This is a genomic window from Streptomyces sp. NPDC025833 (assembly GCF_055558055.1).
This window is the reverse complement of the sequence record NZ_JBVHNF010000008.1, coordinates 124974-238494: the sequence shown is the minus strand read 5'-3', so window position 1 is coordinate 238494 and position 113521 is coordinate 124974. Positions and strand designations below refer to the sequence as shown.

Here is a 113521-nt window from a genome sequence, read left to right as displayed (position 1 = left end):
GCCGCTGCTCGGCGGCCGGGTCCGGCGAGGTGATGTCGAAGTGCACGCGGTTCTTGCCCGACTTCGGCTCGGCGGTCCGCTGGAAGCCCACGCCCAGACCGTTCTCCCGCCGCAGCCACACGTACGGCCCGGTGCGGCCCACGACCGGCCGGCCCAGCAACGCGGACCAGAACGCGGCGAGCCGCTCCGGGTCGACGGCATCGACGATGAGGGCGTTGACGGCCATGGACGAGTCGGTCATGTCACGGTCCTCCCAAGGACGTACGGATCTCCCACTTCCCACAGCCCCTACCCACACCCTGGGGAATGACGAAGACCCCCAGCCGATACCGACTGGGGGTCTTCTCACATGTGGGGCTAACAGGATTTGAACCTGTGGCCTCATCCTTATCAGGGATGCGCTCTAACCAACTGAGCTATAGCCCCGCCGCGCTCTGCGGTGTGTGTCCCGCGCGCTGACTCCTGAAGATTAGCGCACGACCGCGCCAGTCCCAAAATCGGTTGGCGGGGACCCTCAGGTCAGGGAAACGCCGCCGGTCGCGAGGGCCGTCACTCGTCCTCGGCCAGGGTCAGCTCGATGCCGCCCACGAAGCCCGCGGAGAGGTTGTAGATGAACGCGCCGAGCGTCGCGAGCGCCGTGGCCAGGACGACGTCGATGACCGCGATGATCGTCGTGAAAGTCAGGACGTGGGGGAGGGACAGGAACGCCTGGAGGTCGAAGCCGTTCGCCTCGTTCGAGCCGGTCGCCTCCGAGATCGTGCCGCCGACCGTCGAGAACACGCCCATCGCGTCCATGACCATCCACAGCACCGCCGAGGCGACGATCGTGCAGATGCCGAGGGCGATGGAGAGCAGGAAGCTGACCTTCATCACCGACCACGGGTCGGCCTTGGCCACCCGCAGCCGCGCCTTGCGGGTCCGGGGCGCCGTCCGCACTCCGGTGCGCGGCTTGCGGACCGCCCCGGCGGGCGCCTGGGCCGCGTAGGCCTGCGGCGGGTGGTACGGCCCGCCGGGCTGCTCCCGGCTCCGCTCGCCGGGAAGCGGCGACGCCGACCGCGCCTCACCGGCCGGGATCTGGCCTCGGGTGTCCGTCACGGTTCCCCCCTGGGATGCATGCTGGGATTCCTGCGTGCCGGAAGGGTCCGTCACGGAAGCCTTCACCGGCTTCAGGTTGGTCGTGTGCGGGTCGTTCGCACGCGCCGTGCGCGCGGCGGAGCCACGGCCGCCGCCGTCCGTGTCCGTACCCGTGGAGGTACCGGCCGATCCGGCGCCCGTGGCTCCGCTCACGATGACTCTCTCCTCGTGCTACTCGGCCGAGGGAGCCTCACCCTCGTCCGTGCCGGCGGCCGCGGCACCCTCGGCGGTCTCGTCCACGGCCACGTCACCGTCGACTTCCTCCGCCTCGCGTCCGGCCTCGGCGTTACGTGCGATACCGACCACGGCATCGCGCTTGCCCAGGTTGATCAGTTGGACGCCCATGGTGTCACGGCCCGTCTCCCTGACCCCGCTGACTCGCGTACGAATCACACCGCCGGAGAGGGTGATCGCGAGGATTTCGTCGTTCTCCTCGACGATCAGCGCGCCGACGAGCGAACCGCGGTCCTCCACGATCTTGGCGGCCTTGATGCCGAGGCCGCCGCGGCCCTGGACGCGGTACTCGTCGACGGCGGTCCGCTTCGCGTACCCACCGTCGGTTGCAGTGAACACGAACGTACCGGGTCGCACCACATTCATCGAGAGAAGCTCGTCGCCCTCGCGGAAACTCATCCCCTTGACGCCCGAGGTGGCGCGGCCCATGGGGCGGAGGGTCTCGTCCGACGCGGTGAACCGGATCGACTGCGCCTTCCTGCTGATCAGCAGCAGGTCGTCGTCGGCCGAGACCAGCTCGGCACCGATCAGCTCGTCGTCCGAGCCGTCCTCGCGCTCGCGCAGGTTGATCGCGATGACACCGCCGGAGCGGGGCGAATCGTAATCCTTCAGTGGCGTCTTCTTGACCAGACCGGACTTGGTGGCCAGCACCAGGTAGGGCGTCGCCTCGTAGTCGCGGATCGCGAGGATCTCGGCGATCGCCTCGTCCGGCTGGAAGGCCAGCAGGTTCGCCACGTGCTGTCCGCGCGCGTCCCGGCCCGCCTCGGGCAGCTCGTACGCCTTCGCCCGGTAGACCCTGCCCTTGTTCGTGAAGAACAGCAGCCAGTGGTGCGTGGTGGAGACGAAGAAGTGGTCGACGATGTCGTCTTCCTTCAGCTTCGTGCCGCGCACGCCCTTGCCGCCGCGCTTCTGCGCCCGGTAGTCGTCCGTCTTCGTCCGCTTGACGTAGCCGCCGCGCGAGACGGTGACGACGATGTCCTCCTCGGCGATCAGGTCCTCGATGGACATGTCGCCCTCGTAGGGGATCAGCTTGGTCTTGCGGTCGTCGCCGAACTTCTCGACGATCGCCGCCAGCTCCTCGCTGACGATCCCGCGCTGGCGGACCGGCGAGGCGAGGATCCGGTTGTACTCGTTGATCTTCGCCTGGAGCTCGTCGTGCTCCTGGACGATCTTCTGCCGCTCCAGGGCCGCCAGCCGGCGGAGCTGCATCTCCAGGATCGCGTTGGCCTGGATCTCGTCGATCTCCAGCAGGCCCATCAGGCCCGTGCGCGCGACGTCGACGGTCTCGCTGCGGCGGATCAGCGCGATGACGTCGTCGATCGCGTCCAGCGCCTTCAGCAGGCCGCGCAGGATGTGGGCGCGCTCCTCCGCCTTGCGCAGGCGGAACCGGGTCCGGCGGACGATGACCTCGATCTGGTGCGTCACCCAGTGCCGGATGAACGCGTCCAGGGACAGCGTGCGCGGCACGCCGTCGACCAGCGCCAGCATGTTGGCGCCGAAGTTCGTCTGGAGGTCGGTGTGCTTGTACAGGTTGTTCAGCACGACCTTGGCGACGGCGTCCCGCTTGAGGACGATCACCAGGCGCTGGCCGGTGCGGGAGGACGTCTCGTCGCGGACGTCCGCGATACCGCCGACCTTGCCGTCCTTCACCAGGTCGGCGATCTTCTGCGCCAGGTTGTCGGGGTTCACCTGGTACGGCAGCTCGGTGACCACCAGGCACTGCCGGCCCTGGATCTCCTCGACCTCGACCACCGCGCGCATCGTGATGGAGCCGCGGCCCGTGCGGTACGCCTCCTCGATGCCCTTGCGGCCGACGACGAGCGCGCCGGTCGGGAAGTCGGGGCCCTTGATGCGCTCCATGAGCGCGTCCAGCAGCTCCTCGTGCGAGACCTCGGGGTTCTCCAGGTACCACTGGGCGCCCGCCGCGACCTCGCGCAGGTTGTGCGGCGGGATGTTGGTGGCCATGCCGACCGCGATGCCGGCCGAGCCGTTGATCAGCAGGTTCGGGAAGCGGGCCGGCAGGACGGTCGGCTCCTGGGAGCGGCCGTCGTAGTTGTCCGTGAAGTCGACGGTCTCCTCGTCGATGTCCCGGACCATCTCCATCGACAGCGGCGCCATCTTGCACTCGGTGTAGCGCATCGCCGCCGCCGGGTCGTTGCCCGGGGAGCCGAAGTTGCCGTTGGAGTCCACCAGCGGCATCCGCATCGACCACGGCTGCGCGAGGCGCACCAGCGCGTCGTAGATCGAGGAGTCGCCGTGCGGGTGGTAGTTGCCCATGACGTCGCCGACGACACGGGCGCACTTGTAGAAACCGCGCTCGGGGCGGTAGCCGCCGTCGTACATCGCGTACAGCACGCGGCGGTGGACGGGCTTGAGGCCGTCCCGGACGTCGGGCAGCGCCCGGGACACGATGACGGACATCGCGTAGTCGAGGTAGGAGCGCTGCATCTCCGTCTCGAGCCCGACGGGCTCGACGCGCATCACGAGCTCGCCGCCCTCGGTCTCAGTGGTTTCCGGAGTGTTCTCGTCGGCCATTGCTGGTGAAGATCCTTCCTGGTGCGGTCAGCGGGGACCGACTCAGATGTCGAGGAAGCGGACGTCCTTGGCGTTGCGCTGGATGAACGCGCGGCGGGCCTCGACGTCCTCGCCCATGAGGACCGAGAACAGGTCGTCGGCCTGGGCGGCGTCGTCCAGGGTGACCTGGCCGAGGACCCGGTGCTCCTGGTCCATCGTGGTCACGCGCAGCTCCTCGGCGTTCATCTCGCCGAGGCCCTTGAAGCGCTGGATCGAGTCCTCGCGCACGCGCTTGCCGCGCTGGCGGCCCATCTCGATGAGGGCGTCGCGCTCGCGGTCGGAGTAGGCGTACTCCACGTCGTCCCGGCCCCACTTGATCTTGTACAGCGGGGGACGGGACAGGTACACGTGCCCGGCCTCGACCAGCGGCCGCATGAAGCGGAACAGGAAGGTCAGCAGCAGGGTGCTGATGTGCTGGCCGTCGACGTCGGCGTCCGCCATCAGGATGATCTTGTGGTACCGGAGCTTCTCGATGTCGAAGTCCTCGTGCACACCCGTGCCGAAGGCCGAGATCAGCGCCTGGATCTCCTGGTTCTGCAGGATCTTGTCGATCCGTGCCTTCTCCACGTTCAGGATCTTGCCGCGGATCGGCAGGATGGCCTGGTACTGCGGGTTGCGGCCGGACTTGGCCGAGCCGCCGGCGGAGTCACCCTCGACGATGAAGATCTCGCACTTGGTGGGGTCGTTCGACTGGCAGTCGGACAGCTTGCCCGGCAGGGACGCCGACTCCAGCAGGCCCTTGCGGCGGGTCAGGTCGCGGGCCTTGCGGGCCGCCACGCGCGCGGTGGCCGCCTGGATGCCCTTGCGGATGATGTCCGCGGCCTCGACCGGGTTGCGGTCCAGCCAGTCGTTGAGGTGCTCGTAGACCGCCCGCTGCACGAAGGTCTTGGCCTCCGTGTTGCCCAGCTTGGTCTTCGTCTGGCCCTCGAACTGCGGCTCGCTCAGCTTGACCGAGATGATCGCGGTCAGGCCCTCGCGGATGTCGTCGCCGGTGAGGTTGTCGTCCTTCTCGCGCAGCAGCTTCTTGTCGCGCGCGTACTTGTTGATCAGGCTGGTGAGGGCCGCGCGGAAGCCCTCCTCGTGCGTGCCGCCCTCGTGCGTGTGGATGATGTTCGCGAAGGAGTACACGCCCTCGCTGTAACCGCTGTTCCACTGCATGGCGACCTCGAGGGACAGGCTCTTGTCCCTGTCCTCGGCCTCCAGGTCGATGATCGTCGGGTGCACCGCCTCGCCCTTGCGGGAGTTGAGGTACTTCACGAAGTCGACGATGCCGCCCTCGTAGTGGTACGTGACGGCCTTGACCTCGGCCTTCTCGTCGGCGCCCGCCTCGTCCGCGCCGGCCACCGCCTTGGCCGACTCGCGCTCGTCGGTGAGCTTGATCGTCAGGCCCCTGTTGAGGAACGCCATCTCCTGGAAGCGCCGGGACAGCGTCTCGAAGGAGTACTCGGTGGTCTCGAAGATCTCCGGGTCGGCCCAGAAGGTGACCGCCGTGCCGGTCTCCTCGGTCGCCTCGTGCTGGGACAGCGGGGCCGTCGGGACGCCCATCTTGTAGTCCTGCGTCCAGCGGTGGCCGTCGGTCCGGACCTCGACGGACACCTTGGACGACAGGGCGTTCACCACGGAGACGCCGACACCGTGCAGACCGCCGGAGACGGCGTACCCGCCGCCGCCGAACTTGCCGCCCGCGTGCAGCACGGTCAGCACGACCTCGAGGGCCGGCTTGCCCTCGGAGGGCACGATGCCCACCGGGATGCCGCGGCCGTTGTCGACGACGCGCACGCCGCCGTCGGCGAGGATCGTCACGTCGATGGTGTCCGCGTGGCCCGCCAGCGCCTCGTCGACCGAGTTGTCGACGACCTCGTACACCAGGTGGTGCAGACCGCGCTCGCCCGTGGAGCCGATGTACATGCCGGGCCGCTTGCGGACCGCGTCCAGCCCTTCGAGCACGGTGATGGCGCTGGCGTCGTAGGAGGCGGAGGCCGCGGCGGACCCGGTGGCCTCGCCGTGTACGCCGGCGTCGGTGGACGGGATGTTCTCGTTGGGGTTGCCGGAATCGGCCACGAAGCGCCCTTTCTGGCACAGCACGAGCCGGGCTCGTCGGCAGGTTGCCGGAGCGGCTGCGGCATGTTGCGTTGGTAAGCCTTGATCAGCGTTGCTCAGCTTTTCCCGGGCGGTCCCCACATTGGGGCGGGATTGGCTTCCAGTCTACCGGTAGCACTGACATCGATGGGGGTTTGCGGGCACCTGAGCCCGCATGTGCCGCCCTCAACCGGTCTCGGCCGGGTCCCGATATAGGGATGGGGGCTCCAAGCGGCTCACAGCGGCACTCAGAGCTTTGAGCCGTCAACCCGTGGCTACCGGCGGGTCAGAAGGGGATCCGGGCCCGTCGGGACGGCGGTCCACACCCGTGTGGACAGGCACGACGGACCGCCGCGGCAACTTCCCGACGTGAGGTACGTCACCCGTACGTATCGCCGGGTCCGGTGCTCCCCGGGGCCCGCAGCGGGCCGTAGCGGCGGGGCCGGCCACCCGGGTTGAGCACCTTGATCAGCCGCACGCTGCCCTGCCCGAGGTCCGCGTTCAGCCGGGCCACCAGCGTCGGGGCGAGCACGCGCAGCTGGGTCGCCCAGGCCGTCGAGTCGCACTGGACGGTCAGCACCCGCTCGTCCTCGTCGTACCGCTGCGGCACGCAGTGCTTGGCCAGGTCCTCGCCGACGATCTCCGGCCAGCGGCCCATCACCCCGCCCACCGCCGCGGGCGTCTCCCAGCCGCGCTCGGTGATCAGCCGGTTGATCGCCGCGCCCAGCGCCAGCGGGTCGCGTCCGTCGGCGCGCGCCCCGGAGCGCAGCCCGCCGCCCCGCCGCGCCTGCTTCCGCTGCCGCGCCGCGTCCCCGCGCGCGCGTGCCTGCTCCCGTGCGGCGCGCAGCGCCACGCGCGCGAGGTCGACCCCGGAGGGCTCGCCCCGGGCGTCCGGTGCGGGGTCCCGCCGGCCGCGGCCGGCCGGTTCCTCGGTGCTCACGCGCGTTCCACCGTCCCGCCGGCCACCGCGTACCGGGCGCCGGCCAGCACAGGGGGTACGTCGTCGTCCACGGCGGCGGTGACCAGCACCTGCTCGCCGGGCGCGACCAGTTCCGCGAGCCGTTCCCGGCGGCGGGCGTCCAGCTCGGCGAAGACGTCGTCCAGGACCAGCACCGGCTCGTTGCCCTCGGCGCGCAGCAGGTCGTACGAGGCCAGCCGCAGCGCGAGGGCGTAGGACCAGGACTCGCCGTGGGACGCGTACCCCTTGGCGGGCAGCGGGCCGAGCCGGAGCAGCAGGTCGTCGCGGTGCGGGCCCACCAGGGTCACGCCCCGCTCGATCTCCTGCTTGCGCACCTCCGCCAGCGCGGCCATGAGCTGCGCGTACAGGTCCTCGCGGGTGTGCGCCCCGCCGGGCGCGGACGGCTTGTACTCGAGCGTGACCGGTCCGCCGCCGGGGGCGAGCTGCTCGTACGCCTTGTCGGCCAGCGGCTGCAGCGCGGCGACGAGGTCGGTCCGCTGCGCGAGCAGCTCGGCGCCCGCGCGCGCGAGGTGCTGGTCCCACACGTCGAGCGTGGACAGGTCCATGGACCGGCCGCCGTGCCGGCGCGCGAGCGCGGCCGACTTCAGCAGGGTGTTGCGCTGCTTGAGCACCCGCTCGTAGTCGGAGCGCACGCCCGCCATCCGCGGGGCGCGCGCGGTGATCAGCTCGTCCAGGAACCGCCGCCGCTCCCCCGGGTCCCCCTTGACCAGCGCGAGGTCCTCGGGCGCGAACAACACGGTCCGGACGATCCCCAGCACGTCCCGCGGCCGCACCTGCGAGGAGCGGTTGACGCGGGCGCGGTTGGCCCGGCCCGGGTTCAGCTCCAGCTCGATCAGCTGCTGCCGCTCGCCCTGGCGGACCTGCGCCCGGACCACGGCGCGCTCGGCGCCCATGCGGACCAGGGGGGCGTCGGAGGAGACCCGGTGGCTGCCGAGCGTCGCCAGGTACCCGACGGCCTCCACCAGGTTGGTCTTGCCCTGCCCGTTGGGGCCGACGAAGGCGGTGACGCCCGGGTCGAGCGGAACCTCGGCCCGGGCGTACGAGCGGAAGTCGGCCAGCGAAAGATGCGTGACGTGCATGTCGTCCCGCCGACCTCCCTGCTTCTCCGGCCTGCTGAGCGGCCTACTTCTTCTCTACGGCGTGACCGCCGAACTGGTTGCGCAGCGCGGCGATCATCTTCATCTGCGGCGAGTCGTCCTGCCGGGAGGCGAACCGCGCGAACAGCGACGCGGTGATCGCCGGCAGCGGCACCGCGTTGTCGATGGCGGCCTCCACGGTCCAGCGTCCCTCACCGGAGTCCTGTGCGTAGCCGCGCAGGTCCGCCAGGTGCTCGTCCTCGTCGAGGGCGTTGACCGCGAGGTCCAGCAGCCAGGACCGGATGACGGTGCCCTCCTGCCAGGAGCGGAAGACCTCGCGGACGTTCTCCACGGAGTCGACCTTCTCCAGCAGCTCCCAGCCCTCGGCGTAGGCCTGCATCATGGCGTACTCGATGCCGTTGTGGACCATCTTGGCGAAGTGGCCCGCGCCGACCTTGCCCGCGTGCACCGAGCCGAAGTCGCCCTCCGGCTTCAGCGCGTCGAAGACCGGCTGCACCTTGGCGACGTGTTCGGCGTCGCCGCCGTACATCAGCGCGTACCCGTTCTCCAGGCCCCAGACGCCGCCGGAGACACCGCAGTCGACGAAGCCTATGCCCTTTGCGGCCAGCTCGCCCGCGTGCTTCTCGTCGTCCGTCCAGCGGGAGTTGCCGCCGTCCACGACCACGTCGCCGGGCTCCAGCAGCTCGGCGAGCCGGTCGACGGTCGACTGGGTGGCCTCACCGGCCGGCACCATCACCCAGACCACCCGCGGGCCCTCCAGCCTGCCCACGAGTTCTTCCAGGCTGTGGACATCGGCGAGGTCCGCGTTGCGGTCGTACCCGATGACGGTGTGGCCCGCGCGGCGGATCCGCTCGCGCATGTTGCCGCCCATCTTGCCGAGGCCGACGAGACCGAGCTCCATCAGTTGTGTCCTTAGGTCGCTGTGTGGCGTGTCAGGCACCTGCGTGCCGAGCCGAGCCTAAACCCGGCCGCCGCTGCACAGCTGTGGGCCTACGCGCTCATGCGATAGCCCTCTGACCTGCGGTTTCTGAAGGTGTCGCCACGAGTGTGGACAACTCTCGCCGCGCGTCGGGTACCCACGGGTGGGCACCCGACGCTGCGCACGGTTGTGGACGGCTGTGGACGGCGTCAGCCGCTGAGTCGCACCGGCATGATCAGGTACTTGTAGGCGTCGTCGGACTCGGCGTCCAGCGCCGGCCGGCCGCTGAGCAGCGCCGGCTTGGTGGACGTGGTGAACGACAGCTGCGCCACCGGCGAGTCGATCGCGCTCAGACCGTCGAGCAGGAACGTCGGGTTGAAGGCGATCGAGATGTCGTCGCCCTCCAACTGCGCGTCGACCCTTTCCACAGCCTGTGCGTCGTCGCTGGAACCGGCCTCCAGGATCAGCACGCCCTGCTCGAAGCTCAGCCGCACCGGGGTGTTCCGCTCGGCGACCAGGGCGACGCGCTTGACCGCCTCCACGAAGGGCGCGGTCTCGATCACGGCGACGGAGTTGAACTCGGTCGGGAACAGGGTCCGGTACTTCGGCAGGTCGCCTTCGAGCAGGCGTGTGGTGGTGCGCCGCCCGGCCCCCTCGAAGCCGATCAGGCCCTCACCGGCACCGGCACCGGCCAGCGCGAGCGTGACGCTGTCGCCCGCTCCCAGCGACTTGGCGGTGTCCAGCAGCGTCTTGGCCGGGACCAGGGCGACGGCGGAGGCCTCGGGGTTCTCCGGCTTCCACAGGAACTCGCGGACCGCGAAGCGGTAGCGGTCGGTGGAGGCCAGGGTGACCGTGTCGCCCTCGATCTCGATGCGCACACCGGTGAGCACCGGGAGCGTGTCGTCACGGCCGGCGGCGATGGCCACCTGGGAGACGGCGGCCGCGAAGACCTCGCCGGGGACGGTGCCGGTCGCGTTCGGCATCTGCGGCAGGGCCGGGTACTCCTCCACGGGCAGGGTGTGGAGGGTGAACCGCGAGGAGCCGCAGACCACGGTCGCCCGTACACCGTCTGTGGAAATCTCCACCGGCCGGTTGGGGAGGGCGCGGGAGATGTCGGCGAGCAGCCGGCCGGAGACGAGGACGGTGCCCTCCTCCTCGACCTCCGCGTCGACGTTCACGCGTGCGGAGACCTCGTAGTCGAAGCTCGACAGGCTCAGCTGGCCGTCCTCGGCCTTCAGCAGCAGGCCGGCGAGGACAGGCGCCGGCGGACGGGCCGGGAGGCTGCGTGCAGCCCACGCCACTGCCTCCGCGAGTACGTCGCGTTCCACCCGGATCTTCACCGTAAGCCGCCTCCTGCTGTTGCCACTGAGTCCTCCGACTCGGTGTCACCGCCCACCGCGGAGGGCAGGACACCGGGGACCAGTCTGACGCACCCCACTGACAGTAGGTGCCCGTCGGGGTCAAGTCGGTCCGGGGGGCAGCCGGCCGCGAGACGGCGAGTTGTGCACAGACCCCGCTTCGAAACGATTGCCGAGCTCTCTCTAGTCGGGAGTAGTAGTAGGGCCTGTGGATACCGTGGATAACCACGTTTGCCCAGCTCAGCGCATGTTTTTTATCCACCGGCCCTGTGGGTGGAGGCGGTGGACAACCGGGGACTTCTGTGGAGAACAAAAAGTTCTGCACACACCGCCCACAGGAACCGGGCAGTTCTCCCCAGCTGTGTCCCCAGGAATACCCCGGTTTCCCACACCCCAACCCGGCAGCTTCCTGTGACGCCTTTCACTCGACGCGGTGACCGGGGGCGTCGTGTTGCCGAACAGTGGACAGCCATGTGGAGAAGCGCCGGTTCACTGGGGACAACCGCCCCCAGCCTGTGGGTCACCGGTGGACAACTTTGTCCACAGGCTGGGGAGCCCTGAGTTTTCCACAGCCTGTGGAGATCCTTCGTCCACGAATCCACACCCCTCTGAGCTGGGCGGAAGCCAGGACGCCAGCTTCCCTGTGGACGGAGCTCGGGACAACTCCGCGGTCCCCAGGATGTGGACGGCAAAAAGTCACCGAATCTGTGGAGGGTGGCCGTAACCCGGCAGGTATTCGAACACCGGCGGGCCGGCGAGGAACGTCCACAGGGCTGTGCACGGCGCAGGGGAGAGCGGGAAGCGGGGTCGGACGGCCCTGGAACGTCGTCCCGGGCGGCCGCGGGCTGCTTCGGGCGGCCTCGATCGGCCTTGGGCGGCGCCGGGCGGACCGTCGGCGGTGCGTCGTACGTCGTGATGCCGGGCGGGTGGCCCGACGGCGTGCGGCGCCTGCGGCCGGGCGGCTTCGGGGCGCTCAGCGCGGGTGTGGGCTCAGGGCGGGTGGGCGCTCAGGGCCGGTGTGGGCGAGGGGGAGGGGCGCGGCGGGCCGGTCGGCCCCCGGCGGTCCCGTGGAGATCGTGCCGGTACGCCTGAGGGCGCCCCGGAACACGCTCCGGGGCGCCCTCAGGCGCCGGCCCACGGCCTCCGTCAGCCGTTCTTGATGCGGTTGGTCAGCTCGGTGACCTGGTTGTAGATCGAGCGGCGCTCCGCCATGAGCGCGCGGATCTTGCGGTCGGCGTGCATGACGGTCGTGTGGTCGCGGCCGCCGAACTGCGCGCCGATCTTCGGCAGCGACAGGTCGGTCAGCTCGCGGCACAGGTACATGGCGATCTGCCGGGCGGTGACGAGCGCCCGCCCGCGCGAGGTGCCGCACAGGTCCTCCACCGTCAGCCCGAAGTAGTCCGCGGTGGCCCCCATGATCGCCGTGGCCGTGATCTCCGGTGCGCTGTCCTCGCCGCCGGGGATCAGGTCCTTCAGCACGATCTCCGTCAGTCCCAGGTCCACCGGCTGCCGGTTGAGCGAGGCGAACGCCGTGACCCGGATCAGCGCGCCCTCCAGCTCACGGATGTTCCGCGAGATCCGGGAGGCGATGAACTCCAGCACCTCCGGCGGGGCGTTGAGCTGCTCCTGCACCGCCTTCTTCCGGAGGATCGCGATGCGCGTCTCCAGCTCGGGCGGCTGGACGTCGGTGATCAGTCCCCACTCGAAGCGGTTGCGCAGCCGGTCCTCCAGCGTGACCAGCTGCTTGGGCGGCCGGTCGGAGGACAGCACGATCTGCTTGTTGGCGTTGTGGAGCGTGTTGAAGGTGTGGAAGAACTCCTCCTGCGTCGACTCCTTGTCCGCGAGGAACTGGATGTCGTCGACGAGCAGGATGTCCATCTCGCGGTAGCGCTTGCGGAAGCTGTCGCCCTTGCCGTCGCGGATGGAGTTGATGAACTCGTTTGTGAACTCCTCCGAGCTCACGTACCGCACGCGTGTGCCCGGGTAGAGGCTGCGCGCGTAGTGCCCGATCGCGTGCAGCAGGTGCGTCTTGCCGAGCCCGGACTCCCCGTAGATGAACAGGGGGTTGTACGCCTTCGCCGGCGCCTCGGCGACCGCGACCGCCGCCGCGTGGGCGAACCGGTTGGAGGCGCCGATGACGAACGTGTCGAACAGGTACTTGGGGTTGAGCCGCGCCGTCGGCTCGCCGGGGCCGCTCGCCGGGGCCGGCTGCGCGGCCAGCGGACCGGGCGCCCCCGTCGCGCCCCCGTCCGGCCGTCCCGGGCCACCGCGGCGCGCCGGCGCGTCGGGCAGCTCACGGCGGCGGACCGGGTCGCGCTGGTCGTACTCGGTCCGCGGGGAGTCGTAGTCGGGGCGGTGCGCCTCGTACTCGGCGCGCGGGGAGTCGTAGTCACCGCGCTGCTGCTCGTACGGCGGCCGGTCGCCGCCCTGCGGACGGTAGTCCTGGGCCGGTGAGCCGTACGCGCCCGCGCCGCGGCCGTAGTCGTCCTGGGACGACGGGGAGGCGTACGGGTCCCGCTCGGGGAAGCCCAGCCGGGGCTGCTGCCAGCCGTACTCGTCCTGCCCGCGGCGCGGCCAGGCGCCCGGCTCGGGCCGCTGGTACTCGGCGGGGTAGGCCGGCCGGACCGTGGGGAGCTGGTCCGAACGGGAGGGCGGGAGCTGCTCCGGGCGCGGCTCGGCGCCCGTGTGCTGGTCGCCGCCGCGGTGGCGGCCGTAGCCCTCGTACGGCCCGGAGGGGAGCTCCGCTTCCTCGTACCGCGGCTTCGGCGCGGGCGGCGCCGCGGGGGCCGGCGGCTCGCCCGCCGACTCGTCCACGGTGATCGCGATCCGGATGGGCCGCCCGCACTCGCGGCTCAGGGTCTCGCTGACGATCGGTGCGAGCCGGCCCTCCAGTACGCCCTTCGCGAATTCGTTCGGCACGGCCAGGAGCGCGGTGTCCGCGACCAGCGCGAGCGGCTGGCAGCGCCGGATCCAGCGCTCGTCCTTCGTCTCCACGCCCTGCCCACGGCCCTCGCCGAGTAGCTGCTCCAGTACTCGCGGCCACACTGCGGCAAGATCGGCAGGTACGTCAGCCACAGGGCACGCTCTCTCACAGGTCCCACGAACGTGTGGTTCAGGGACGGGTCGGGATGAAAATCAGGTCGGGCGGGGATAAAGGAACGAATCGGAGTCCAGCCACGGTAGTCAGCGCGGCCGGTAGGGTTCAAGTTGTTGTCCCCAGCCTGTGGACAGTGTCCCCCGGCTGTCCCCGGTTTGACCGGATGGCTCAGCCGCACGTACCGTAACCAGGTCGAGTTGTCGATGGCTGCTGCCGCCTGCCTCCGATGGGCACAGATCGCGTCAGGTGATCGGGAAGCGGTGCACTCGGGCGTGACGCGAGCTACTCGTGGGCGCACGGTGACAGCCAGGACGGCACCCCGCCACTACTGATTCTTTCTGGAGCCCCCGAGTGAGCAAGCGCACCTTCCAGCCGAACAACCGTCGTCGCGCGAAGACCCACGGCTTCCGCCTGCGGATGCGCACCCGTGCCGGCCGCGCGATTCTCGCGAACCGTCGCAGCAAGGGTCGCGCCAGCCTGTCCGCCTGATCTGATCAGGTCATGACGTCGTGCTGCCTACCGAGCATCGGCTGAGGCGGCGCGAGGACTTCGCGACCGCGGTACGACGGGGTCGCCGGGCAGGCCGCCCGACCCTCGTCGTCCACCTTCGAAGCGGTGCCACGGACCCGCACGCGCCTGGGGAGAGCGCTCCCCCGACGCGTGCGGGTTTCGTCGTGAGCAAGGCCGTGGGTGGTGCGGTCGTGCGCAACCAAGTGAAGCGCAGACTGCGCCATCTGATGCGTGACCGAGTCGCCCTGTTCGCCCCCGGTAGCCTGGTAGTCGTACGAGCGCTGCCCGGAGCGGGCGACGCAGACCACGCACAGCTGGCCCGAGACCTGGACGCCGCCCTGGAGCGGCTGCTGGGAGGGGGCGCGCGATGAAGTACCCACTGCTGGTCCTGATCAAGCTGTACCAGTGGACGATCAGTCCACTGCTCGGGCCGGTGTGCAAGTACTACCCGTCGTGCTCCCACTACGGCTACACGGCCATCGACCGGCACGGTGCGATCAAAGGGACGGCACTCACCGCCTGGCGCATCCTCCGGTGCAATCCGTGGTCGCTCGGCGGTGTGGACCACGTCCCCCCGCGCAAGCGCCCGCGGTGGCACGAAATGCTGCGCAACGCCTGGAGCGCACGCAAGGGCGGGCCCTCCGCCGCCGAACCGGCCACCGAAGCGAAGCCTGCTTCCGAGCTTCCTTCGAGCCCGGCCGCAGAGACCTCGTCCCATGCCCAAGGAGCATGATTAGTGGACACGATTGCCAGCCTCTTCAGTTTCATCACCTGGCCCGTCTCCTGGGTCATCGTCCAGTTCCACAAGGTGTACGGGGCGATCTTCGGACCTGACACCGGGTGGGCCTGGGGCCTGTCCATCGTGTCCCTGGTGATCCTGATCCGCATCTGCCTGATCCCGCTCTTCGTGAAGCAGATCAAGGCGACCCGGGCCATGCAGACGCTCCAGCCCGAGATGAAGAAGATCCAGGAGCGCTACAAGAACGACAAGCAGCGTCAGTCCGAAGAGATGATGAAGCTGTACAAGGAGTCGGGCACCAACCCGCTCTCCTCGTGCCTTCCCATCCTGGCGCAGTCCCCGTTCTTCTTCGCCCTGTACCACGTGCTCAACGGCATCGCGTCGGGCCACACCATCGGCGTCATCAACGAGCCGCTGCTGGCCAGCGCGCGCAAGGCGCACGTCTTCGGCGCACCGCTCGCGGCGAAGTTCAAGGACGGCGCGGACACGATCCACGCGCTGAACGCCTCGGTGACCGACGTCCGCGTCGTGACCGTGATCATGATCGTCCTCATGTCGGCGTCGCAGTTCTACACGCAGCGCCAGCTGATGACGAAGAACGTCGACACCACGGTGAAGACGCCGTTCATGCAGCAGCAGAAGATGCTGATGTACGTCTTCCCCGTCATGTTCGCCGTCTTCGGCATCAACTTCCCGGTCGGTGTCCTCGTCTACTGGCTGACCACCAACGTGTGGACCATGGGCCAGCAGATGTACGTCATCCACAACAACCCGACGCCGGGTTCCAAGGCCCAGGCCGCCTACCTGGAGCGCCTGACCAAGCACGTCACGAGCCACGGCAAGGTCCGCCGCCGCAGCGAGAAGACCATCGTCAAGGCGATCGTCACCAAGGGCCGCGACCGCAACGAGTTCGAGCGCAAGTTCATCAACTCGCTGAACAAGGCCGGTCTCGCCGCCCAGGCCGACGGCACCGTGACGAAGAGCGCGGCCCAGGCCGCGGCGCAGACCGAGGACGGAGTGGTGACCGACACCACCACGGCCGCGGCCACCGCCCCCCGGCGCCAGCAGCCCAAGCGGCAGAGCAAGTCCCAGCGCCAGTCCGGCGGTCCCAGGCAGGCGGACGACTCCCTGTCGCTGGAGAAGTCCGACGAGCCCGAGGACACCGCGCCCGCGGCTGCGAAGCAGCCCCAGAAGCCCAGCTCCGGCACCCGCAGCAAGGCCCAGTCCGGCCAGCGCAAGGGTGGCCCGCAGCGGCCCAAGTCCCCGTCCAAGAAGTAAGAAGGAGCCCATCCCGTGACGGAAGGCACCACCTCCGCCGCCGCCGAGGGTGCAGACACCCTCACCCGCCTCGAGCAGGAGGGCGAGATCGCGGCGGACTACCTGGAGGGTCTGCTGGACATCGCCGACCTCGACGGCGACATCGACATGGACGTCGAGGCCGACCGCGCCTCCGTGTCGATCATCAGTGACGCCGGCAGCCGCGACCTGCAGAAGCTGGTCGGCCGGGACGGCGAGGTGCTGGAGGCGCTCCAGGAGCTGACGCGCCTGGCGGTGCACCGGGAGACCGGCGACCGCAGCCGGCTGATGCTGGACATCGCGGGCTACCGGGCCCAGAAGCGGTCCGAGCTCTCCGAGCTGGGCGCCAAGGCGGCCGCCGAGGCGAAGAGCACCGGTGAGCCGGTCAAGCTCGAGCCGATGACCCCGTTCGAGCGCAAGGTCGTGCACGACGCGGTCAAGACCGCCGGGCTGCGCAGCGAGTCCGAGGGCGAGGAGCCGCAGCGGTTCGTCGTCGTGCTGCCCGCCTGATCGGCCCCACGTTCCACCGGCCCCGTCTGTTGCGCAGGCGGGGCCGAACTTTGTCAGCCTGGTAGTTCTGGTGGCCGGTGCGTGAAGCGCCGGCGCGGTACGGAAGGACGGTCCCCGTGACGGAGGCAGCGGAGCTTCCCCCCGCGCCCGAGCAGGCGCGGGAAGTGTTTGGCGATCGCTTCGCCGATGCGGTCCGCTATGCGGAGCTGCTCGCGGAGGCGGGGGTGCAGCGCGGCCTGATCGGCCCGCGGGAGGTGCCCCGCCTGTGGGAGCGGCACATGCTGAACTGCGCGGTGCTCTCCGAGGCCGTCCCCGAGGGGGTGACGGTCTGCGACGTCGGCTCCGGGGCCGGGCTGCCAGGCATCCCGCTCGCCCTGGTCCGCGAGGACCTGAACATCACGCTGCTGGAGCCCCTGCTGCGGCGCACCAACTTCCTCACCGAGGTCGTCGAACTGCTCGGTCTGGACCATGTCACGGTGGTGCGCGGTCGCGCCGAGGAGGTCCTGGGCACCCTGCCGCCCGTCCATGTGGTGACGGCTCGGGCCGTGGCCCCGCTGGACCGCCTGGCCGCGTGGGGCATTCCGCTGCTGCGCCCGTACGGCGAGATGCTCGCGCTCAAGGGGGACACCGCCGAGGAGGAGCTCAAGGCCGCGGCCACGGCCCTCAGCAAGCTCGGCGCGGTCGAGACGTCCATCCTCCAGGTGGGCGACGGCGTCGTGGACCCGCTGTCCACGGTGGTGCGGGTCGAGGTCGGGGAGAGCCCGGGCGGTGTCCGCTTCGCGGCGAAGCGCGCGAAGGCGGCCAGGACGGGACGGGCGCGTCGCCGCCGCTGACGGTCCCCGCACCCGCGAGAGGCGCTCTCCTCGGCAGGAGAGCGCCTCTGTGCTGTCGTGGCCCCGGTCGCCCGCCCCGTTGAGTCGCTGATCTTGACAAGCGGGAACTTACGTAAGACGGCGGGCGCCAGAGCGTGCTCGGCGGAGTGTCGCTCACATAAGGGACAATTTGTTGTCATCGTGTTTCACGTGAAACGTCGCTCACTGCTGCACGGCATCATCGGTCGGGGTCGCGCTGCGGCCGAACCACGTGACCGCAAGCCCCTCGGTTCACTCGACGAGAATCCCGCCTCTCCGGCGGCTCCGCCCCTCTCCAGAGGTACGGAGTTGTCCACAGAGGTGGATTTCTCCACAGAACGCCCGGCCTCACTGGTTCCTGACCCCGAAGGCATGGGAGGCTCTGTTCATTGCGAGCTTGAAGTCGAGGAGAGTGAATCCTTGCGGTCCGACGCCAACATCGCGGGACCGATGACCGATCCGGTCCCCGGTCCCCGAACCGAGTCGACGGGAGCGGATGTTTCACGTGAAACACTGCCCCCGATGGACGACACTCCCATCGGTCGTGCGGCCCAACTGGCGGTGGAGGCTCTCGGCCGCGCCGGCGAAGGTCTGCCGCGACCCGAGCAGACCCGAATCATCGTGGTCGCCAACCAGAAGGGTGGCGTGGGCAAGACGACGACGACCGTCAATCTCGCCGCTTCGCTGGCTCTGCACGGTGCCCGTGTCCTGGTGGTCGACCTCGACCCGCAGGGCAACGCGTCCACCGCCCTGGGAATCGACCACCACGCAGAAGTTCCCTCCATCTACGACGTCTTGGTCGACAGCAGGCCCCTCTCCGAGGTGGTCCAGCCCGTCGTCGACGTCGAAGGACTCTTCTGCGCCCCCGCCACCATCGATCTCGCCGGTGCGGAGATTGAGTTGGTCTCCCTGGTGGCGAGAGAGAGCCGGCTTCAGCGAGCCATCCAGGCGTACGAGCAGCCGCTGGACTACATCCTCATCGACTGCCCGCCCTCGCTGGGCCTGTTGACGGTCAATGCGCTCGTCGCGGGCGCGGAGGTGCTCATCCCGATCCAGTGCGAGTACTACGCCCTGGAGGGCCTCGGTCAACTCCTGCGCAACGTCGACCTGGTACGAGGGCACCTCAACCCCACCCTGCATGTGTCGACCATCCTGCTCACCATGTACGACGGCCGGACGCGTCTCGCCTCCCAGGTCGCCGAAGAGGTGCGCACCCACTTCGGCGAGGAGGTGCTGCGGACGAGCATTCCCCGCTCAGTCCGTATCTCCGAGGCGCCGAGCTACGGGCAGACGGTGCTGACTTACGATCCAGGATCGAGCGGCGCCCTCTCGTACCTTGAGGCGGCCCGAGAAATCGCGCTGAGGGGCGTCGGTATCAGCTACGACGCGAGCCAGGCCCACATCGGCGCCCAGAACGACCCGAGCATGGTGGAGGGGATGCAGTGAGCGAGCGACGGAGGGGATTGGGCCGGGGTCTCGGCGCACTGATCCCCGCTGCCCCGACCGAGAAGGCATCCGCCCCGGTCGCACTGGGAGGAGCGGCGTCCGCGTCCCCGTCGGCCCCGGTGCTGACGACCGACCGCGGAGTGGCCGCGGCCAAGGTGACCACCCTGCCGGCCGTCAGCCAGGAACCCGAGGCGACACAGCCCGCCCCCGGGATGCCGGCGCCGCCGATGGGTGCCCACTTCGCGGAGATCCCCCTCGACGCCATCACGCCGAACCCACGCCAGCCGCGGGACATCTTCGACGAGGACGCGCTCCAGGAACTGGTCACCTCCATCCAGGAAGTCGGCCTCCTGCAGCCCGTCGTGGTGCGGCAGCTGGGCGTGGGCCGCTATGAGCTGATCATGGGTGAGCGCCGCTGGCGCGCCTGCCGGGAAGCCGGCCTGGAGGCCATCCCCGCCATCGTCCGGGCCACGGACGACGAGAAGCTCCTCTTGGACGCCCTGCTGGAGAACCTGCACCGGGCGCAGCTGAACCCGATCGAAGAGGCCGCCGCCTACGACCAGTTGCTGAAGGACTTCAACTGCACGCACGACCAGTTGGCCGACCGGATCGGGCGCTCTCGCCCGCAGGTCTCCAACACCCTGCGGCTGCTGAAGCTGTCCCCGACCGTCCAGAAGCGGGTGGCCGCCGGTGTGCTCTCCGCCGGTCACGCCCGGGCCCTGCTGGCCGTGGAGGACTCGGAGGAACAGGACCGGCTCGCGCACCGGATCGTGGCCGAAGGGCTGTCGGTGCGGTCCGTGGAAGAGATCGTCACGCTGATGGGCTCGCGTCCCCAGAAAGCCTCGCGGGCCAGGGGGCCCCGGGCCGGTTCCGTTCCCTCACCGGCGCTGAACGAGCTGGCCACCCGGCTCTCGGACCGCTTCGAGACGCGGGTGAAGGTCGAGCTGGGCCAGAAGAAGGGGAAGATCACCGTGGAGTTCGCCTCCGCGGACGACCTTGAGCGGATCCTCAGCACGCTCGCCCCGGGCGAGAGGCTGGCCCTCCAGAAGAGCCTTCAGGAGAGCGGCGGCGAGGAAGCGCAGGACTGATCCCCGGGCGCTGCCGCCGCTGGTGCAGGGGAGCGGGCCGTGACCGGTACACGCCGGACACGGTCCGCTCTTTGCTGGGAGCCGGTGTCGACCGCAGGGCATCGTGGATACGATGCGATCAGTCATGGCACATCCACCGGACGGCAGATGCATCTGCGAGTGGGAGACGGGGGCCATGCGAACGATGAGCCGCACCGGACTGGTGAGCGCGGGTCTGAGCCTCGGAGCGGTCGGCGGATTCGTCGGCAGCCTGTTGAGGGAACGGAGCGCTCGGACAGCCGCTCGCGATGCGGCGGGCGAAGGAAGCGAGGATCAGCCTTCATGGGGCGCCGGCTCGTACCGCTGACTCTGGACAACCTTCAGGACCTCCCCGACCGCTGCCGATCCTGTGTCTTCTGGGAGCTTGATCCCGTCAGCGGCGAGGCGGCACTGACGGCGGGTACGGCCGCGGCGGAGAAGGAAGCCTGGATCTCCGCGGTCCTCCTCGACTGGGGCTCGTGCGGTCGCGTGGTGTACGTCGACGACGTGCCGGTGGGCTACATCCTCTACGCGCCGCCGGCCTATGTGCCCCGCTCGACGGCGTTTCCCACGAGCCCGGTCTCGCCGGACGCCGTGCAGTTGATAACGGCGCTGGTCATGCCCGGCTACCAGGGGCAGGGACTGGGCCGGGTTCTGGTGCAGGCGGTCGCCAAGGATCTGCTCCGCCGGAGCTTCAAGGCGATCGAGGCGTTCGGCGACGCGCGGTGGGAGCACCCGGCCTGTCTGCTGCCGGCCGACCATCTCCTGTCCGTGGGCTTCAAAACGGTCCGCCAGCATCCGACGCACCCGCGTCTGCGGCTGGAGCTGCGGTCCACGCTCTCCTGGAAGGAAGACGTGGAGATGGCGCTCGACCGGCTCCTGGGAGCGGTCCAGAAGGAGCCCTCACTGCGGCCGCTATAGCGAATGGGCCAACCCCGAGGGGTTGGCCCATTCGTGTTTCACGTGAAACATCACTTGGTGATGAACTCTTCAAGGTCCCGGAGCAGCGCGGCCTTGGGCTTGGCGCCGACGATGGTCTTGGCAACCTCGCCGCCCTGGTACACGTTCAGGGTCGGGATGGACATGACGCCGTACTTGGCGGCCGTGCCGGGGTTCTCGTCGATGTTGAGCTTGACGATCTCGATCTGCTCGCCGTACTCGGCGGCGATCGCCTCCAGGGACGGGGCGATCTGGCGGCACGGGCCGCACCAGGCCGCCCAGAAGTCCACGAGGACGGGCTTGTCGCTCTTGAGGACCTCCTGGTCGAAGTCGGCGTCGGTCACAGTCTTCAGGTTGCCGGCCACAGTGGGCTCCTTACCTCGGTCGTGTGGTGGGGCGGGAAGGGGAAGGTCAGACGGCGGTCTTCTCGGGCTCCGCCTGGTCCTCGTCCGCGAGGGCGGCAAGGAAGCGCTCGGCGTCCAGGGCCGCGGAGCAACCGGTGCCGGCCGCGGTGATCGCCTGGCGGTAGGTGTGGTCGACCACGTCACCGGCGGCGAAGACACCGGTCACGTTGGTGCGCGTGGACGGCGAGGCGACCTTCAGGTAGCCCTCCTCGTCCAGGTCTAGCTGGCCCTTGAACAGCTCGGTGCGCGGGTCGTGGCCGATCGCGATGAACAGGCCCGTCACGGGCAGGTCGGACAGCTCGCCCGTCTTGACGTTGCGCAGCTTCAGACCGGAGAGCTTCTGCTCGCCCTGGACCTCGGCGACCTCGCTGTCCCACACAAACTTGATCTTCGGGTCGCCGAAGGCGCGCTCCTGCATGGCCTTGGAGGCGCGCAGGGTGTCCCGACGGTGGACGATCGTCACCGACTTGGCGAACCGGGACAGGAAGGTGGCCTCCTCCATCGCGGTGTCGCCACCACCGATCACGGCGATGTCCTGGTCCTTGAAGAAGAACCCGTCGCAGGTGGCGCACCAGGAGACGCCACGTCCCGAGAGCGCGTCCTCGTTCGGCAGGCCGAGCTTGCGGTGCTGCGATCCGGTGGTGACGATGACGGCCTTCGCCCGGTGGACGGTGCCCGCCGTGTCGGTGACCGTCTTGATCTCACCGGTCAGATCGACGGAGACGATGTCGTCCGGAATCAGCTCGGCACCGAAGCGCTCCGCCTGGGCGCGCATGTTGTCCATGAGGTCGGGCCCCATGATGCCGTCGCGGAAGCCCGGGAAGTTCTCCACCTCGGTGGTGTTCATCAGCGCACCACCCGCGGTGACGGCGCCTTCGAACACCAGGGGCTTCAGCGACGCACGGGCGGTGTAGAGCGCCGCCGTGTAGCCTGCCGGCCCGGAGCCGATGATGATCACGTTACGGACGTCGCTCACGGCTTGATTCCTCGTCTCTGGTCTGCGTCAGTCGACCGGGGAGAGACCCTTTCGGACCTCTCACCCGACCCAACGGATCCTACGGGCCCCGCATTCCCGGTGTGTCCGGGCACACGCACGCCGTAGGGCGTCCATAGGAGTGTTCCAGCAGACCTCAAGAACGGGCGACGGACTGCCTCAGCAGAACCGTGCCGGCCGAAGCCGACTGCTGCCGGGTACAGGCCGCGTCGACCACGTAGGCGGTGACCCGATCGCTGTCCGGGGCATCGGCCACGACGACGAGGTAAGCGGCCTTGCCGACGTACGTTCCCGTCTTGGCGGCGAGGACGTCGGCGCTCTGCCGGACCGCTTGCCGGACGCAGTCCGGGACCGGTACCCCGCTCTGCACGAGGGTCCTCGGCCGGTCCGTCGAATCGGCCGAGTCCGAGCGCGGCAGTTCCCTCTTGACGGCGAGGAGGGCGTGCACCTGGTGTCCCACGCTGTCACCGGAGAAGGACCCGGCGGTGGGAGACGGGGTTCCCTGGGCGGTCGGGTGGTTCGTGTTGTCGCCGAGCGACGTCACGGCCAGGCCACCGGCACCGAGTACCGCGGCGGTGAGAACGGCGCCCAGGGCGAACCGCCCGCGGCGCCGGCCTCGCACGGATTCCTTGCGTCCCGGCCCGGTCGCCGCACGGGGCCGCCCGGCGGGACGATCCGCGAGAGGCGATGTTTCACGTGAAACATCGTCCGGGGTGCTCGCGCCGTCGGTGGGCGGTGCCGCTTCGGCGGCCAGGGCCGCGTCGATGCGCCACGCGATGTCGTCCGGCATGGGCTCCGGCTCGGACACCGATCCGAGGAACCCCCGGATCTCCTCCAGCGAGGCATGCAGGTCCGCGCACGCGGCGCACGTGTCCAGGTGGCGGCGCACGTACGTGCTGCGGTCCGCCGGCAGCAGCCCCTCGGTGAGGTCGGAGATCTCCGCGACGTCCGGGTGCCCGGCCGTGTCCGTCGTCGATGTCACGCTCGCCCACCTCCGCCCTTCACTACGGCTGCATCACTCGGTCCCGGGCCCCTGGTGCGTCCGCTCGGCGACCCCGTTGCCGGTGGGACGGATGGCTCTTCCTCCCGGTTCCGTCGCGGACCGCTTTCCTGTCCGCGCTCCTCCCGGCCCGGCCGGCCGGGCCCGCCGCCTTCCGGCCGCAGGTGCGTGAGCAGGGGCAGGAGCCGCGCCCTGCCCCGCGCACACCGGCTCTTCACCGTCCCCGTCGGCACGTCCAGGATCCGCGCGACCTCTGCCACGGGGTAGCCCTGCATGTCCACCAGGACCAGCGCGGCCCGCTGCTCCGGGGGCAGTGTGCCGAGCGCCTCGATGAGCTGGCGGTGGACGTCCTTGCGCTCGGCCGGCGCCGAGGCGGACTCGTGCGGCTCCAGCAGGTGCTCCAGCCGCTCGGTGTCGTCGACGGGATCCGTCTTCCGCGAGGCCGCCTTGCGCACCCGGTCCAGGCAGGCGTTCACCGTGATCCGGTGCAGCCAGGTGGTGACGGCCGACTGTCCCCGGAAGGTGTGGGCGGCCCGGTAGGCGGACACCAGGGCGTCCTGCACCGCGTCAGCGGCCTCCTCGCGGTCCCCCAGGGTCCGCAGGGCCACCGCCCAGAGACGGTCCCGATGCCGCCGTACGATCTCGCCGAAGGCATCGGGGTCGCCTTCCACGTGGCGGGCGAGCAGGTCGCGGTCGCCCACTCCGTCGTATCCGGCGCCCTCCGCCATCTGCCCCCTCCGGTCCGGGTGGGCCGTCAGCCCGTGAACTTCACTTCGCCGACGGCCTGCTTGTAGCCCTCGTTGCTGTACAGGGCCGAGTCGTACCCCGAGTACGGCACGGCCGTCAGCCAGACGAGGACGTACTGCGTCTTCAGCGGCTTGGCGACCTTCACCGTGGCCGTGGTGCCCGTGGTGGTGGCCGTGCCGATCCGCTGCATCGAGTCCAGGGACGCCGGGCTCAGCGAATCCGCGGCGTACAGCTCGACCGTGGTGTGATCACCGGCGTACCGCAGGTCGACGGTGGCGGTGCTGAGGTTCCTGGCCGAACCGAGGTCGTAGACGATGCCCACGCCCGGCTTGTACGGCGCGATCGGCGGACCGTCGGAGAAGCTCCTGGTCCTCCAGTACGACGACGAGTCCCCGTCGTAGGTCTTGGCGACGTCGCCGGGGTGCTGGGCGTCGCCCTTGGCGACGAACTCCTGGCCGTTCTGGATCGCTATCGGAACCGGCTTGGGCTTCGCCTCGTTCTTGTCGCCGTTGTCGGTCGTCCGGCTCTTGCGGGTGTCGTCCGACTTCTTGGTCCGGTCCATCAGGGCGTCGGCCAGCTGCCAGCTGCCCAGGCCCAGGGCGGCGATGAGGAGCGCCGACACCGCCCACTTCAGGGCCTTGCCGGTGCGGCTCTGCAACGGGGGAGGAGGCGGGGCGATCGGCTGCGTGATCCCGGGATGGGCCGCCGGCCGGCCGTACGTGCCCTGCTGGTAGGTCGTGCGCTGGTACTCCGGCGGGGCCGTGAACGCCGGCTCGGGCGGGCGGATGCGCGGCATCTCGCCGATCGCCTTCACCAGCTCCTCCGGCGTGGTGCAGGCGGCCTCGTGACGGGACGCCGTGGCCCCGTCGTTGGCGAGGGCACGCATGGCCAGCTCGGACAGACCGCGGTGGACACCGGCCCGCACCTGGTCCGGCGGAATGAGGCCGAGGTCCTTGGGCAGGCCGGACAGGCCGAACGCGTCGTTCTCGTAAGGCCAGCGCTGCGTCAGCGCGGCGTACAGCAGGGCGCCGATCGCCTCGGTGTCGGTGCGCTGCGGGGTTTCGGAGCCGACACCGCGCAGCGCCGCGTTCACCGCCAGTCCGCGGAGCCGCCACTGACCGGTGGAGGTGCGCAGGACGGCGTTCGGGTTGAGCCGCAGATGGGCGAGGCCCTCCCGGTGCGCGGCCGCCATCGCGGAGGCCACCTGACTGACCATCTGGTAGGCGTCGTGCGGCTCCAGCGGGCCGCTCGCGAGGAGCGTGGACAGCTCGGTGGCGTCGGGCAGCCACTCGTGGACGACGTAGACGAGGTCGTTCTCCTCGACGGCGTCGAGGACCTGGACGAAGCGGGGATCGCCGAGCAGCGCGGAGGAACGGGACGCGGCCAGGACGGCACGGGCCCGGGAGTGGTCCGCGGGCAGTACGTGGACCCCGACGGCGCGGCGGAGTTTCTCGTCGACCGCACGCCAACTGCTGAACCCGTCCAGACGGGTGACGCACTCCTCCAGCCGGTAGCGCCTGGCCAGCTTGTGACCGCTGTGCAACTCCGGAGGCGAGGCCTTCCGTCCGGGGCCCTCGGCTCCGCCACTCCCCTGTGCCTCTTCGATGTCCGTGCCCCGCTCCGGGTTCTTGGCCACCCCGTCGGCCGTGGACTGGTCCGCCTTGGCGGTCAGCGGTTGCTCACCGCTGTTGTCTGCCACGTCGACGGCAGCCGTGCTCCGTTCCGCCACCGTCGTCCCTGCCTCCCCATCCGTTGCACGCTGTCCGACGCCGAAACCAATTGTGCCCACAGTCGGCCGCTATGCACGACACACGGCGACGGACGATGGTTGTGCGCCTACCCCCGCCTCAACGCCCCAGACGCCCGCGCACCATACCCACGAGCGAGTTGAGCTCCTCGATGCGCATCCGCCGGGCGGCGACGAAGAAGACGCCGAACAGGACGGCACCACCCGCGACGAGCGCGGCGAAGGAGCCGGCGACGCCCAGGCCGAGGGTGTGCCCGATGCCGTAGCAGGCCGCGCCGCTGAGCAGGACCGCGGGCACCGAGGCGATGGCCAGCCGCGCGTACGTGCGCACCACCCGGGCACCGTCCAGGTCCCCGCCCAGCCGCTTGCGCAGCCGGCGCCAGGCGACACCCACCCCGATGGCGTAGGCGAGACCGTAGGCGGCGGCCATGCCGACGACCGCCCAGCGGGCCGGCAGCAGGAAGTAGCACAGCGCCGCGGCGACGGCGTTGACCGCGGCCACGATGACCGTGTTGTAGAACGGCGTGCGGGTGTCCTCGTACGCGTAGAAGGCGCGCAGGACGACGTACTGCACGGAGTACGGGATGAGGCCGAGGGCGAAGGCCATCAGCATGTAGCCCATGTTGACGGCCGCGCCGGTGCCGGCGGAACCGAAGACCAGCGTGCACATCGGGATGCCGAGCGAGATGAACCCGAACGCGATGGGCACGATGGCGACCGCGGTGGTGCGCAGGCCCTGGGAGATGTCGTCGCGGACGGCCCCCGGGTCCCCCTCGGCGGCCGAGCGGGAGATCCGCGGCAGCAGGGCGGCCATCAGGGACACGGTGATGATGGCCTGCGGCAGGCCCCAGATCAGCTGGGCGTTGGCGTAGGCGGCGAAGCTCGTGCCCGAGACGCCGGACTCCTTGCCCGCGGCGATGGACAGCTGGGTCACCACCAGGGCGCCCGCCTGGTTGGCGAGGACGAACAGGACCGTCCACTTGGCGAGCATCGCGGCCTTGCCCAGACCGTGGCCCCGCCAGTCGAAGCGCAGCCTGATCCGGAAGCCGGTCTCGCGCAGGTAGGGGATCATCGCCAGTGCCTGGACGACCAGGCCCAGCAGCACGCCGACGCCGAGCAGCCGCTGGCCCTCCGGCGGGATGGTCTCGACCTTCAGGTGGGAGTCGGCGGCGGTGCCGTAGACCCAGATGAACATGCCGAGCGTCACGATGATGACGATGTTGTTGAGGACCGGGGTCCACATCATGGCGCCGAACTTGCCGCGCGCGTTGAGGATCTGACCCATCACCACGTGGATGCCCATGAAGAAGATCGAGGGCAGGAAGTAGCGGGTGAAGGTGACCGCGACCTCGTTCGCGGCCGGGTTGTTGGCCACGGGGTTGGCCAGCGCCCGCACCAGCAGCGGCGCGCCGAGCATCGCGAGCCCGGTCAGCACGGCCAGGGCGACCATCACCACGGTCAGCAGCCGGTTGGCGAAGGCCTCGCCGCCGTCCTCGTCCTCCTTCATGGAGCGAACGAGCTGCGGTACGAACACGGAGTTCAGGCCGCCGCCGACGGTGAGGATGTAGATCATCGTCGGCAGCTGGTAGGCCACCTGGAAGGAGTCGGCGAGGAAGCCGAGGCCCAGTGCGGCCGCGATCAGCGCGGAGCGGACGAAGCCGGTGAGGCGGGAGACCATCGTGCCCGCCGCCATGACGGCGCTGGACTTCATCAGGCCGGCGGCCCGTCCGCCCTTCTTGGCCGGAGCGGTGCCGCCGGGCGGCGTGACCTCCAGCTCGACCGTTCCGACGGCCGCGACCGGGTCGGGGGCGGCCGCCGGCGCGGGCACCGGGGACTGCGCCGGGTGTCCGGCGGGGTACCCGGCGGCGGGTGCGGCCGGGTAGCCCGGGCCGGCGTACGGGTGGCCCTGCTGCGGATCGTGCCCCTGCGCCTGCGGGTACGGGGCGGTGGCGTCGTGCATGCCGCCCGGTCCGGCCGGGGCCGGGGGATCCATGGGGGCGTGCCCGCCGCTGTGCTGCTGGTCCTTGAAGAGGTGCGCGAAGGCGTCCGGCTCGTGGTACTCCTCGCCGGAGTGCGAGACCAGGTCGTCCACGCCCACGAACTGCGTCGTGCGCGGGTCGTCGCCGTAGGGCAGGTACTGGGTGGCGCCGCCGGGCTCCGGCGCGGGGGGCTGCGCCCACACGCGCGGGTCGGGGGCGTAGGGCGACTGGGCCGGCGGCGCGTACGGCGGCTGCTGGGGGTCGTACGACCCGGGTGGCGGCGGCGGGTGCGCGGCGCGGTCGTACAGGGCCTCGGCCACCGGGTCCTGGGCGGCCAGGTCCTGCGCGCGGTAGGGGTCCTGCTCGTAGGCGTCCTGGAGGTACATGTCCGCCGCGTGCTGCGGCGGCACCTGGCCGGAGTCGGGCGGCGTCTCGGGGTAGCCCGAGCCGGCCGCGCCATGGCCGCGGTCACCGTCGTACGGCGCGTTCATGCCTTACCCCACCTCATCGTCCCGGGCCCACCGGCCACGACATCGCTCAACGGTCCACTCTCTCACCCGTCCCGGACGGGTCGGTGCTTTCCGGTGCGGTGTCCGGCGCAGGGTCACTCGGCTGCTCCGGGTCGCCTGCCCCGGTGGCGGAGTCGGACTCCCCCGGGAGACGGTCCCCGGGCGCCTCGGGGTTCCCGGGCTCGTCCGGGCCCGTTCCCGCGGTGCCGGGGCCCTCGTCCCCGGCCTGCCGGGAGGCGGCGCGCTTGCGCTGGGTGTACATGCGGAAACCGGCGAGGACGAGGAGCAGGACGCCACCGCCGATGACCAGCATCACGGTGGGGGTGACCTCGGTGACCTTCACGTCGAAGCTGACCGGGGCGCCGTACCTCCGGCCGTCCTCGGTGTACAGCTGGGCGATGACCGCGACCCGGCCGTTGGCATTGGCCGAGGTGGTGAACTTCACGGACTGGCTGTGCCCGCCGGAGATGTCCACGGGCTGCTCGGAGTAGGCCTTGCCGCCGATCTTCAGACGGGTCGGCATGGTCGACTGGAGGCGCAGCACGAGGTGGCCGACGGGCTGCACGAGGTTGTTCTGCACCGTCACCGGGATCGTGGCGCTGCGTCCCGAGAGCTTGGTCTCCGACTTGTCGATCAGCTTGACCTGGTCGGCCAGCTCGTCCAGCCAGGTCTCCACGGCGCCCCGGTAGCTGTCCGCCTCGCCGCCCCGGCCACGCCAGGACGTGGACATCTCCCGGTTTATCGCTCGTCCGAACGGGGTGACCACGCGGGACTGGTCGGTGAGGACCACGCGGAAGCTGTCGAGCTTGTCCTGCGTCCGGGCGATCTGCTCGTAGGCGGTCCTCGGCAGCTCCTGCCGGCGCAGCCAGGAGGGGTAGGCGTACGCCGACGGGATGCGCGTGGTGGCGCCCGGGTCGGGCTTGGCCTTGGCCGCGGCGGTGAGGTCCTGCGGCTGGGACCAGGTGCCGCCCTGGAGCGCCGTCAGCGCTGCCGCCATCGCCTGGGCCTGGCTCGCCGTGGGCGTGCGCTGCGGAGCGACGACGATGCTGCGCTGCTTGTCCGTCTGCATGTTCAGCTGCAGGCTCTGGGCCAGGAACTGCTGTACGGCGAGCGTGGCCGGGCCCGCCTTCGTCAGGTCGCCCTGGAAGGCCGTGGACAGCCGGGCGTCGGCGACCACCGCCGTGGTGCCGCCACCGACCGGGCGGGCGGCGGACGGCGTGTACGACAGCCCCCCGGTCTCCCGGAGGCTGTCGCTGCGGGCGATCACCCGGTCGGCGCCCGCGGAGGTCGCGACCTTCATGATCGACGGGTCCACGGCGCCGTTCACGGGCCAGGCGAAGTCGGTGCTCGGAGTGACGTGCAGCACGGTCTTGACCGTGGTCGCGGCGACGTCGGTGGCGTCCTTGAGGTGGCTGAGCGAGCCGGTGACGCTGGTGCCCTTGTGCGCCAGCGAGGCCAGGTCGGGGTCGGCGAACGGCAGCGCGACGACCTCCTTGCCGGCCACCGCCTTCTGCAGCGCGGCCAGCCACTGCTTGGCCAGCGACTGGTGCTCCCGCGACCCGGCCGTGCTGGTGCCGCCCGTGCCCTGGATCCGGTAGTTGCCCACGGCCATCGCGTCGACCGAGGCGAGCAGGTCCGGGTCGATCACCCAGGTGACGTCGAGGTCCTGGCCCAGCTCCACCAGCTGGGCCAGCCGGCCGCCGGGAGCCAGCTCCTCGGCCAGTTCGTCGTCGAGGAACTCCGGGGTCTGCAGATCGCCGGCGTCCGTCTTGGCGCTCATGTGCACCTGGGAGAGCAGCGGCCACAGGAACGTCGTCCTGGTCTTGGTGCCGGCGTCCGACGACTGCCACGGCAGGAACGTGCGCCGGATGCCGAGGAGCTGGTCCCACTGCTGGGAGGAGGTCTGGCCGGAGAGGGCGACCCCCAGTTCGTAGACCCCGTCCGCACCGAGGTCGAGCTTGTCCAGGGGGACGGAGATGCTGAAGTGCTCGGCGACACCCGGGGCCAGCTTGTCGAACTCCTCCTGGTACTTGCCGCCGACCTCCGAGCCGGAGAGACCCTGCGCTTCGTCGGAGTGCCGGGCCACGGAGTCGATGTCCGAGCGGCTGGTCAGCTGGGAACCCACCCGCAGGCCCACATGGGCGTCCGTGACGGTCTGCCTGCCCTGGTTGGTCACCGTGCCGGACACGGTCAGCGTGTCGCCGTCCGTGGGGGCGCTGGGGCTGAGCGAGTCCACGGAGACGGACACCGTGTCGGAGGCCGCGGCCCGGGCGGGTATGGCTGCGGGAAGCTGGAGCAGACCGGCCAGGAGCGGGGTGCCCGCGAGAAGCGCTCCGGCACGCCACAGCCAGCGGCGGGCAGGTGAGGCACTGGTCCCCTGGAAGTCAGCCGCCTCGGCCACGCGCTCGCCCGTCCCTCGTCGTCAGTGGTCGTCGGAATGTGCGTCCACGCATGGTAACGATGCGCGCTGAACGGAAGTGCCGCGGTCTGCTTCACAAGATCCGTATGCGGCCGCGACGCGTCCTCTATATCCAGTATCGAGGGGAGAGCGGCCGTACGCCGCAAGAGCAGCGCTTGCGGCGGGTATGCGGGGAGCTGTCCGCGCCAGGAAAAGAGGGGCGCCCCGGATCGCGCGGGACACGTACCCTCTTCTGTTGTGCCGAACCCGAACGAAGACACTCCCTCTGCCCTGAGCCAGGCGCAGCAGCGCGCGGTCGCCGAGCTGCTGCGGGTGGCCCCCGTCGCCGACGACCTCGCCCGCCGATTCCAGGAGGCCGGGTTCTCGCTCGCCCTGGTCGGCGGTTCGGTCCGCGACGCGCTGCTCGGCCGGCTCGGCAACGACCTGGACTTCACCACCGACGCCCGCCCCGAGGACGTTCTGAAGATCGTCCGGCCATGGGCGGACGCCCTCTGGGAGGTGGGGATCGCCTTCGGGACGGTCGGCGCGCACAAGGGCGGCTACCAGATCGAGATCACCACCTACCGGTCCGAGGCGTACGACCGCACCTCGCGCAAGCCGGAGGTCTCGTACGGCGACTCCATCGAGGAGGACCTGGTCCGCCGCGACTTCACGGTCAACGCGATGGCCGTGGCGCTGCCCGAGAAGGAGTTCATCGACCCGCACGGCGGTCTGGAGGACCTCGCGGCCCGTGTGCTGCGGACGCCGGGCACCCCCGAGGCGTCCTTCTCCGACGATCCCCTGCGCATGATGCGGGCCGCCCGGTTCGCCGCCCAGCTGGACTTCGCCGTCGCCCCCGAGGTCGTCACCGCCATGACCGAGATGGCCGGGCGCATCGACATCGTCTCGGCGGAGCGGGTCCGGGACGAGCTGAACAAGCTGGTGCTGTCCGCCCACCCGCGCAAGGGCCTGACCCTGCTCGTCGACACCGGCCTCGCCGACCGGGTCCTGCCCGAGCTTCCGGCCCTGCGCCTGGAGAGCGACGAGCACCACCGGCACAAGGACGTCTACGAGCACACGCTGATCGTCCTGGAGCAGGCGATCGCGCTGGAGGAGAACGGCCCGGACCTCACATTGCGCCTGGCCGCGCTGCTGCACGACATCGGCAAGCCGCGCACCCGCCGGTTCGAGGAGGACGGCCGGGTCTCCTTCCACCACCACGAAGTGGTCGGCGCCAAGATGACCAAGAAGCGCATGACCGCCCTGAAGTACTCCAACGAGCTGGTGAAGGACGTCTCCCGGCTGGTCGAACTCCATCTGCGGTTCCACGGCTACGGCACCGGGGAGTGGACGGACTCGGCGGTCCGCCGTTACGTCCGTGACGGCGGACCGCTGCTGGACCGTCTGCACAAGCTGACCCGCTCCGACTGCACCACGCGCAACAAGCGGAAGGCGGCGGCGCTGTCCCGGGCCTACGACGGCCTGGAGGGGCGCATCGCCCAGCTCCAGGAGCAGGAGGAGCTGGATGCCATCCGGCCCGACCTGGATGGCAACCAGATCATGGACGTGCTGGGGGTCGGTCCGGGTCCGGCCGTCGGCAAGGCGTACAAGCACATGCTGGAGCTGCGCCTGGAGAACGGCCCGATGGAGCATGACGCGGCGGTGGCGGCCCTCAAGGAGTGGTGGGCCGAGCAGAGCTGAACCGGGCCCGGTCGATGTTTCACGTGAAACACCGACCGGGCCGGGTGCTTCGGGCAGTGGTGAAGGGGCGTTGTTTCACGTGAAACATCGCCCCGATCCCTGTCACCGATGTGTCGGACGTGCTGGCGCGCTCACTCGCCGTCGCTCGGCCCGGGCCATGAGCATGGTGATCACGCCGTAGAGCACGGCGACGACGACCACCAGCACCGTCGAGCGGCCGTCCGGCGGAAGCATCAGGGCCGCCACGCCCGCGGCGCCGACGAAGGCGACGTTGAAGAGGACGTCGTACACGGAGAAGATCCGGCCGCGGAAGCCGTCCTCGATGCGGGCCTGGACGATCGTGTCCGTGGCGATCTTGGCGCCCTGGGTGATCAGGCCGAGGACGAAGACCGCGGCCATGAGGGGCCCGGTGGCGAACGGAAGACCGAGGGCGGGTTCCAGCACCATGGCCGCGCCGGAGCAGACCACGATCCAGCGGCCGGCGCCGAGCTTCCCCACCGCCCAGGGTGTGATCACGGCCGCCGCGAAGAATCCCGCACCGGACAGTGCCAGCGCCGGGCCGAGCAACCGCAGGCCTTCCTCGGGAGTGTCGGAGAGGGCGTAGCGGCAGAGCATGAGCACCAGGACGAGGAGCGCCCCGTAGCAGAAGCGCATGAGCGTCATCGCGGTCAGAGCCCAGGCCGCCTCCCTGCGCCGGGGTGCCGCCAGGTGCCGTACGGCCGCCATCAGCTCACGTGCCGTCTCGGCGAGGGCCGTCCCCAGGCGGGGCCGTTCCGGGCGTCGGTCGGGACCGAGGAGATCGGGGGGCAGGCGCAGGGAGGCGAGGCTCGCGCAGAGATAGACGAAGGCGCCGAGCAGCACCACCGACGCGTCGGAGTCCGCCGCCACGATCCGTACACCGAAGGCCAGCCCGCCGCCGACGGTCGCGGCGAGAGTGCCGGCCGTCGGCGAGAGCGAGTTGGCCAGCACCAGCCGCTCGGCGTCGACGACCCGGGGCAGGGCGGCCGACAGCCCGGCCAGGACGAACCGGTTGACGGCCGTCACGCACAGCGCGGACGCGTAGAAGATCCAGTCCGGCGCATGGCCGAGCACCAGCACGGCGGTGGCCGAGGCCAGCAGGGCCCGCAGCAGATTGCCGTACACGAAGACCTGCCGGCGCCGCCAGCGGTCCAGCAGGACGCCGGCGAAGGGGCCGACGAGCGAATAGGGGAGCAGCAGGACCGCCATGGCCGAGGCGACCGCGGCGGCGGAGGTCTGCTTCTCCGGGGAGAACACGACGTACGCGGCGAGCGCGACCTGGTAGACGCCGTCGGCGCCCTGGGACAGCAGGCGGACGTACAGCAGGTGCCGGAAGTGCCGCAGGCGCACCAACAGGCACAGGTCACGTACGACGGGCATGGGCCACAGCCTCACATATGCGGAAGGTCCCCGGGTCGGTGACCCGGGGACCTTCACAGCCCTGGCAGGAGCGTTCTCGTGCGAACGGCCTCAGCGCCTCAGCGCTCGACCTCGCCGCGGATGAACTTCTCGACGTTCTCGCGGGCCACGTCGTCGAAGTACTGCACCGGCGGGGACTTCATGAAGTAGGAGGAGGCCGACAGGATCGGGCCGCCGATGCCGCGGTCCTTGGCGATCTTCGCGGCGCGCACGGCGTCGATGATGACACCCGCGGAGTTCGGGGAGTCCCAGACCTCGAGCTTGTACTCCAGGTTCAGCGGGACGTCACCGAAGGCGCGGCCCTCGAGGCGGACGTACGCCCACTTGCGGTCGTCCAGCCAGGCCACGTAGTCGGACGGGCCGATGTGGACGTTCTTCTCGCCGAGGTCCCGGTCGGGGATCTGGGAGGTGACGGCCTGCGTCTTGGAGATCTTCTTGGACTCCAGGCGCTCGCGCTCGAGCATGTTCTTGAAGTCCATGTTGCCGCCGACGTTCAGCTGCATGGTGCGGTCGAGGATGACACCGCGGTCCTCGAACAGCTTCGCCATGACGCGGTGCGTGATGGTGGCGCCGACCTGGGACTTGATGTCGTCACCGACGATCGGGACGCCCGCCTCGGTGAACTTGTCCGCCCACTCCTTGGTGCCGGCGATGAAGACCGGGAGGGCGTTGACGAAGGCGACCTTGGCGTCGATGGCGCACTGCGCGTAGAACTTCGCCGCGTCCTCGGAACCCACGGGGAGGTAGCAGACCAGGACGTCGATCTGCTTGTCCTTCAGGATCTGGACGACGTCGACCGGCTCCTCGGCGGACTCCTCGATGGTGGCCCGGTAGTACTTGCCGAGGCCGTCGAGGGTGTGGCCGCGCTGGACCGTCACACCGGTGCTGGGCACGTCGCAGATCTTGATGGTGTTGTTCTCGGAGGCGCCGATCGCGTCCGCGAGGTCGAGGCCGACCTTCTTGGCGTCCACGTCGAAGGCGGCGACGAACTCGACGTCCTTGACGTGGTAGTCACCGAACTGCACGTGCATCAGGCCGGGGACCTTGGACGCCGGCTCGGCGTCCTTGTAGTACTCGACGCCCTGAACCAGCGACGCCGCGCAGTTGCCCACGCCGACGATGGCTACGCGAACCGAACCCATTCCGGTTGCTCCCTGTGTGTACGAGTGAGGCCCTGACCGGGTCTCACGTGGCGGTGTCGTCGGGCGTATCCGTCCGGGGGGTGTCCCCGGGACGGGGCAGGCCGCCCGTCGATCCAGTGGTGGTGTCCTGTTGAGCGGCGCCTCCGGACGCGGAACCCCGCAGGTCCCGCCCGGCCCGCTCGCTCTCGATGAGCTCGTTCAGCCAGCGCACTTCGCGCTCCACGGACTCCATTCCGTGGCGCTGGAGCTCAAGCGTGTAGTCGTCGAGGCGTTCCCGGGTGCGCGCCAGCGAGGCGCGCATCTTCTCCAGGCGTTCCTCCAGGCGGCTGCGCCGGCCCTCCAGCACGCGCATCCGCACATCGCGCGAGGTCTGCCCGAAGAAGGCGAACCGCGCCGCGAAGTGCTCGTCCTCGTAGGCGTCGGGACCGGTCTGGGAGAGCAGCTCCTCGAAGTGCTCCTTGCCTTCCGCCGTCAGCCGGTAAACGATCTTGGCACGGCGTCCGGCGAGGGAGGCCGCGAGCGCGTCGTCGTGGGTGTTGGCGGGCTCCTCGATCAGCCAGCCGCTGGCGAGCAGCGTCTTGAGGCAGGGGTAGAGCGTGCCGTAGCTGAACGCACGGAACACCCCCAGCGACGTGTTCAGGCGCTTGCGCAGCTCGTACCCGTGCATCGGGGACTCCCGCAGCAGGCCGAGTACGGCGAATTCGAGGATGCCGGAACGCCGGCTCATCGTCGCCTCCCCTCGGTCCCGCGGGCGGTTCCCGCAGGTCTCGCAGTGCCTGTCAGCGCCTTTATCTCGCGCTGATGTATCGGTTCGATACATCAGCACGATAGAACGACCCGTCGCGGGCGACAAGAGGGACGGCGGTGAACGGGATCACATCACCGATTCGTAGGAGGCAAGTTGCCTGTTTTGGGGTGAACTTCGGGGCTCAGTGGGTTTCGGCGGTGCGTAGTCTGTGCGGCATGCACACCACCGGGAACCGCGTGACGCCCGGGGAGCGTCATCGTCCTCGGTGCAGTACGGGTGAATGCAGGACTGACCGCATCCGTATTTCGGGGGGACCGGAAATCAGCCGCCGTTCCAGGCGCGCACGGATGCGCCTGCCCGAGGAGTAGTCGTTCGATGAGCGAGCACCGTCGCAAACCGCCGCAGCCGCAGGGAGGCGGACGTGCCGCGGCCCGACGCGGCCAGTCCGGTTCGTCCCCCGGCCGCCGTGCGGCACCGCGAGGCGCCACCGGGTCCCCCGCCGACTCCTATGGGTCCCAGTCCCATGGAGCCGAGTCCGTCGACCCCGGGGGGGAGGAGCGTGGCTACGGCGGCCGTGCCGAGGCCCGCCGGGCGGCGCAGAGGGGCGGTCGCCGCAGAGCGCCCGACAGCACGGGCCCCGGTGGTCGGCGCGGCGGGCCGGCCGGCCCCGGGCGCGGCAACGGCCGCGCGACGACGGCACCCGGCAAGAAGAGGCTCGTCGACTATCCCCGGGCCGGCAAGCACGGCTGGCGGCGGTGGATGCCGTCCTGGAAGCTGACCAGCGGGCTGTTCCTCGGCTTCGTCGGCAGCCTGATGGTGATGATCGGCGTCGGGTACGCGATGGTCTCGATCCCGAACGAGAACGACGCGGCCAAGTCCCAGAACAACGTGTACTACTGGGCCGACGGCAAGCAGATGGTGGCCACCGGCACCGGTGTGAACCGGCAGAACGTCAGCTTCGACCAGATCCCCGAGGCGATGCGGTTCGCGGTGATCTCCGCCGAGAACAAGTCCTTCTACGACGACTCGGGCGTCGACCCCATGGGCATCGTGCGCGCCATGGTCAACATGGCCAAGGGCGGTCAGACGCAGGGTGGTTCGACGATCACCCAGCAGTACGTGAAGAACACGTACCTGAGCCAGGAGCAGTCGGTCACCCGCAAGTTCAAGGAGATGTTCATCTCCATAAAGGTGGGCGCGAAGCTCGATAAGGACGAGATCCTCCAGGGCTACCTGAACACCTCGTACTTCGGCCGGGGCGCCTACGGCATCCAGGCGGCGGCGCAGACCTACTACGGCAAGAACGCGGTCGACCTCAAGCCGAGCGAGTGCGCCGTCCTCGCGGCGCTGCTCAAGGGCCCGACGTACTACGACCCGGCGGGTAACCAGGACCTCGACGAGTCGGCCACCCCGCAGGCCAACGAGGACCGCTCCAAGCGCCGCTGGGCCTGGATCCTCGGCGAGATGCACAAGGACAAGCACCTCACGGACGCCCAGTACCGGGAGGCCTCGGCCGAGTACCCCAAGCCCGACGGCCGCAAGGCGACCAAGGGCATGACCGGCCAGATCAGCTACCTGGCCGACACGGCGAAGAAGTACGTCATCGCCCACTCCGACATCACTGAGGCGCAGTTCGACAAGGGCGGCTACCAGATCTACACGACCTTCGAAAGGCCCAAGGTCACGGCCCTGGCCAAGGCCGTGAAGAAGGTCCAGAAGGAGCGCCTCGACCCCAAGCACCGCGAGCTGGACAAGTACGTCCAGTTCGGCGCCGCCTCGGTGAAGCCCCGGGACGGGCGGATCGTCGCCCTCTACGGCGGCGACGGCTACGAGAACGGGCACTTCACCAACAACGCCGACACCTCGGGTGTGCCGGTGGGTTCGACCTGGAAGCCGTTCGTGCTCGCGGCCGCCATGCAGTACGGCACCTACAAGTCCGACGGCCAGGGCGTCTCCCCGCTGAGCAAGTACAACGGCAACGACCATCTCAAGGTCTACCGGCCGGACGGCTCGTTCTACCTCAACAAGGACAACTCGCCGTTCTACCAGATGAACGAGAGTGACAAGGCCTGGGGCTACATCACCCTGCGCAAGGCGATGGAGCAGTCCGTCAACACCCCGTTCGTCCAGCTCGGCGTCGACGTGGGGATGACGAAGGTCCGGGACGTGGCCAAGGCGGCGGGCATCCTCGACCAGAGCATGTCGCCGGACCTCAACCCGTCCTTCGCCATCGGTACGTCCACACCCAGCGCCATCCGCATGGCCGACGCGTACGCGACGTTCGCCGCGTCCGGTCAGCAGACGGACCCGTACTCCGTGACGGCGGTCAAGGTCAACGGTGCGGACGCGCCCAGCTTCGTCAAGCCGAAGCCGGCCCCCAAGGACGCGATGGACCCGAACATCGCCAACAACATCACGGACGTCCTGCAGAACGTCATCGAGAACGGTACGGGTACGAAGGCCAAGGCCCTCGGCCGTACGGCGGCCGGCAAGACCGGTACCACCGACGAGAACAAGTCGGCCTGGTTCGTCGGCTACACCCAGCAGCTCTCGACGTCGGTGGCGATGTTCCGTGAGAACCCCAAGAACCACAGGCTGCTGTCCATGAACGGCACCGCGAACACGGACTCGATCCACGGTGGTGACATCCCGACGCTGGTGTGGACCGACTACATGATGGCCGCGCTCAAGGGTGCGAACGACCCCGGCTTCCCGAAGGCCACCGAGATCGGCTCGGTCCAGGACGAGGCGGGTGCCCCGTCCCCGACCCCGACCGCGAGTGACACGCCTCCCCCGTCCCCGAGTGACACGCCGACCCCGACACCGACCGAGACGACGCCCACCACGCCGACCACCCCGACTCCGACCGAGACCTGCGGCTTCCCCTGGGGCAACGACTGCAACACCGGCGGCAACGGCAACACCGGCGGCAATGGCAACGGTGGCGGCGACAGCAACGGTGGCGGTGGTGGCAACGGCAACGGTGGCCTCGACGGCGGTGGGAACGGCATCGGCGGCACGGACACGGGCGGTGGTGTCGACGGCGGTACGACGCCCACGCCGACGGATACGGAGACCACGGGACCCGGTGGCAACAGCCGGGGCAACGGAAACGGCAACGGCAACGGAGGCCCGGGCTTCTTCGGAGGCCCGGAGGGGTAGCCCGGTGATCTGACCGCTTGGCGCCTTATCGCCCGCCAGGGGTGTTTCACGTGAAACACGGGCCGCCGCATCCACGGGGTGTGGCGGCCCTCGGCGTATTCGCGGCAAGGTGCGGCAGGATGTGCCCCATGCCCAGTGCAGAGATGACGCCCGCGAGCACGCACGAGCCCGAGCCCGTGCGGCCCGCCGGGGCAGAGCCGGTGCAGCCGACCCGGGAGGACGAGGTCGCCGCCGCCGGCAGTGAGCTGATCGGCGGCCCCCTGGGACGGCGGGCCCTGCCGGGGACCTGCTGGTGGACGCCTGTCCGGGTGGTGGCGCTCGTGGCGATCGGCCTGTTCGCCCTCGGCCTGGTCCAGAAGGCGCCGTGCTACGACGGCGCCTGGTTCTTCGGCGCGAGCAGCCAGTACACGCACGCCTGCTACTCGGACATCCCGCACCTCTACCAGGGCCGCGGGTTCGCCGATCACCTCGTGCCGTACTTCGACAAGCTCCCCGGCGACATGGACTACCTCGAGTATCCGGTACTCACCGGGGTCTTCATGGAGGCGGCCTCCTGGCTGACCCCGCACAGCGGGTCCATCCAGCACCAGGAGCAGTGGTACTGGTTCGTCAATGCCGGGCTGCTGATGGTGTGCGCCGCCGTCATCGCCGTCTGCGTCGCCCGCACCCACCGCATGCGCCCCTGGGACGGCCTGCTGGTCGCCCTGGCGCCCGCCTTCGCCCTGACCGCGACCATCAACTGGGACCTGCTGGCGGTGGCGCTGACGGCCGCCGCGATGCTGATGTGGTCACGAGGCCGGGCCCTCGCCTTCGGCGTCCTCCTGGGCCTCGCCACGGCCGCCAAGCTGTACCCCGTCCTGCTGCTCGGCCCGCTGCTGGTGCTGTGCTGGCGAGCCGGCAAGTGGCGCGGGTTCTTCCAGGCCGTGGCCGGTGCCGTGGGCGCCTGGCTGGTGGTGAACCTGCCCGTGATGCTCATGCACGACGCGACCGGCTTCCACATCCGCGAGGGGTGGGCGAAGTTCTACACCTTCAGCAAGGAGCGCGGTGTCGACTTCGGCTCCTTCTGGCTGATCTGGGCGCAGAACACCGACCACCCGCCCAGCACCGCGTTCATCAACAATGCGGCAACCGGACTGGTAGTGCTGGGCTTCCTCGGCATCGCCGCGCTGACGTTCACCGCACCGCGCCGGCCGCGCTTCGCCCAGCTGGCCTTCCTGATGGTGGCCGTCTTCGTGCTCACCAACAAGGTCTACTCGCCGCAGTACGTCCTGTGGCTGGTGCCGCTGGCGGTCCTCGCCCGGCCCAAGTGGCGGGACATCCTGATCTGGCAGGCGTGCGAAGTGGCGTACTTCCTGGGCATCTGGATGTACCTCGCCTACACGACCAGCGGGGACGCGCACAAGGGCCTGCCCACGCAGGGCTACCACTGGGCGATCGTGGTCCACCTGGCGGGCACGCTGTACCTGTGCGCCGTCGTCGTGCGAGACATCCTCATGCCGGAGCAGGACGTGGTGCGCCGCTCCGGAGACGACGATCCGTCGGGCGGGGTGCTCGACGGCGCGGAGGACGCCTTCGTGCTCGGTGCGGCGGCTCATCCCCCCGAGTACGCGGTCCACTTCGAGGGGCCGCAGGTGGAGTGGGGACGACCGGAGGTCCCGGCCCCCGACCAGCGTTCGCTCTGAGCGAACGGCCCCGCCTTGCCGGCTCGGCGGGCCGGCCGGACACACAGAAGGCCGTATCCGGATGCCTCCGGATACGGCCTTCCCGCTGTCCGGGACCGGCTCAGCAGTCGACGAGACGGTCGAACTGGGTCGTGGTGTGCCGGAGGTGGGCCACCAGCTCGTCACCGACCTTCGGCTCGGGGGCGTCCGAGGGGACGAACAGGATCGACACCTGCATGTGCGGCGGCTCGGCGAACCAGCGCTGCTTGCCGCCCCAGACGAACGGGGAGAGGTTCCGGTTGACCGTGGCGAGTCCGGCCCGGGCGACGCCCTTGGCGCGCGGCATGACGCCGTGCAGGGCCTTCGGGGCCTCCAGGCCCACCCCGTGCGACGTACCGCCCGCCGCGACCACCAGGAAGCCGTCCGAGGCCGCCTTCTGCTGGCGGTAGCCGAACCGGTCGCCCTTCGACACCCGGGTGACGTCCAGGACGGCGCCGCGGTACTCGGTGGCCTCGTGGTCGCCCAGCCACAGCCGGGTGCCGATGCGGGCGCGGAACCGGGTCTGCGGGAACTGCTGCTGGAGCCGGGCCAGTTCATCGGCCTTGAGATGGCTGACGAACATCGTGTGCAGCGGCAGCCGCGCCGCGCGCAGCCGGTCCATCCAGCCGATGACCTCCTCGACGGCGTCCGAGCCGTCGGCACGGTCCAGCGGCAGGTGGATGGCGAAGCCCTCCAGCCGGATGTTCTCTATGGCGTGGTGGAGCTGCGGCAGGTCCTGCTCGCTGATGCCGTGCCGCTTCATCGAGGACATCACCTCGATCACGACCCGCGCGCCCACGAGGCCGTACACGCCGTCGATCGACGACACCGACCGGACCACCCGGTCCGGCAGCGGCACGGGCTCCTCGCCGCGCCGGTACGGGGTCAGCACCAGGAGGTCACCGCTGAACCAGTCCTTGATGCGGGCGGCCTCGTAAGTGGTGCCGACGGCGAGGAGGTCGGACCCGAGGCGGGTGGCCTCCTCCGAGAGCCGTTCGTGCCCGAAACCGTAGCCGTTGCCCTTGCAGACCGGGACGAGTCCCGGGAACTGCTCCTGCACGTGCTTGTGGTGCGCCCGCCAGCGCGCGGTGTCGACGTAGAGCGTGAGCGCCATGGCCGGACCCGGGACCTTTCTCGTGGCTGCGGTGGTGCAGAAATGGGAGAGATGTGAAGGCTATGGAATCAAACGCCTGCGCGGCTCATCGACGCGACATGTAGATGTCGAGCGCCTTGTGCAGCAGCTTGTTCAGCGGGAAGTCCCACTCGCCGAGGTACTCGGCGGCCTGGCCACCGGTGCCGACCTTGAACTGGATCAGGCCGAAGAGGTGGTCGGTCTCGTCCAGCGAGTCGGAGATGCCGCGCAGGTCGTAGACGGTGGCGCCGAGCGCGTAGGCGTCGCACAGCATGCGCCACTGCATCGCGTTCGACGGCCGGACCTCGCGGCCGATGTTGTCGGAGGCGCCGTAGGAGTACCAGACGTGCCCGCCGACGATCAGCATCGTCGCCGCGGACAGGTTCACGCCGTTGTGCCGGGCGAAGTACAGCCGCATGCGGTTGGGGTCCTCGGTGTTGAGGGCCGACCACATGCGCTGGAAGTAGGACAGGGGGCGGGGCCGGAAGTGGTCGCGTACGGCGGTGATCTCGTACAGCCGCTGCCACTCGGCCAGGTCCTGGTAGCCGCCCTGCACGACCTCGACGCCGGCCTTCTCGGCCTTCTTGATGTTGCGCCGCCACAGCTGGTTGAAGTTCTTGTGGACCTCTTCCAGGGAACGGTTCGCCAGCGGCACCTGGTAGACGTAGCGGGGCTGCACGTCGCCGAAGCCGGCGCCGCCGTCCTCGCCCTGCTGCCAGCCCATGCGGCGCAGCTTGTCGGCCACCTCGAAGGCGCGCGGCTCGATGAAGTCGGCCTCCAGGTCGCGCAGTCGCTTGACGTCCGGGTCCTGGATGCCCTTCTTGATCGTGTCCGCGTTCCAGCGGCGGATGATCACCGGCGGGCCCATCTTCACCGAGAAGGCGCCCTGCTGCTTCAGGTGCCCCAGCATCGGCTGGATCCAGTCGTCCAGGTTCGGCGCGTGCCAGTTGATGACCGGGCCCTCGGGCAGATAGGCGAGGTAGCGCTTGATCTTGGGCAGCTGGCGGTACAGGACCAGGCCGACACCGACCAGCTGGCCCGCCTTGTCGAACCAGCCCAGGCTCTCCGAGCGCCACTCGGCCTTCACGTCTGCCCAGGCGGGGACCTGCATGTGGCTCGCCGACGGCAGGCTCTGGATGTAGGCCAGATGCTGCTCTCGGCTGATGGTCCTCAGGGTCAGGCTCATTCGGGGCGCTCCTCGGGCTGGTGTGTCCCCATGGGTACAGGGGCTCCGGCTCTCGCGCGAAGCCTACTGCGCCTTTCGGGCGCCCCGACTGGGCGTACGGGCGTTGTGCCCTGCGGACTCAGCCGAAGAGACCGCCGAACAGGCCGCCGTGGGCCATGCCGATCAGGAATCCGATGCCCGCGGCGCCGAGGCCCAGGATCAGACCGAACCGTTCCCGCGTCGTCACGGAGATCCACTGCCCGTAGATCCCGACGAGCAGCGCGACCAGACCCGACCACGAGGTCAGCAGGTGCAGGCCGTGGAAGAAGGACGTGATGAAGGACAGCACCCCGAGGGCCAGCGTGATGGCCGTCAGGGCGTCCTGGAGCGGACGGGTCCTGCCGTCCGTGGCGAAGAGGGAACCGGCGACGTTGGGATGGGTTGCCTGTGCCATGGGCACCTCCTGCGGAAGGCGGCGCATAGTAGCGCCGTACACACCCGACGTGTACAGGGTGACGGTCCCCCCGCCCGGATTTCAACCGGAAGCGGGTGTGCGGGTAGTCTGTACCGTCTGCACCGGTGTCTGTCCGCCCCCTGCCCAGGTCACACTGCGGGAGCCTTCCCGGCCCCGATTGTCGGTGGTGGCCGATACCGTTGCGTACGCATCACAACCCTCCTGCCACGGAACGACCGTGGCCGCTGAGTCCAAAGGAGGTGGGTTCCACATGCGTCACTACGAAGTGATGGTCATCCTCGACCCCGATCTCGAGGAGCGTTCGGTCTCCCCGCTGATCGAGAACTTCATGTCCGTCGTCCGTGACGGCGGCGGCAAGGTTGAGAAGGTCGACACCTGGGGCCGTCGTCGTCTCGCCTACGAGATCAAGAAGAAGCCCGAGGGCATCTACTCGGTCATCGACCTGCAGGCCGAGCCTGCGGTCGTCAAGGAGCTCGACCGCCAGATGAACCTGAACGAGTCGGTCCTCCGGACCAAGGTCCTCCGCCCCGAGACCCACTGAGCCTCCGCGCTCAGCTGATCTCGGGATCCGAGTAGCAGCAACCAAGCAGCCAGAGCAGCAAACCCGCCGAGAGGTTCCCCCATGGCAGGCGAGACCGTCATCACGGTCATCGGCAATCTTGTCGACGACCCCGAGCTGCGCTTCACCCCGTCCGGTGCGGCGGTCGCGAAGTTCCGCGTCGCGTCCACTCCCCGCACCTTCGACCGCCAGACGAACGAGTGGAAGGACGGCGAGAGCCTCTTCCTGACCTGCTCGGTCTGGCGTCAGGCGGCGGAGAACGTCGCCGAGTCGCTCCAGCGAGGCATGCGCGTCATCGTGCAGGGCCGGCTGAAGCAGCGGTCCTACGAGGACCGTGAGGGCGTCAAGCGCACGGTCTACGAGCTGGACGTCGACGAAGTCGGCCCCAGCCTGCGCAACGCCACGGCCAAGGTCACCAAGACCGCCGGTGGCGGGCGCGGTGGCCAGGGCGGCTACGGCGGCGGTGGCGGCGGCGGCCAGCAGGGCGGCGGCTGGGGCGGTGGCTCCGGCGGCGGCCAGCAGGGCGGCGGCGCTCCGGCCGACGACCCGTGGGCGACCGGTGCTCCCGCCGGTGGCAACCAGGGCGGTGGCAGCCAGGGCGGTGGCGGCGGCTGGGGCGGTGGCTCCGGCGGCGGTGGCGGCTACTCGGACGAGCCCCCCTTCTAGGTCTTCGGACCGAGGGCGGGTCGTACCCCAACTTCTTGATCACACAGGAGACACACCATGGCGAAGCCGCCTGTGCGCAAGCCGAAGAAGAAGGTCTGCGCTTTCTGCAAGGACAAGGTCACGTACGTGGACTACAAGGACACGAACATGCTGCGGAAGTTCATTTCCGACCGCGGCAAGATCCGTGCCCGCCGCGTGACCGGCAACTGCACGCAGCACCAGCGTGACGTCGCCACGGCCGTCAAGAACAGCCGTGAGATGGCGCTGCTGCCCTACACGTCCACCGCGCGCTAAGGGAGGGTGACCGAAACATGAAGATCATCCTCACCCACGAGGTCTCTGGCCTCGGTGCCGCCGGCGATGTCGTCGACGTCAAGGACGGTTACGCTCGCAACTACCTGATCCCGCGGAAGTTCGCTATCCGCTGGACCAAGGGTGGCGAGAAGGACGTCGCGCAGATCCGCCGCGCTCGCAAGATCCACGAGATCCAGACCATCGAGCAGGCCAACCAGATCAAGGCCCAGCTCGAGGGCGTGAAGGTCCGTCTGGCCGTCCGCTCCGGCGACGCCGGTCGTCTCTTCGGTTCCGTCACCCCGGCCGACATCGCTTCCGCGATCAAGGCGTCCGGTGGCCCCGAGGTCGACAAGCGCCGCATCGAGCTGGCCGCTCCGATCAAGACCCTGGGCGCCCACGAGACGTCCGTGCGTCTGCACCCCGAGGTTGCCGCCAAGGTCAACCTCGAGGTCGTCGCGGGCTGAACCGCCGCGTGATCGCCGCGCTCGCTTGAGCCGGTGAAAGGGGCCGCACCCTTCTGGGGTGCGGCCCCTTTCTCATGCCAGGGCGGCCAGGTGCCACCGGATCGTGTTTCACGTGAAACAGCCGACGGGGCGTGAGGTCACGGTCAGCGGGTCGCGCCCGTCACGATCCAGCGGCCCGAGCGGCTCCGCAGCCACAGGGTCAGCATCCGGACCACCATCATCAGCGTCATCGCCGCCCAGAGTGCGGTCAGACCGCCGCCGAACGTCGGCACGAGCAGGGCCACGGGAGCGAACACCGCGAGCGTGACGACCATGGCCCCCGCCAGGTACGGGCCGTCGCCCGCGCCCATGAGGACCCCGTCCAGGACGAACACGATCCCGCAGACGGGCTGGGACAGCGCGACCAGCAGCAGGGCCGGCAACGCGGTGTCCTTCACCGCGGAGTCACCGGTGAACAGCGGCAGGAAGAGCGGGCGTGCGGCCACGACGAGCAGGCCGAGGACGACACCGGAGGCGACGCCCCACTGGATCATGCGGCGGCACGCTTCACGTGCGCCTCGGGCATCGCCCGCGCCGAGGTAGCGGCCGATGATGGCCTGTCCCGCGATGGCGATCGCGTCGAGTGCGAAGGACAGCAGGCTCCACAGGGACAGGACGATCTGGTGCGCGGCGATGTCGGCGTCGCCCAGCCGTGCGGCCACGGCCGTGGCGATCATCAGGATCGCGCGCAGGGACAGCGTGCGCACCAGGAGGGGTACCCCGGCCTGGGCCGAGGCGCGGATGCCGGTGGCGTCGGGCCGGAGGGAGGCGCCGTGCCGACGGGCTCCGCGTACGACCACCGTCAGGTAGACGGCGGCCATGCCGCACTGCGCGACGACCGTGCCCCAGGCAGATCCGGCGATGCCGAGTCCGGCGCCGTAGACGAGTGCCGCGTTGAGCGCGGCGTTGGCGACGAACCCGCCGACGGCGACGTACAGCGGGGTCCTGGTGTCCTGAAGCCCGCGTAGCACGCCGGTCGCGGCGAGGACGATCAGCATGGCCGGGATGCCCAGCGCGGAGATGCGCAGATAGGTCGTGGCGTAGGGGGCCGCGGTCGGGGAGGCACCGAAGAGATCCACGATCGCGGGGGCGAGCGGCAGGACGACGGCGATGACGGCCAGGCCCAGCAGCAGGGCCAGCCAGATGCCGTCCATGCCCTGCCGGATCGCCGCCCGAAGATCACCGGCACCGACACGGCGGGCCACGGCGGCCGTGGTGGCGTAGGCGAGGAAGACGAACACGCTCACGGCGGTTGTCAGGAGGGCGGAGGCGACGCCGAGCCCGGCGAGCTGGGCGGTGCCGAGATGGCCGACGATCGCGCTGTCCACCATGACGAAGAGAGGCTCTGCGACGAGGGCGCCGAAGGCCGGGACGGCCAGCGCGACGATTTCTCGGTCGTGCCGGCGTCGGGTGGCCTCGGGTATCTGTGGAGCCTGGGTCATGAGCGTCAATCTAATCGTCCACAGGTAAGAGATGCAACAGCCTAGTGGTCCTTACTTTCCGTCGGGAGCCGTGTCCTTTCGGGCGCCGTTCGAAGCGATCTTGGCCCGACTGGGGAAGTTTTTCTTCTGCACAGCCGGTGGATCGAAAAGATGCTGGTCAGGAGCTTTCTGGAGGAGAGAGGGAGGGCTTGTTCACAGGGCTGTCCACCGGGTCGTGCACAGGTTTCGCCGAGTTCTCCACAGCATCGGGGCGGTCGTCCACATGGCCTGTGGATAACCAGATTGGCTGACGGTGCCGACGGGCCTACCGTTGTCCGGCGCCCGCTCCTCCGCCCGGCCCCGCACGAGACCTTCGTGCGGCCCGGGAACCGTCACAAACCCGACGCGGCAGAAACGGAGTTGGGCCTCTTATTTGTCAGTGTCGTGCCGTACAAAAGAGGCCACGGCGAGGTCCGCCGTGCGGACGGGAGGAGGTGGCTCGGTGAGCATTTCCGAGCCCTTGGACGATCCGTGGGCCGACAGCGGGCCCAGTGATCGTCTGCCCGCCTCCCGCCGGCGCGGTGACGGCGGCCGGGGCCGTGACGAGCAGCACGACCGCGGCCGGGACAGCGGGAACTGGGACGGCGGGGCCTCCTCCTTCGAGCGGGTGCCTCCTCAGGACCTGGACGCCGAGCAGTCGGTGCTGGGCGGCATGCTGCTCTCCAAGGACGCCATCGCCGACGTCGTCGAGATCCTCAAGGGCCACGACTTCTACAAGCCCGCGCACGAGACGATCTACCAGGCCGTCCTGGACGTCTATGCCAAGGGCGAGCCCGCCGACCCGATCACCATCGCCGCCGAGCTCACCAAGCGCGGCGAGATCAACAAGGTCGGCGGCGCCGCGTATCTGCACACCCTCGTCCAGACCGTGCCCACGGCGGCCAACGCCGAGTACTACGCGGAGATCGTCCACGAGCGGGCCGTCCTGCGCCGCCTGGTCGAGGCCGGCACGCGCATCACGCAGATGGGATACGCGGCCGACGGGGACGTGGACGAGATCGTCAACCGCGCCCAGGCCGAGATCTACGCCGTCACCGAGCAGCGCACCAGCGAGGACTACCTCCCGCTCGGCGACATCATGGAGGGCGCGCTCGACGAGATCGAGGCGATCGGCTCACGCAGCGGTGAGATGACGGGCGTGCCCACCGGGTTCACCGACTTCGACTCGCTGACGAACGGCCTCCACCCGGGGCAGATGATCGTCATCGCGGCCCGTCCCGCCATGGGCAAGTCGACCCTCGCCCTGGACTTCGCGCGAGCCGCCTCGATCAAGAACAACCTCCCGAGCGTGATCTTCTCGCTCGAAATGGGCCGCAACGAGATCGCGATGCGCCTGCTGTCCGCGGAGGCCCGGGTCGCCCTCCACCACATGCGGTCCGGCACGATGACCGACGAGGACTGGACGCGCCTCGCCCGCCGTATGCCGGACGTGTCGGCGGCTCCGCTCTACATCGACGACTCCCCGAACCTGTCGATGATGGAGATCCGTGCCAAGTGCCGGCGCCTGAAGCAGCGCAACGACCTGAGGCTGGTCGTCATCGACTACCTCCAGCTGATGCAGTCCGGTGGTTCCAAGCGCGCCGAGAGCCGTCAGCAGGAGGTCTCGGACATGTCCCGTAACCTCAAGCTGCTCGCGAAGGAGCTGGAGGTCCCGGTCATCGCGCTCTCCCAGCTCAACCGTGGTCCCGAGCAGCGCACCGACAAGAAGCCGATGGTCTCCGACCTGCGTGAGTCCGGCTCCATCGAGCAGGACGCCGACATGGTCATCCTGCTGCACCGTGAGGACGCGTACGAGAAGGAGTCCCCCCGCGCGGGCGAGGCCGACCTGATCGTCGCCAAGCACCGAAACGGCCCCACGGCCACCATCACGGTCGCGTTCCAGGGCCACTACTCCCGCTTCGTGGACATGGCCCAGACCTGATCCGCGGCCGACGCCGTCCCGGCTCTCGCCGCACGGCGCCGCCCGGGCCACGGGCAGGGAGCCCGGCGAACCGCGGAACGGCTGCGCCGCGCCTTCCCGGGCGGGCGTGCCGAGCCGCTACGCGCCGGCCGGGCCGGTTCCGGCGCAGGGCTCGTCCGGCTGGACTATGCGCGAGAGCAGTTCCATGAGCTGGGTCCGCTCGGCCGGCGTCAGGGCGGCGGTCAGCTCGTCGTTCGCCGCACGGCCCAGTCTCTCCGTCCGCGCCAGGCGCTGCTCCCCGCTCGGTGACAGGGCGATGGCGTTCTTGCGGCGGTCCTTGGCGTCCGGTGCCCGGGTCACGAGGCCGTCGTTCTGCAGGTCGTTGAGGATCGTGACCATGTCCTTGGGGTCGATGCCCAGGCTGCGGCCCAGCTCGGCCTGCGACACGGGGCCCAGTTCGGCGACGGCCGACAGAACGGCGTGGTGCATCATCCGCATCCCCGCCTGGGCGAGTGCCTCGGCGACGAGCCGGTGCCCTCGTGCCGCGGCGCGGCCGAGGAGCCAGCTGGGCAGGGAGCGGATACGGGCGGGAGCGCGGGTGGTCTCGGGCATGGGGCCAGACTAACCAGAAAATCATTGGATCCCCCTATGATCTCCCGCTATCGTTGGGTCACCCAATGATCTGGAGGCGCGCATGCGACGGGTTCGGTTTCACGAGTACGGCGGTCCGGAAGTGCTCCGCCTCGAAGAGGCGGAGGTCCCCGAGCCCGGTCCGGGGGAACTTCTGGTGTGCACGGAAGCCATCGGCGTGACCCTTCCCTCCGTGCGCAAGGTGCGCGGAGAGGGCGGCAGGACGCCACTTCCGGGCGTCCTCGGAGGCGAGGTCGCCGGATCGGTGGTCGCACTCGGCCCGGACGTGACGGATTTCGAGGTCGGTGACCGCATCACGTCGCTCACCTTCCGCGGCGGCTCGTACTCCGAACTGGCCGTCGTCCCCACCCTCATGGCGAGCCGCGTACCGGACGGGGCGAGCGCCGTGCAGGCGGTCGCACTGGTGCGCGGTGGACAGGTCGCCCTCGCCGCCCTCGCCACGGCCCGCCCCCTCGCCGGCGAGTCGGTCCTGATCACGGGCGCGGCCAGCGGAGTGGGGCACCTCGCGGTCCAACTGGCCAAGCTACAAGGCGTCGAGCGGGTCGTCGCTGCCGTGAGCTCGAACGCCAAGGCGGAGTTCCTCCGCGGTCTCGGCGCCGACGAGATCGTCACCTACGACAGCGAGGACTGGGGGGAGCCGGTCGACATCGTCCTGGACGGCGTCGGCGGAGATCTGCTCCCACACGCCGTCTCGGCCCTCGCACCCGGCGGGCGACTCGTCTTCTTCAACTCGGGCGGCGGCACCGTGCCCGCCTTCGACCTCCTGGCAGGATCGAAAACCATCACCGGCCTCACCATGGCGAGGTTCTCCCAGACGCACCGCGAGCTCTATGACCGGCATGGCGAGGAGCTGTGGAAGCTGACCCTGTCCGGACGGTTGCGGCCGGCCGTCCACGCCCGCATTCCCCTGGCCGACGCGGCCCGAGCACACGAGATCATCGAGTCCCGCACCAACCTCGGCAAGGTGGTCCTGGTTCCCTGACTCACCGTGTGCGCGGGAACCGGGGCGTGTGTCGGCCCGGGCGGGTCCGTGTGCGGGTGGCAAAAGGATTCGACGGCCGTCGGCTGAAACAGGTGGACTGGATCCATGACGACATTTCAGGAAGCACTGCTCCCGGGCACCCGGCGTGCCCTGCTGCACCGGATCGCCGTGGCGCAGACCGAAGGACGAGCCCCGTCGCTGGTCGCCGCCGTCGTACGGGACGGACAGGCGGTGTGGCACGGCGCCCGGACCTCGGTGGACGGGCATGCGCCGGACGAGACCGTGCAATACCGGATCGGGTCCATCACCAAGACCTTCACCGCGGTCCTGGTGATGCGGCTGCGCGACGAGGGGCTGCTCGATCTCGGTAACCCGCTGGAGAAGCACCTGCCGGGCACCGGCGCCGGCGAGGCGACGATCGCCGAACTGCTGGCCCACACCGCCGGGCTGGCCGCCGAGTCCCCCGCACCCTGGTGGGAGCGGACCCCCGGCTCGCTGCGGCCGGAGCTGAGCGATGTGCTCGGGGAGCAGCCCCTGCTGCATCCCGTGGGCCGGCGCCACCACTACTCCAACCCCGGCTACACCGTGCTCGGTGCCCTGGTGGAGGCGCTGCGCGGTGCTCCCTGGGAGGAGGTGCTGCGCGACGAGATCCTGGAGCCGCTCGGCCTGCACCGGACCGGCGTACGGCCGGAGACTCCGTACGCCGGCGGCTGGGCCGTGCACCCGTGGGCCGACGCGATGCTGCCCGAACCGGTGGAGGATCTGGGCCGGATGGCACCGGCCGGCCAGCTCTGGTCGACCACCGGGGACCTGGCGCGGTTCGCCGTGCTCCTGGCCCGGGGGGACGACCGGGTCCTGAGCGCGGAGTCGGTGCGGGAGATGCGTACCCCGGCGGCACCGGCCGAGGCCGCCGACGTGATGGACGGGGCCGGCTACGGGCTGGGGATGCAGGTGCAGCGCCAGGACGGCCGGCTGTTCGTCGGGCACTCCGGCTCGCTGCCCGGTTTCCTGGCGAACCTCACCATCAGCGTCGAGGACGACGTGGCAGCGGTGGTGCTGGCCAACTGCACCAGCGGGCCCCTGCTGGGTGCCGTGGGGGCCGACCTCGTCCGGATCGTGGCCGAGGCGGAGCCCCGTATCCCCGAGCCGTGGCGGCCGCTTCCCGAGGTCGATCCGGCGGTGCTGGAGCTGGTGGGGCAGTGGTACTGGGGGACCTACGCCTTCGGTCTGCGCGCGGACGCCGACGGGCTTCTCGCGTTGGCACCGCTGACCGGCGGCGGTCGCAGGGCCCGCTTCCGCTCGAACGGTGACGGCACCTGGACGGGGCTGGAGGGCTACTACGCCGGGGAACTGCTCCGGCCGGAACGGCGCCCGGACGGTTCCCTGAGCCACCTCGACCTCGGCTCGTTCGTGTTCACCCGGCAGCCGTACGATCCCGAGGCCCCGGTACCCGGTGGCGTGGATCCCGAGGGGTGGCGAGGCATCCGCTGACCCGCGCCTGCTCCGGACGGGTGTGTTTCACGTGGAACACACCCCCGGCCCCTTCGGCCGGCGGTCAGAGCCGCAGCTTGAAGCCCTCGTGGGAGGCCGTGAAGCCCAGCCGCTCGTAGAAGCGGTGGGCGTCGGTGCGCGACTTGTCGGACGTCAGCTGCACCAGCCGGCAGTCGAGCTGCCGTGAGGTCTCGACCGCCCACTCGATCAGTCGCGTGCCCAGCCCGCTGCCCCGTTCGTCGCTGTGGATGCGTACGGCCTCGATGAGCGCGCGGGTGGCGCCCTTCTGCGAGAGCCCGGGGACGATCGTGAGTTGCAGGGTGCCGATCACCCGGCCCGCGCGCACGGCGACGACGAGATGCTGGTTCGGGTCGGCGGCGAGGCGGTCCAGCGCGGTCCGGTATGGCGTCAGGTCGCCGGGGGACTCGCGCTGGGCGCCGAGCGGGTCGTCGGCGAGCATCGCGACGATCGCCGGGAGGTCGTCCGCGGTCGCGGCGCGTATGTCGAGGTCTTCCATGCGCGCACCCTATGCGGCCACGTTCAGTGACTCCACCACCCGCACCAGCGGCGCCAGTTCGGGGTTCTCCGCGGCGTCGTCCAGGGCCTCGCGCAGAGCGGCGTCGTTCGTGGGCCGTGCCTCCTCCAGCAGACGCAGACCGGCCTCGGTGACATTGGTGTAGATGCCCCGGCGGTCGGTGGGGCACAGGTAGCGCTCCAGCAGACCCCGGTCCTCCAGCCGGGTCACCAGGCGGGTGGTGGCGCTCTGGCTGAGCACCACCGCGTCGGCGACCTGCTTCATCTGCAGGTGTCCGCCCTCGCCGTCGTGCTGCCTGCTGAGCACGTCCAGCAGGGAGTACTCGCGCACGCTCAGATCGTGCCTGCCCTGCAGGGCGCGCTCGATGTGCGCCTCGATCCTTCCGTGCAGCGCAGAAAGGGCGCACCAGCCCTGGGCGAGGGCGGTGAGCGCGGGGTCCGTCGCTGTCATTGGCGTTCTCCTCCATGCCGGAGCGGCTGCGTCCCGGAGCGGCTGCATCCCAAGGGTAGAGCACACCCGCAATAGACGCTGCTTGCACGTAGCCCGCGTCTGCAACTATTGTGAACGAACGCAAAGCGCTCCTGCAACCGTTTGGGAAGGTGTACCCCCCATGCCTCTCGCGCTTCTCGCCCTCGCGATCGGGGCCTTCGGAATCGGCACGACCGAGTTCGTGATCATGGGGCTCCTGCCCCAGGTCGCAGGCGACTTCGGGGTCTCCATCCCCACGGCTGGCCTGCTCGTGACCGGATACGCGCTCGGCGTGGTCATCGGCGCACCGCTGATGACCGTGCTCGGCACCAAGATCCCCCGCAAGCGGATGCTGATGCTGCTGATGGGCCTCTTCATCGCCGGGAACCTGCTCTCCGCCGTGGCCCCGGTCTTCGCCGTGATGCTGATCGGACGGGTGGTCGCCTCACTCGCCCACGGAGCCTTCTTCGGCATCGGCTCGGTCGTCGCGGCGGAGCTGGTGGCACCGCACAAGAAGGCCGGCGCCATCGCCATGATGTTCACCGGCCTGACCGTCGCCAACGTCGTCGGCGTCCCGCTGGGCACGCTCATCGGGCAGAGCATCGGCTGGCGCGTCACCTTCGCCCTCGTCGCCGCCCTCGGCGTCGTCGGCCTCGCCGGCATCGCCAAGCTCGTACCGGAGCTGCCGCGCCCGGAAGGCGTACACCTGCGCCACGAACTGGCCGCCTTCAAGAACGCCCAGGTCCTGCTCGCCATGGCGATGACCGTCCTCGGCTTCGGCGGCGTCTTCGCGGCCATCACCTACATCGCGCCGATGATGACCCACATCGCCGGCTTCGCCGACAGCTCGGTCACCTGGCTGCTGGTCCTGTTCGGACTCGGCATGGTCGCCGGCAACCTCATCGGCGGCAAGTTCGCCGACCGCGCCCTGATGCCGATGCTGTACGTCTCCCTGGGCGCCCTGGCCGTCGTCCTGGCCCTCTTCACGCTCACCGCCCACAACAAGATCGCCGCCGCGGTGACCATCGCGCTGATCGGCGCCCTCGGCTTCGCCACCGTGCCGCCGCTGCAGAAGCGCGTCCTCGACCAGGCGCACGGCGCCCCGACACTCGCGTCGGCCGTGAACATCGGCGCCTTCAACCTGGGCAACGCCCTGTCCGCCTGGCTCGGCGGCATCGTGATCTCGGCGGGCCTCGGCTACACGGCGCCCAACTGGGTCGGCGCCGCACTCGCCGCCGCCGCTCTGGTCCTCGCCTTCCTCTCCGCCGCACTGGAGCGCCGCGACCGGGCACGGGGCGCCGTGACGGCCCCCGGCACGCCGGCCGGGCAGCCGGCGCCCGCCCACCACTGAGCCGTCCGCACCCCGGACGCCAGGCCCCCGCACCCCAAGACACCCGTACCGGGCACTGCCCCGGTACGGCGAGAACCCCCCGCAAGCACCACCAAGGAGACATCCCCATGAGCACCACCGCCGTCGCCCCGCTCACCACCGAGGACGCCGAGCTGCTCGTCGCCACGGCCCGCCGGGCGGCCGAGGAGGCCGGAGTCACCGTCAGCGTCACCATCCTGGACGCCGGCGGCCACCTGCTCGCCTTCCGCCGCGACGACCGAGCCGTGCTGATCTCGGGCGAGACCAGCACCCGCAAGGCCTACACGGCCCTCCAGCTCGATGCGCCCACCGCCGATCTGGTCGACGCCGTCCAGCCCGGCGGCCTGTTCCACACGCTGCCCACGGCCCTCGACCGGCCCCTGCTGTTCATCGCGGGCGGTGTCCCCCTCCACCGGGACGGCCGGCTGATCGGCGCGATCGGTGTCGGTGGCGGCGCGCCGGAGCAGGACCACGGCTTCGCCACCGCCGCCGTGCGGGCGCTCGTCTGAGCCCGTCCGACCGCGGACCCCACGACGCCGGTCCCGCCGCTTCCCGCGGCGGGACCGGCGTCGGCCGTACCGGCGCTCAGCCCGCGGCGACCGTCAGCGGTGCGAACCGCCGGGTCCAGTCCCCCGGCAGATCGGGCATGCCGTAGGCCATCACCGAGTTGAAGGCCACCGAGCCCAGTCCCCGCTCCTTCGCCCAGGCCAGCAGCTCCTCGTGCCGTACGTCGATGTCGGTGCGCAGGGAGCGCTCCGTACGGGCCGCCAGCGAGGCGATGAGGGCCTTGGCGGTCTCCGTGTCCCGGGCGATCAGCGGGCCGACCACATGGGTGTCCATGTTGGGCCATGCCGCCGTGAAGCCGGTCAGCCTGCCGCCCTCCTCGGCCACCCGCAACTGGTCGGCGAAGACGGGCAAGCGGGTGATGAGGGGCGTGCGGTCCGTGCCGAACACCTCCTCGTCGAGGCGCAGGATCGCCGGGAGGTCCTCCGCGGTGGCGGCGCGCGTGACGACCTCGGGTTCCGGCCCGCCGGGGACGAAGCGGCCCCTCAGCATCTCCGCGCGGCCCACCACCGTGAAGCCGAGCTCCTCGTAGAGAGGGCGGCCGTACGGTGTGGCGTGGAGGGTGAGGGGGGTGGTCCCCATGCTCGTCACGATGTGCCGCATCAGGCGGCGTCCGACACCCCGCCGGGCATGCCGCTCGGCCACCAGGACCATGCCCAGGGCAGCGAGATCCGGTCGCCCCCACGCGCCGTACTCGGTGACCACGCAGGCGGCGACGAGTCCGCCCTCGGGGTCGTCGATACCGAATCCTTTCCCGGCGGTGAGGAGAAAGCCCCACTTGTGTTCCTCACGGGGCCACCCCCGGTCCTCGGACAGGTCGGCACACGCGGCCAGATCGCGCAGGGTCAGGCGACGGATGGGCAGAGTGGTGAGGGAAGGAGTCGGCACGCAGGTCAGGCTGTCCGACCGACACCCTCGCCGTCCACCCGTTTCGGCGCGGACGCACGTGCTTTTGGCCAATTCGTGCCCCTGCGGCCGTCTCCGGCGGACGGTCGCGCTGTTTCACGTGGAACAGCGTCGGCACGACAGCCGGTCGGCGGGCGCTGGGTGCGGTGGACGGTTCCGGCTCACCCGAGATCGGGGGCGTGCATGGCGCGCACCCCCTCGATGTTCCCGTCCAGGTAGTGACGCAGGGACAAAGGGACGAGGTGGACGGAGGCGATGCCGACGCGGGTGAAGGGGACGCGGACGATCTCGTACTCACCGGCCGGCTCGTCCACTTCGGGGCCGTGACGCAAGGCCGGGTCCATGGACTCCAGTCGGCAGACGAAGAAGTGCTGCACCTTCACTCCGGTCGCGCCACCGTCGTCGCCGATGTGCTCCACGGTGTCCACGAAACACGGCACCACATCGGCGATCTTCGCGCCGAGTTCCTCGTGCACCTCGCGGTGCAGGGCGTCGACGACGGTCGAGTCCTCGGGCTCGACCCCGCCTCCGGGCGTGACCCAGTAGGGGTCCACCCCAGGCTTGGTGCGTTTGATCAGGATCAGGTCGTCACCGTCCAGAAGGACGGCACGGGCGGTGCGCTTGACCACAGGTCGGACGGTCATGGGAGAAATGTGGCCCGGCTGGTTCCACGTGAAACATCGCAAAGCGCCACCGCGTGACCGCCGTGCGTGCCCTCTTCGGGGACGGTGTCAGCACCAGGCCGTGGCGGTCCGCCGGAGCCAATCGTGGGCGCGCGCGACATGAGGCATGGCGAGCGTGCCGGTGCGCACCACCAGGAAATACGTGCGCAGCGGCGGGACCGGCGGGTCGAGCAGGGCGACGACCCGGCCGCGGTCCAGCGCGGTCGCGCAGAGGTAGCGGGGCAGCACGGCGAGTCCGGCCCCGGCGGTCGCGCAGGCGAGCGCGGCCCTCAGGTCGGGGACGATGACCGTGCCCGCGGCGGCCGGACGGCAGTCGAAGACGGAGGCCCAGTAACGCGTGACGAACGGCAGCGTCTCGTGCACTTCGACGACGGGCAGATCCTCCAGGGCCTGCGCGCCCTTGAGCCGCAGGGCCTCGGCGCCGACCCGCTCCGCCCAGCGCGGAGACGCCACCAGTACGTGCTCCTCGTCGCAGAGCGGAGTCGCGGAGAGCAGGCCCCCGCGTGGCCGGGCCGTGCTGATGGCCAGATCGTGGTGGCCGCTGGCCAGTCCGTCCAGCACCTCCTCGGCGGTGCCGAACGACGCGCGCAGTGCCAGGCCCTGGCCGGCGTCGCAGGCCAGCTCCGTGAGGGCGGGCAGGGCGCGCTCGGCGGTGAACTCGGGCGGACCGGCCAGGTGCAGCGTCCGCGGCGAGGACGCGTCGTCCAGGCCACACTCCGCTATCTCCACCAGGGCGTCGAGATGCGGCGCGGCCCGGTGGGCGAGCTCGTCGCCGATCGTCGTCGGCGTCACCCCGCGCGCCTGACGGAGGAACAGGGGCCTGCCCAGCTGACGTTCCAGCGTGCGTATCTGCGAGGTGACGGCCGGCTGGGAGAGGCCCAGCAGTGCCGCGGCCCGGGTGAAGGAACCAGCCCTGTGCACGGTGACGAAGGTCCGCAGCAAGGCCAGGTCCATGGCGTGTCCTCCTCCGTTCCTGCCCTTCCGGCAGCAGGCAGGCACTCACCATAAATATGTCGATAGGCCCCTGTCGCTACTGTGATTGGACACTGACACAGAGTCAACTAGCCTGGTTCGCACGGGCTTTCCCCTGTGAAAGCCGCAGGCGGTCCGAGCCACGAGGGGGGCGGCTCGGACCGTCCTGACCACGTCGGCGGGCGGACGCGCGGCGTCTACTCGGCGGACTCGTCCAGGGCACGCAGGACGTCCGCCACCAGGTCCTCGGGGTCCTCCGCGCCGACGGACATACGGACGAACCCTTCCGGCACGTCGTCCCCGCCCCAGCGGCGACGGCGTTCAGCAGTGGACCGCACCCCGCCGAAGCTCGTCGCGTCCTCGACCAGGCGCAGAGCCGCGAGGAAGCGCTCGGCGCGCTTGCGTGTGGGCAGCGTGAACGAGACGACACAGCCGTAACGCCGCATCTGCCGGGCCGCGATCGCGTGCGAGGGGTCGTCGGGCAGACCCGGATAGCGCAGGCCGGAGACCTCGGGACGGTGCCGCAGCGCCTCCGCGACGGTGCGGGCGGTGGCGTTCTGCCGGTCCACGCGCAGCTGGAGCGTGGCGATGGACCGGTGGGCGAGCCATGCCTCCATGGGCCCGGAGATCGCCCCGACGATCTTCCGCCAGCGGCGTACGGCGGCCATCGCCTCCGCGTCCCGGCCGCTGACGTAGCCCAGCAGGACGTCACCGTGGCCCGTGAGCTGCTTGGTGCCGCTGGCCACGGAGAAGTCGGCGCCCAGCTCCAGCGGGCGCTGCCCGAGCGGGGTGGCGAGGGTGTTGTCGACGGCCACCAGGGCGCCACGCGCGTGTGCAGCCTCGGTCAGCCGCCGGATGTCGCACACGTCGAGGCCGGGGTTCGACGGGGTCTCCAGCCACAGCAGCCGCGCTCCGTCGAGCAGTTCCAGCTGGGCGTCGCCGCCGGTCGGTGCGGTGCGCACCTCGATGCCGTAGGCCTCCAGCTGGGCGCCGGCCATCGGCAGCACCTGGTAACCGTCGGAGGGCAGCACGACCGCGTCGCCGGCGCGTAGCTGCGAGAACAGCACGGAGGAGATCGCCGCCATGCCGGAGGCGAACACCAGCGTCTCCACGTCCTCCCGCCCGGGAGCCTCCAGCTCGCCGATGGCCCGCTCCAGCAGCGTCCAGGTCGGGTTGTCGTCCCGGCCGTACAGGTAGGGCCCCGTCACCTCACCGGGCAGGTGGAAGTGGGCGGCGAAGACCGGCCCGGGCAGCGTCGGCTCGTGCTTGACCGGCTCGGGCAGCCCCGCCCGTACCGCGCGCGTGCCGTCGCCGGTACGGCCCTCTTCCCTGGTGCCCTCGCTCATGCGGCCCGTCCTTCCAGTTCCTCGCGTACGGCGGCGAGCAGACCCGTGCTCGCCGCCTCCACCATCTCAAGGCACTCCTCGAAGCCGTCCCGCCCCCCGTAGTAGGGGTCGGGCACGTCGAGGCCCTCACCGGCGGCGGGGTCGTAGGAGGAGAGCAGACGGATCTTGCGCGCGTCCTCCTCGGTGGGCGCCAGCCGCCGCAGAGCCTCCAGGTGGCCGGTGTCCAGGGCTATCACCAGGTCGAGCCGGTCGAACCACGACGGCTGGAACCGGCGCGCGGTGTGCCCGGCGCCGTAGCCGTGTTCCTCCAGGACCGAGACGGTGCGCGGGTCGGCCGGCTCCCCCTCGTGCCAGCCGCCGGTGCCCGCGCTGTCGACCGCCACCAGGTCCTCCAGCCCGGTCTCCGCCACACGCGCCCGGAAGACCGATTCGGCCATCGGAGAGCGGCAGATGTTGCCGGTGCACACGAAGCAGACGCGGTAGGTCACGGCGGGCTCAGTCCTCGTCCGGCAGGACGACGTGCAGCGCCCAGGAGACCACGGAGACGATCAGACCGCCGAGGACGGCCGTCCAGAAGCCCTGCACGTGGAAGCTCAGGTCGAGCTTGCCGCACACCCAGGAGGTCAGCAGCAGCATCAGCGCGTTCACCACGAGGGTGATCAGGCCCAGGGTCAGGATGAACAGCGGGAAGGTGAGCACCTTCACCACCGGCTTGACCAGCCAGTTAACCAAGCCGAAGATCAATGCGACGACGATCAGCGTGCCGGCCTTCTTGGCGGTGTTGTCACCCGTCAGAGTGATCTTGTCGAGAAGCCACACGGCGATCGCCAGGGCCCCCGCGTTGGCGATCGTCTTGACTACGAAATTCTTCATGTGTCTGATCGTGGCAGACCGCGCGGGCGGGTACCGGGCGGGCGGCGAGCGGTGCGACGGCGAGCAGGGCAACGGCGAGCGGTGAGGCGAGGAAGGCAGCGGTGATGAAGGCATTCCGGCTGGACGAACTGGAGGCGGAGCGCGCCGCCAACGACGGGGCGTACCTGCAGTTCCTGCGCGAGCGGAACATGTCGGTCGGCCTGTACGCCCTGGACGCGGGGGAGCACGATCCGCAGAAGCCGCACCACCAGGACGAGGTGTACCTCGTGGTCAGCGGCCGGGCCTCGCTCACGGTCGGCCTGGAGACGACCCAGGTGGCGCGGGGCAGCGTCGTGTACGTGCCCGCCGGGGTCGCCCACAAGTTCCACCACATCAGCGAGGACCTCAGGGTGCTCGTCGTGTTCTCTCCGCCGGAGGCGTGAGCCGGGACCCCGGGGTTCCCTAGGGGACGGGTCAGGGGAGGACAAGGGACGCCGGGCCCCCGCGCGGGCCGTCCACGGCCCTAGCATCGAGTGCGAACACCGACAACGCACGAGACGCAAAGGACAGGGCGATGCGAGAGATCTTCGCGGGACTTCCGTGGTGGGTGAAGTGGGTCGCGGTGCCGGTCATCGCCCTGGTCGTGTTCGGCAGCCTGATAGCGACCGTGGTCGGGTTCGTGATCGGCCTGTTGTTCAAGGCGCTCGTCTTCGTCGCCCTGGTCGGCGGAGTGATCTGGGTCGTGCGCAAGTTCATGGGGAGCTCGGCGTCGCGCAGCGACTGGTGAGGCTGTCGGGGAACCGGTGCTCGATGCGGGCGGTGTCGGTTCCCTCGGGGGAGGGAAGTTTTCCCCGGAGCCGTCTGCGCGCGGTGGCAGACGATTAGAGTCCGGAACCTCCCACGGTGTTCCGGCCCGTGGGCGACGCATCCCCCTCCGTGCTCTTCCCCCGCACGGGCTCCCTCCTCGCCCCTCGGGAGTGACCCCCCTTGGCCACGGTCGACACCGCACCGGCACACCTCTCCGTCCCGACCGCACCCCGCTCCTCCGCTCCCCCCGCACAGCGGCCGGCTCCCGTGCCGGTCCCCGCCCAGGCGCACGGCCACCCGGCGGACATCCCCGGACCCGCGCACCCCGCAAAAGGCCCGGGGCCGCAGCCCTCCGCGGGCCGGCAGACGACGAGGGCCGCCGCCTCCGCCCCGCCCGCCTCGACACTCATCGGCTCCGTCCAGCGCGCCATGCGACTGCTGGAGACGGTCGCCGCGCACCCCTACGGCGCCCCCGCCAAGCAGCTCGCCCGGGAGACCGGCCTCGCGCTGCCCACGGCGTACCACCTGCTGCGCACCCTGGTGCACGAGGGCTATCTGCGCCGCGAGAGGGGGCTGTTCTTCCTCGGGGAGGCGGCGGAGAACCTCGGCCGCAGCGGAGCCCGGCAGAAACGTCGCAGCACCGTGGCGGACATGCTCGCGCACTGGCGCGATTCCATCGGCGCTCCGGTGTACTACGCGATGTACCGGGACGGCGAGATCGAGGTCATGTGCGTCTCCGACTCGTTGCAGGCACCCGCCGTCCAGGAGTGGGCGGACTTCCGCGAGACCGGCCACGCGCACGCGATCGGCCAGTGCCTGCTCTCCCAGCTCGACGAGGGCGCTCGGTACGACCACCTCGCCCGGTATCCCGCACGGTCCCTCACGCCCTACACGGTGCGCGACGACGACGCCCTGCTGCGCAGGCTGGCCCGGGTGCGCCGGATGGAGCCGGTGGTGGAGCGCCAGGAGTACGCGGTCGGCACGGTCTGCGCGGCCCTCCCGATCACGGCCGGCACCACCGCGGCCACCCTGGCCATCTCGCTCCCCGCCGACCGGGCCGACCGTCTGCTGCCAGCGGTCCGCCGGCTGCAGGGGGAGATCGGGCGCCATATCGGCTCGCTAATCCTCTCTATCAGTATCTGAAAACTTACTCCTTGTGATCTGTCGAGTACGTTCAGCAAGATTTGACCACGGTAGAGGGATTGATCCCGGCCAGTCGATGTCATATGACGGGGTAGGCGATGCGCGAGTCCGTACAGGCAGAAGTCATGATGAGCTTCCTCGTGTCCGAGGAGCTCTCTTTTCGTATTCCGGTGGAGTTGCGCTACGAGACCCGTGATCCCTATGCCGTGCGGCTCACCTTCCACCTGCCCGGTGACGCGCCCGTGACCTGGGCGTTCGGTCGCGAGCTGCTGATCGACGGGGTCGGCCGCCCGTGCGGCGAGGGGGACGTGCGGATCGGCCCAGCGGACTGCGAGGTGCTGGGCGATGTGCTGATCAGACTCCAGGTCGGCGGTGACCACGCCCTGTTCCGTTCCTCGGCGCCTCCGCTCGTGGCCTTCCTCGACCGCACGGACAAGCTGGTGCCGCTCGGCCAGGAGGGTGCGCTCGCCGACTTCGACGCTCACCTCGACGAGGCCCTCGACCGCATCCTGGCCGAGGAGCAGAGCGCCGGCTGAAGCCTCGCGGCACGGCCGCCGGGCGCTCGGCGATGCTCCGTCGGGCGGATGCAGGAACGCTTCTTCAGCGGGCCGCGCCCCGCAGGGATCACCGCTTCCGGCGCCGGCCCCGGCCGCCCCGCGCGGGTGCGGGCCAGGTACCGGAGGGCGCCGCCGCACCCGCGCCGGACCGGTCGGCCGAGACGACCAGCGCGGCCAGCGCCGTGGTCACCGGCACCGAGGCGACCAGACCGATCGAGCCGACCAGCGTGCGCACGATCTCCTCGGCCACCAGCTCGCTGTTGGCGACGGTCCCGACGCCGCTCTGCGCGATCGAGAACAGCAGCAGCAGCGGCAGCGCGGCACCGGCATAGGCGAGCACCAGGGTGTTGACCACGGACGCGATGTGGTCCCGGCCGATGCGGATCCCCGCCCGGTACAGCGCGCGCCGGCCCATCGACGGGTTGGCCTCGTGCAGCTCCCAGACGGCCGACGTCTGCGTCACCGTCACGTCGTCCAGGACGCCCAGCGAACCGATGATGACCCCGGCCAGCAGCAGACCGCTCATGTCGATCGACGGGTACAGGCCGTGGATCAGGCCGGTGTTGTCGTCCGTGTTGCCGGTCAGGGCGGCCCAGCCGATGAACAGCGAGCCCAGCACGCCGATCAGGAGGAGGGAGACCAGCGTGCCGAGCACCGCCACCGAGGTCCGGGCCGACAGGCCGTGGCACAGGTACAGGGCGATCAGCATGATGGCGCTCGCCCCGACCACGGCCACCAGCAGTGGGTTCGCCCCCTCCAGGATCGCCGGCAGGATGAACAGCGTCAGCACCAGGAAACTGACGGCCAGGGCGACCAGCGCCATGACCCCGCGCAGCCGGCCCACGAGGACGACGGCCACCGCGAAGATCCCCGCGAGCAGCGTCATCGGCAGCTTCCGGTTCACATCGGTCACCGAGTACTGGAGTTCCTTCGGGGCCGAGGGCTCGTAGGCGACCACGACCTCCTCGCCCTGGTGCAGTTGGCGCGTCTGGTCCGGCTGCACGATCTCGGTGAACGTCCGGCCCTCGTCCTTGCCGGTGTCGACCCGGATGGTCGCCTTCTTGCAGGAGGCGTCGGCCTGTCGCCGCGGCGAGGCGCCCTCGGCCGTCGCGGCGCCGCCGGTCGGGGGCACACCGGAGGCGTTCACCGACGCGCAACTGACCTCGACGACCCGGGTGACCGTGGCCTGCTGGGTCTGCCGGTCGAGGCCGACGCCGGTGCGCTGGTGGGACGGGGCGTGTCCCGGCCAGAGCACGACGAGGCCCACCAGCACAACCGCGGTGAAGGGAACCAGGATCGCGGCGATGACCTTGCGCAGATGACGGGAGACGGGCGCGGCCGGACCGTGGCTGTGACTGTGGCCGTGGGAGCCGTGGCTCTGCGGGTGCGAGTGCGAGTGCGGGCGCGTGTGCCCGGGGCGGGCGTCACCGCCGTCCTCAGGGGCTCCGGAGCGGTGCCCGGTGCCCTGGTCCGAGCCGTCCGAGTGCTGCGGTTCGGGCGGCCGCTGGGGGTACTGCTCCATCCTGGTCACCGCCCGATCATCCCAAGAACGCGCGGAGGCCCACTGTTCAGCGCGCCACACATGGCGCTAGCGTGGAGGCACCTTTGCACACGCGGGAGCTCGGAGCACCGGGCTGAGAGGGCGCTGACCTCCGTAGACGCGATGTTTCACGTGGAACGAACGCTGTTCCACAGGAAACATCGGCAGACGGAAACCGCTGCGTCGACCGCCGAACCTGTTACCGGGTAATGCCGGCGTAGGGAGTAGGTCTCATGACCAACAAGGACGCACGCACGCCTGCCTCCGTCCAGGACGACATGTCCCAGGAGGCCGGGAAGTCCATCGGCTGGCACAAGGCGTATGTCGAGGGCACCCGCCCCGACCTGCGGGTGCCGGTCCGTCAGGTGCACCTCACCAACGGGCAGTCGGTCACGCTGTACGACACGTCGGGCCCGTACACCGATCCACTCGTCGACACGGACGTCCGCAGAGGCCTGTCCCCGCTGCGGGAGAACTGGATCATCGCCCGCGGTGACACCGAGGAGTACGCCGGACGTCCTGTCCGTCCCGAGGACGACGGGATCAAGCACACCTCTCCGCGTGGCGGTCTGCGCAACCTGGACGCCGTCTTCCCCGGCCGCCCGCGCCAGCCCCGGCGGGGCCGCGGCGGCCGGCCGGTGACGCAGCTCGCGTACGCCGGCCGCGGCGAGATCACGCCGGAGATGGAGTTCGTGGCCCTCCGGGAGAACGTCTCGCCCGAGGTGGTCCGCGAGGAGATCGCGGCGGGCCGGGCCGTGCTGCCGGTCAACGTCAACCACCCGGAGATCGAGCCGATGATCATCGGCAAGCGGTTCCTGGTGAAGGTGAACGCCAACATCGGCAACTCCGCGGTGACGTCCTCCATCGAGGAGGAGGTCGAGAAGATGACGTGGGCGACCCGCTGGGGCGCCGACACGGTCATGGACCTCTCCACCGGCCGCAACATCCACACCACCCGCGAGTGGGTGCTGCGCAACTCCCCCGTCCCCATCGGCACGGTGCCGCTCTACCAGGCCCTGGAGAAGGTCGACGGCAAGGCCGAGGAACTGACCTGGGAGATCTACAAGGACACCGTCATCGAGCAGGCCGAGCAGGGCGTCGACTACATGACGGTCCACGCGGGTGTCCGGCTGCCGTACGTCCCGCTCACCGCCAACCGCAAGACCGGCATCGTCTCGCGCGGCGGCTCGATCATGGCCGCGTGGTGCCTGGCGCACCACCGGGAGTCGTTCCTCTACGAGAACTTCGAGGAACTGTGCGAGATCCTCGCCGCCTACGACGTCACGTACTCGCTGGGCGACGGCCTGCGGCCCGGCTCGATCGCGGACGCCAACGACGAGGCGCAGTTCGCCGAGTTGCGCACCCTCGGGGAGCTCAACCGGATCGCCAGGCGTTTCCACGTACAGACCATGATCGAGGGCCCGGGACACGTCCCGATGCACAAGATCAAGGAGAACATCGACCTCCAGCAGGAGATCTGCGACGAAGCTCCGTTCTACACGCTCGGCCCGCTGACCACGGACGTCGCGCCGGCGTACGACCACATCACCTCCGGCATCGGCGCCGCGATGATCGCCTGGTGGGGCACGGCGATGCTCTGCTACGTCACGCCCAAGGAGCACCTGGGCCTGCCCAACCGGGACGACGTCAAGACCGGCGTCATCACCTACAAGATCGCCGCACATGCGGCGGACCTCGCCAAGGGACACCCCGGTGCGCAGGAATGGGACGACGCCCTGTCCGACGCCCGCTTCGAATTCCGGTGGGAGGACCAGTTCAACCTGGCCCTCGACCCGGACACGGCACGGGAGTTCCACGACGAGACGCTGCCGGCCGAGCCCGCCAAGACGGCCCACTTCTGTTCCATGTGCGGGCCGAAGTTCTGCAGCATGAAGATCTCGCAGGACATCCGGCGCGAGCACGGCGGCAGCCGGGTCGAGATCGAGGAGGGCATGGCCCGGAAGTCGCAGGAGTTCGCGGCGTCCGGCAACCGGGTGTACCTGCCGATCGCCGACTGAGCCGGATACCGGCCTCGCCGCGCCGTGGGTCCGCACACCGGGCCCACGGTGCGGCGGGTCACTCCGGCTGGTGTTCCGGGCCGCCGAAGTCCGGGCTCGTGTAGTCGGGACTGGTGTACCTCGGGCGCCCGGAGGCGGTGCCGTCGTCGGGGCTGCTGAAGCCGGGCCGGTCGTACCCGAGACGCGGTATGCGGCCGGACGGTGCGGGCGGGGCCGTACGGTGGGCGCCGCCCGCACCGGAATCCGGTGCCCCAGCCAGCGCCTCGTGCAGGAAGGGCAGGATGCCGCGCTCCAGCAGGGCGTCCCGCCAGGCCTCGCGGGCTGTGGTCAGTTCCTCGTTCGCGGTGTCCGGGGCCCCGGGTTCCGGCGCGGTGTTGTTGCGCAGGGCGGTGATCAGCAGCCCGACCGCGGCGACGAGGACGGCCACGGCGGTCATCGCGCCGAACACCCAGCCGGTGGTGAGCAGGGTCCGGGCCAGGGTCTGGCCGGGGCCCAGCGCCTTCAGGACGTAGCCGACGAGCAGGAAGACCGCCGCCGCGGTGCCGGAGAGGACGGGGGCGAGGACGGCGATGACCGCGATGGCGCCCGCACCGGTGTGCTCGGTGTCCTCCCCGAGGGGGGCGGTGCGGTCCGGGCCGGGCTCCGGGTCACCCCGTTCGCCCGCGGTCCCCGGGGCGGAGAGCGCCGGGTGGCGCAGCCCGTCGCGTATCCCGACGTAGTGCCGGTACTCGGCCGCGGCGGCCGCCGCGATCACGGCGGACGCGGCGAGGGCCATCGTCCGGAGTTGTTCGGCGGTGAGCCGCTGTCCGGCGGCGGCCGGTTCCGTTCGGTGTGCCGCGGAGCGCAGCGCCTCGTCGAGGAGACGCTCGAATTCCTGGCGGTCCTCGCTCTTCAGGTGCTGCGGAACGCTGTTCATGTGCATCCCCCGTTGATCCGTAGGGCTGAGGCACGCACGTCGGCGGGCCGTCGGGCAGAAACGGAGGGGAGCCTGCTACGGATAATCCGATGGTAGAGCCGCGACGGCGCGCGGTGACAGGGGATTGCCAGAAATTGCCCGTGGCCTGCGGGTTCGCGGCCGGAGGGTGGCTGTCCGCGGAAGGGTCAGACGTCCAGGGGGAGTTGGTGGACGAGCAGCTTTCCGGCCATGGTCACTCCGCCGTCCATGGCGATGGCGAGCCCGTCGGCGTAGACGTGCGGTCCCTCGACGGACGGGCCGGTGCCTTCCTCGTCGTCCTCGGAACCGACCTCACCGAGGAGGTAGGGAATCGGGCTGTGCCCGTGCACGACCCGGGTGCCGCCGTAGGTGTCGAGGAGGGAACGCACGGCCTCGGCGCCGCCCTCGTCCCGGAAGGAGAAGCGTTTGGTGAACTTGCGGAACAGGTCCCAGACCTCGTCGGCGTCGTTGCGGGTCAGGGCCTCGCGGACCGTGTCGTTGACCGCCTCGATGGAGTCGCCGTAGTCGAGGTAGGCGGTGGTGTCGGAGTGGAGGAGCAGATGGCCGTCGACCAGTTCGACGGCGTCGAGGCGGGCCATCCACTGGAGGTGGTGGTCCTGGAGGCGGTCCATGTCGGTCTTCTGGCCGCCGTTGAGCAGCCAGGCAGCCTGGAAGGTGGCCGTGCCCGCACCGGAGTTGACGGGGGTGTCGCCGAACCGCTTGGCGCCGAGCAGCAGCAGCTCGTGGTTGCCCATGAGGGCCTTGCAGTAGCCGCCCGCGGCGGCGGCCTCGGCGGACAGCCGCATGACCAGGTCGATGACGCCGATGCCGTCCGGGCCCCGGTCGGTGAAGTCACCGAGGAACCACAGCCGGGTGGTGCCGGCGGACCACTGGCCCGAGGCGTCGATCAGACCCTGCTCCTCGAGGGCGGTCAGCAGTTCGTCGAGGTAGCCGTGGACGTCGCCGACGACGTAGAGCGGCCCGGGCCCGGTCGCGGGCTGCGGGACCGGGGCGGCGGGGACCGGCTCGACGCGGACCTGCACGGTGTCGCCGCGGTTGATGACGGGCAGGTCGCGCTGGGTGGGGGTGTAGCCCTCGGGGTACGCCTCGTCGGCGGCCGGGACCGCGTCACCGGGATGGGTGCTGTGGACGTACGGACCGGTCTCGTGGACGTACGCGGGTACCCGGAAGTCGCGCAGCGTCGCCGTCCGCTCCGCCTCGGGTCCCTGACCGGCCCCCTGAGTCATCAGACCCCTCCACCATCGCGCCGCATCTGCACCGCTTCGGACTGCCTGGTCGCAGCGGTCCGCGGTGTCGTGGGCCCATCATAGGAATGCGCGTAGCGCCATGTGACGACCCAGGGGTCATGAATCGGAACAAGACTCCGGTTCACCGCGGCTTTCGCCCCGTTTGGGCAGATGTTCGACCGGCGCTCGCCCGGCCGGGACCCGCCCGGATGGACCCGTGTCACACCGGCCCGGCTCCGTGCGGGCCGGTGCGGCACGGCGGCTATCTCCCGTCCGGCGTCCGCGGCGGGCTGACCGTCGTGCGCGGTGGCCGCCGCTGCGAGGACGTGCGCACGATCAGTTCGGTCGGTATCACCTGCTCGACCGGGTGGTCGGAGTCGACGCCCTCGATGGCGTCGATGAGGAGCTGGACGACGGCCGTGCCGATGCGGCGCGGCTTCAGCGAGAGCGTCGTGATGGCCGGTTCCGTGCTGGCGTACACGGTGGACTCGCTGCAGCACACCAGCAGCAGGTCGTCGGGGACGCGCAGGCCGTAGCGGCGGGCGGCGGCGAGCAGGTCGGTGCCGTTGGGGTCGAACAGTCCGTAGACCGCGTCCGGCCGGTCGGGGCGGGCGAGCAGCCGGTCGGCGGCGACGGCTCCGGCGCACGGGTCGTGCGCCGGATAGGCCTCGTAGACCGGGTCCTGGCCGACCCGCTCGCACCAGCGCAGGTAGGCGGTGGTCGACAGGTGCGTGTACGTGTCCGTCGAGGTGCCGGTGAGCAGGCCGATGCGGCGGGCGCCGGCGGCGGCGAGGTGGTCGAGGATGCCGAGTACGGCGGCCTCGTGGTCGTTGTCCACCCAGGCGGTGACGGGGAGGGAGCCGGCCGGGCGGCCGTCGGAGACGACCGGCAGCCCCTGCCGGACGAGTTCGCTGACGACCGGGTCCTGGTCGGAGGGGTCGATGACGACCGTGCCGTCCAGGGCGACGTTGGACCAGACGTCATGGCGGGAGGTCGCGGGCAGGATGACCAGGGCGTAGCCGCGGGCGAGCGCGGCGGAGGTGGCGGCCCGGGCCATCTCGGCGAAGTACGCGAACTCCGTGAAGGTGAAAGGTTCATCCCCGTACGTGGTCACGGTCAGGCCGATCAGACCTGACTTGCCCGTCCGGAGGGTGCGGGCGGCGGCCGACGGCCGGTACCCGAGCCGGTCCGCGACCTCGCGGACATGGCGCCGGGTGGCATCCGGGAGCCGGCCCTTGCCGTTGAGGGCGTCGGACACGGTCGTGATGGAGACTCCGGCGGCGGCGGCGACGTCCCTGATGCCCGCCCGGCCCGGCCGGCTGCCTCGACGTGAGGTTTCCGCGCGGCTCACCTGGTGCTTCCCTGCTGCTGTCATGGCGAGCCGATAGTAGGGCTCATGCGGTGGGGTAGTGCGGACGCATATGCACGCGTTGACAGGCTCGTTTCTGCATGGTCAAGAGCAGCCAACTGCCTTCTAAACCAAGGCGATTGGCTGCCTCCATAGTAAGACGTGTCTTGTCGACGCGGATGGACCTGCCACGTGCCCGATGTCTCGAAGAGGTCTCAACTCACCTTCACGGGCGACGCGCGCCACGGCGCAAGCCACCGGCGCATAGATATATGTATGGGGCGCCCCCCGAAAAGTCCGCCTTCGTGCGGTGATGCCCGTGATGCCGGAGGGGAACCTGAGGTTCCCCGGCTCTCCGCGGCGGTTCTCGCTCGGTCGGCAGCCTCGCACCTGTACGCAGCGGCGCTGAATCCTCATAAGGTGAGAAGTATTGGAAGCCGGCGGTGTCGACGGTCCGCCGGTGGTCGCGAGGAGGACTGCGGTGAGCGAGACGAGCCCGAAGCTGCGCGCCGAGCTGGAGAGTATCCCGACCTACAAGCCGGGCAAGCCGGCTGCGGCGGGCGGGCCGGTCGCCTACAAGCTGTCCTCCAACGAGAACCCGTACCCGCCGCTGCCGGGTGTGCTGGAGAGCGTTACCGCTGCGGCCTCGGACTTCAACCGCTACCCGGACATGGCCTGCACCGGGTTGATGAACGAGCTGTCCGAGCGCTTCGGTGTGCCGATCTCCCATCTCGCCACCGGTACCGGCTCGGTGGGCGTCGCCCAGCAGCTGATCCAGGCCACCAGCGGCCCGGGCGACGAGGTGATCTACGCCTGGCGGTCGTTCGAGGCCTACCCGATCATCGCCCAGATCAGCGGCGCCCGGTCGGTGCAGGTGCCGCTGACGCCGGGGGACGTGCACGACCTGGACGCGATGGCCGACGCGATCACCGACCGGACGCGGCTGATCTTCGTGTGCAACCCCAACAACCCGACCGGCACGGTGGTGCGGCGGGCCGAGCTGGAACGGTTCCTCGACCGGGTGCCGCGTGACGTGCTCGTGGTGCTGGACGAGGCCTACCGCGAGTTCATCCGCGACCCCGAGGTGCCGGACGGTGTCGAGCTGTACCGGAAGCGGCCCAACGTCTGTGTGCTGCGGACCTTCTCCAAGGCGTACGGACTGGCGGGGCTGCGGATCGGTTTCGCGATCGCCCATGAGCCGGTGGCCGCGGCGCTGCGCAAGACGGCGGTGCCGTTCGGGGTGAGCCAGCTCGCGCAGGAGGCGGCCGTCGCCTCGCTCCGCGCCGAGGACGAGCTGCTGGGCCGGGTCGGCTCGCTGGTGTGCGAGCGCAAGCGCGTGGTCGACGCGCTGCAGGCCCAGGGCTGGACCGTGCCGGAGACGCAGGCCAACTTCGTGTGGCTGCGGCTGGGGGAGCGTACGGTCGCGTTCGCTCAGGCGTGTGAGGCGCACGGTGTGGTGGTCCGGCCGTTCCCCGGCGAGGGTGTGCGGGTGACGGTCGGCGAGGCGGAGGCGAATGACATCTTCCTGAAGGTGGCGGAGGCGTTCCGCAAGGAGATCTAGCTCCGGAGCAGGGCTTACTCCTCGATCAGTTCCACCCGGACGGGGTCGCCGTCCCGCACGGTCGCCAGGAGACCGGCGTCCCCGTCCAGGCTGCCGAGGATGTTGCAGGGGCTCGCGAGGCGGCACTCGTCGCCTCGCGAGATCGGCGTGGGTCCGTAGGGCAGGGCGAGCGAGTCGCCGTCCGTCCAGAAGGCCACCGTGCCCGGTTCCACGACCTGACGGGCGTCCGTTTCACGTGAAACAGAGATGCCTGTGTCGAAATACACCTCCTCACCCCATGTGTGCGCGGTCGAAGCGAGAGGCAGTGCCTTCGCGAGGGCCTGCGAGGTCGGCGTGCCGGCGTCGAGGGTCGCGGTGATGTGGCCCGCGGGCCAGGAGATGCGTATCTGCACGGCGCGCAATTCAACAAGATGTTGAAGTCGCTGCCAAGGACTTGACGCGAAGGTGAAGGGGGGACCCCCCCTCGGCGGCTGAGAATCAGTGCGTCATAATGGCTTGTGAATGTGAACGCGTTCACAAGCGCGTCCCGTTTGCTCCTTTATGTGGTTCTCAAAGGGGGGCAAACCGCCGCTGTACCACGCCGTAGTTAGGAGAGTGACGACGTGGACCTTGCTTTGGCGCCGGAGACACTGGCGCGCTGGCAGTTCGGCATTACCACCGTCTACCACTTCCTGTTCGTTCCGCTGACGATCTCCCTGGCCGCACTCACGGCCGGGCTGCAGACGGCCTGGGTGCGCACGGAGAAGGAGAAGTACCTCAGGGCGACGAAGTTCTGGGGCAAGCTCTTCCTGATCAACATCGCGATGGGTGTGGTCACCGGCATCGTGCAGGAGTTCCAGTTCGGCATGAACTGGTCCGACTACTCGCGCTTCGTCGGCGACATCTTCGGTGCCCCGCTCGCCTTCGAGGCGCTGATCGCGTTCTTCTTCGAGTCCACGTTCATCGGTCTGTGGATCTTCGGCTGGGACAAGCTGCCCAAGAAGATCCACCTGGCCTGCATCTGGATGGTCTCGATCGGCACGATCCTGTCGGCGTACTTCATCCTCGCGGCCAACTCCTGGATGCAGCACCCGGTCGGCTACAAGATCGACAAGGCTCGCGGGCGGGCCGAGCTGACCGACTTCTGGGCCGTGCTGACCCAGAACACGGCCCTCACCCAGGCCTTCCACACCCTCTCGGCGGCCTTCCTGACCGGCGGCGCCTTCATGGTGGGCATCTCCGCCTACCACCTGACGCGCAAGAAGCACATCCGCGAGATGAAGACCACGCTCCGGCTCGGACTGGTCACCGTGGTCATCGCCGGTCTGCTCACCGCGGTCAGCGGCGACACGCTCGGCAAGGTGATGTTCAAGCAGCAGCCGATGAAGATGGCCGCGGCAGAGGCGCTGTGGGACGGCCAGAAGCCGGCGCCGTTCTCGATCTTCGCCTACGGCGACGTGGACAAGGGCCACAACTCCGTGGCCGTCGAGATACCCGGCCTGCTGTCCTTCCTGGCCGACGACAACTTCAACTCCTACGTGCCCGGCATCAACGACGTCAACAAGGCCGAGCAGCAGAAGTTCGGGCCCGGTGACTACCGGCCGAACATCCCCGTCGCCTTCTGGGGCTTCCGCTGGATGATCGGCTTCGGCATGGCCTCCTTCGCCATCGGACTGGCCGGGCTGTGGCTGACCCGCAAGAAGTTCCTGCTGCCGCAGCACCTGCGGGTCGGCGACGACGAGGTGCCGCACCTGGTGCTCTTCAAGAGCAAGGCGCTCAGCCCGGCGCTCACCCACTGGTACTGGCGCATCGCCACCTGGACCATGGCCTTCCCGCTGATCGCCAACTCCTGGGGCTGGATCTTCACCGAGATGGGCCGCCAGCCGTGGGTCGTCTACGGCGTCCTGCAGACCCGGGACGCGGTTTCCCCCGGTGTCTCCCAGGGCGAGGTCCTCACCTCGATGGCCGTGTTCACCGCGCTGTACGCGGTCCTTGCCGTGGTCGAGGTCAAGCTGCTCGCGAAGTACGTCAAGGCCGGCCCGCCCGAACTGACCGAGGCCGACCTCAACCCGCCCACGAAGATCGGCGGCGACACTCGTGACGCCGACAAACCGATGGCCTTCTCGTACTAGGCCGGGGGAACAGTCATGCAACTTCACGACGTCTGGTTCGTTCTGATCGCGGTCCTGTGGACCGGCTACTTCTTCCTGGAGGGGTTCGACTTCGGGGTCGGCATCCTCACCAGGCTGCTGGCCCGCAACCGGCCCGAACGCCGGGTGCTGATCAACACCATCGGCCCCGTCTGGGACGGCAACGAGGTGTGGCTGCTCACCGCGGGCGGCGCCACCTTCGCCGCCTTCCCGGAGTGGTACGCCACCCTGTTCTCCGGCTTCTACCTGCCGCTGCTGCTCATCCTGGTCTGCCTGATCGTCCGGGGCGTCGCCTTCGAGTACCGGGCCAAGCGGCCGGAAGAGAAGTGGCAGGGCTCCTGGGAGACGGCCATCTTCTGGACCTCGCTGCTCCCGGCGTTCCTGTGGGGCGTGGCCTTCGGGAACATCGTGCGGGGGGTGAAGATCGACCGGAACTTCGAATACGTCGGCAGCGTCTGGGACCTGCTCAACCCGTACGCCCTGCTCGGCGGTCTGGTGACGCTCACCCTGTTCACCTTCCACGGGGCCGTGTTCACCGCGCTCAAGACCGTCGGGGACATCCGGGTGCGGGCACGGAAGCTGGCCCGGTGGGTCGGCCTGATCGCGGCCGTCGTGGCACTCGCGTTCCTGCTGTGGACACAGGACCACAGCGGTGACGGCAAGAGCCTGGTGGCGCTGATCGTGGCCGTCGTGGCCCTGGGAGCGGCGCTGGCGGCCAACCAGGCCGGACGCGAAGGATGGGCGTTCACCCTCTCCGGCCTCACCATCGTGGCCGCGGTGGCGATGCTCTTCCTCTCGCTCTTCCCGAACGTCATGCCGTCCACCCTCGACGCGCAGTGGAGCCTGACGGTCACCAACGCCTCGTCGAGCCCGTACACCCTGAAGATCATGACGTGGCTGGCGGCGATCGCCACCCCGCTCGTCCTGCTCTACCAGGGCTGGACCTACTGGGTCTTCCGCAAGCGGATCGGCACGCAGCACATCGCTCCTGACGCTGCTGCCGGCGCCGCGCACTGAGTCCGCCGAGGGTGCGTTTCACGTGAAACGCACCCTCGGGACCGAAGGGCATGTTTCACGTGAAACCCATCGATCCCCGTCTTCTGCGCTACGCACGCGCCACCCGGCTCTTCCTCGTGGCCGTCGTCGGCCTGGGGGCCGTCGGTGCCGGGCTCGTCATCGCTCAGGCCATGCTGATCGCCGACATCGTCGTCGGGGCGTTCCAGCACGGTCAGTCGGCCGCTGACCTGCGCACTCCCCTGCTGCTCTTGGCCGCCGTGGCCGTCGGGCGGTCGGTGGTCGCGTGGCTCACGGAGCTCTCCGCCCACCGTGCGAGCGCGGCCGTGAAGTCCGAGCTGCGGGCACGGCTCCTGGACCGGGCGGCGGCGCTCGGACCGGGATGGCTGAGCGGGCAGCGGACCGGTTCGCTGGTCACCCTCGCCACGCGGGGCGTCGACGCCCTGGACGACTACTTCTCGCGCTACCTCCCGCAGCTGGGGCTCGCCGTGGTCGTGCCGGTCGCGGTGCTGGCCCGGATCGTCACCGAGGACTGGGTGTCGGCGGCGATCATCGTCGGCACGCTGCCGCTGATCCCGCTGTTCATGATGCTGATCGGCTGGGCGACCCAGTCCCGGATGGACCGCCAGTGGCGGTTGCTGTCCCGGCTGTCCGGTCACTTCCTGGACGTCGTCGCCGGGCTGCCCACGCTGAAGGTGTTCGGCCGGGCCAAGGCGCAGGCGGACTCCATCCGCCGTATCACCGGCGAGTACCGGCAGGCCACCCTGCGGACGCTGCGCATCGCCTTCCTCTCCTCGTTCGCGCTGGAACTGCTGGCCACCCTGTCGGTCGCGCTGGTCGCCGTCACGATCGGGATGCGGCTGGTCCACGGCGACATGGACCTGTACATCGGTCTGGTGATCCTGGTGCTGGCGCCGGAGGCCTACCTGCCGCTGCGGCAGGTAGGTGCGCAGTACCACGCGGCGGCGGAGGGGCTCGCCGCGGCGGAGGAGATCTTCACGGTCCTGGAGACGGCGGCGCCGGAGTCCGGGACCGCCGCGGTGCCTGAGGGGCCGCTCGCCTTCGAGGGGGTCGCGGTCCGCTATCCGGGGCGTTCCTCGGACGCGGTGAGCGGTGTGTCGTTCAGCGTCGAGCCCGGTGAGACCGTCGCGCTGGTCGGGCCGAGCGGGGCGGGCAAGTCGACGCTGCTGAGCGTGCTGCTGGGGTTCGTCCGGCCGGCCGAGGGACGGGTACGGATCGGGGGAGCCGATCTCGCCGGCCTCGACCTCGCGGAGTGGCGGTCCCGTATCGCATGGGTGCCGCAGCGGCCGCACCTGTACGCCGGGACCATCGCGGAGAACGTGCGGCTGGCCCGGCCCGGGGCCGACGACGGGGCCGTGCGCCGGGCCCTGCGGGACGCGGGGGCGCTGGACTTCGTGGAGGCGCTGCCGGACGGAACCGGCACCGTGCTCGGCGAGGACGGGGCGGGACTCTCGGCGGGGCAGCGGCAGCGGCTCGCGCTGGCGCGGGCGTTCCTGGCGGACCGGCCCGTGCTGCTGCTGGACGAGCCGACGGCCGCGCTGGACGGGGCGACGGAGGAGGAGGTCGTCGCGGCGGTGCGCAGGCTCGCGGCCGGGCGGACCGTGCTGCTCGTCGTGCACCGGCCCGCGCTGCTGGCGGTGGCCGACAGGGTCGTACGCCTCGACGAACCCGTGGACGGGACGGCGGGACCGCGGCTCGACGCGCAGGCGGAACCATCACCCGGGGTGCGGGCCGGAGCCGGGGCGGATGTCCCGGCAGCCGCGCCCACGGCGGCCCGGGCCGGCCGGCGACCGCACGAGGGTTCCACCGCACGGGGCCGGAGCGTGCTGGGGCGGGTCCGGGGCCTGGGCGGCGGGGCGCGCGGACGCCTGGCCGGGGCGCTGCTGCTGGGCGGCCTGGCGCTGGGCAGCGCCGTCGGGCTGATGGCGACCTCCGGCTGGCTCATCTCCCGGGCGTCGCAGCAGCCGCCGGTGCTGTATCTGATGGTGGCGGTGACGGCGACGCGGGCCTTCGGCATCGGGCGGGCCGTCTTCCGCTATGCCGAACGGGTGGTGTCCCACGACGCCGTCCTGCGGATGCTGGCCGACACCCGGGTCGCGGTGTACCGGCGGCTGGAGCGCCTGGCTCCCGCCGGACTCGCCGGTGTCCGGCGCGGTGACCTGCTCAGCCGGCTGGTGTCGGACGTGGACGCCTTCCAGGACTACTGGCTGCGCTGGCTGCTGCCCGCCGGGATCGCCGCCGGCGTCTCGGCGGCCTCCGTCGGCTTCACGTGCTGGCTGCTGCCCGAGGCGGGCGCCGCCCTCGCGGTGGGTCTGCTGGCGGCCGGTGCGGGCGTCCCCCTGCTGACCGCGGCCGCGGCCCGGCGCACCGAGCGGCGGCTGGCGCCCGCCCGCGGCGAGCTCGCCACCCGCGTGACCGACCTGCTCACCGGCACCGCCGAGCTGACCGTCGCCGGTGCGCTGCCGGCCCGTGCGGCCGCGGCCCGGCGGGCCGACGGGACCCTCACCCGGATCGCCGAGCGCGCCGCCGCCGTCACCGGGCTCGGTGACGGGCTGACCGCGCTGGTCTCCGGGCTGACCGTGACGGCCACCGCCGTGTTCGGGGCCCAGGCGGTGGCGGCCGGGCGGCTGGACGGCGTGGCGATGGCCGTGGTCGTGCTCACTCCGCTGGCCGCCTTCGAGTCCGTGCTCGGTCTGCCGCTCGCCGTGCGGTACCGGCAGCGGGTGCGGCGCAGCGCGGAGCGCGTGTACGAGGTCCTGGACGCGCCCGAGCCGGTGCGCGAGCCGGAATCGCCCCGGCAGGCGCCCGCCTCCCCGTTCCCGGTGGTCGTCAAGGGCCTGGGCGCGCGGTACGCGGGACGTCGGCGGGAGGCGCTGGCCGGACTGGACCTGACCCTGGAGCAGGGGCGCCGGATCGCGGTGGTGGGGGCTTCCGGTTCCGGCAAGACGACCCTCGCGCAGGTGCTGCTGAGGTTCCTGGACCCGGCAGCGGGCTCCTACACCCTCGCCGGTGTGGACGCGTGCGCGCTGGCGGGCGACGACGTGCGGCGGCTCGTCGGGCTGTGCGCCCAGGACGCGCATCTCTTCGACAGCTCGGTCCGCGAGAACCTGCTGCTGGCCCGGAAGGACGCGACGGAGGCGGAGCTGCGCGGAGTGCTCTCCCGGGCCCGGCTGCTGGACTGGGTGGACGCGCTGCCCGACGGCCTGGACACGCTCGTCGGCGAACACGGCGCGCGGCTCTCCGGGGGGCAGCGGCAGCGGCTGGCACTGGCCCGCGCGCTGCTGGCCGGCTTCCCGGTGCTGGTGCTGGACGAACCCGCCGAGCACCTGGACCTGGCGACGGCGGACGCCCTGACCGCCGATCTGCTGGCGGCGACGGAGGGCCGCACCACGCTGCTGATCACGCACCGGCTGGCCGGGCTCGACGCGGTGGACGAGGTGATCGTGCTCGACGCGGGCCGGGTGGTGCAGCGGGGGCCGTACGAGCGGCTGGCGGCCGAGGACGGGCCGCTGCGGGAGATGGCGCGCCGGGAGGCCGAGTCGGAGTCGCTGGTGCCGGTGCGGTGAGCCCTGGCACCCGGTGCGCGCGGCCCGGCCGCGGGCCGACGGTGACGCCGCCCCGCGGGCGACGGACGGCCCCGGCACGACCGGGGTGCGGGAGGCGCCGTACCGCCACGGCACGCCGTGGTGGTGCGGTTACGCCTCGCGGTCCGCGAGGAGTCGCTCGATCACGACCGCCACGCCGTCGTCGTTGTTGGCGACCGTACGGCCCGAGGCGGCGGCGATGACGTCGGGGTGGGCGTTGCCCATCGCGTACCCCTGGCCGGCCCAGGTCAGCATCTCGACGTCGTTGGGCATGTCACCGAAGGCCACGACCTCCTCGTGCGAGATGCCGCGTTCGGCGCAGCACAGCGCGAGCGTGCTGGCCTTGGACACGCCGTGGCCGCTGATCTCCAGCAGGGCGCTGGGGCTGGAGCGGGTGACGGTGGCGTGCGTGCCGATCGCCAGGCGGGCCAGGGTGAGGAAGGCGTCGGGGTCGAGGGAGTGGTGGTGGGCGAGGATCTTGAGCACCGGCTGGGCTGCGGCCGGGCCGTCGGTGGCGAGCAGCTCCTCGGCGGGCAGGAGGTTGTCGGGTGCCTCCATGTGCAGCTTGGGGTAGCCCGGTTCCTGGTGGAAGCCGAAGGTCTGCTCGACGGCGAACACCGTGCCCGGCGCGGCCTCGCGCAGCAGGCGTACGACGTCCAGGGCGTTCTCCCGGGCCAGCTCGCGCACCTTCACGAACCGGTGGGCGCCGGGGCCGCCGTGCAGGTCGACCACGGCGGCGCCGTTCCCGCAGATCGCCAGGCCGTGGCCGTGGACGTGTTCGCTGACGACGTCCATCCAGCGGGCGGGCCTGCCGGTGACGAAGAAGACGTCTATCCCGGCCTCCTCGGCGGCGGCCAGTGCGGCGACGGTCCGCGCGGAGACCGACTTGTCGTCGCGCAGCAGGGTGCCGTCGAGGTCGGTGGCGATCAGCCGCGCGGGCGGGGCGGCGGCAGGGGTCCCGGGCTGTCTGGTCGCTGAGGTCACCCGGTCATTCTCGCCCAGGGGCCCGCACGGCCGTGCGCCGGTCCGCACGGATGAGACGCAGGCGACGTTCGGCCGGCCGGCGAGGGGGGCGCTCCCGGAGGGCCCCGGCCGGACGGACCCGGCGCGCGCCCCGGGCGGGACGTGCCGCCGGCGGTCAGTCCAGCTGGGCCGCGGCCTCCATGGCGATCCGCTCGAAGACCTTCTCGTCCGCGGCGAAGTCGGTGTCCGGGACGGGCCAGTGGACGACGATCTCGGTGAAGCCCAGCTCGCGGTGGCGCCCGGCGAAGTCCACGAAGGCGTCCAGGGACGTCAGTGGCCGGCCGCGGTCGGGGGTGAAGCCGGTGAGCAGGATCTTGTCCGGTTCGGCGGTGTCCCGCCCGACGGCCCGGCACGCCTCGGACAGCGCGCCGAGCTGCCCGCGCAGGGCCTCGACGGACTGCTCCGGCGTGCCGGTCTCGTACAGCTTCGGGTCGCCCGTGGTCACCCACGCCTGCCCGTACCGCGCGGCGAGCCGCAGACCGCGCGGGCCCGTGGCGGCGACGGCGAACGGCAGCCGGGGGCGCTGGACGCAGCCCGGGATGTTGCGGGCCTCGTGCGCCGAGTAGAACCGTCCCTCGTGCGTCACCGCGTCCTCGGTGAGCAGCCGGTCGAGCAGGGGCACGAACTCGGCCAGCCGGTCCGCGCGCTCGCGCGGGGTCCAGGGTTCCTGGCCGAGGGCCGTGGCGTCGAAGCCGGTGCCGCCGGCGCCGATGCCGAGGGTGATCCGGCCGCCGGAGACGTCGTCGAGGGTGATCAGTTCCTTGGCGAGGGTCACCGGGTGGCGGAAGTTGGGCGAGGTGACCAGCGTGCCGAGGCGCAGCCGGTCGGTGACCGAGGCGGCCGCCGTCAGCGTCGGGATCGCGCCGAACCAGGGGCCTTCGCGGAAGCTGCGCCAGGAGAGGTGGTCGTAGGTGTAGGCCGTGTGGAAGCCGAGCTGCTCCGCACGTACCCACGCCGCACGGGCGCCCTCGTGCCAGCGGCGGTACGGCAGGATCACGGTGCTCAGACGCAGACTCATGCGTTCGAGGGTAAGGGGCTCCGCAGGTCGGCCGAGACGTTCACCGGGCGCGGTCGGACGGCGCCGCCGCGTGGGCGGCAGCGGTCGCCGGGGGCTCAGCGCGGGCCGGGGAAGCGCAGGTGGCGCTGTGGTACGGCGGCCGTCAGCCAGACACCGTTGGCACTGACGTGGAACACGTGGCCCTCCCGGTGCATGGCGCCGGAGTCGACGGTGAGGACCACCGGGCGGCCCCGGCGGGCGCCGACGCGGGTGGCGGTCTCCCGGTCCGGGGAGAGGTGGACGGCGTGCCGTCCCATGGGACGCAGGCCCTCGGCGCGGATCGCGTCCAGGTGCGCGGCGACCGTCCCGTGGTACAGGTACGGCGGGGGGACCGCCGGGGGCAGGCCGAGGTCGACCCGGATGCTGTGGCCCTGGGCGGCGCGGATCCTGCCGTGCTCGATCATGAAGCGCTGTTTGTCGTTGGTGGCGACCACGCGCTCCAGTTCCTCGCGCGTGAACCGGAACCCGTGGGCGCCGGCCGCGGTGATCAGCTCGTCGACGTCCACCCAGCCGCCGGGGTCGGGTGCGAGACCGATGCGCTCGGGCTGATGGCGCAGGTGCCTGGAGAGGTATCTGGACACCTGTATGGCGCGTCTGTCGTCCATGAGTCGAGCGTGGCGGAGAGACGCGGATCACGCAGCCGGTTTTCGGCGCGAGGTTTGATCCACAAGCAAGTGCGGTTATCCACAGGTTACTTGGCGAACTTGTGGACAACCAGGTGGAGTTTCAGGTTGTTTCGTGAACGTTGGTGCGATCATGTGTCGTTGCGACCAGATCGTCCAAGGTCCGCGCACGGACCGCGCGTTCCGCCGCCAGGGCGATGAAGTCCGAAACCCGTTCCGGGCCGACCAGCCTCTCCACGGCGGCGATTGTCTCCGCGGGCAGCGCGACCGGCCGGGTGCCGGTGGGCACGGGAGGCGGTCGCCGCTCCACGAGGTGGGTGCGCAGGTGGCGGGTGGCCAACGCGCGCATGGCCCGGGCGAGTTCCGCGTCGACGGTCCGCTGGGCCAGTGGACGCAGACGGCGGACGAGCGAGGCGGCCTCGGCGGCGTGGTCGTCCGTGCGGCTTGCCGGCTCGGAGAGGTGGCGCGCGAACACGTACTCGGTCGTGAACTCCAGGAAATGGGACGCGATGTGCTCGATCTGACCCCTCAACTCCCGCAGGTGACCGGTGATCACCGACAGCGGCACACCGGCGGCGTGCAACTCGACGGCCACCGCCAGCTCTTGGGGGCTCGGCACCAGGAAGCCGTCCGGGTCGTCCGCGACGGGTTCCAGTACGCCGAGGCCGACCGCCTCGGCCACCGCGTCGTCGGGCACGCCGCCGAAGCGGGCGACCAGCTCGGCGCGGGTGGCGCGGGCGGGCCGCTCGTCCGTCCACGGGCCCTCCACCTCGGACACCAGACCGAGGATGCCGGCCAGGCCGCGGCCGGTGTCCCAGGCGTCCAGGACCTCCTTGACCGAGGTCAGGGTGTAGCCCCGGTCGAGGAGGTGCGCGATCTGGTGGAGGCGGGTGACGTGGGCGCCGGAGTGGAGGTTGGCCCGGCCCCGGCGCTCCGGGCGGGGGAGGAGGCCGCGGTCCTGGTAGGCGCGGATGGTCCGGACCGTGGTGCCGGTGAGGTGCGCGAGGTCCTCGATGCGGTGGACGTGACGGGCCGCGGGATCGGACACGGCGGACGCCCCTCGCTCGACGAGGTGGCTGCTGGGAGGCGGGGCGGCTGCTCCGGGCCCCGTCCCGGACCGGTCACCGGAGGCCGGGCCCGCCGTCCGGTCGTAGGCCGGCCCGGCGGGGGCGCCTGCTTCGGACCCCGTCCGCCCGGCGCCCGCCGCACTTCCCGGCGCCCGCCACGCCCCCCGGGCCCGGCCTCCGGCATGCCCGCCCCCGCCCACCCGACCGGGGCTCGCAACCGGAACTCACGACCGGGGCTCGCAACCGGAACTCACGACCGGAACGCACGACCGGAACTCGACACCGGTCCTCACAACCGCGGCTCCACCCGGGCGATCCTCCGCAGCACCCCCGGCGCGAGGCGGGCCAGCAGGTGGGCGCCGCGGGCCTCCGCGGTCACCGGCACCACCGCCCGGTTGCGGACCACCGCGTCCAGGATCGCGTCGGCCACCTTCTCCGGCGGGAAGTTGCGCAGCCCGTACAGGCGGGACGTCCGTTCCTGGCGACGGCGTTCCTCCGCCTCGTCGACACCGGCGAACCGGGCCGTGGACGTGATGCTGGTGTTGACGAAGCCCGGGCAGACCGCCGTCACGCCGATCCCCTGGCCGGCCAGTTCGGCGCGCAGGCACTCGGAGAGCATCAGCACGGCCGCCTTGGAGGTGCTGTAGGCCGGCAGGGCACGCGAGGGCTGGTACGCCGCGGCAGACGCCGTGTTGACGATGTGGCCGCCCTGGCCGCGCTCGGCCATCCGCGCCCCGAAGAGCCGGCAGCCGTGGATCACGCCCCACAGGTTGACGTCCAGCACCTTGCGCCAGTCGTCGGTCGTCGTGGCGAAGAAGGAGCCCGACAGGCCGATGCCCGCGTTGTTGACCAGCACGTCCAGGACGCCGTACTCCCGGTGCACCTTCTCCGCGAGCTTCTCCATGGCCTGCTCGTCGGAGACGTCGGCCGGCTCGGCCCAGGCCGCGGGCGCGCCGACCAGCCGGGACAGTTCGGCGGTGCGGGCCGCGGCCTCCGCGTCGCGGTCGACGGCGACCACCCGGGCCCCGGCCTCGGCGAAGGCGAACGCCGTCGCCCGCCCGATGCCGCTGCCCGCGCCGGTGACCAGCACGAGCTGCCCGGCGAACCGGTCGGCGTGCCGGCCGGTGGGGGCCGGGGCGGGCCGGCCGCCTTCCACGGACCCGGCGAACTCCTCGATCCAGGCGGACAGCTGGTCGGGCCGGGTGCGCGGGACCCAGTGCCCGGCCGGCAGCGTGCGCCGGGTCAGCTCGGGTGCCCACCGGTCCAGGTCGTCGTACAGCCGCTCGGAGAGGAACACGTCCCCCTGCGGGGTGATGAGCTGCACGGGCGCGTGCGCGTACGCGTCCGGGCGCGGCCGGCTCAGCCGGGCGCGGACGTTGTCCCGGTACAGCCAGGCGCCGTGCGCCGCGTCGGACGGGAGGGAGACGGTCGGGTAGTCGCCGCCGGGGATGCCCTCGGCCCGCTCCAGGATCTTCGGCCAGCGCTTGCCGAGCGGTCCGCGCCAGGCCAGTTCCGGCAGGGCCGGCGTGTGCAGCAGGTACACGTACCAGGACTTGGCGCCCTGGGCGAGGAGCTGGCCCGCCCGGCGGGGCGTCGGACGCTTCACGCGCGCGTCGATCCAGTGCCCGAAGTGGTCGAGGGACGGCCCGGAGATCGAGGTGAAGGAGGCGATGCGGCCCTCGGTGCGGCCCACGGTGACGAACTCCCAGGACTGCACCGAGCCCCAGTCGTGCCCGACGAGGTGCACCGGCCGGTCCGGGCTGACCGCGTCCACGACGGCCAGGAAGTCGTCCGTGAGCTTGGCGAGGGTGAACCCCCCGCGCAACGGCCGCGGCGCCGTGGAGCGGCCGTGGCCCCGGACGTCGTACAGGACCACGTGGAAGCGGCCGGCGAGCCGGACCGCGACCTCGGACCAGACCTCCTTGCTGTCCGGGTAGCCGTGGACGAGGACGACCGTCGGCCGTTCCGGATCGCCCAGCTCGGCCACGCACAGCTCGACCCCGCCGGTCCGCACCCAGCGCTCGCGCGCGCCTTCCAGTGTCACTTCTCCTCCGTCCAGCGCCGCACGTGCGGCAGATCGTCGTCCAGCCAGAACGCGCTCTCCCCGGGGTCCCTGGAATCGGTGACCACCAGGATCTCCTCGAACTTCGCGCCCGTGCCCCGGAAACCCAGGTGCGGTTCGACCGCCCACAGGCCCGGCCGCGGCGGGTGGTCCGAGAAGCGGTACGGGGACCACAGCGGCGACCAGCCCTCGCGGTGGCCGTGCAGCGCGTCGGAGGCCAGCCCCTTCAGGGACCGCGTGCCGAATCCGAACAGGTGGGGCGACCAGCGGCGCTGCCGCACCCGGTCCACCTTGTGGGCGATCACCCCGAAGGGATAGGCGCGGTGCCGGTTGGCGTAGCCCTGGCGGACCATCAGCCGGTCCACGTCCCGGTAGATCTCCCGCAGCGGGCGCCGTTCGCGCACCTCGCGCAGGATCAGCTCGCGGTGCGCCTCCAGGTCCGCCATCAGCCGGTCCTGCACCGGGTTCGCGCCCAGCGAGCCCGAGTAGCCGATGTCCGCCGTGCACCCCTCGAAAACCGGTGCCATGTCCAGGATGAACGGCATCCCCGGCTCCAGCGCGCGGTCGGTCGGGAAGAACTGGAGCGGGACGCGGAAACCCGTGAACGCGGTGCGGTCGCCGAACCAGGCGAAGGGGAGGTGGAACCAGTCCCGCACCCCGCGCTCGCGCAGCCACTCCCGCTGCATCCGCGCCGCCCCGCGCTCGGTCACGCCCGGCTCCAGGCGGGCCGCGACCGCCTCGGCGCACTCGTAGGCGAGGCGTTGCACCCGTCTGAACCCCCGCAGTTCCGCGGAGAGTTCGCTGCTCACTGCCGTCGTCATGCCGTCCCGTCCCGTCGCCCGGCGACTCGTGCGCCGGCGCGGCGACTTGTCCCGTCGACTCGTCCCGTCGACCGCGGTACGCGTCCGTAACTTGACCCTGGTGAATGTGGCAGTTGTTAGAGGTGGCGTCAATAGGGCGATCAAGGGCTGTGGACGAGGGCCGCCCGGTGCCCGGGCTCCACCCTGGGAGGGGAACCCCTAGGGCCCCGTACTACCTGGGTCTGACGGGAAACGGCTCTGTGGTCTGACGACGGACGTGGCCCGGATCACTACCGTCGGGTGGGTGACTGTGATCGCGACCGAAAGCCTGAGCAAGCGGTTCCCCCGGGTGACCGCGCTCGACCGGCTGTCCGTGGACATCGGGCCCGGTGTGACCGGACTCGTCGGAGCCAACGGTGCCGGCAAGTCCACCCTGATCAAGATCCTGCTGGGGCTGTCCCCCGCCACGGAGGGCCGGGCCGAGGTGCTCGGCCTCGACGTCGCCGAGAAGGGCGCCGCCATCCGCGAGCGGGTCGGGTACATGCCGGAGCACGACTGCCTGCCGCCCGACGTCTCGGCCACCGAGTTCGTCGTCCACATGGCCCGCATGTCCGGCCTGCCGCCCGCCGCCGCGCGCGAGCGCACCGCCGACACCCTGCGCCACGTGGGCCTGTACGAGGAGCGCTACCGCCCCATCGGCGGCTACTCGACCGGCATGAAGCAGCGCGTGAAGCTCGCCCAGGCCCTGGTGCACGACCCCCGGCTGGTCTTCCTCGACGAGCCGACCAACGGCCTCGACCCGGTCGGCCGCGACGAGATGCTGGGTCTGATCCGCCGCATCCACAGCGATTTCGGCATCTCGGTCCTGGTCACCTCGCACCTGCTGGGCGAGCTGGAACGCACCTGCGACCACGTCGTCGTGATCGACGGCGGCAAACTGCTGCGCTCCAGCTCCACCACCGACTTCACCCAGACCACGACCACCCTCGCGATCGAGGTCACCGACAGCGACACCCACCCCGACGGCACCCGTGCGGTCCGCGAGGCGCTCCACGCGCGCGGGGCCGTCACGCACGCGGAGGCCGGCGGGCTGCCCGGCGCCGGCCACATCCTGCTGCTGACCGCCACGGGCGACGAGACGTACGACCTCGTCCGGGACGTCGTCGCCGACCTCGGCCTCGGCCTGGTGCGCATGGAACAGCGCCGGCACCACATCTCCGAGGTGTTCACCAGCCACGACGAACAGCGGAAGGAGGCCGTCGGCCATGGCGGTTGACCGTCCCCTGGCAACGCCCACCGGCGACCAGTCCCGCATCCACGACATCGGCTACCGCGGCTACGACGGCCCCCGGCTCGGCCGCGCCTACGCCCGCCGGTCGCTGTACTCGCAGTCCCTGCGCGGCGCCTACGGCCTCGGCCGCTCGGTGAAGTCCAAGGTGCTGCCGATGCTGCTGTTCGCGGTGATGTGCGTGCCCGCCGCCATCATGGTGGCCGTCACCGTCTTCACCAAGGCGCACGAACTGCCGGTGTCCTACACCCGCTACGCGATCATCATGCAGGCGGTGATCAGCCTGTACGTCGCCTCCCAGGCGCCCCAGGCCGTCTCGCGCGACCTGCGCTTCAAGACGGTTCCGCTGTACTTCTCGCGGCCGATCGAGACCGCCGACTACGTCCTCGCGAAGTTCGCCGCGCTCGCCTCCGCGCTGTTCGTGCTCACCGCGGCCCCCCTGCTCGTGATGTACATCGGCGCGCTGCTGTCCAAGCTGGGCTTCGCCCACCAGACCGAGGAATTCGCCCAGGGACTGGTCTCCGTGGCCCTGCTCTCACTGCTGCTCGCCGGGATCGGCCTGGTCATCGCCGCCGTCACCCCGCGCCGCGGCTTCGGCATCGCCGCCGTGATCGCCGTGATGACCATCTCCTACGGCGCGGTCTCCACCCTCCAGGCCATCGCCGACGTCCAGGGCAGCGGGAGCGCCGTCCCGTGGATCGGCCTGTTCTCGCCGATCACCCTGATCGACGGCGTGCAGTCCGCCTTCCTCGGCGGCCGCTCGGCCTTCCCCGGCGGGACCGGCCCGTCCGGCGGCGAGGGCGCGGTGTACGTCGTGTTCGTCCTCGGCCTGATCGCCGCGTGCTACGGCCTCCTGATCCGCCGCTACCGGAAGGTGGGCCTGTGATGACCACGCTCTCCATCGACCACGTCTCGCGCTGGTTCGGCAACGTCGTCGCCGTCAACGACATCACCATGACCATCGGGCCCGGCGTCACCGGCCTGCTCGGCCCCAACGGCGCCGGGAAGTCCACCCTCATCAACATGATGGGCGGCTTCCTCGCCCCGTCCACCGGCACGGTCACCCTCGACGGCCAGCCGGTCTGGCGCAACGAGGACATCTACCGCCACATCGGCATCGTCCCCGAGCGGGAGGCGATGTACGACTTCCTCACCGGACGCGAGTTCGTCGTCGCCAATGCCGAGCTGCACGGCCTCGGCGGTAAGGCCGCCCAGCGCGCCCTCGCCACGGTCGAGATGGAGTACGCGCAGGACCGGAAGATCGCCACCTACTCCAAGGGCATGCGGCAGCGCGTGAAGATGGCGAGCGCCCTGGTGCACGACCCGTCGCTGCTCCTGCTCGACGAGCCGTTCAACGGCATGGACCCGCGCCAGCGCATGCAGCTGATGGACCTGCTCCGCACGATGGGCGACGAGGGCCGCACGGTGCTGTTCTCCTCGCACATCCTCGAAGAGGTCGAGCAGCTCGCCCGGCACATCGAGGTCGTCGTCGCCGGACGGCACGCGGCCAGCGGCGACTTCCGCAAGATCCGCCGCCTGATGACCGACCGGCCGCACCGCTACCTGGTGCGCTCCAGCGACGACCGCGCCCTCGCGGCCGCGCTGATCGCCGACCCGTCGACGGCCGGCATCGAGGTCGACCACGCCGAGGGCGCGCTGCGCGTCCAGGCCGTGGATTTCGGCCGCTTCACCGCCCTGCTGCCGAAGGTCGCGAAGGACCACGGCATCCGGCTCCTCACGGTCTCGCCGTCCGACGAGTCCCTGGAGTCCGTCTTCTCGTATCTGGTCGCGGCGTAGGAGGCCGAAGATGTACGACCCCACCGTCGCCCGGCTCACCTATCGGGCCCTGCTCGGCCGTCGCCGGGCCCTCATCCTCGGCGCGCTGCCGCTGCTGCTGATCGTGATCTCCGTGGCCGTGCGCGCCCTGACCGGAGCGGACGACCAGACGGCGGCCGACGTCCTCGGCGGCTTCGCGCTCGCCACCATGGTGCCGATCATCGGTGTCATCGCGGGCACGGGCGCCATCGGCCCGGAGATCGACGACGGCTCCGTCGTCTACCTGCTGTCCAAGCCGATCAAGCGGCCCACGATCATCTTCACCAAGCTGATCGTCGCCATCGCCGTGACCATGGTCTTCTCGGCGGTGCCGACGCTCGTCGCGGGCCTGATCCTGAACGGCAACGGCCAGCAGATCGCGGTCGCCTACACGGTCGCCGCGCTGGTCTCCTCCATCGCCTACTCGGCCCTGTTCCTGCTGCTGGGCACCGTCTCCCGGCACGCGGTGGTGTTCGGGCTCGTCTACGCCCTGGTCTGGGAGGCGCTGTTCGGCTCGCTGGTGGCGGGCGCGCGCACGCTGAGCGTCCAGCAGTGGTCGCTGGCCGTCGCCCACAAGCTGGCCGGCGGTGACCTGGTCACCTCGGACGTGGGCCTGACGACGGCCGTCGTCCTGCTGGTGGCGGTCACGGTCCTGGCCACCTGGTACGCCGGCCAGAAGCTGCGGTCGCTGACGCTGGCGGGCGAGGAGTGAGCGGCCCGGGCCCCGGCGGAGGCCCCGCCCCCGGCTCCGGCGGGGCACTCGGGCGCGGCTGACCGCGCCCGTTTTATTCGGTGGCGTCCGACTCGGCGGGCGGGGCACAGTGGTGGTGCCCCACCGCCGGGATCGTCCCGGCGCCGCAGACCGGGAGTGGAGGTGGGCGATGCCCATGCACGGCAGTACGCCCGGCTCCCGTCAGGGCGGCCCGAGGCCGGCTCCGGAGCGATCGCCACTGCTCCGCTGAGCCACGGGAGCTGCCCGGGGCGGCCGCTTCGAGCACGCGATGTCGCTCTCGCGTGGGCCGCCCACCCGGAGGATTGGCCGAGTGGCAAGGCACCGGCTCGCTGAGCCGTGGTCGGGGGCGACCCCGCGCACGTTCGATCCGTGCATCCTCCGCGCGACACCGTCACGCTGACCCGTCCGACGTCCCGTCCGACCGCTCAGCTGGGCGCGAGCGAGGTCGCCGGCCGACGGGAGACACCGTCCGACGACCGTACGGCGCCCGCAGTCCTGCCAAGAACGCGCAAGGCCGCGACGGCCGCGCACCCGGCGCGTCCCGGGCAGGCCGGTGGCTCAGGCCAGCAACCGCTCCAGGACCACCGCGATGCCGTCGTCATCGTTGGACGCCGTGACCTCGTCGGCCACCGCGCGCAGTTCCGCGTGGGCGTTTGCCATGGCCACCCCGCGGGAGGCCCAGCCGAACATCGGTATGTCGTTGGGCATGTCGCCGAAGGCGATGGTGTCGGCGGCCTTCAGCCCCAGCCGCCGCGCCGCCAGGGAGAGCCCGGTGGCCTTGGACAGGCCGAGCGGGAGCAGCTCGACTATGCCCTCGCCCGCCATGGCCACGGTGACGAAGCCCCCGGCCGCCTGCCGGGCCGCCTCCGCCAGCTCGTCGTCGCCCAGCACCGGGTGCTGTATGTAGATCTTGTTGAGGGGGGCCGCCCAGAGGTCGGAGAGATCCGTGAACGGCGTCCCGGGCAGCTTGCCGGTGAGCGCGTAGCCCGGGCCCACCAGCACCTCGCCGTCGAGGCCGTCACGGCTGGCCGCCAGGTGCAGCGGACCGACCTGGGCCTCGATCTTGGCCAGGGCCACGGCCGCCAGCTTCCGGTCCAGGGTGACCGAGGTCAGCAGGCGGTGCGCGTCGGCGTCGTAGACCTGGGCGCCCTGGCCGCAGACGGCGAGGCCGTCGTAGCCGAGGTCGTCCAGGACGTGCCGGGTCCACGGGACCGCGCGGCCGGTGACGACGATGTGGGCCGCGCCCGCCGCGGTGGCCGCGGCGAGCGCGTCACGGGTGCGCCGCGACACCGAGCCGTCGGAGCGCAGAAGCGTTCCGTCGAGATCGGTGGCGATCAGGGGGTACGGGAATCCGGCGCTCACTTCGCGACCGGCTCCAGGACCTCCCGGCCGCCCAGGTACGGGCGCAGCACCTCGGGGACCCGGACGGAGCCGTCGGCGAGCTGGTGGTTCTCCAGGATCGCCACGATCGTGCGCGGTACGGCGCACAGCGTGCCGTTGAGGGTGGCCAGCGGCTTGACCTGCTTGCCGTCACGCATCCGGATGGCCAGTCGGCGGGACTGGAACTCGGTGCAGTCCGAGGTCGACGTCAGTTCGCGGTACTTGCCCTGCGTCGGGATCCACGCCTCGCAGTCGTACTTACGGGCGGCCGAGGAGCCGAGGTCACCGGAGGCGACGTCGATCACGCGGAACGGCAGCTCCAGGGAGGTCAGCCACTGCTTCTCCCACTCCAGGAGCCGCTGGTGCTCGGCCTGCGAGTCCTCGGGGGCGACGTACGAGAACATCTCGACCTTGTCGAACTGGTGCACCCGGAAGATGCCCCGGGTGTCCTTGCCGTGCGAACCCGCCTCGCGGCGGAAGCAGGGCGAGAAGCCCGCGTACCGCAGCGGCAGCCGGTCCGCGTCGATGATCTCGTCCATGTGGTAGGCCGCCAGCGGGACCTCGGAGGTGCCGACCAGGTACAGGTCGTCCTTGTCGAGGTGGTAGACGTCCTGGGCGGCCTGCCCGAGGAAACCGGTGCCCGCCATGGACTGCGGGCGGACCAGCGCCGGGGTGAGCATCGGGGTGAAGCCGGCCTCGGTGGCCTGCGCGATCGCGGCGTTCACCAGGGCCAGCTCCAGCAGGGCGCCGACACCGGTGAGGAAGTAGAAGCGGGAACCGGAGACCTTGGCGCCGCGCTCGACGTCGATCGCGCCGAGGATCTGGCCCAGCTCCAGGTGGTCCCGGGGCTCGAAGCCCTCGGCGCCGAAGTCGCGGATCGTGCCGTGCGTCTCCAGCTCGACGAAGTCCTCCTCGCCGCCGACGGGCACGTCGGGGTGGACGAGGTTGCCGAGCCGCTGCAGGAGCTGCTGGGTCTCGGCGTCGGCCGTGTCGCGCTCGGCGTCGGCGGCCTTCACGTCGGCCTTGAGCTGCTCGGCGCGCTTGAGCAGGGCGGCCTTCTCGTCGGCGGAGGCCTTGGGGATGAGCTTGCCGAGCTGCTTCTGTTCGGCGCGCAGCTCGTCGAAGCGGACGCCGGAGGACCTGCGCCGCTCGTCGGCAGACAGGAGGGAGTCGACGAGCGCGACGTCCTCTCCACGGGCGCGCTGGGAGGCGCGCACACGGTCGGGGTCCTCACGGAGCAGGCGAAGGTCAATCACGAGGCCAAGGCTACCGGTGCGGGGTCGCGGCTCACGAATCATCAATCCGCACGGGGCGCACTATTTGCGGCTTACGTTCCGTTGTGCCTTGAATGCCGAGCGTGTGAGCGCCGTCAAGGGAAAAGTGTCCCACTCCCTGGGACGGATCAGGTTCCGGGTGCCCGGTTGACCGGATTCCCTTGTGGAGAACGGGATTTGGCGGCCCGGTTGTCCACAGGAATCCACACTCGCGCAGGAGTTATCCACAGGCTGTGGGGATGGACTGTGGATTTCGGAATTGATCACTCCGGATACTTCGGCCGCCGTGGGGAATTCCCGGGCCAAACCCTGCCGACACCCACCTTCGGGTGGAAAACGGTCGCCCCAAAAGATGAACCAAAGGAAACGGGTGGACGAAGGGTGGCCCAGTGGACGATGGCCGCACGAGGGACAGGCAGGGCGATTTGTCGACCCGATGGGTCCGCCCTGTCGACTTGTCCCCAGGTCGAGAAGGGAACCTGTGGATAACTTCTGTGGATAAGGTTCGTAGGCAGGTACGACCGGCTAGAACCGGCCGTCCTGGCAGCGCGCCACCCAGTCGGCCGCAGCCGTGAACTCCTCGTCCGAGGTCCTCGGCGGCACCGGCCGGGCCTGTTTCGGGGTGATGTCCGCGCGCGGGTAGGACCCGAGGAACCGCACCTGGAGACCGATCCGCCGCAGCCCCATCAGCGCCTCCGCCATCCGCCGGTCCGCGATGTGGCCCTCGGCGTCGATGCAGAAGCAGTAATTGCCGATGCCGGCCCCGGTCGGCCGGGACTGGAGCAGCATCAGGTTGATGTCGCGCGAGGCGAACTCGCCGAGCAGATCGCGCAGGGCGCCCGGGTGGTCGTCCCGCTGCCACAGCACCACCGAGGTCTTGTCGGCGCCGGTCCGGGCGGCCGGCCGGGCGGGCCGCCCGACCAGGACGAACCGGGTCTGCGCGTTCTCCGCGTCGTGGATGCCGGTCTCCAGCGCCTCCAGGCCGTACCGGGCGGCGGCGAACTCGCCCGCGAAGGCGGCGTCGTAGCGGCCCTCCTGGACCAGGCGGGCGGCGTCCGCGTTGGACGCCGCCGACTCCCACAGGGCGTCGGGGAGGTTCGCGCGCATCCAGTTGCGCACCTGCGGCTGGGCCGCGGGGTGCGCGGAGACCGTCTTGACGTCCGCGAGCTTCGTGCCGGGCCGGACGAGGAGCGCGAAGGTGATCGACAGCAGCACCTCGCGGTAGATCGTCAGCGGCGCGCCCGCGACCAGCTCGTCCAGGGTGGTGGTGATGCCGCCCTCGACGGAGTTCTCGATCGGCACGAACGCCGCCTCGGCCTGGCCGGCCCGGACCGCGTCCAGCGCGGACTGCACCGACACGTACGGGATCAGTTCCCGGGTGGCCGCCTCCGGGAGCGTGCGCAGGGCGACCTCCGTGAAGGTGCCCTCCGGGCCGAGATAGGCATAGCTCGCTGGCATGTCCCTCACCCTAATGGCCGCAGGGGAAGCCGTCGTACGTGTCTCATGAATGCCACTCGACCGTGTGGTTTGCGCGCGGTTCAGCCCTCCAAGAGCCGCTGTCCGACGTATTCACCCCGCGCGGCCCCACCGGGCACGGCGAACAGCCCGCTCGCCTCGTGCCGGATGAACGCCGACAGCGCGTCGCCCCGGTCGAGCTTGCGCTGCACCGGGACGAAACCGCGCAGCGGGTCCGCCTGCCAGCAGATGAAGAGCAGGCCGGCGTCGGGCGTGCCGTCCGCGTCGATGCCGTCGTGGTAGGAGAAGGGGCGCCGCAGCATGGCCGCGCCGCCGTTGCGGTCGGGCCGGGTGATCCGGGCGTGCGCGTTGAGGGGGACGACGTAGCCGCCCTGGGCGTCGGCCTTGTCGAGGTCCATCGGGGTCGTCTCGTCACCGCCGGACAGCGGGGCCCCGTCGGCCTTGCGGCGCCCGATGACCTGCTCCTGGGAGGCGAGCGGCAGCTTCTCCCAGTCGTCGAGGAGCATGCGGATGCGGCGGACGACGGCGTAGGAGCCGTTCGCCATCCACGCGGGCTCGCCCGAGGCGGGCACGAAGACACGCTCGGCGAAGTCGGCGTCGGCGGGCTTCGGGTTGCCGGTGCCGTCGACCTGGCCCATGAGGTTGCGGGCGGTCATGGGGTGCGCGGTGGCACCCGGGCTGCGGTTGAAGCCGTTCATCTGCCAGCGCACCCGCGCGGCCGAGCCCGCGTCCCGCTGGACGGCGCGCAGGGCGTGGAAGGCGACCAGGGAGTCGTCCGCCCCGATCTGCACCCACAGGTCGCCGCCGCTGCGGGCCTTGTCGAGCCGGTCGGAGGAGAAGTCGGGCAGCGGGTCGAGCGCGGCGGGCCGCTGCTTCTCCAGACCGGTCCGCCCGAAGAAGCCGTACCCGAAGCCGAAGGTGATCGTCAGCGAGGACGGCCCGGCGTCCCGGGCCACGCCGGTGTCGCCGTGCGGGGCGGCCTCGCCCGCCATCAGCCGCTCGGCCGTCGTCGACCAGCGGCGCAGCAGTGCCGCCGCCTCCCGGCGGCCCGCGCCCGGCGCCAGGTCGAAGGCGACGAGGTGGCCGCGGGCCTGGAGGCCGTCGGTGATGCCGGGCTGATGTTTCCCGTGAAACATCGCCCGTCCGGCACCGAGCGAGGTCAGCGGAGTGGCTCCGGCGGGCGCGGCCGTGTAGCCCACGGCCCCGCCGGCCGCGCCGAGCGCCAGTCCGGTGGCGCCGGTGGTGCCGAGCACGGCGCGCCGGGAGAGGCCGCCCCCGCGGGACGGGCGCTCCGCCGCGGGAGCGTCGGGGGTACGGGCCTCCTGGGTGGTCCGGTCAGACATGAGGGTTCAGCCGATCTGCGCGTTCTTGGAGACGGTCACCTGGTCGATGTCGGAGGTGCGCACGGTGACGGCGACCTTCCAGTCGCCGGCCATGGGGATCTGCACCCCGGCGGCCGACCAGTGACCGGTGGTGATGTGGTCGGGGTTCACGGGAAGCGGGCCGATCTTCTTCGCCTCCAGGGTGAGGGAGAGCTTCACCTCGGGGACGTCGAAGGCCCGGCCGTTGGGCCGCTGGACGTAGACGTGCATCTCGTTGCCGCCCACGCGGGCGGGGTCGAGGTCGATGCGCACGACGCCCTTGCCGTCGGTGCCGCCGGTGTCGAAGGGCAGGTCCAGGGTGTGCGCACCGGACGCCGCCGAGGTGCCGGTGCCCGCCTGCGCGGAGCCGGCCGCCCTGGCCTCCAGCTCGGTGCGGCCGGGCTCGGTCTGGGTCAGCGCGGTGGTGACGGCCAGCAGGACGACGGCGACGCCGGCCTCGGCGAGCACCGAGCGGCGCAGCCCGGAGCGGTGCGGGTCGGCGTCGCGCAGCCGCTTCTGCCGGGCGGCGTCGACGGCCGCGCGCTGCCGGGCGAGCTGGGCCGCGCGCCGGGCGTCGGCGCCGCCCTTGTCGCCGCCGCCCTGGGTGGCCTTCGAGGCGGCGACCCGCTCTCTGCCGGCGCGGACCTGCTCCGCCTTCCCGGCACCGGTGGAGCGGTCCGTGAGCCGCGCCGTCCAGCGCCGTGAGCCGGCCGCGATGCCGATCACCACCGCCACCAGCCCGATCTTGACCAGCAGGAGCTGCCCGTAGCGGGTCTCGGTGAACGCCTGCCAGGCGCCGAGCTGCCGCCAGGACTGGTAGACGCCCGTGGCGACGAGCGTGAGGACGGAGCCGAAGGCCAGCCGGGAGAAGCGCCGTACGGCGGCGGCCCCCACCGGGGTGTCGGCGGGCGCCCGGTACAGCGCGGCCAGCAGCGCGGTGAGGCCGCCCAGCCAGACGGCGACGGCCAGCAGGTGGACGACGTCCACCGGCATGGCGAGGCCCGGCTGGAGACCGGTGGAGGCGTGCTCGGCCAGGGCCCAGCTGCTCGCCAGCCCCGCCGCGACGACCCCGCCGCCGATCGTGAGCCCGAAGGTCAGGTCGCGCTTCTCCACGCCCTCCTCGCGCCGCGTGTAGGCACCGAAGAGAACGGCGACGAACAGCGCGGCGGCGGCGAGCAGCAGCAGCCGGGAGACCAGCGCGGCACCGGTCTTGGTCTGGAGCACCTGGCCGAGCAGGCCGAGGTCGAAGACGTCGCCGAGTTCGCCCGAGCCGGTGTACGAGCCGCGCAGGAGGAGCAGCCAGAGGGTCGCCGCGGTCAGTGTGATCCAGCCGCCGACGACCAGCCGCTGGAGGGCTCGCACGCCCGCGCCGCGCCGCCAGCAGGCGAGCACGAAGGCGGCGCCGCCGGTGAGCACGATGAAGCCGGCGTAGGAGGCGTACCGTCCGACGGCGTAGAGCCATCCCACGACCCCGCCGCCCGCGACCGGCCCGGTGCCGGAGACGACGGTCCGCGAGGGTGCCCCGACGGAGAAGGTGAACGCCCCGGCGACGGGGTGGCTGTCCGCCGAGACGACCTGGTAGGTGACGGTGTAGGTGCCCTTGGCCAGGCCGCTCTCGAGCCGCAGGGTGTACGTCGTCCCGCTCGGGTTGGCGGGGCTGCCCGTCTGGACCGGCTTGCCCCGGGGGTCGAGGACCCGCACGGAGCCGTCGCTCATCGCCACCTTCTCGGAGAAGTTGAGCGACACCCGGGTGGGCGCCTTCGCGACCACCGCCCCCTGCGCGGGGGTGCTGCCGGTCAGCGCCGCGTGCGCGGAGGCCGGTCCGGCTCCTGCCAGCAGCGTGCCGGCGACGGCGAGGCACAGCAGCAGCAGGGCCCGCAGGCGGGGGGCGGTGGTCCGGGTCACGGTGGCTCCCTCAGTGGCCGGTCGACGGGTTGAACGTCGCGGACTTCACCGGCATCTCGACGGTGAGGGGTCCGGACTTGGCGAAGGTGAGCTGCACGGCGACCGTCTGGCCCTGCCGCGGGGCACGCTTCAGCTCCTCGAACATCAGGTGGTTGCCGCCGCTCTTGAACACGAGCCGGCCGTGCGCGGGTATGACGAAGGAGGACTGCTCCTTCATGGCGCCGCCGACGGTGCTGTGCATGGTGACCTGCCCGGCGACGTCGCTGGTGACCGAGGTCAGCCTGTCCTCGGTCCCGCCCTCGTTGCTGATCGTCAGGAAGCCGGCCGCCATGTCGGCGGAGACCGGCTGGGGCATGTAGGAGGAGGCAACGGACAGCTCGGCCTTGTCCGGTCCCGAGTCCGAGCCGCCGTCCGAGCATCCGGTGAGGGCCAGGGCGCCGGCGAGCGCGCCGGCGGTCAGGAGGGCGCGGTGCCTCACGGCGTGGCCCCCTTGGCGATCTCGGGCAGGTCCTTGGTGTAGTCGTCGACCGTGGCGGACTCGCCGAAGAGGACGTAGCCGGCGTCGGTCTTCGGGGAGAAGGCGATGACCTGGGTGCCGTGCACCGAGACGAGCTTGCCGTTCTTGTCCTTGGTCGTCGGCTCGACGGAGATGCCGAGGGACCGGGCACCGGCCTTGATCTTGGCGAAGTCGCCGGTCAGGCCGATGAACTCGGGATCGATGCCCTTCAGCCACCTGCCCGTCTCGGCGGGCGTGTCGCGGCCGGGGTCGGTGGTGACGAACACGACGCGGAGGTTCTTCCGGTCGGCCTCGGGCAGCGCCTTCTTGGCGACGGCGATGTTGCTCATCGTCGTGGGGCAGATGTCGGGGCAGTGCGTGTAGCCGAAGTAGACCAGGGTCGGGTGGCCCTTGGTCTCCTCGCGGAGGTCGTACTTCTTGCCGTGGGTGTCCGTCAGGACCAGGTCCGGCTTGGCGAACGGCTGGTCGAGGACGGTGGCGGACCGGTCGGAGCCGGACCCGCCCGAGACCACGGCGACCGGCGAACCGTCGTCGTCGCCGTTGCCGCAGGCGGAGAGGGTCAGCGTGGCGGCGGCCAGCAGCGCGGCCGCGGCGAACGTCTTCTTGCGCATAGAAAAATGTCCCAGATGTGTGAACTACGGCGCGCACCGGGGTCGGGCGACGGCGTGGTGGGCCCTCGCCCGGCGCCCGGCGCGCGCTGTGGAGCGGAAGGTCAGGCGGTGGTCCGGCGACGGCCCGCGAGGACCCCGAAGGCCACGCCCGCGACGCCGACGACGATGCCGGCCACACCGAGCACGCGCGCGGTGGTGTCGGTGTCGCTGCCGGAGTCGGCGGCGGCCGTCTTCTCGGTCTCGTCCGCCTGGCCGGCGGTGCCCGCCGGGCTCGCGGTGCCGTGGTCGTCGTCGGTGGCCGCGGACAGCTCCAGGACGGGGGCCGGGTTGTCCGGCTCGTCCTGGCCCTTCTGCGGCACCTCGATCCAGCGCACGACCTCCTTGTTGTCGTAGGTCTGGATCGCCTTGAGGACGAGCTGGTCGGCGTCCTCGGGCAGGGCGCCCAGGGACAGCGGGAACTTCTGGAAGAAGCCGGGCTCGATGCCCTTGCCGTCGGCGGTCCAGGTGACCTTGGAGACCGCCTCGTCGATCTTCTCGCCGTGCACGGTAAGCGGCTTGTCGAGCTTGGAGGTGGTGACGACCGCCTTCCAGCCGGGGACCGGCTCGGGCATCACCGAGGCGATCGGGTGGTCGGCCGGGAGGCTGACCTCGATCTTGGTGGTCGAGGCGTCGTCGCGCTCGTTGGGGACCTTCAGGTCGACGACCGCGTAACCGCCCTTGGCCGCGGTGCCCTCCGGCTGCACGGTGACGTGCGCGAAGGCGGGGGCGGACAGGGCGAGGACGGCCGAGCCGGCGGCGACGGCGGCGGCTGCGATACGGGAAGCCTTCATGGCGATGGGTACTCCACTCCGGGTGAGAGCCGTGGGTGATCGGGAGTGCGCGGGCGCGGGCCGGCCGCTCGTCGTGACCGGGAACGGTGTGCGCGCACGCGCGTGCCGCACGACGGCGGCCTCCCGTCCGGCTCCCCGTTTCCGGTGGCTGGAGTGGTGGTCGCGTCGTGTCAGGCGGCGAGGAGGAACGCGGGCGCGGGCGGGCCGCGCCGGATCACCGTGTGCTGGAGTACGGCGGTGTGCGGTGACGGGGCCCCGTCCCGCGCGCGGCGCCGGCGGCGCGGGCAGGGCCCGGTGACCGTCGGCAGCCCGGAGCAGAGGGCGCGGGCCAGCGCGAACGCGGCGCGCAGGGACCGTACGAGTGCCCCCTCGGCGACTCCGTGCGCCGACAGCTCGATCAGCCGCAGCACCGCCAGGTCCCCGCGGCGCAGCAGCCAGCCGGCGGCGGCGGCCGCGAGCACGTGGCCGAGCAGCATCGGCAGCGAGGGCAGCAGCCCGGCCGGGCCGCCGGCGGCGTCGTGCACGTGCCGCACGGTGCCCATGGCGTCCGTCGGCCGGCCGAAGCGGTCTATCAGCCGCGCGTCGAGGAGCAGGCGGAAGGCGTGCCCCGGGGTGAGGGACACCGGGGCCGACCCGCACACGAGCCGGGTGGCCTGCTCGACCAGGGCGCTGTCGTTCAGCGTGCCGGTGAGCCCGGTGGTCCCGGCGCCCGCGGGCCCCGCCGGCATCCCGGCGGCGGACATGGCGGCGTGCTGGCCCAGCCCGAACAGCGCGTGCAGCACGATCTGACCGGCGGCCAGCAGCGCGGCGATGCCCGGCAGCGAGCGGACCCGCCCGGCGAGCGGTACCACGAGCAGCAGCGCGCCGAGGAAGCCCGCGCCCAGCGTCCACGGCGGCACGACCGCGCAGGAGGCCAGGACGTGCCCGGACGCGGCCAGCGCGACGCAGACCGCGGCGAACACCGCGGCCCGCAGGAACCGCAGCCCGGTTCCGGGACGCGCCGTGCGCGGCTGGGGGGCAGTCATGGCGGCCTCATCATCCCACTGCTCCCGTCCCGCGCCTACGGCAGGGCGTCCGAGCCGCCCCTCATACACCGGTTCCGCCCACGGGCGCGTCGGCCGGATGGGCGCGGTCACGTCGGCGGAGTGCTTACGGCCACTCACGGGCGGCAATACGTAACGGTATGTCGAGCCGCGGCCGGGAGGCTGGAGCATGAGCATCTGGTGGTCACTCCATCTGCGGCGCGAGGCCGCGAGCGTGCCCCTGGCCCGGCGGCTGCTGATCGGCACGATGGAGACGGCGGGCGTCGACCCGGAGATCTCGTACGACCTGTCCGTCGCCCTGACCGAGGCCTGCGCGAACGCCGTCGAGCACGGCGGGGACGCCGCGCCCGGCGGCTCGGGGGCCTACCGGGTGACCGTGTACCTCGACGGGGAGAAGTGCCGCGTCGAAGTGATCGACTCCGGCCCCGGGTTCTCCCGCACCCGGGAGCTGCGGCCCGCCCGCCCGGACGCCGAGCACGGGCGCGGCCTGTACCTGATCAGGGAACTCGCCGACCACGTCCACATCCGGGTCCGGCCCGGCCGGCGCGGCACGGTGGTCAGCTTCGACAAGATCCTGAAGTGGCGGACGGACCCCTCGCTGCTCACGGCCTGATCCCCGGGCGCCGCCCGCCGCCCGTCGCCCGGCAGCCGAACGGCCGGGCACCTGTCCGGTGCCCGGCCGTTCGCGTCCCGGATCAGCCCTTCAGCGAGGCCATCCACGCCTCCACGTCGGCGGAGCGCCGCGGCAGTCCGTCGGAGAGGTTCCGGTTGCCGTCCTGCGTGACGAGGATGTCGTCCTCGATCCGGACGCCGATGCCCCGGTACTCCTCCGGGACCGTCAGGTCGTCGGCCTGGAAGTACAGGCCCGGCTCGACGGTGAGCACCATGCCCGGCTCCAGCGTGCCGTCGACGTACGTCTCGGTGCGCGCGGCGGCGCAGTCGTGGACGTCCATGCCGAGCATGTGACCGGTGCCGTGCAGGGTCCAGCGGCGCTGCAGGCCCAGCTCCAGGACGCGCTCGACCGGGCCCTCGACCAGGCCCCACTCGACGAGCCTCTCGGCGAGCACGCGCTGGGCGGCGTCGTGGAAGTCGCGGTACTTGGCGCCCGGCCGCACGGCCGCGATACCGGCCTCCTGGGCCTCGTACACGGCGTCGTAGACCCTCTTCTGGATCTCGCTGTACGTGCCGTTCACCGGCAGCGTGCGGGTGACGTCGGCCGTGTACAGGGTGTGCGTCTCCACGCCCGCGTCCAGCAGGAGCAGGTCGCCGGAGCGGACCGGGCCGTCGTTGCGGACCCAGTGCAGGGTGCAGGCGTGCGGGCCGGCGGCGCAGATGGAGCCGTAGCCGACGTCGTTGCCCTCCACGCGCGCGCGGAGGAAGAACGTGCCCTCGATGTAGCGCTCGCTGGTCGCCTCGGCCTTGTCCAGGACCTTCACGACGTCCTCGAAACCGCGGACCGTGGAGTCGACGGCCTTCTGCAGCTCGCCGACCTCGAACTCGTCCTTGACCAGGCGGGCCTCGGAGAGGAAGACGCGCAGCTCCTCGTCGCGCTCGGCGGTGACCTTGTCGGTCAGCGCCGCTTCGAGACCGGCGTCGTGGCCGCGCACGATACGCACCGGGCCGGTGGCCTCGCGCAGCGCGTCGGCGAGCTCGCGCACGTCGGAGGCGGGGATGCCGTACAGCGCCGCGGACTCGGTGAGCGAGTGGCGGCGGCCGACCCACAGCTCGCCCTGGCCGGAGAGCCAGAACTCGCCGTTCTCACGGTCCGAGCGGGGCAGCAGGTAGAGCGTCGCCTCGTGGCCGTCGCCCTTCGGCTCCAGGACCAGGACGCCGTCCTCGGTCAGGTTGCCGGTGAGGTACGCGTACTCGACGGAGGCGCGGAAGGGGTACTCGGTGTCGTTCGAGCGGGTCTTCAGGTTGCCCGCCGGGATCACCAGGCGCTCGCCCGGGAAGCGGGCGGAAAGCGCGGCACGGCGGCGCGCGGTCTGCTCGGCCTGCGCGATCGGCTTCAGGTCACGCAGCTCCGTGTCGGCCCAGCCGGACTTCATGTTGTCGGCCAGCTCGTCGGAGACGCCCGGGTACAGGCCGTTCTTCCGCTGCTTGACGGTCTCCTCGGACTCGGTCTCCGGGCCCTCCGCGGTAGCGGAGTCGGGCACAGCCGGGTTGAGCTCGTCGGACACGTGATCCTCCTCGATACGCCAGTGATCTCCCCCGGGGCCCGCGCGCTCCTGCTCGTGGCCGAGCGGGGACCTCCATCATCGTACGGTCGTATCCGGAGCGGGCAGGGGTCGGATGACCTGTTATGCCCGGTCATGCCAGCGGGCGGCGGGCCCGTCCTCAGTCGAAGCGGGCCGCAAGCAGCACCACGTCCTCGCCGTCCTCGCCGTCCACGCCGACCACGCCGTCCTCGCCGCCGCCGGCGGGCAGGACGGTGCGCAGGACGTGGTCGGCGACCGCTCCCGGATCGTGCCGCACCGCGCGCGGGACGCCCGCCGCGGCGGCGTGCAGCCGGGCGAACGCGCGGTCCGCCGGGTCGCCGGTGCGGCGCAGCAGCCCGTCCGTGTAGAGCAGCACCGTCTCGCCGGGCTCCGCCTGGATCTCCGCGCTGGGCGCCTCCCAGCAGGACAGCATGCCGAGCGGCGCGGAGACGGAGGTCTCGGCGAACTCGGTGCGCCGCTCGCCGATCAGCAGCGGCGGGCTGTGCCCGGCCCCGGCCAGGGTGATCCTGCGCAGGACGGGCTCGCAGTAGGCGAACAGCGCGGTGGCCGAGCGGGCGGGCTCGGTCAGCCGCAGCAGCAGCTCCAGGTCGGACAGGACGGCGACCGGGTCCTCGCCCTCCATCACGGCGTAGGCCCGCAGCGACGCGCGCAGCCGGCCCATGGCGGCGACCGCGCCGGGGCCGGACCCGGTGACCGAGCCGACGGACAGCCCGAGCGCGGCGTCCGGCAGCGGCAGGGCGTCATACCAGTCGCCGCCGCCGCGCGGGCTCGTGCGGTGCCGCGCGGCGAGCCGGACGCCGGGCACCCGGGGCAGCCGGGAGGGCAGCAGTTCCTCGGTGAGGGTCGCCACGCACGCGCGCGTGCGCTCCACCTCCAGGAGGCGGGCGAGGTGCTCGGTGGCGTACCGGAGGTAGAGGCCGGCGAGGTGGCGCTGCCGTTCGTGCGGCTCGGCCGGCTCGTCGTAGAGCCAGACGGCGGCGCCGAGGCGGCCGGCGGAGCCGGTGGCGAGGGGGAGGGCGTAGCTGGCGGCGTAGCCGAGGCGGGCGGCGACCTCGCGGTGGCGCGGGTCGAGGCCGTCCTCGGCGAGCAGGTCCGCGTGGACCACCTCGGCGGTGCCGCCGGTGTCGTAGGGCAGCGCGGCGCGCGGCACGGTCTCCAGGTGGCCGAGGTCGGCGCGGTCCAGCCCGAGGCCGAGGGTGGTGCGGGGGCCGAGGCCGTCGGCGGGCTCCAGGACGACCAGTCCGCGGCGGGCGCCGACCAGGGTGGCTCCGGCGTGCAGCAGTTCGTGCAGGGCGGGGCCGAGGGCGGCGGTGCGCGAGAGGCGCTCGGTGAGTTCGTGGAGGGTCGTCAGTTCGGAGACCCAGCCGGCCAGGCGGTCCTGGAGGAGGGTGCCGGGGGCGTTCGGCGCGGGGACCGGCACGGGGCCCGCGTCCGGAACGGGAGGGACGGGCGCGACAGTGTGTGCGGAAGTGGGAACTGTGGGATCGATTCCGGCCACTTTCGGAGGGTGCGGAGCGTTCATGGCGTCCGGCTCTCAGATCGGCGCGTAGTGCTCGGAAGCATCGCAAACCCCCATGTGATTCTGCGCCGCCAGCAGTGGCTCCACATGTACACGCACTCGTGAGGGGATGTCCAGCATTGTCCTGCCGGGATTCCTGGTGTCCATGGGCGGGCGAGTGATATGCCCGAACCCCTTGCCTTACCGCCAAGTTGGCTAAAAACTGCCTCAGGTATCCGTCCATTGCGGTCGACTGGCCTCGTTCCACGGAGCGTCACAGCGGTCGTGATGGGTACGTACTCGGTGAAGGCCAGGGGTGGTTGGGGACCACCCGGAACCTGGCGACGGACCCGGGCGTCATAACCACCGACGGCCGAGCCCCATCCTCCCGTGGCGGAGGCGGAGAGAAACACGCGCGACGGCAAAACGCCAGACTTCGCCACCCCACGCCGCAACCGTGCTGGTGACAGACGCACCACGGACGCGGACACGGCCGATGATCGACCCCTTGAGGGTTCCCCATGCCGTGCGCAGGGGTGTGATGCGCCATCAGATACGCACAGTGAAGTGATCGACACATGGTGTGATGTGGCCCACGGTGTTGCCAGCGGTGCAACGGAAAGGAACGAGCGCTCATGCGCGAGATCCTCGGAAGGCGACGCAGGCTTCTGTCCAGGCGTAACGGCGGGAAGCCCGAATTGCTCGGCGCGGCCCTGACCTTCGCGGCGGAGTGGCAGTGGCCGGTACTTCCCGGTGTGGCACCGGACCCGCAGGGCCGGGCCCGGTGCGCCTGCCCCGACCCCGAGTGCACGGTGCCCGGTGCGCACCCCTTCGACCCCGGCCTGCTCGCGGCCACCACCGACGCGCGCATGGTGCGCTGGTGGTGGTCCAACCGGCCGAGCGCCCCGATCATCCTGGCCACGGGCGGCACGGCGCCCTGCGCGGTGAGCCTGCCGGCGCTGGCCGCCTCCCGCGCCCTCGCCCTGCTCGACCGGCGCGGCATGCGGCTGGGGCCGGTGATCGCCTCGCCGGCCCGCTGGGCGCTGCTCGTGCGGCCGTACTCCATGGAGCAGCTCGGCGAACTGCTCTACGCCCAGGACTTCGTCCCCGGCTCGCTGCGCTTCCACGGCGAGGGCGGCTACCTCGCCCTGCCCCCGTCCGAGACCGGCCAGGGCGCCGTCCGCTGGGAGCGCGCCCCGCTGCCCGGCTCGGCCGCGCCCTGGGTGCCCGGGGTGGAGGCCGTGGTGGACGCGGTGGTGGAGGCCCTCACTCGTACGGGTGTGAGCGCGCCCGAGTTGTAGGGGTGTCGGGCGCGGCCGGGGCGGGCCGGTCCCGCCGCCTCGTACCCTTCCGGGCATGCTGCGTCACTCCGGCGGCCGCCGAGCCCCACAGCCGCTCCGCGCCGGCCGGGACCCCCGAAGGATCCGTCTGCCGGCCCTGGCGGGTGCCGTGGCGGGCGCGGTCGCGCTGCCGCTGACCGTGGCGTCCGCCGGGCAGGTGGGCGACGCCGACCGGGCCGCCGCGCCCGCCGCCGCGTCGGCTGCCGTGCGCGGCGGGACCGGGGTCCGCGCGGACGCCGTCCGCCGCACCCCCCGCCTGCTCGCCGCCGGGACCGTCACGGCCGCCCACTGCGGTCCCGAACTCGCCTCGCCCGACGGCGTCGAGGCCCAGACCTGCGTACTGACCCGGGGTGCGGACACCTGGGCGCGCACCTACTACCGCAACGCCACCGGTGAGTCGCTGGACTCCGTGCTGAGCCTGATGGGGCCGGGGGACCGGAGCGTGCGGACGCGCTGCGTCACCGGGACCGGCGACGAGCCCGCCACCTGTGAGACGCCCCGTGAACGCGGCCGCGGCGGGCCGGGCGCCTATACGGCCGTCGCCGAGTTCGCCGCGCGGGGTGCCGAGGGCGCCCTGCTGCTCCGCTCGGGCAGCAACTCCGAGGATCGGCGCGGGAGTTGACGTTCCGCTCCACGTTGTCCAGCGGCATGCGGACATGGAAAGACCCGGTTGCTGGCGACGGGGGATGCACCAGCAACCGGGCTACTGGAACGGTAACAAGAGATCGGCGGTTCGCAAATTCCGTCTGGGCGATTCGGACAACGATTTCCCCGTCGGAACGGCGAGTTGTGACAGGAGTCACCTGCCGTGGGGCCCGGGGTCACGGCTGACCGACCGTTCAGCCGTGACACCGTCGCGCGGCGCGTCAGCTGAGTGTGACCTGCCGGTTGGTGAGCCCGCCGCGCGCCCGGCGCTCCTCCGGCGTGAGGGGCTCGCGGACGCCGAGGGCGGCGGCGAGACGCTCGGCGAACTCGGCGGCCGGCTTCTCCACGTCCTCGGCCGACATCCCGCTCGGCAGGTCCCAGACCGGCACGATGAGGCCGTGAGCACGGAAGGAGCCCACGAGCCGGGTGCCCTCGCCGAGGCCGGAGCGGCCCGCCGCGTGCAGTCGCGCGAGAGCGTCCAGAAGCTGCTCCTCCGGGTGCGGCATGACCCAGCGCAGGTGGTTCTTGTCCGGGGTCTCGCACCAGTAGGCGGCGTCCACCCCGGACAGCTTCACGGTGGGGATGGCGGCGGCGTTGGCCCGCTCCAGGGAGGCGGCCACCTCCGGCGAGGCGTTCTCCGCGTCCGGCACCCAGAACTCGAAGCCGCTGTGCACGACCGGCTCGAAGGCGCCCTCCGGGTCCAGCAGGTCCTGGAGCCGCGGGCCGTCGGCGGGGGCGCGGCGGCCCTGCACGGGGGTGCCGGGCTCGGCCTCCAGCGCGCGCCGCAGCGTGTCGGCGAGGTCGCGGCTGATGTCACCGGACGCGGTGTCGTTCTGCAGGCCGATCAGGACCGAGCCGTCGTCCCGGCGCAGCGCGGGCCAGGCCATCGGCAGCACCGTGGCCAGCGTGACCGACGGGACGCCCTCGGGCAGGCCGCCCCGCAGCGGCAGCTCGGCCGTGGCCGCCGGGACCAGCTCGCGCAGCGCGACCCAGTCGCACTCGCCGGGCAGCCCCTCGAACGGGCGCTGCACCAGCTCGGTGGCGGCCTGCGCGGCGGCCCGGCCGTGGCAGGCCTTGTACCGCCGGCCACTGCCGCAGGGGCACGGCTCGCGGGCGCCGACAACCGGGATCTCCCCGTCGATCAGCTGCGGCTTGACCTTCGTCTGGGGTCGCTTCTTGGCCATGGTGGGGTCTCCCGGTTACGGCTCTTCTGGTACGGCGGGAGCCTAGCCGTTCGGGCCATCACGGACGGGAACCCGTGGGCAACGCACCCGTGCCCGACGCCGGTGGTGTGAACCGGCGGGCGCCGCCACCGGTCAGTCCCGGCCCTCGTATCGGTCCGCCACCGGTCAGTCCCGGCCCTGTATCGGTCCGCCCGCGGTCAGTCCCGGTCCGCGCACACGTCCGCGAGGTCCAGGCCCGACAGGCCCGACAGGCCGGACAGATCGGACAGCCCGTGCAGGTCGTGCAGGCCGGAGGCGCCGTGCGCGCCGGGCAGGACCGGCTCCGCGGCGGCCGGCTCGGGCAGGCCCGCCACGTCCGCGAGGTGCGACAGCCCGCCGTCCCGCAGGACCGGCTCCGGCGCCGCCGGGTGGACGACGTGCGCGGCGAAGCCGCCGTGCCGGAGACCGGCATCGGGATCGTGCACGTCCGCGTGGACCAGCACCCAGACCGTCACCTCGCCCCGGACGTCGTCCCGGACACCCCAGTCGTCGGCGAGGGCCGTGATGATGTTCAGCCCGCGACCGCCGTGCGCGGTCACCGACGGAGTGGCGGGCGCCGGGCGGGTCGGGCCGCCACCGTCCGTGACCTCCACGACGAGCCGCCCGCACGCGTCGACCCGCCAGGCGGCGCGGACGTCGCCGTCCCCGGCCGACGCGTCCCCCAGCGGCCGCCCGTGCTTGCACGCGTTGCTCAGCAGTTCGGAGAGGATCAGCACGGCGTCGTCGATGACCGATTCCGCCACGCCGCCGCCGCGCAGCTGCGCCCGCATCCGGTGCCGTGCCTTCCGCACGCCCGCAGGACCGTGGGGTACGGCCATGCTCGACGATGTCGGCACTTCCTGTGCCACCATCAACGCCACCCCCGAGACCTCCTTCGCCCCACGCCACGGTGTGGATGCCCCTTCGGCCTGCGCCGGAAACCGGCCGATCCCCTTCCGGTGACGCATTCCGCGGGGGCGCGCACACAGCGGACGCGCCGGTGCACTCCCCGTCACGGAGCGTGCCCCTCGGTGACCGCGGGCACCGGTCCCGGCGGGTCGCGGAGCGGCCGGCTCAGCGGCCGAGCCGGCGCAGCACCGCGCTCGGGCGGTTGGTGATGATGGCGTCGACGCCCAGCTCGACGCAGAGGTCGACGTCCTCGGGCTCGTTCACCGTCCACACGTGGACCTGGTGCCCGGCCCGCTTCAGGCGCTCCACGTAGGCGGGGTGGCTGCGCACGAAGCGGATCGAGGGGCCGGCGACGCGCACGCCCGCGGGCAGCCGCCCGTCCCGCAGCCGCGGCGAGACGAACTGCATCAGGTACACCGTCGGCAGTTCGGGCGCCGCCGCACGCACGCGGTGCAGCGAGCGGGCCGAGAAGCTCATGACCCGCACCGGCGACTCGGCCGCCGAGGCGGGCGCGTCCAGGCCGAACCGGTGCAGCAGCGCCAGCAGCCGCTCCTCGACCTGGCCCGCCCAGCGTGTGGGGTGCTTGGTCTCGATGGCCAGCTCCACCCCGCGCCCGGCGTCCGCGACCAGCTCCAGCAGGCGCTCCAGGGTGAGCACGGAGGTCTCCCCGCGGTCCTCGGGCCGGTGCTCCCAGTCGGGCTCCTCGTCCCGCCCGCGCCAGGCCTCGCGGGTCTTCCAGGAGCCGAAGTCGAGGGCGGCGAGATCGGCCAGTTCCAGTGCGGAGACGGCGCCGCGACCGTTGGAGGTGCGGTTCACCCGCCGGTCGTGGACGCAGACCAGGTGGCCGTCGGCGGTCAGGCGGACGTCGCACTCCAGGGCGTCGGCGCCGTCCTCGATCGCCTTGCGGTAGGCCGCGAGGGTGTGCTCGGGGGCGTCTTCGGAGGCGCCCCGGTGGGCGACGACCTGGATGGAATGCCGTGGTGCGTGGGTCACCGCGTCATGGTGCCACCGCCGGCGGGTACCCGGAGCGGCACGGCCGGGTGCGGACGGGTCCGGGCGGCGAACGGGGACGCGCACCCTGCTTCATGTATGTAACTTTTGTCTTGGACGTTGCCATAGGTCCCATGTAAAGGGAACGGGCGGACCCACAGGCACCGCTTATGGTGCTCTGACGGCTCGTGGGAAAAGCTGACTGCACACCGCAATGCGACCGACGACAACAGGCGTGGATCGAGGAGAAGAGCTGTGAGCACCGATAACGAGGGCAACACGGTACCCCCGGCGCCGTCCGCACCTCCTGTGCCGACGGCCTCTCCCACCGCCGCCCCGCAGGGTCCCGGGCCCGGTGAGAGCGCGCCGACGGCACCGCTGCCGCCCCTGCCCCAGGCGAGCCCGGCGGCACCGGGCGCCGCGGGCCCCGGCGGCAACCCGGCCTACGGGTCCCACCCGGCCGGTCCGGCCCCCGAGGGCTCCTGGCCGCCCCCTCCGCCGGGCGGCCCGGCGTACGGCGACGCGGGTCACGGCGCCGACGGGCACGTCACCGGGTGGGGAGCCGCGTACCAGCAGCCCGCGCCCAAGCCGCGCGGCGGGCGCGGCGGGCTGGTGGCGGCGGTCCTGGTGGCCGCGCTGGTCGCGGGCGGCCTCGGCGGCGGCCTCGGCTACACCCTGGCCAAGGACAACGACAGCCAGGGCTCCACCACCGTCTCCGCGTCCGACAGCGCCACGCAGGTCAAGCGCGCGCCGGGGACGATCGCCAACACGGCCGCCCGGGCGCTGCCCAGCACGGTCACCATCCAGGCCGAGAGCAGCAACGGCGAGGGCGGCACGGGCACCGGGTTCGTGTTCGACACCCAGGGCCACATCGTCACCAACAACCACGTGGTCGCGGACGCGGTCGACGGCGGCAAGCTCACGGCCACGTTCCCGAACGGCAGGAAGTACGACGCCGAGGTCGTCGGCCACGCCCAGGGCTACGACGTCGCCGTCATCAAGCTCAAGAACGCCCCCTCCGACCTCAAGCCCCTCGCCCTCGGCGACTCCGACAAGGTGGCCGTCGGCGACGAGACGATCGCCATCGGCGCCCCGTTCGGGCTGTCCAACACGGTGACGACGGGCATCATCAGCGCCAAGAACCGCCCGGTGGCCTCCAGTGACGGCAGCTCCACCAGCAAGGCGTCGTACATGAGCGCCCTGCAGACCGACGCGTCCATCAACCCGGGCAACTCCGGCGGTCCGCTGCTGGACGCCTCCGGTGCGGTCATCGGCATCAACTCGGCGATCCAGTCCAGCAGCAGCGGCGGGTTCGGCTCCGGTCAGTCCGGCTCGATCGGCCTGGGCTTCGCCATCCCGATCAACCAGGCCAAGTACGTCGCCCAGCAGCTCATCAAGACCGGGAAGCCGGTGTACGCCAAGATCGGCGCCTCGGTCTCCCTGGAGGACTCCTCCAACGGTGCGAAGATCACCGACCAGGGCACGGGCGGCGCGGCGGCGATCGAGTCCGGGGGCCCCGCGGACAAGGCCGGCCTCAAGCCGGGCGACGTCATCACCAAGCTGGACGACCACGTGATCGACAGCGGCCCCACCCTGATCGGCGAGATCTGGACGCACAAGCCCGGTGACAAGGTCGCGGTCACCTACAAGCGGGGCGGCCAGGAGCACTCGGTGCGGCTGACCCTGGGCACGCGCGAGGGCGACAGCTGACGCTCCGGCGGCACGGCTGAGGGGGCACCCGCCGCGAGGGCGCCCCCTTGTCCCGCGCCGGGCCCGCGGAACCCGGCTGGGAAGCGGGCGCGCGCCCGCTCCTCCCCGCCCTCCGGCAGGCACCGGGGGCACGGCCACCGCCCCCGGTCCGGTGGCGGGCCGGTAATGTGTACCCGCGTCTCCGGTCTCCGGCGACGTGGGGAGGCGTGCCCGAGCGGCCGAAGGGAACGGTCTTGAAAACCGTCGTGGCAGCGATGTCACCGTGGGTTCAAATCCCACCGCCTCCGCGTTGTGAGCAGTGAGAAGGGCCCCCGACCCGGGTAGCCGGCCGGGGGCCCTTTTCGTGTCGGTCCCCGTGCCGGCCTGCCCGGTGGCAGCGCCTAGGAGCGGCAGGTGGAGACAGGGGGCCCCTGCGGACTCAAGCGCCCACGGTCCCGTCGAGACCTTCACGCAGGAAGTCCGCGTGCCCGTTGTGGCGGCCGTACTCCAGGAGCACGTGCACCATCACCATCCGCAGCGACACTTCCTCGCCCCAGCGTGGCTGATACCCGGCCCGGTCCAGCGACCGCGCCTCCCGCTCGATCCGGCGCGAGGTCTCCACCTCGGCCTCCCAGGCCGCGAACGCCTCGTCCCTGGTCGACGCGCTCGCGTCGTACGCCGCCTGGAAGTCGACCTCGTCGGACCAGACCATGGGCGCGTCGTGGTCCTCGAACACTCGACGGAACCAGGCGCGCTCCACCTCCGCCATGTGCCGCACCAGCCCGAGCAGCGAAAGCGTGGACGGCGGCATCGACTGCCGCCGCAGTTCCCCGTCGGTGAGCCCTTCGCACTTCATGGCGAGGGTCGCGCGGTGGTAGTCGAGGAAAGCCCGCAGCGTGTCGCGTTCGCTGCCGAAACTGGGCGGTCCTCTGCGGTTGTCGCCGGTCACTGTCGTGCTCCTCGTCCGAGCCTGCGTTCAGGGGGAGTGTCCACCCACGTCGGCGGTCCGGTACGAGGAGAACCGCGGGCGGTGAGAAGGGCCCTCGACCCGGGTGGCCGGCCGGGGGCCGTTCTCGTTCCGGATGGCCTGTGCGGCACGGATCGCCGCGCCGGTTACCAGGCCCTCGTGATGACGGCTACGGCGATCGGCGAGACAGCCGCGATCAGGTTCGTCACGGCGGGCAGCACCTGCATCCACCGCGACTGCCCGGGCAACGTCGTACTTGCGGATCGCGCGAGCCCGGCGCTAGGGTGCGTACCGTTCAGTGCGGTGCAATGGCATGCACTGGAGGGGATGGTCGGATCGTGCTCCTTGGGCACGGGACACCTCCTTGGAGCCATCGGGCGCTTGCTGCTGTGGAAGGTGGGCGGGCGTCCCTTTGGCATGCCGTTTTCGATTATTGAGGCGACACTCTAGCACCGCCGTGCCCCAACTCACCGCGTGCCACGAGCCCTTCAGTATCGACGCAGGTCAGACGGGTCGCGCCGACACAGGCGCGGCCTCACGGCGCCCGCCCAGGCCCGCCCCGGCCCCGGTTCCGCTGATACCCCGACGCTCGCTAGGACCGCATCGAGGCGGTCGGGGTCTCGCCGCGCTGGGCCTCGTCCGCACGCGCGGCGACGACCCTCGCCAGCTTCGTCACCTCGGCCTCGTCGTCCTTGCCCACGACCTTCACCACCACGGTCCCGCTGCGCACCCACACGACGATCCCGTCCTCGGCGTGCGCTCCCGTCGACTCGTCCCCGATGCCGCCCGTCTCCAGCGGCTGGGCGGACTTCGCGCCCAGCAGACCGGTGCGTGCCTCCGCGTAGAGGTCCGACGCCGCCCCGACGGACTCGGCCGCGTAGACGGCGACCCCTGCCTCCCGCCATTCGGCCACGGCGGCCCCGAGCAGTTTCGTACAGTCGGCCTGACCACCGCATCGCTGTGCCGCGGCCCGCTCCGTCACGGTCCAGTCGGCCGGCACGCTGCCCGGGTCGGGGACGACGGTGCGGACCACGGCCATGTCGGTCAGCGGAGCGGCGCTCTTCTCCTTTCCGCCGTCCCGCAGAAGCAGCACCGCGGCCACGACGGCGATCACCAGGACGACGACCGCCAGCGACCGGCTGGTCCGGGTGTTGTGGATCGTGAGTGGTCCGAGGGAGAACTGGCTGCGCTTGATCGTGGTCCGAGTCCCGCCGATGGTGATGCCCGGCTGTCCCGTCGGCATGGGGGGCACGCCCTGCCGGGCCCGTGCCACGGCCCGGGTGACCTCCTCGTCCAGCCGCCGCCGGAACTCCGGGTCCTCCAGCACCTCGGTGAGCAGCGCACCGCGTACCGCGGCTTGAGCGGGTTCGCCCGGCTGCCCGTCGCCGGCCGACGCCTCCAGCCCGCCGAGCGCACGCCGGCCATCCGGCGACTGGCGCAGCCGGTCCGAGACCAACTCGCCGACCCGGGTGCCCACCGCGGTGGCCGCCCCGTTGCCCGCGGACGACACCACCAGCCGGACCGCGGACATGACCAGCTCTGTCGGTTCCATGTGGGGCCCCCGTCGTCACCGCTCCAGCAACCGTCTGCAAAGCATGGTGCATAGAGGAGCGCGTGGCCCGCGAAATACGGCCAAGTACGTGGCGGCACGGCCGAAGACGGGCCGCTGCGCGCCTTCGCGTGGACGCCGACGGGGGTGGGCGAGCAGGGCGGAAAGGGGCGCCTCGCGCGGGGCCCCCTCTCGCAGGGTGTCTGCCGGGCGGGCGGCTTGCTATTCGACGGCCGGGTCCTCCTGGGAGTGGCGCAGGGCCTGGCGGGCGGCCTGCTCCACCTCGTGCGGATCGTTTCCGGTCGCCTCGGCGTGTGCGGTGACCGCCGCGCGCACCGCGTCCGCGGCCGCGCAGAAGCGGCGCCGCTGCTCCTCGTACGCCGCGCCGGTGAGGCCCGCCAGGCGGGCGCGCTCCTCCTCGGCGGTGCGTTGCAGCCTGATCAGTTCGTCGGGTATGTCGGTCACGTTCGGATCGTAAGAGCCTTCTCGGCCCGGCGCCTGTCCAGCGGCCCGCCGGTCACGGCCGGTGCCCCGTCATCCGCGCCGCCGACGCGATCGTGGCGCGGGCCTCGTGTTCGGACAGGCCGGCGCGGCGGGCCGCCTCGGCCAGCGGGGCCGCCAGGGCGGGGCCGATGCCGTTCTCGTAGGCGCGGCAGGCCGCCCAGAACAGGCGGGTGTTGCGCTGGCCCTCGTGGGCGTGGAGCACGAACTGGACCAGCCCCCGGCCGTGGTCCCCGGGCGGGGCCGGGTGGCGGGGGTGCGGTGGGGGGAGCAGGAGGCGGAGCAGGGACGGCGGGCACGGCGCGGGGACCAGGTGGGCGGTGCCGGGCGCGGTGGTGTAGACGCCGTGGACGGTGCGGGAGCCGGGGCCCACGAGGTAGCCGCCGGCGCCCCGGACATCGATGCCGGGGGCGAGCCGGCCGGCCGAGTTCGGCACGACCGTGCCCGGCGGGCCGGTGAGCCACAGGTGGCGGCCGCCGCTCGGGGTGAGCACGACGACCGTCTCGGGGATCGAGAAGAGGTGCCGCAGGGCCAGTTCGCGCAGGGCGGCCGAGGAGTCCGTGCCGGGCTTGGTGTCCAGGTCGACGCCGATCAGCCGGTGCGGGGGCAGTCCGCAGGCGATGCCGTAGCCCGTGGCCCGGGGCGCGGCGGCGAACAGCTCGCGGATGCGGACCGGGTCGGTGGAGGCGTCGTACACGCCGTGGCCGAAGCGGCCGCACTCGCCGTGGCAGGGCGTGCGGCCGGGGTCGCCGTGGTGCGGGGAGCGCAGGGCCGGGAGTTTCGTCCGGGACAGGGGGAGGACGGCCAGGCCGCGCTCGGCGGCTGCCAGGGCGTGCGCGAGGGCCGGCCTCGTGGCCCGCCGGTCGGTGGTGGCCATGGCTCCATGTTCGTACGTCGTTCGAAAAAGGGAAGGGCGCGCTTCGGTGGCGCGCCGGGCGCGGGGCGGATCGGCCGAACGGCGCCGGAACGATTCGTCCCTTGTGCCGCCCGGGCCGCGGGTGGGGTGGGCCGGCTCCGTCAGGGGGTGAGGGGGGCGAAAGGTGGTGCGGGGGGTTTACCGCCCGTTCGTCACGCTTGCGTGCGAAGCACGGCTCCCGAGGTGGTTCGTGGTGATCAGGTGGGCAACTCTGGTGGCGCGACGTCGTCCACGACAGTCAAGGCGGTCGGCCAACTGCCCTGACGTAATGCGTAGTTCACTCAGTGCTCGGTTCTGGAGGAACAACATGGCAAGCATCCGCACCGCCCGCGCCATCGCCGCCGTCTCCGCCCTCCCGCTCGCGGCCGCCCTCTTCACCGGGGTCGCGTCGGCGGACAACGGCGTCCTCGCGGGCAACGGATCGAACGCGGGGGCGGCGGGCGTGCTCGGCAGCGGGGTCGGCGGCAGCAACCACGGGAACTCGTCCACCTCGAACCAGAACGCGGCCGGTTCCGGCGCCTCGAACCAGAACAACACGGCCCAGGTGAACGGCTCCGTGGGGACCGCCATCCAGCAGGGCAACGAGAACGTCGCCATCCACTTCACCCACCTGTGGTGGTGATCCCCGGCTGAGGTCCCTCGTGGGGAGGGTCCTCGGCGTGCGTGCTCCGGGGTCGTGACACGTCGGCGGGGGGGGGCCGGGGGGGGGCCCCCCCCCGGGGGGGCCGGGGGGGCCGGGGCCCCCCCCCCCCGCCCGGGGCCCCCCCCCCCCCGGGGGGGCCCCCGCCCCCCCGGGCC

General features: G+C 71.4%; 99 protein-coding genes, 3 tRNA genes and 1 pseudogene (1 of these 103 running past the window's edge). 41 read left to right on the top strand and 62 right to left on the bottom strand.

Annotated features, from left to right (window positions below; genetic code table 11):
* From ACZ4K2_RS16355 to dnaA, 10 genes are all read right to left on the bottom strand, one after another.
* Positions 1–241: the 5' portion of a VOC family protein gene (locus tag ACZ4K2_RS16355; protein WP_467468431.1), read on the bottom strand. The gene continues 149 nt to the left of window position 1, outside the view; 241 of the gene's 390 nt are visible here — the first part of the coding sequence; its start codon is at positions 239–241; its stop codon lies beyond the left edge, outside the window.
* A 111-nt stretch (positions 242–352) separates the two neighbouring features.
* Positions 353–426, bottom strand: a tRNA-Ile gene (locus tag ACZ4K2_RS16350).
* Positions 427–549: 123 nt separating this feature from the next.
* The gene (locus ACZ4K2_RS16345; protein ID WP_467468433.1) at positions 550–1287 is read right to left on the bottom strand and encodes a DUF3566 domain-containing protein; all 738 of its coding nucleotides are present in this window, start codon (positions 1285–1287) and stop codon (positions 550–552) included.
* Between the two features lie 18 nt (positions 1288–1305).
* Entirely contained in the window at positions 1306–3903 is a 2598-nt protein-coding gene (gyrA, locus tag ACZ4K2_RS16340) for a DNA gyrase subunit A (RefSeq protein ID WP_467468435.1), read from the bottom strand.
* Positions 3904–3945: 42 nt separating this feature from the next.
* A complete protein-coding gene (gene gyrB / locus ACZ4K2_RS16335; protein WP_467468436.1) occupies positions 3946–6027 on the bottom strand; it encodes a DNA topoisomerase (ATP-hydrolyzing) subunit B in 2082 nt (693 codons plus the stop codon).
* Between the two features lie 373 nt (positions 6028–6400).
* Positions 6401–6961 (bottom strand): DciA family protein, encoded by a 561-nt coding sequence (locus ACZ4K2_RS16330; RefSeq protein ID WP_467468437.1) that lies wholly within the window; start codon positions 6959–6961, stop codon positions 6401–6403.
* Positions 6958–8079: a DNA replication/repair protein RecF gene (gene recF, locus ACZ4K2_RS16325; RefSeq protein WP_467468438.1), complete on the bottom strand. Its 1122-nt coding sequence runs from the start codon at positions 8077–8079 to the stop codon at positions 6958–6960. The genes ACZ4K2_RS16330 and recF overlap by 4 nt, the downstream gene beginning before the upstream one ends.
* 43 nt (positions 8080–8122) lie before the next feature.
* Positions 8123–8998 carry a phosphogluconate dehydrogenase (NAD(+)-dependent, decarboxylating) gene (gene gnd / locus ACZ4K2_RS16320; protein WP_467468439.1) on the bottom strand — a complete coding sequence of 292 codons (876 nt, stop codon included), beginning with the start codon at positions 8996–8998 and terminating at the stop codon, positions 8123–8125.
* Between the two features lie 227 nt (positions 8999–9225).
* Entirely contained in the window at positions 9226–10356 is a 1131-nt protein-coding gene (gene dnaN, locus ACZ4K2_RS16315) for a DNA polymerase III subunit beta (RefSeq protein WP_467468440.1), read from the bottom strand.
* A gap of 1164 nt (positions 10357–11520) precedes the next feature.
* The gene (gene dnaA / locus ACZ4K2_RS16310; protein ID WP_467468441.1) at positions 11521–13449 is read right to left on the bottom strand and encodes a chromosomal replication initiator protein DnaA; all 1929 of its coding nucleotides are present in this window, start codon (positions 13447–13449) and stop codon (positions 11521–11523) included.
* Between the two features lie 373 nt (positions 13450–13822).
* Here dnaA and rpmH point away from each other — a divergent pair, with 373 nt between their 5' ends.
* From rpmH to ACZ4K2_RS16265, 9 genes are all read left to right on the top strand, one after another.
* The gene (gene rpmH, locus ACZ4K2_RS16305; protein ID WP_005482975.1) at positions 13823–13960 is read left to right on the top strand and encodes a 50S ribosomal protein L34; all 138 of its coding nucleotides are present in this window, start codon (positions 13823–13825) and stop codon (positions 13958–13960) included.
* Between the two features lie 20 nt (positions 13961–13980).
* Positions 13981–14352 carry a ribonuclease P protein component gene (gene rnpA, locus ACZ4K2_RS16300; protein ID WP_467468443.1) on the top strand — a complete coding sequence of 124 codons (372 nt, stop codon included), beginning with the start codon at positions 13981–13983 and terminating at the stop codon, positions 14350–14352.
* Positions 14349–14714, top strand: a complete 366-nt coding sequence (gene yidD / locus ACZ4K2_RS16295) for a membrane protein insertion efficiency factor YidD (protein ID WP_467468445.1) — start codon at positions 14349–14351, stop codon at positions 14712–14714. Before rnpA ends, yidD begins: the two co-directional genes overlap by 4 nt.
* A gap of 3 nt (positions 14715–14717) precedes the next feature.
* On the top strand, positions 14718–15998 hold the full coding sequence (gene yidC / locus ACZ4K2_RS16290; RefSeq protein ID WP_467468447.1) for a membrane protein insertase YidC: 1281 nt from the start codon (positions 14718–14720) through the stop codon (positions 15996–15998).
* A gap of 15 nt (positions 15999–16013) precedes the next feature.
* Complete coding sequence (locus ACZ4K2_RS16285) at positions 16014–16526, top strand: Jag family protein (protein WP_467468448.1); 513 nt, start codon at positions 16014–16016, stop codon at positions 16524–16526.
* 116 nt (positions 16527–16642) lie between these two features.
* Entirely contained in the window at positions 16643–17359 is a 717-nt protein-coding gene (rsmG, locus tag ACZ4K2_RS16280; RefSeq protein ID WP_467468450.1) for a 16S rRNA (guanine(527)-N(7))-methyltransferase RsmG, read from the top strand.
* 390 nt (positions 17360–17749) lie between these two features.
* The gene (locus ACZ4K2_RS16275; RefSeq protein WP_467468826.1) at positions 17750–18823 is read left to right on the top strand and encodes a ParA family protein; all 1074 of its coding nucleotides are present in this window, start codon (positions 17750–17752) and stop codon (positions 18821–18823) included.
* Entirely contained in the window at positions 18820–19911 is a 1092-nt protein-coding gene (locus ACZ4K2_RS16270) for a ParB/RepB/Spo0J family partition protein (protein WP_467468452.1), read from the top strand. The genes ACZ4K2_RS16275 and ACZ4K2_RS16270 overlap by 4 nt, the downstream gene beginning before the upstream one ends.
* A 321-nt stretch (positions 19912–20232) precedes the next feature.
* On the top strand, positions 20233–20850 hold the full coding sequence (locus tag ACZ4K2_RS16265) for a GNAT family N-acetyltransferase (protein WP_467468454.1): 618 nt from the start codon (positions 20233–20235) through the stop codon (positions 20848–20850).
* Between the two features lie 50 nt (positions 20851–20900).
* Here the strand turns inward: ACZ4K2_RS16265 and trxA are convergent, their stop codons facing one another.
* From trxA to ACZ4K2_RS16230, 7 genes are all read right to left on the bottom strand, one after another.
* Complete coding sequence (trxA, locus tag ACZ4K2_RS16260) at positions 20901–21233, bottom strand: thioredoxin (RefSeq protein ID WP_467468456.1); 333 nt, start codon at positions 21231–21233, stop codon at positions 20901–20903.
* Positions 21234–21279: 46 nt separating this feature from the next.
* Entirely contained in the window at positions 21280–22248 is a 969-nt protein-coding gene (gene trxB / locus ACZ4K2_RS16255) for a thioredoxin-disulfide reductase (protein ID WP_467468459.1), read from the bottom strand.
* A gap of 154 nt (positions 22249–22402) precedes the next feature.
* Positions 22403–23248, bottom strand: a complete 846-nt coding sequence (locus ACZ4K2_RS16250; protein WP_467468461.1) for an anti-sigma factor — start codon at positions 23246–23248, stop codon at positions 22403–22405.
* The gene (gene sigM, locus ACZ4K2_RS16245; RefSeq protein WP_467468463.1) at positions 23245–23994 is read right to left on the bottom strand and encodes an RNA polymerase sigma factor SigM; all 750 of its coding nucleotides are present in this window, start codon (positions 23992–23994) and stop codon (positions 23245–23247) included. Before sigM ends, ACZ4K2_RS16250 begins: the two co-directional genes overlap by 4 nt.
* Positions 23995–24020: 26 nt before the next feature.
* Positions 24021–25742: a protein kinase family protein gene (locus ACZ4K2_RS16240; RefSeq protein WP_467468465.1), complete on the bottom strand. Its 1722-nt coding sequence runs from the start codon at positions 25740–25742 to the stop codon at positions 24021–24023.
* A 118-nt stretch (positions 25743–25860) separates the two neighbouring features.
* Complete coding sequence (gene murJ / locus ACZ4K2_RS16235; RefSeq protein ID WP_467468467.1) at positions 25861–28230, bottom strand: murein biosynthesis integral membrane protein MurJ; 2370 nt, start codon at positions 28228–28230, stop codon at positions 25861–25863.
* Between the two features lie 46 nt (positions 28231–28276).
* Entirely contained in the window at positions 28277–30649 is a 2373-nt protein-coding gene (locus ACZ4K2_RS16230; RefSeq protein WP_467468469.1) for a DUF6049 family protein, read from the bottom strand.
* Between the two features lie 255 nt (positions 30650–30904).
* On the opposite strand from ACZ4K2_RS16230, the gene ACZ4K2_RS16225 reads away from it, so the two are divergent.
* On the top strand, positions 30905–32347 hold the full coding sequence (locus tag ACZ4K2_RS16225) for a CCA tRNA nucleotidyltransferase (protein ID WP_467468472.1): 1443 nt from the start codon (positions 30905–30907) through the stop codon (positions 32345–32347).
* Positions 32348–32449: 102 nt separating this feature from the next.
* Here ACZ4K2_RS16225 and ACZ4K2_RS16220 read toward each other — a convergent pair whose 3' ends face one another.
* The 3 genes from ACZ4K2_RS16220 to ACZ4K2_RS16210 form a co-directional block, all read right to left on the bottom strand.
* Positions 32450–33745 carry an MFS transporter gene (locus ACZ4K2_RS16220; protein ID WP_467468473.1) on the bottom strand — a complete coding sequence of 432 codons (1296 nt, stop codon included), beginning with the start codon at positions 33743–33745 and terminating at the stop codon, positions 32450–32452.
* Positions 33746–33843: 98 nt separating this feature from the next.
* Positions 33844–34926, bottom strand: coding sequence for an inositol-3-phosphate synthase (locus tag ACZ4K2_RS16215; protein ID WP_467468474.1), 1083 nt, complete (start codon positions 34924–34926; stop codon positions 33844–33846).
* A gap of 43 nt (positions 34927–34969) precedes the next feature.
* The gene (locus ACZ4K2_RS16210; protein ID WP_467468476.1) at positions 34970–35653 is read right to left on the bottom strand and encodes a PadR family transcriptional regulator; all 684 of its coding nucleotides are present in this window, start codon (positions 35651–35653) and stop codon (positions 34970–34972) included.
* Positions 35654–36433: 780 nt separating this feature from the next.
* On the opposite strand from ACZ4K2_RS16210, the gene ACZ4K2_RS16205 reads away from it, so the two are divergent.
* Positions 36434–38836 carry a transglycosylase domain-containing protein gene (locus tag ACZ4K2_RS16205; RefSeq protein ID WP_467769959.1) on the top strand — a complete coding sequence of 801 codons (2403 nt, stop codon included), beginning with the start codon at positions 36434–36436 and terminating at the stop codon, positions 38834–38836.
* A gap of 128 nt (positions 38837–38964) precedes the next feature.
* The gene (locus ACZ4K2_RS16200) at positions 38965–40518 is read left to right on the top strand and encodes a glycosyltransferase family 87 protein (RefSeq protein WP_467468480.1); all 1554 of its coding nucleotides are present in this window, start codon (positions 38965–38967) and stop codon (positions 40516–40518) included.
* 100 nt (positions 40519–40618) lie between these two features.
* Here ACZ4K2_RS16200 and ACZ4K2_RS16195 read toward each other — a convergent pair whose 3' ends face one another.
* The 3 genes from ACZ4K2_RS16195 to ACZ4K2_RS16185 form a co-directional block, all read right to left on the bottom strand.
* The gene (locus ACZ4K2_RS16195) at positions 40619–41650 is read right to left on the bottom strand and encodes an alanine racemase (RefSeq protein WP_467468482.1); all 1032 of its coding nucleotides are present in this window, start codon (positions 41648–41650) and stop codon (positions 40619–40621) included.
* An 85-nt stretch (positions 41651–41735) separates the two neighbouring features.
* Entirely contained in the window at positions 41736–42854 is a 1119-nt protein-coding gene (locus ACZ4K2_RS16190; RefSeq protein ID WP_467468485.1) for a lipid II:glycine glycyltransferase FemX, read from the bottom strand.
* Between the two features lie 118 nt (positions 42855–42972).
* Complete coding sequence (locus ACZ4K2_RS16185) at positions 42973–43287, bottom strand: hypothetical protein (RefSeq protein ID WP_467468487.1); 315 nt, start codon at positions 43285–43287, stop codon at positions 42973–42975.
* 271 nt (positions 43288–43558) lie between these two features.
* On the opposite strand from ACZ4K2_RS16185, the gene rpsF reads away from it, so the two are divergent.
* The 4 genes from rpsF (at position 43559) to rplI (ending at position 45291) form a co-directional block, all read left to right on the top strand.
* A complete protein-coding gene (gene rpsF / locus ACZ4K2_RS16180) occupies positions 43559–43849 on the top strand; it encodes a 30S ribosomal protein S6 (protein ID WP_467468489.1) in 291 nt (96 codons plus the stop codon).
* Positions 43850–43930: 81 nt separating this feature from the next.
* Entirely contained in the window at positions 43931–44533 is a 603-nt protein-coding gene (locus tag ACZ4K2_RS16175; protein ID WP_467468492.1) for a single-stranded DNA-binding protein, read from the top strand.
* A gap of 57 nt (positions 44534–44590) precedes the next feature.
* Positions 44591–44827 carry a 30S ribosomal protein S18 gene (gene rpsR / locus ACZ4K2_RS16170; RefSeq protein WP_003949403.1) on the top strand — a complete coding sequence of 79 codons (237 nt, stop codon included), beginning with the start codon at positions 44591–44593 and terminating at the stop codon, positions 44825–44827.
* Between the two features lie 17 nt (positions 44828–44844).
* Positions 44845–45291, top strand: a complete 447-nt coding sequence (rplI, locus tag ACZ4K2_RS16165) for a 50S ribosomal protein L9 (RefSeq protein WP_467468494.1) — start codon at positions 44845–44847, stop codon at positions 45289–45291.
* Between the two features lie 143 nt (positions 45292–45434).
* Here the strand turns inward: rplI and ACZ4K2_RS16160 are convergent, their stop codons facing one another.
* Positions 45435–46772 (bottom strand): MATE family efflux transporter, encoded by a 1338-nt coding sequence (locus ACZ4K2_RS16160; RefSeq protein WP_467468496.1) that lies wholly within the window; start codon positions 46770–46772, stop codon positions 45435–45437.
* A 481-nt stretch (positions 46773–47253) separates the two neighbouring features.
* Here ACZ4K2_RS16160 and dnaB point away from each other — a divergent pair, with 481 nt between their 5' ends.
* Positions 47254–48732 (top strand): replicative DNA helicase, encoded by a 1479-nt coding sequence (gene dnaB / locus ACZ4K2_RS16155; protein ID WP_467468498.1) that lies wholly within the window; start codon positions 47254–47256, stop codon positions 48730–48732.
* Between the two features lie 117 nt (positions 48733–48849).
* Here dnaB and ACZ4K2_RS16150 read toward each other — a convergent pair whose 3' ends face one another.
* Entirely contained in the window at positions 48850–49323 is a 474-nt protein-coding gene (locus ACZ4K2_RS16150; protein ID WP_467468502.1) for a MarR family winged helix-turn-helix transcriptional regulator, read from the bottom strand.
* Between the two features lie 82 nt (positions 49324–49405).
* Here ACZ4K2_RS16150 and ACZ4K2_RS16145 point away from each other — a divergent pair, with 82 nt between their 5' ends.
* Together ACZ4K2_RS16145 and ACZ4K2_RS16140 are read left to right on the top strand one after the other, a co-directional pair.
* The gene (locus ACZ4K2_RS16145) at positions 49406–50344 is read left to right on the top strand and encodes a quinone oxidoreductase family protein (RefSeq protein ID WP_467468505.1); all 939 of its coding nucleotides are present in this window, start codon (positions 49406–49408) and stop codon (positions 50342–50344) included.
* A gap of 105 nt (positions 50345–50449) precedes the next feature.
* On the top strand, positions 50450–51835 hold the full coding sequence (locus ACZ4K2_RS16140; RefSeq protein ID WP_467468507.1) for a serine hydrolase domain-containing protein: 1386 nt from the start codon (positions 50450–50452) through the stop codon (positions 51833–51835).
* A 64-nt stretch (positions 51836–51899) separates the two neighbouring features.
* Here ACZ4K2_RS16140 and ACZ4K2_RS16135 read toward each other — a convergent pair whose 3' ends face one another.
* Positions 51900–52352: a GNAT family N-acetyltransferase gene (locus tag ACZ4K2_RS16135; RefSeq protein ID WP_467468509.1), complete on the bottom strand. Its 453-nt coding sequence runs from the start codon at positions 52350–52352 to the stop codon at positions 51900–51902.
* A 9-nt stretch (positions 52353–52361) separates the two neighbouring features.
* Positions 52362–52820 carry a MarR family winged helix-turn-helix transcriptional regulator gene (locus tag ACZ4K2_RS16130; protein ID WP_467468511.1) on the bottom strand — a complete coding sequence of 153 codons (459 nt, stop codon included), beginning with the start codon at positions 52818–52820 and terminating at the stop codon, positions 52362–52364.
* Between the two features lie 160 nt (positions 52821–52980).
* Here ACZ4K2_RS16130 and ACZ4K2_RS16125 point away from each other — a divergent pair, with 160 nt between their 5' ends.
* Positions 52981–54189, top strand: a complete 1209-nt coding sequence (locus ACZ4K2_RS16125) for an MFS transporter (protein WP_467468513.1) — start codon at positions 52981–52983, stop codon at positions 54187–54189.
* A 107-nt stretch (positions 54190–54296) separates the two neighbouring features.
* A complete protein-coding gene (locus tag ACZ4K2_RS16120; RefSeq protein ID WP_467468515.1) occupies positions 54297–54716 on the top strand; it encodes a GlcG/HbpS family heme-binding protein in 420 nt (139 codons plus the stop codon).
* A 76-nt stretch (positions 54717–54792) separates the two neighbouring features.
* Here the strand turns inward: ACZ4K2_RS16120 and ACZ4K2_RS16115 are convergent, their stop codons facing one another.
* From ACZ4K2_RS16115 to ACZ4K2_RS16090, 6 genes are all read right to left on the bottom strand, one after another.
* Positions 54793–55659 (bottom strand): GNAT family N-acetyltransferase, encoded by an 867-nt coding sequence (locus ACZ4K2_RS16115; protein ID WP_467468517.1) that lies wholly within the window; start codon positions 55657–55659, stop codon positions 54793–54795.
* Between the two features lie 179 nt (positions 55660–55838).
* Positions 55839–56321, bottom strand: a complete 483-nt coding sequence (locus ACZ4K2_RS16110; RefSeq protein WP_467468519.1) for an NUDIX domain-containing protein — start codon at positions 56319–56321, stop codon at positions 55839–55841.
* An 87-nt stretch (positions 56322–56408) separates the two neighbouring features.
* Positions 56409–57314, bottom strand: a complete 906-nt coding sequence (locus ACZ4K2_RS16105; RefSeq protein ID WP_467468520.1) for a LysR family transcriptional regulator — start codon at positions 57312–57314, stop codon at positions 56409–56411.
* A 215-nt stretch (positions 57315–57529) separates the two neighbouring features.
* Positions 57530–58678, bottom strand: a complete 1149-nt coding sequence (locus tag ACZ4K2_RS16100) for a cystathionine gamma-lyase (RefSeq protein ID WP_467468521.1) — start codon at positions 58676–58678, stop codon at positions 57530–57532.
* The gene (locus ACZ4K2_RS16095) at positions 58675–59166 is read right to left on the bottom strand and encodes a low molecular weight protein-tyrosine-phosphatase (RefSeq protein ID WP_467468523.1); all 492 of its coding nucleotides are present in this window, start codon (positions 59164–59166) and stop codon (positions 58675–58677) included. The genes ACZ4K2_RS16100 and ACZ4K2_RS16095 overlap by 4 nt, the downstream gene beginning before the upstream one ends.
* Before the next feature lie 7 nt (positions 59167–59173).
* A complete protein-coding gene (locus ACZ4K2_RS16090; RefSeq protein ID WP_467468525.1) occupies positions 59174–59551 on the bottom strand; it encodes a phage holin family protein in 378 nt (125 codons plus the stop codon).
* 104 nt (positions 59552–59655) lie between these two features.
* Between ACZ4K2_RS16090 and ACZ4K2_RS16085 the strand changes: the two genes are divergently transcribed.
* From ACZ4K2_RS16085 to ACZ4K2_RS16070, 4 genes are all read left to right on the top strand, one after another.
* The gene (locus ACZ4K2_RS16085; RefSeq protein WP_467468828.1) at positions 59656–59973 is read left to right on the top strand and encodes a cupin domain-containing protein; all 318 of its coding nucleotides are present in this window, start codon (positions 59656–59658) and stop codon (positions 59971–59973) included.
* 131 nt (positions 59974–60104) lie between these two features.
* A complete protein-coding gene (locus tag ACZ4K2_RS16080; protein ID WP_467468527.1) occupies positions 60105–60317 on the top strand; it encodes a DUF5326 family protein in 213 nt (70 codons plus the stop codon).
* A 428-nt stretch (positions 60318–60745) separates the two neighbouring features.
* Positions 60746–61480: an IclR family transcriptional regulator gene (locus ACZ4K2_RS16075; protein WP_467468830.1), complete on the top strand. Its 735-nt coding sequence runs from the start codon at positions 60746–60748 to the stop codon at positions 61478–61480.
* 98 nt (positions 61481–61578) lie between these two features.
* On the top strand, positions 61579–62016 hold the full coding sequence (locus ACZ4K2_RS16070) for an SsgA family sporulation/cell division regulator (RefSeq protein WP_467468529.1): 438 nt from the start codon (positions 61579–61581) through the stop codon (positions 62014–62016).
* Between the two features lie 88 nt (positions 62017–62104).
* On the opposite strand, the gene ACZ4K2_RS16065 is transcribed toward ACZ4K2_RS16070, so the two are convergent.
* Positions 62105–63559, bottom strand: a complete 1455-nt coding sequence (locus ACZ4K2_RS16065; RefSeq protein WP_467468832.1) for a YibE/F family protein — start codon at positions 63557–63559, stop codon at positions 62105–62107.
* A gap of 251 nt (positions 63560–63810) precedes the next feature.
* On the opposite strand from ACZ4K2_RS16065, the gene thiC reads away from it, so the two are divergent.
* Positions 63811–65595, top strand: a complete 1785-nt coding sequence (gene thiC / locus ACZ4K2_RS16060) for a phosphomethylpyrimidine synthase ThiC (protein ID WP_467468532.1) — start codon at positions 63811–63813, stop codon at positions 65593–65595.
* Between the two features lie 58 nt (positions 65596–65653).
* On the opposite strand, the gene ACZ4K2_RS16055 is transcribed toward thiC, so the two are convergent.
* The 3 genes from ACZ4K2_RS16055 to ACZ4K2_RS16045 all read right to left on the bottom strand — a co-directional run bounded on the left by ACZ4K2_RS16055 (position 65654) and on the right by ACZ4K2_RS16045 (position 69151).
* Positions 65654–66517 carry a hypothetical protein gene (locus ACZ4K2_RS16055; RefSeq protein WP_467468534.1) on the bottom strand — a complete coding sequence of 288 codons (864 nt, stop codon included), beginning with the start codon at positions 66515–66517 and terminating at the stop codon, positions 65654–65656.
* Between the two features lie 179 nt (positions 66518–66696).
* The gene (locus tag ACZ4K2_RS16050) at positions 66697–67776 is read right to left on the bottom strand and encodes a metallophosphoesterase (RefSeq protein ID WP_467468536.1); all 1080 of its coding nucleotides are present in this window, start codon (positions 67774–67776) and stop codon (positions 66697–66699) included.
* Between the two features lie 262 nt (positions 67777–68038).
* Positions 68039–69151, bottom strand: a complete 1113-nt coding sequence (locus ACZ4K2_RS16045) for a LacI family DNA-binding transcriptional regulator (RefSeq protein ID WP_467468538.1) — start codon at positions 69149–69151, stop codon at positions 68039–68041.
* Between the two features lie 454 nt (positions 69152–69605).
* On the opposite strand from ACZ4K2_RS16045, the gene hisC reads away from it, so the two are divergent.
* On the top strand, positions 69606–70685 hold the full coding sequence (hisC, locus tag ACZ4K2_RS16040) for a histidinol-phosphate transaminase (protein ID WP_467468540.1): 1080 nt from the start codon (positions 69606–69608) through the stop codon (positions 70683–70685).
* 14 nt (positions 70686–70699) lie between these two features.
* On the opposite strand, the gene ACZ4K2_RS16035 is transcribed toward hisC, so the two are convergent.
* On the bottom strand, positions 70700–71077 hold the full coding sequence (locus ACZ4K2_RS16035; protein WP_467468542.1) for a cyclophilin-like fold protein: 378 nt from the start codon (positions 71075–71077) through the stop codon (positions 70700–70702).
* Positions 71078–71287: 210 nt separating this feature from the next.
* Between ACZ4K2_RS16035 and ACZ4K2_RS16030 the strand changes: the two genes are divergently transcribed.
* The 3 genes from ACZ4K2_RS16030 to cydD are packed head-to-tail and all read left to right on the top strand — an operon-like array spanning position 71288 to position 77415.
* Positions 71288–72796 carry a cytochrome ubiquinol oxidase subunit I gene (locus ACZ4K2_RS16030; RefSeq protein WP_467468544.1) on the top strand — a complete coding sequence of 503 codons (1509 nt, stop codon included), beginning with the start codon at positions 71288–71290 and terminating at the stop codon, positions 72794–72796.
* Between the two features lie 15 nt (positions 72797–72811).
* Positions 72812–73831 carry a cytochrome d ubiquinol oxidase subunit II gene (gene cydB / locus ACZ4K2_RS16025; RefSeq protein ID WP_467468546.1) on the top strand — a complete coding sequence of 340 codons (1020 nt, stop codon included), beginning with the start codon at positions 72812–72814 and terminating at the stop codon, positions 73829–73831.
* 59 nt (positions 73832–73890) lie between these two features.
* Positions 73891–77415: a thiol reductant ABC exporter subunit CydD gene (gene cydD / locus ACZ4K2_RS16020; protein ID WP_467468548.1), complete on the top strand. Its 3525-nt coding sequence runs from the start codon at positions 73891–73893 to the stop codon at positions 77413–77415.
* A gap of 129 nt (positions 77416–77544) precedes the next feature.
* Here cydD and ACZ4K2_RS16015 read toward each other — a convergent pair whose 3' ends face one another.
* From ACZ4K2_RS16015 to ACZ4K2_RS15990, 6 genes are all read right to left on the bottom strand, one after another.
* On the bottom strand, positions 77545–78417 hold the full coding sequence (locus ACZ4K2_RS16015; protein ID WP_467468550.1) for a Cof-type HAD-IIB family hydrolase: 873 nt from the start codon (positions 78415–78417) through the stop codon (positions 77545–77547).
* Between the two features lie 154 nt (positions 78418–78571).
* A complete protein-coding gene (locus ACZ4K2_RS16010; protein WP_467468552.1) occupies positions 78572–79474 on the bottom strand; it encodes an LLM class flavin-dependent oxidoreductase in 903 nt (300 codons plus the stop codon).
* Between the two features lie 95 nt (positions 79475–79569).
* Positions 79570–80118: an RNA 2'-phosphotransferase gene (locus tag ACZ4K2_RS16005; protein WP_467468554.1), complete on the bottom strand. Its 549-nt coding sequence runs from the start codon at positions 80116–80118 to the stop codon at positions 79570–79572.
* Between the two features lie 121 nt (positions 80119–80239).
* Positions 80240–81184 carry a MerR family transcriptional regulator gene (locus ACZ4K2_RS16000; protein WP_467468556.1) on the bottom strand — a complete coding sequence of 315 codons (945 nt, stop codon included), beginning with the start codon at positions 81182–81184 and terminating at the stop codon, positions 80240–80242.
* A 308-nt stretch (positions 81185–81492) separates the two neighbouring features.
* Positions 81493–83247 (bottom strand): SDR family oxidoreductase, encoded by a 1755-nt coding sequence (locus ACZ4K2_RS15995; RefSeq protein ID WP_467468558.1) that lies wholly within the window; start codon positions 83245–83247, stop codon positions 81493–81495.
* Positions 83244–84086 (bottom strand): M24 family metallopeptidase, encoded by an 843-nt coding sequence (locus ACZ4K2_RS15990; RefSeq protein ID WP_467468560.1) that lies wholly within the window; start codon positions 84084–84086, stop codon positions 83244–83246. The genes ACZ4K2_RS15995 and ACZ4K2_RS15990 overlap by 4 nt, the downstream gene beginning before the upstream one ends.
* A gap of 289 nt (positions 84087–84375) precedes the next feature.
* Between ACZ4K2_RS15990 and ACZ4K2_RS15985 the strand changes: the two genes are divergently transcribed.
* From ACZ4K2_RS15985 to ACZ4K2_RS15965, 5 genes are all read left to right on the top strand, one after another.
* Positions 84376–85341 carry an ABC transporter ATP-binding protein gene (locus ACZ4K2_RS15985; protein WP_467468833.1) on the top strand — a complete coding sequence of 322 codons (966 nt, stop codon included), beginning with the start codon at positions 84376–84378 and terminating at the stop codon, positions 85339–85341.
* Positions 85331–86239 (top strand): ABC transporter permease subunit, encoded by a 909-nt coding sequence (locus ACZ4K2_RS15980; RefSeq protein ID WP_467468562.1) that lies wholly within the window; start codon positions 85331–85333, stop codon positions 86237–86239. The genes ACZ4K2_RS15985 and ACZ4K2_RS15980 overlap by 11 nt, the downstream gene beginning before the upstream one ends.
* Complete coding sequence (locus ACZ4K2_RS15975) at positions 86239–87150, top strand: ABC transporter ATP-binding protein (protein WP_467468564.1); 912 nt, start codon at positions 86239–86241, stop codon at positions 87148–87150. Before ACZ4K2_RS15980 ends, ACZ4K2_RS15975 begins: the two co-directional genes overlap by 1 nt.
* 10 nt (positions 87151–87160) lie before the next feature.
* The gene (locus tag ACZ4K2_RS15970; protein ID WP_467468566.1) at positions 87161–87880 is read left to right on the top strand and encodes an ABC transporter permease subunit; all 720 of its coding nucleotides are present in this window, start codon (positions 87161–87163) and stop codon (positions 87878–87880) included.
* 317 nt (positions 87881–88197) lie between these two features.
* Positions 88198–88282 (top strand) — tRNA-Ser (locus ACZ4K2_RS15965).
* A 177-nt stretch (positions 88283–88459) separates the two neighbouring features.
* Here the strand turns inward: ACZ4K2_RS15965 and ACZ4K2_RS15960 are convergent.
* The 9 genes from ACZ4K2_RS15960 to ACZ4K2_RS15920 all read right to left on the bottom strand — a co-directional run bounded on the left by ACZ4K2_RS15960 (position 88460) and on the right by ACZ4K2_RS15920 (position 98280).
* Positions 88460–89263, bottom strand: a complete 804-nt coding sequence (locus ACZ4K2_RS15960; RefSeq protein ID WP_467468568.1) for an HAD family hydrolase — start codon at positions 89261–89263, stop codon at positions 88460–88462.
* A complete protein-coding gene (serS, locus tag ACZ4K2_RS15955; RefSeq protein ID WP_467468570.1) occupies positions 89260–90537 on the bottom strand; it encodes a serine--tRNA ligase in 1278 nt (425 codons plus the stop codon). The genes ACZ4K2_RS15960 and serS overlap by 4 nt, the downstream gene beginning before the upstream one ends.
* 543 nt (positions 90538–91080) lie before the next feature.
* The gene (gene pheA, locus ACZ4K2_RS15950; protein ID WP_467468572.1) at positions 91081–92013 is read right to left on the bottom strand and encodes a prephenate dehydratase; all 933 of its coding nucleotides are present in this window, start codon (positions 92011–92013) and stop codon (positions 91081–91083) included.
* Between the two features lie 80 nt (positions 92014–92093).
* On the bottom strand, positions 92094–93374 hold the full coding sequence (efeB, locus tag ACZ4K2_RS15945; protein WP_467468574.1) for an iron uptake transporter deferrochelatase/peroxidase subunit: 1281 nt from the start codon (positions 93372–93374) through the stop codon (positions 92094–92096).
* A gap of 6 nt (positions 93375–93380) precedes the next feature.
* Positions 93381–95297, bottom strand: coding sequence for a copper resistance CopC/CopD family protein (locus ACZ4K2_RS15940; RefSeq protein WP_467468576.1), 1917 nt, complete (start codon positions 95295–95297; stop codon positions 93381–93383).
* A gap of 10 nt (positions 95298–95307) precedes the next feature.
* Positions 95308–95775, bottom strand: a complete 468-nt coding sequence (locus ACZ4K2_RS15935; RefSeq protein WP_467468579.1) for a copper chaperone PCu(A)C — start codon at positions 95773–95775, stop codon at positions 95308–95310.
* Complete coding sequence (locus tag ACZ4K2_RS15930) at positions 95772–96425, bottom strand: SCO family protein (protein WP_467468581.1); 654 nt, start codon at positions 96423–96425, stop codon at positions 95772–95774. Before ACZ4K2_RS15930 ends, ACZ4K2_RS15935 begins: the two co-directional genes overlap by 4 nt.
* A 101-nt stretch (positions 96426–96526) precedes the next feature.
* Positions 96527–97255: a YcnI family copper-binding membrane protein gene (locus ACZ4K2_RS15925; protein ID WP_467468583.1), complete on the bottom strand. Its 729-nt coding sequence runs from the start codon at positions 97253–97255 to the stop codon at positions 96527–96529.
* Between the two features lie 170 nt (positions 97256–97425).
* A complete protein-coding gene (locus tag ACZ4K2_RS15920) occupies positions 97426–98280 on the bottom strand; it encodes a hypothetical protein (RefSeq protein ID WP_467468585.1) in 855 nt (284 codons plus the stop codon).
* Positions 98281–98467: 187 nt separating this feature from the next.
* On the opposite strand from ACZ4K2_RS15920, the gene ACZ4K2_RS15915 reads away from it, so the two are divergent.
* Positions 98468–98911, top strand: coding sequence for an ATP-binding protein (locus ACZ4K2_RS15915; protein ID WP_467468587.1), 444 nt, complete (start codon positions 98468–98470; stop codon positions 98909–98911).
* An 82-nt stretch (positions 98912–98993) separates the two neighbouring features.
* Here ACZ4K2_RS15915 and ACZ4K2_RS15910 read toward each other — a convergent pair whose 3' ends face one another.
* Together ACZ4K2_RS15910 and ACZ4K2_RS15905 are read right to left on the bottom strand one after the other, a co-directional pair.
* A complete protein-coding gene (locus ACZ4K2_RS15910; RefSeq protein ID WP_467468589.1) occupies positions 98994–100478 on the bottom strand; it encodes an aminopeptidase P family protein in 1485 nt (494 codons plus the stop codon).
* Between the two features lie 157 nt (positions 100479–100635).
* Positions 100636–102039: a PP2C family protein-serine/threonine phosphatase gene (locus ACZ4K2_RS15905; RefSeq protein WP_467468591.1), complete on the bottom strand. Its 1404-nt coding sequence runs from the start codon at positions 102037–102039 to the stop codon at positions 100636–100638.
* Positions 102040–102650: 611 nt separating this feature from the next.
* Between ACZ4K2_RS15905 and ACZ4K2_RS15900 the strand changes: the two genes are divergently transcribed.
* Complete coding sequence (locus ACZ4K2_RS15900; protein ID WP_467468593.1) at positions 102651–103316, top strand: bifunctional DNA primase/polymerase; 666 nt, start codon at positions 102651–102653, stop codon at positions 103314–103316.
* Between the two features lie 55 nt (positions 103317–103371).
* Complete coding sequence (locus tag ACZ4K2_RS15895) at positions 103372–103977, top strand: hypothetical protein (protein WP_467468595.1); 606 nt, start codon at positions 103372–103374, stop codon at positions 103975–103977.
* Between the two features lie 244 nt (positions 103978–104221).
* On the opposite strand, the gene ACZ4K2_RS15890 is transcribed toward ACZ4K2_RS15895, so the two are convergent.
* The 3 genes and pseudogenes from ACZ4K2_RS15890 to ACZ4K2_RS15880 form a co-directional block, all read right to left on the bottom strand.
* Entirely contained in the window at positions 104222–105184 is a 963-nt protein-coding gene (locus ACZ4K2_RS15890) for a DUF5926 family protein (protein ID WP_467468597.1), read from the bottom strand.
* A gap of 392 nt (positions 105185–105576) precedes the next feature.
* Positions 105577–106170: pseudogene (locus ACZ4K2_RS15885) on the bottom strand (ATP-binding protein); the annotation flags it as partial.
* A 106-nt stretch (positions 106171–106276) separates the two neighbouring features.
* Entirely contained in the window at positions 106277–107104 is an 828-nt protein-coding gene (locus tag ACZ4K2_RS15880) for a glycerophosphodiester phosphodiesterase (protein WP_467468598.1), read from the bottom strand.
* Between the two features lie 252 nt (positions 107105–107356).
* Between ACZ4K2_RS15880 and ACZ4K2_RS15875 the strand changes: the two genes are divergently transcribed.
* Complete coding sequence (locus ACZ4K2_RS15875) at positions 107357–108811, top strand: S1C family serine protease (RefSeq protein ID WP_467468601.1); 1455 nt, start codon at positions 107357–107359, stop codon at positions 108809–108811.
* Between the two features lie 200 nt (positions 108812–109011).
* Positions 109012–109098: transfer RNA gene (locus tag ACZ4K2_RS15870), tRNA-Ser, on the top strand.
* Between the two features lie 131 nt (positions 109099–109229).
* Here the strand turns inward: ACZ4K2_RS15870 and ACZ4K2_RS15865 are convergent.
* The 4 genes from ACZ4K2_RS15865 to ACZ4K2_RS15850 all read right to left on the bottom strand — a co-directional run bounded on the left by ACZ4K2_RS15865 (position 109230) and on the right by ACZ4K2_RS15850 (position 112684).
* The gene (locus ACZ4K2_RS15865) at positions 109230–109739 is read right to left on the bottom strand and encodes a DinB family protein (protein WP_467468603.1); all 510 of its coding nucleotides are present in this window, start codon (positions 109737–109739) and stop codon (positions 109230–109232) included.
* Positions 109740–110349: 610 nt separating this feature from the next.
* Positions 110350–111309 (bottom strand): hypothetical protein, encoded by a 960-nt coding sequence (locus ACZ4K2_RS15860; protein WP_467468605.1) that lies wholly within the window; start codon positions 111307–111309, stop codon positions 110350–110352.
* A 219-nt stretch (positions 111310–111528) separates the two neighbouring features.
* Positions 111529–111771, bottom strand: coding sequence for a hypothetical protein (locus tag ACZ4K2_RS15855; RefSeq protein WP_467468607.1), 243 nt, complete (start codon positions 111769–111771; stop codon positions 111529–111531).
* A gap of 52 nt (positions 111772–111823) precedes the next feature.
* Positions 111824–112684, bottom strand: a complete 861-nt coding sequence (locus tag ACZ4K2_RS15850) for a bifunctional DNA primase/polymerase (protein ID WP_467468609.1) — start codon at positions 112682–112684, stop codon at positions 111824–111826.
* Positions 112685–113030: 346 nt separating this feature from the next.
* Here ACZ4K2_RS15850 and ACZ4K2_RS15845 point away from each other — a divergent pair, with 346 nt between their 5' ends.
* Entirely contained in the window at positions 113031–113345 is a 315-nt protein-coding gene (locus ACZ4K2_RS15845; RefSeq protein WP_467468611.1) for a hypothetical protein, read from the top strand.
* Positions 113346–113521 lie beyond the last annotated feature (176 nt).

Excerpts from the sequence above, each read along its gene's own strand:
- ACZ4K2_RS16190 (WP_467468485.1), bottom strand. The coding sequence starts at position 42,854 with ATGAGCCTGACCCTGAGGACCATCAGCCGAGAGCAGCATCTGGCCTAC.
- efeB (WP_467468574.1), bottom strand. The coding sequence starts at position 93,374 with ATGTCTGACCGGACCACCCAGGAGGCCCGTACCCCCGACGCTCCCGCG.
- ACZ4K2_RS16120 (WP_467468515.1), top strand. The coding sequence starts at position 54,297 with ATGAGCACCACCGCCGTCGCCCCGCTCACCACCGAGGACGCCGAGCTG.
- ACZ4K2_RS15990 (WP_467468560.1), bottom strand. The coding sequence starts at position 84,086 with ATGACGACGGCAGTGAGCAGCGAACTCTCCGCGGAACTGCGGGGGTTC.
- ACZ4K2_RS15920 (WP_467468585.1), bottom strand. The coding sequence starts at position 98,280 with ATGACTGCCCCCCAGCCGCGCACGGCGCGTCCCGGAACCGGGCTGCGG.
- ACZ4K2_RS16085 (WP_467468828.1), top strand. The coding sequence starts at position 59,656 with ATGAAGGCATTCCGGCTGGACGAACTGGAGGCGGAGCGCGCCGCCAAC.
- ACZ4K2_RS16045 (WP_467468538.1), bottom strand. The coding sequence starts at position 69,151 with ATGACAGCAGCAGGGAAGCACCAGGTGAGCCGCGCGGAAACCTCACGT.
- murJ (WP_467468467.1), bottom strand. The coding sequence starts at position 28,230 with ATGAACGCGCCGTACGACGGTGACCGCGGCCATGGCGCGGCCGGCTCG.
- ACZ4K2_RS16100 (WP_467468521.1), bottom strand. The coding sequence starts at position 58,678 with ATGAGCGAGGGCACCAGGGAAGAGGGCCGTACCGGCGACGGCACGCGC.
- ACZ4K2_RS16195 (WP_467468482.1), bottom strand. The coding sequence starts at position 41,650 with ATGGCGCTCACGCTCTACGTCGACACCGCGCGCTGGCGGGCGCACCAC.
- ACZ4K2_RS15925 (WP_467468583.1), bottom strand. The coding sequence starts at position 97,255 with ATGAAGGCTTCCCGTATCGCAGCCGCCGCCGTCGCCGCCGGCTCGGCC.
- gnd (WP_467468439.1), bottom strand. The coding sequence starts at position 8,998 with ATGGAGCTCGGTCTCGTCGGCCTCGGCAAGATGGGCGGCAACATGCGC.
- ACZ4K2_RS15900 (WP_467468593.1), top strand. The coding sequence starts at position 102,651 with ATGCGCGAGATCCTCGGAAGGCGACGCAGGCTTCTGTCCAGGCGTAAC.
- ACZ4K2_RS15895 (WP_467468595.1), top strand. The coding sequence starts at position 103,372 with ATGCTGCGTCACTCCGGCGGCCGCCGAGCCCCACAGCCGCTCCGCGCC.
- thiC (WP_467468532.1), top strand. The coding sequence starts at position 63,811 with ATGACCAACAAGGACGCACGCACGCCTGCCTCCGTCCAGGACGACATG.
- ACZ4K2_RS16110 (WP_467468519.1), bottom strand. The coding sequence starts at position 56,321 with ATGACCGTCCGACCTGTGGTCAAGCGCACCGCCCGTGCCGTCCTTCTG.
- ACZ4K2_RS16070 (WP_467468529.1), top strand. The coding sequence starts at position 61,579 with ATGCGCGAGTCCGTACAGGCAGAAGTCATGATGAGCTTCCTCGTGTCC.
- pheA (WP_467468572.1), bottom strand. The coding sequence starts at position 92,013 with ATGCCAGCGAGCTATGCCTATCTCGGCCCGGAGGGCACCTTCACGGAG.
- recF (WP_467468438.1), bottom strand. The coding sequence starts at position 8,079 with ATGCACGTCACGCATCTTTCGCTGGCCGACTTCCGCTCGTACGCCCGG.
- ACZ4K2_RS16145 (WP_467468505.1), top strand. The coding sequence starts at position 49,406 with ATGCGACGGGTTCGGTTTCACGAGTACGGCGGTCCGGAAGTGCTCCGC.
- rplI (WP_467468494.1), top strand. The coding sequence starts at position 44,845 with ATGAAGATCATCCTCACCCACGAGGTCTCTGGCCTCGGTGCCGCCGGC.
- ACZ4K2_RS16065 (WP_467468832.1), bottom strand. The coding sequence starts at position 63,559 with ATGGAGCAGTACCCCCAGCGGCCGCCCGAACCGCAGCACTCGGACGGC.
- ACZ4K2_RS16220 (WP_467468473.1), bottom strand. The coding sequence starts at position 33,745 with ATGCCCGTCGTACGTGACCTGTGCCTGTTGGTGCGCCTGCGGCACTTC.
- ACZ4K2_RS16135 (WP_467468509.1), bottom strand. The coding sequence starts at position 52,352 with ATGGAAGACCTCGACATACGCGCCGCGACCGCGGACGACCTCCCGGCG.
- ACZ4K2_RS15975 (WP_467468564.1), top strand. The coding sequence starts at position 86,239 with ATGACCACGCTCTCCATCGACCACGTCTCGCGCTGGTTCGGCAACGTC.
- ACZ4K2_RS15930 (WP_467468581.1), bottom strand. The coding sequence starts at position 96,425 with ATGCGCAAGAAGACGTTCGCCGCGGCCGCGCTGCTGGCCGCCGCCACG.
- ACZ4K2_RS16210 (WP_467468476.1), bottom strand. The coding sequence starts at position 35,653 with ATGAGCCGGCGTTCCGGCATCCTCGAATTCGCCGTACTCGGCCTGCTG.
- ACZ4K2_RS16105 (WP_467468520.1), bottom strand. The coding sequence starts at position 57,314 with ATGGACCTGGCCTTGCTGCGGACCTTCGTCACCGTGCACAGGGCTGGT.
- rpsF (WP_467468489.1), top strand. The coding sequence starts at position 43,559 with ATGCGTCACTACGAAGTGATGGTCATCCTCGACCCCGATCTCGAGGAG.
- ACZ4K2_RS15860 (WP_467468605.1), bottom strand. The coding sequence starts at position 111,309 with ATGGAACCGACAGAGCTGGTCATGTCCGCGGTCCGGCTGGTGGTGTCG.
- ACZ4K2_RS16005 (WP_467468554.1), bottom strand. The coding sequence starts at position 80,118 with ATGGACGACAGACGCGCCATACAGGTGTCCAGATACCTCTCCAGGCAC.
- ACZ4K2_RS16175 (WP_467468492.1), top strand. The coding sequence starts at position 43,931 with ATGGCAGGCGAGACCGTCATCACGGTCATCGGCAATCTTGTCGACGAC.
- ACZ4K2_RS15890 (WP_467468597.1), bottom strand. The coding sequence starts at position 105,184 with ATGGCCAAGAAGCGACCCCAGACGAAGGTCAAGCCGCAGCTGATCGAC.
- ACZ4K2_RS16265 (WP_467468454.1), top strand. The coding sequence starts at position 20,233 with ATGGGGCGCCGGCTCGTACCGCTGACTCTGGACAACCTTCAGGACCTC.
- ACZ4K2_RS16090 (WP_467468525.1), bottom strand. The coding sequence starts at position 59,551 with ATGAAGAATTTCGTAGTCAAGACGATCGCCAACGCGGGGGCCCTGGCG.
- ACZ4K2_RS16055 (WP_467468534.1), bottom strand. The coding sequence starts at position 66,517 with ATGCACATGAACAGCGTTCCGCAGCACCTGAAGAGCGAGGACCGCCAG.
- rpsR (WP_003949403.1), top strand. The coding sequence starts at position 44,591 with ATGGCGAAGCCGCCTGTGCGCAAGCCGAAGAAGAAGGTCTGCGCTTTC.
- ACZ4K2_RS16185 (WP_467468487.1), bottom strand. The coding sequence starts at position 43,287 with ATGGCACAGGCAACCCATCCCAACGTCGCCGGTTCCCTCTTCGCCACG.
- ACZ4K2_RS16125 (WP_467468513.1), top strand. The coding sequence starts at position 52,981 with ATGCCTCTCGCGCTTCTCGCCCTCGCGATCGGGGCCTTCGGAATCGGC.
- ACZ4K2_RS15845 (WP_467468611.1), top strand. The coding sequence starts at position 113,031 with ATGGCAAGCATCCGCACCGCCCGCGCCATCGCCGCCGTCTCCGCCCTC.
- ACZ4K2_RS16050 (WP_467468536.1), bottom strand. The coding sequence starts at position 67,776 with ATGACTCAGGGGGCCGGTCAGGGACCCGAGGCGGAGCGGACGGCGACG.
- ACZ4K2_RS15850 (WP_467468609.1), bottom strand. The coding sequence starts at position 112,684 with ATGGCCACCACCGACCGGCGGGCCACGAGGCCGGCCCTCGCGCACGCC.
- cydB (WP_467468546.1), top strand. The coding sequence starts at position 72,812 with ATGCAACTTCACGACGTCTGGTTCGTTCTGATCGCGGTCCTGTGGACC.
- sigM (WP_467468463.1), bottom strand. The coding sequence starts at position 23,994 with ATGGCGGAGGGCGCCGGATACGACGGAGTGGGCGACCGCGACCTGCTC.
- gyrA (WP_467468435.1), bottom strand. The coding sequence starts at position 3,903 with ATGGCCGACGAGAACACTCCGGAAACCACTGAGACCGAGGGCGGCGAG.
- ACZ4K2_RS16150 (WP_467468502.1), bottom strand. The coding sequence starts at position 49,323 with ATGCCCGAGACCACCCGCGCTCCCGCCCGTATCCGCTCCCTGCCCAGC.
- ACZ4K2_RS16200 (WP_467468480.1), top strand. The coding sequence starts at position 38,965 with ATGCCCAGTGCAGAGATGACGCCCGCGAGCACGCACGAGCCCGAGCCC.
- yidD (WP_467468445.1), top strand. The coding sequence starts at position 14,349 with ATGAAGTACCCACTGCTGGTCCTGATCAAGCTGTACCAGTGGACGATC.
- ACZ4K2_RS15970 (WP_467468566.1), top strand. The coding sequence starts at position 87,161 with ATGTACGACCCCACCGTCGCCCGGCTCACCTATCGGGCCCTGCTCGGC.
- ACZ4K2_RS16080 (WP_467468527.1), top strand. The coding sequence starts at position 60,105 with ATGCGAGAGATCTTCGCGGGACTTCCGTGGTGGGTGAAGTGGGTCGCG.
- ACZ4K2_RS16010 (WP_467468552.1), bottom strand. The coding sequence starts at position 79,474 with ATGAGTCTGCGTCTGAGCACCGTGATCCTGCCGTACCGCCGCTGGCAC.
- ACZ4K2_RS16205 (WP_467769959.1), top strand. The coding sequence starts at position 36,434 with ATGCCGTCCTGGAAGCTGACCAGCGGGCTGTTCCTCGGCTTCGTCGGC.
- ACZ4K2_RS15980 (WP_467468562.1), top strand. The coding sequence starts at position 85,331 with ATGGCGGTTGACCGTCCCCTGGCAACGCCCACCGGCGACCAGTCCCGC.
- ACZ4K2_RS15915 (WP_467468587.1), top strand. The coding sequence starts at position 98,468 with ATGAGCATCTGGTGGTCACTCCATCTGCGGCGCGAGGCCGCGAGCGTG.
- ACZ4K2_RS16140 (WP_467468507.1), top strand. The coding sequence starts at position 50,450 with ATGACGACATTTCAGGAAGCACTGCTCCCGGGCACCCGGCGTGCCCTG.
- ACZ4K2_RS16160 (WP_467468496.1), bottom strand. The coding sequence starts at position 46,772 with ATGACCCAGGCTCCACAGATACCCGAGGCCACCCGACGCCGGCACGAC.
- ACZ4K2_RS16215 (WP_467468474.1), bottom strand. The coding sequence starts at position 34,926 with ATGGGTTCGGTTCGCGTAGCCATCGTCGGCGTGGGCAACTGCGCGGCG.
- ACZ4K2_RS16275 (WP_467468826.1), top strand. The coding sequence starts at position 17,750 with ATGGGAGGCTCTGTTCATTGCGAGCTTGAAGTCGAGGAGAGTGAATCC.
- ACZ4K2_RS16130 (WP_467468511.1), bottom strand. The coding sequence starts at position 52,820 with ATGACAGCGACGGACCCCGCGCTCACCGCCCTCGCCCAGGGCTGGTGC.
- ACZ4K2_RS15905 (WP_467468591.1), bottom strand. The coding sequence starts at position 102,039 with ATGAACGCTCCGCACCCTCCGAAAGTGGCCGGAATCGATCCCACAGTT.